This window comes from Xanthomonas sp. WHRI 10204 (genome assembly GCF_040202875.1).
Classification (GTDB): Bacteria; Pseudomonadota; Gammaproteobacteria; order Xanthomonadales; family Xanthomonadaceae; genus Xanthomonas.
The window spans coordinates 1-115,343 of sequence record NZ_JBEGDW010000005.1; the positions used below are offsets into that span (position 1 = coordinate 1).

Below are 115,343 nucleotides of genomic sequence, written 5' to 3' on the forward strand. Positions count from 1 at the left end.
CTGATCGGCAAGACCTTCGATCAGAACCACGGCAGCGATCCTAATGCCGTGTTGCAGGGGCTGTCGCATGCCGTGCTTGGTATAAAAGCAAAAGCAATTCAAAACTCGACGCTTGGTAATTTTATGGCCAATACTGCAGGATCAGGAAATTCTAAAAATTCCACCACCATAAGATTTAGCGGCAATAAGCAGTTATGAGGATTGCTCAATGACTTTTAATCCAGTTAAAACAAGATTTCAAATGTTTGAACCAGAAATGCTTAAATTTTGTCTGGATTACGACTATGCGAGCCACCCTTTTCCAGGGAACGCTGTCGCACACCAGGTTGACGTTGTTCTAGCCGCGTGGCTTGTGGGGCTCCACGTTGAGATTGGTCCAGTAATTCGTGAGTCCAACATCTGGATCGACAGAGCAATAGAGAGAGGGGAAGACGAGCACTTTGGAACAGATCCTAATGCACACCGAGTTACGCTGAATTCGGCCAAGGCAATCCTTAACTGGTTAGAAACTGGATCGGATGACAAGTCGTCCTGGAATCTTTCTCGAAGCTGTGAAGAAGCCCGTTGGTCCTTTCAGAAGCAGCCATGGACAACGAAGGAGATTCGTCATTATGGCTTGGACGACTATATGGCTTTTTGCTACCAATGTGGCGAGCATGAGGCTGCTATTAATATGTATGAAAAATGGCGGGAAATTAAAACACCCTTTACCTTGTCCAAGGTGGCAAAGCCAAACGACTTTGTATATGCGATTTGTCTTGACGCAGCTGGCCTAAGATTCTTTGAAAAAGAGGACTTGTTGAAAGCGGGTAGAAAGATTCTCCGTCTCAATCTGCAGGATAATTGGCTTGGACGTGGGCTGTTCACAACAGCGGCTATTTGGCTGAAGATTGTTTACTGGGATCGCGAAAATAAATTAAATCCTCTAGAAGTGATATTGAAAGCCTATGAAGATATGCCCAAAGTTTCTCGACCTGGATTTGTGCATGGTGATTAATTCCATACCCCTAATCAATCTTCGGTAACCTGAGTACACCGCTCTCCCACACCACCGACACCAATGCCAACGGCCGTAACTTCCAGCGCAACAGCGAGATTACCCACCTCGGCACCACCGTGCAGGCCGCGGGCAGCGTGGTGCTGGCCGCCGGTAACGATCTCACTGAATAAAACGAACAAAGTTACACCCGAAGTTTACGGAGTAGAGACCTATCCGCCCGTAATTGATTGGTCCAAGCTGCAATTTCCGATGAGATGATTTATAATAATTTGATTGTAATTGGCGCCCCGTACAATGAAAATATTTCGTCTAATACTTAATTTTCTTTGTTTTTCCTACTGGACGCTTGCCGCAGTAAGAATGACTCTCGGCATGCGCCTGGGCGCATGCACTGGAAAGCCGTGCCAAATGTTAGCTGACTTTTTAAACCATGTTACGGATTTAATTTTTATTATTCCTGCATTGGCCATGCTGCCTGTGATTACTCTTGTTTTCTTTGCATCGTGGTGGCGAACAAAGGTCTTCCTTAAAGTTGAACGCAACTTATGCATAGGTAGCTGGTTACTTTTCGCATATTGTTTTTTTTCAATCCCAGCTTTCTAGTCGAATTTTATTAATATGATTTCCGCTAGACGCATCCTATTCTATAGAAGACTTATACAATCAAATCCGTCGATGCAGCCAGCTTGGTGGCATTAGCCCTATCCAGTTCGAAGCGGCAAACCGGCCACATCGCTCGTGTAATACCAGCAGCTATCGCTCTAATACATCGCAGAATGAGGAAACCAGCGACGCGGAGTTTGTGCAGAAAAGAAGTTAATCAGAATTATTGCCGGGAATTTTAAGTGCAATGAAAGTCAGCAATAAGATGGCAGAAGTGTCCTTTAACAAAGATTTCTTCAGAATAATAACTATGTCTCAAGGCATGTTTTTTTATGCTGATCCAGATGCTCCGTCGCTATATTTAGACCCTAATGTTGCGGACATTGAATTAGGACGCGCACTGCGCTCTGCTCTCGAAAAGAGCAAATCCGTCAGTACTGAAGTCTTCCAAGAAATTTTTCATTCGGGCGAAATTGAGAGAATATCTCAAGAGAGAGATGCATTTGCCATGAAAAATTACGCACACAAATCAAAAAAGTCTATGCAGAAGAAAACGAGTATATGCACTGTAACTGTGAATGAAGAAATCGAAATTCAACCCACGCACCAGAATTCCCTAGGTAGTTATACTGTGAAAAAAGATAAGGGGCCCTATGTTTTGCGTTTTCCACTTGGGCTAACCGATACTGAGCTAGGTGCTGCAGTACGCGAGGGCTTTAATTACTGCACAAGTTCCGTTAGATAAATTTCTAGAGTTAAAGTGTTTTATACCTATTAAAAGAGCATCGCTGTATTCTGAAGATCGGCGCGTTCGCGCGCATCAAGTCGCCGCTGATCGATCTGATTAACAACGTGGACGATGCGCGTCAGTCGGATGGGCGGCTCAGTACCATGCAGAACATGGCCGCTGCGGCCAATGCCTATCAAAGCGTCAAGGCCGCCAAGAGCGGCACGATTCTGAGCATCGAGGCCGGCGTCGGCTTTGCCACCAGCGAAAGCAGCTTCAATAGTAATAGTCAGACATCGCTTGGCTCCACCATCACCGGTGGCGGCAACGTCAGCCTGAAAACCACCGAAGGCGACCTGCACATCGTGCAGGGCAACCTCAAAGCCGGCGACACGCTGAGCCTGGATTCGGCGCGGGACCTGGTGTTGGAAGCCGGCCAATCCGTTGGCTCCGAGCAAAGCAAGGGCAGCAATGCCGGCTTCGAAGTCGGGGTCGGTGCGCAAACCGGTGTGTACGCCTATGTGCAGGCCAGCGCCGGTAGCCACAATTCGAACGCGCAAAGCACGACCTGGGAAAACACCCAGTTAGCGGGCAAGAACGTCGTGCTGACCTCCAAGGGCGACACGACGCTGCGCGGTGCCGTGGTTACGGCGGATCGGATCGATGCGGCCGCATTGCAGTTGGTATCGCATGCGGTGCTTGGCGCGGTACTTGCCGAAGTAAACGGCGCGTCCATGACCGGCGGCGCGTTGGCAGGGGCCGGTGGTGAATTGGCGGCAAAGTACTTGACCCAAACCCTTTACGGCGATGATCCCCGTGTAATGATCCACCGACACTCTGCTCAGGTGTTAGTTTTCAGAGGGGACATTGATGAGTGCAGTGATGGACGAATAACAGATCAAGCGCTGGACGGCCCGACGCAAGTCGGCGCTGGTGCTGGAGATCATCCAGGGGAAGACGACGGTGGCCTTGGCCAGCCGGCAGTTCGACCTGACGCCCAATGAGATCGAAGGTGAGTCGAGTAAGGTAAGCGCGGGCTGGAGAACGCGCTGCGGGCCAAACCTGAAGACGTGCGCAAGCACCAGCTCAAGGACCTGGAGGAAGCCTACGGCGAAGCCATGCTGGAACTGGGCGCCCGAAAAAAGTTGGCAGCCCTGGTGGGCAAGGACGAGAGCTGAAGGTCTCGATCCAGCAGGGCCTGAAGGAAGACGGGTTCGACGTCTCGATGGTCGAGCTGTGCCGCTGGTTCGGTGTGGCCCGGCGCAGCTTGTACCACACGCCGCGCAAGGCAGCGCCGAAGGTGAAGCCGGAGCTGGCCGAACCGATCAAAGCCATGATCGAGGCCGAGCCGTCGTTCGGATATCGGACGGTGGCCGGACTGTTGGGGATGAACAAGCACACGGTGCAGCGGATCTTTCAGATCAGTTGCTGGCAGGTGCGCAAACGGGCCGACCGGGGATCGAGACCTTGCCCTAGGTGGCCAGCGCGACGAACCAACGCGGGGCCACCTACCTGTGCCGGGCCTGGGGCGGCAAGGACGGCTGGCCGAGCCTGGCCCTGGTGATCGATTGCCATACCCGGCAATTGCTGGGCTGGCAGCTTTCGCGCACAGGAAGGGCCAGCACTCGTGGCCGCCTTGGAGCTGGCGCTGATCACCCGCTTCGGCACGCTGTGCAAGGTAAAGGAGCGGTTCCTGCTGCGCTCGGACAATGGCCTGGTCTTCACCAGCCGCGACTACACCCGCTTGGTAGCCGGCTACGGCCTGAAGCAGGAGTTCATCACTCCACACTATCCGCAGCAGAACGGAATGGTCGAGCGCGTCATCCGAACGCTCAAGAAACAGTGCGTTCATCGGCACCGGTTCGAGAGCCTGGCCCACGCCCTACGCGTCATTGGCGGCTAGATTGGGTTCTACAACCGGCAGCGGCCCCATCAGGCACTGAAGATGATGAAGCCTGACCAAGCCTATGCCGCTACATTAACCACCTGACCTGTGCAGAAACCGATGGGTCATTACAGAATTTCCAAGAAAATCTAAGCCGAGCGAAATCTTATGAAAAATCTGAATGTTATCGGCAAGCTGGATGGTATGAAAAAATATCAAAGATGGAAGACGTCCTGGGGTAATGAAGATGTAGACGTATTTTCTTTTCTATCAAGCGAAGGGAGTCCGGAAGAAGCCTTAATATTCTGTAAGATTATTTTACCCGATCTTGTAATATTCAAGAATTTTGTTTTTTTGGAGTTTCGCTTCGACGAAAAGCAGATTTCTACATGGGCAACGGAGTTCGAAAATAATATGGCGAAGTTGCAGGGCTTTGTAAATTCCGTCCATTTATACGACATTTTTGCTGGCTATCAAGATGACGTGGATAAGGCTGTTTTTGACAGCCTCGCTGAAGCAGTTGCAACTTCTTGGGACATGGTTCTTAAGAAGAAATTTCCTTCTCATGATTTTGTAATCAATAGATATTCTGGTGAGCATGGGTATGGGCCTGCTGTTAGCTTTTGCCAACTTTTGCCTTTTGAAGAAGATTAACACACCCTACCTTTGGTATTTTTAGTTGCTGAATAGGTTCGCGCGCATCAAATCCCCGCTGATCGATCTGATCAACAACGTGGACGATGCGCGCAAGTCCGATTGGCGGCTCAGTACCATGCAGAACATGGCTGCCGCGGCCAATGCCTATCAAAGAATCCAGGAGAACAGCCATAAATAATTTATGTTACTTATATACTGAACGCATGGTTACGATAATTGGAAGTAAAATTTATTTGGTTCCGGAGAACCATTACGACGAAGAGAAATCCGAAGAGCCAATTGAAATATCACGTCCCGAGATAATATTTTCAATAATGGAAGAGGTTCCGATACTAGGTGGCGGTTGTAGGAGCTCCATATTCCACAGAGCGAAGGCAGAGGGCCTATTATTAAGTAATTATCCAAAAAAGATAAAAATTACGTCGCTATCATTGGAATGCGAGGGCAAGGCTATCAGAATAAAAACGGATGACGAGTACCTTGAAAGGCATAAAAAAAGATATATTGAAATGGTGAAAGATTCTTTTAAAGTTAAGTCAACAGACTGGCTAGACAATGTTTAATTTTAAATATCCGCTCTACCTCTCACTGAATTTGAGGGGCACGTCAGCCTGAATATCCATTGCCGCACCCCGATCAGATTAGACGTGAAAAAGCGCTTTCCCGAAGAGCAGATCATCTATTTTCTGCATGCAGCACAAGTAAGTGTTGCGATCAATAGCATATATCGACTGTCGCCCAACCCCTAATTCAACGCAAGCAAAAATTAAAATCCCGCGTTTGATATTGATCACGGAACTCGGCGGGCGTTAGCCAATTCAGATGACGCAGTCTGTTGGCCCGACCGATGGCAATTTCGTCATCCGCGCGGGCAACCAACTGACCATTGGCGCCTTGGACATCGGTGCCGGCAAGGACCTGACGCTAGCGGCCGGAACGTAACCTGCCGCAATGCATCCAGACCGACAATGGCAGCAAGTTCATCTCGATGGTGATGGATCGCTGGTCCTAGGACAACGGCGTAACCATGGATTATTCCCGACCCGGCAAACCAACCGACAACCCGTTCATCGAATCGTGCAATGGCAGCTTCCGGGACGAGTGCCTCAACACGCACTGTTTCCTGTCGCTCAACGCCGCCCGTGAAAAGATCGAAAACTGTAGGGTCGATTACAATCATTTCCGTACGCACTGCTTGATCGGCAATGTCTCACCGGCCGAGTTCACCGCCCGATTCTCTTTTCCACCCAAAGCTGAATCTTCCGGTTCTGCCAAAGCCTAACACGGCGTAGGAGGTCACAGACCAGATTTAGTCACTTAGATTATTATTTATTGGAAATCTTCGCCGGATCAAATGGATGAGCCACCATTATTAGTTGGTGACATAAACCATAAATCCACCTCATCTATGACATGGAGAATAAAATTGAAAAGAGATCCCAAGGGTTCAATTCTGTATTGGAACACATGGATAGATTTTCATGAAAAGAACGTAGCAAAAATGCTCGAGCAAGCTAGCGAGCCTTTTCCTAACCCGGAGTATTTGCCTCAATTTCTATTCGAGATAGCAATAAAAGCATCTAATCTGATGCTTTATCGTTACTCGCGTGGAGACGATATCGATTTAATAATTGAAAGATTCGATGTACTGCTGGATGCTTGGGAAAAATCCGTCAAATTGGGTAGCGACGTCTGGGACGAAGACACCAGACGAACTAGAAATTCATGGGAGCTTAATATTGATTTTTATTCATTTTGCTTCCGCCTTATAGCATTTTCTATGCTTTTGAAACTACCTGCCCCCCAGTGGCAACGACTAGTCAATTTGGTTGGCAATGAGGGTGAAGATGCCGTCCTTGATCGAATCATTAATTACAAATCTCCTGGAAGAATTATAGGATCTAAAGTTTGTTTTCCAAAGGCGTACAGTTCGCTCTTGAATGTAATGATCAACCAAGATGAAAACCAATCGCTGAGTTTGAAGAATTTTATTTCAGGATGGTTTTTGAGTTTGCGCGATGCAGGGCCCAAAAGTGTCCCGCCTGCACATCGTACGCCATACTGGTGGAAGTCCTGCGCCGATGAGTCATTTGGCATGCAGGGGAGTTATCATGGCTGCTGGTGCGTTGAGGCAGCAATCGCCGCAAAAATATATCAGATAGACGACAGTGCATGCGTCGAGATGCCATTTTATCCTGCCGATCTTGTTTCAGACGGCCGAAGCCCTCGATACCATGATGTCCCATCTCCTTTTGAGCCCAAGAAGGATACAAAAAAGAAGGAGTTTAGTTGGCTAAAGGAAATTTTTAGATTTTGGAGAAAGTGAAGATATCCAAAAATTTTCACAAGTGGATTATTCCGTAATAATCACAGCACTTGCGGGATTAATTTGACCAGTTTTATGACTAGTCAAATTGCCGCTGGCATTACTGCTGTGTCATCCGTTTTTTTTGACCAGGCGAGCCAACATAATGAAGGCCATCACACAATGCATTATTAGCCTGTAGGGATATTAGATGTTTAGCAGCAAGCGCAAGGCGATGGGTGGCAGCGCAACCTTCGGGGTGGCTTCAATGCCAACGCCAGCTGCAGCAAAAACTTAGCGGCAACAAGTTCAATGGCGATTTTTGGTACAGTAGTCAGTGACAGATCCGATGCTATAAAAGCACTTGCTAGATCTAATCGATGATGGAGAATCATGATCTTTGGAAACCCACATAAGTTCGCAATCCTCGCTGCTCCTGTGAGTGAATGGACTGACCCAGAAAGCTATGTGAATGGAATCTTTCACTTCATCATTGACGGCGAAATATTCCCTGAAAAGCTTAGAGTAGCAACTCTTGGCGGTGATGCGGTTTGCTTCGACTTTAATCACCCACTCATAGCATTCCCTGAAAATGAACGCATATTCCATTCCTCATCATTAGATGCTTTCAATGAAATGATGGAGTTAGCACTGCCTCAAAACCTTAATGAAGCTGAAGAATATCCTGAATCTGACGAAAAATACAAAGCATCCACTTTTAACCTGGAAGACGGCGGCGCTTATGTTTTTTCAGTCTCGTATAGAGATCAGGTGAGATTAGTTGGAGCGCAGGTGAGCCGTCAGAAGCTAGACTCAGCGGGTGTACTGCAATGGGAAGATCTGTTACCCCTCGTCATATATGAGGCTTATTTAACAAAGAATGAAATCTCGGAAGTAGTAAATGGCTTCCTCTCATCAATAGAATAAAAAAATATTTTTCACATCAATGTTTAGCTTCGCCATTTCTTGAAGCGCAAGCGGCTCGCGTGGCAAGGCCGACGGCGGAGACATTATCCAACGCAACAGCCACCTGTCTGCAGGCAAGACCGCAACGATCATCAGCGGCAACGACACAACCCTGACGCGAGCTATAGCAGGAATAAGGTCAATGGCGACTTCGCCAGCGTTACCAAGCAAAACAGCACCCAGGCGGCGGTGAATGCCGGCGTCAATCGAGCAAAATATAAGAAAAATTACTGTGAGGGTTGCACCTTAATGACTACGTATAAGCTTGAGTTTCGTCACAGGCCAAAATTTTCAGAGTCGATTGAAAAGCGGCACAAAAATTTTCTCGAGAAGCTGTCCGGCTTAGGCAAGCCATGGGATCTGGCCGATGCTGTAGAAGTTCCCGATATTGAAGACGAGCTTGTTATTTCTGTTTCTTTAGATAAATTCCTGCCAAAGGGAATAAAGGGCCAAGTTACGTACTCTCTTAGAAATGAAAAATATCTAGAGGATAATGCTCAATTTGATGACTCCCTATTTTTTGAGCTTTCGAATGCTGAAATTTATTATTCCGACTTGTTGAAAATAATTTTCCCTGCATACGTAAGTGCTTTTGGTGCCTATAGAGCCGCGCTGCATGATTGGTCGGTTACTAGAAGTGACTGGCCCGCAGTAGTCGCTGCATGCGATGCTACAAAAAAAGATGTTAACGGGAGAGATGGTGTTTTCCGCATAAGTGCGGTTAATTATTTTGATGGGGAATTGTGTCTTCGCGCATTTGGGAAAAGTCCTCAGCAGATTATTAGCTGTCTCAAAGGGCACGTTGAGGAGGCGTCGGAATTGGCCGGAGGTGTGTTAATTGTGGTTAGCTATACGCCGCTGTCCACCAGCGAGATAAATACTGCCGGGGAACTACTAAGAAAACTTTTGGTTGGTGATTTGGCTGGGTGATGCGAGGAAAAGGGAACATATTTGAATGGTATTGAGTAAGAAATGGGTGGAGTAAGAACGGGGTCAGGTGTAGTTAATAAGTCAATCTGACCCTGCATTCGGCCGAAGGCAACGCCTTGCTGCTCGCCAGCAAGGACATCGTTTTCGATGTCGCACACAAGACCCAGTCCAGCGGCAACGCCAGCACCGGCAACGGCCAGACCGACACCATCACCGGCACTCAGTTGTCGGTGGGCGGCAATGCCAGCCTGACCACCACGCAGGGCGACATCACGCTGACCGCAAGCAATGTCGCGGCGCAAGGCAATGTCAGCATGCGTGCGGCGGGCGATCTGACCATCCAGAGTGGCCAGGACATCCTGGGCAATACCAATCAGTCCACCAGCAAGGGCATCGGCACGGTGGTCATTTCCGACACCGAGCGTTTTGCCGGCTACAACAAGAAGAACCACTTCGACGACAACGCCCAGGTCGCGCAGGTGGCCAGCACTGTCGGCAGCCTGGGCGGCAATGTGAGCCTGACCGCAGGCGGCACGTATACGCAGTCGGCCAGCAACGTGGTCGCAGCCAAGGACGTGGACATCACCGCAGCCTCGATCCAGCTGCTGACCGCCAACCAGAGCAGCTCCGCCTCGCAGAAGGACGACGACCTCAAGATCGGCGCGTTCGCGCGCATCAAATCCCCGCTGATCGATCTGATCAACAACGTGGACGATGCGCGTCAGTCCGATGGGCGCTTGGGCGCGATGCAGGGCATGGCGGCGGCGGCGAATGCGTATCAGTCGGCCAGTGCGATCAGCAGCATGGCCGGGGCCGGTGGCGCGGGTAGCGGTTCTTTACTCAGTGTCGAAGCGGGCGTGGGTTTCGCCACCAACGAGAGCAGCTTCAACAGCAGCAGCCAGATTTCGCAAGGTTCGACCATCACCGGTGGTGGCAATGTGCGCCTGAAAACCACCGAAGGCGACCTGCGCATCGTGCAGGGCAACCTCAAGGCCGGCGACACGCTGAGCCTGGATTCGGCTAGCGATCTGGTGCTGGAGGCAGGCAACTCCAGCAACACCGAACAGAGCAAGCCCTTATTTAGCTGACTTATCTCGAGAAGTGAACTTGGCCCCGTTTGTCGCTTGGACTTCCAGACGTAATAGGTCGGCTCGCTGATCCCGTGCTTGCGGCAGGTCTCGCCAACCCTTGCACCGGCCTCGACTTCTTTGAGGATCCGAACCATCTGTTCTTCGGTGAACTTCGACTTCTTCATACAGAGCTCCTTGGGATGGAACTCTACTTCCAAATGGATCGAGTTAACGAGGACGCTTCACTCCCAATCTGGCGGCACCAAATGAGCCAAGCCGCACATTGACCCCTGCAGAAACGGGGCATCCGGACCATGCCATGCATCAGCAGATCCGAAGCAAAGTGGAGCAGTTAGATGAAGCCAACGGCCGCACGTTTGACGCGACAAGTGAACGGATGACAGCGAGTCTGCTGACGCTAGCCAAAGAAAATTGACTAACCGGGGTAGACCACGTGTTGCTCAGCGAAAAGATCAAAGACTCGACCGCTGCCCAGACCTTGTTTGTAGTGCAAGGCGATCCAAAGGATCCAGCCATGTTGCGCGCTCATATGCCAACGGCCGACGCTGCGGTTCGGCCTGTTCAAGAGAGCTATACCCAACTGGAATCTGTCAACCAGCGACTAGCGCAGGAGCGCATGCAAGAGCTGGCAGTGGACCAGCAGCGCTTGCAGGAACAACAACAGCGCGGCCCTGTTCCATCGCTTTGAGGCGATGACGTACCCGCACTTATCATCATCAAACTGCTAGCAGCCATTGATCGACAAGTAACGGGAGCTGATGCCTAAGTGAATCTGGCCCCGTTCTTCGCCATGATTATCTGAAGGACAATGCCGCAATCAAGAGAAGGCGCGGAATCCAGCCGAACGCCATCCACGCGAGAGCATCCATCCCTGCCTGCTTTTTCCCGATGGCGAAGTTGACAAGCGAGATGATGATTGCAAGAAGATCCGCAAAGATGAAGCAGACGGCTTTGCCAAGAACGCCAAGAGGAGCATTCGATACCTCAACTTCCACCGCATTTTCCTTTTGCAACTCAGCTGACTCCAGAGCCACAACGGGATGCTCTCTGTCAGAGATCCCTCGCTTAGACAGCTCTTCCCGCGCTAGCTCAATAGCAGCAGGCACATAGCCCTCGGGACTAAGAAATGCAATGCGAATCAGACTCTCAGAGTCTTGGATTTCATAGCGACGCCTAGCCACCAAGGGATCAAAGTAATCGGTCACTACGGACTCCCCCTAATTCCGGACTCCTATTGTACCGCCTAAGCGCGGCATAACGTAATCCTCGCCGACTCCCCAGCCAAGGTCAATCGCAGCAATCATTTAAATCTCGTCACTTTCAGCTGTGTAGAGGGAATTGGGTCAGGGAACTGGATCAGATTTACTTAAGTAAATCTGATCCAGTTCCCTGCAATTATTCCAAGTAACGGATCAAGCCGTCCTGCAGTATTGAATCTTCGATCGAAAAAACATCAAAAAGCTGCGGCTCGCGCAGGCGAGCAGCGTTATAGATAAGCTGACCTAGCCGTAGGTCTGGGTCTCTGCGCCAAACCTCTTCGAGTAGCGCCAGTACTTGATCAATGCGCGCCGGATCTCTCATGACTGGCCGATATATAAGTCAAGCCGCGCCGCGAAGCGCGTCGGGTTGCACGAATTGTTAGAGCTCAGGGTCATTGCAGGTATTTACTGGTTGCGAGATCCAAGTGGAAAGAATATCACGGTCAATCAATGCGCCACGTTCCTCCCTTTGCTTAGACCGAGGTAACTCGGACGTCCTGGAGGCCGTCCCATGCCGAGCGACGGCTTCGCCATTCAAAGCAGGACTAGCTGAAACGCGAGGGAGACAAGCCACTGGAGGAGACCTTGACCGGGAAACCGATAAGGTTGACTTCTTGATTGAACCTAAACCAGTTCTTTATGTGACTACCAAAACTTCCACCATGGTTTATCGGGCTTCGAAGGAGCGGCCTGTTCCAGTAGGCGCAACATCGTGTCGTGTCCTTGCTGCGTAGCAAAATCAAGCGCGGTTTTGCCGGTCGCTGTCTTAATTGTGATATCTGCGCCGCAGGCAAGAAGCAGCTTAACGTTATCGACACATCCATTCTCGGCGGCTCCGTGAAGGGCTGTGTATCCATCGCCCCGGTGCTCGTTGACATCATTACCGGCAGCAATAGCTTGCTTCAAATGTGCGATTGCGTCAGGTTTTCGAATTACTGACCAATACTGAAGTGCGCTCATTGGGATGGAATCGGCAAATATGGATGCAAATGAGCTTTGTTGAGCTGAGTTGACCTCTTTTACAAGACCCATAATGCGAGCATCTTGTTCCAACGAGGCCTTTTCCTCAGGTGTTAGTTGTAGATTCGGATCGGTCATGATGGCTCCATACTCCCAAAGGCCCAATGTCTAGTATTTTAGGCGGCCTGCGCCCGTAGCGCGTGATCGCGTGATCGGCCTCGCCCTGTGCAAGTTAGCTTCGGGAACGGAACCAGGTTGATCTTTAAGTGAGCCTGACGCCATCATTGTGGATCCATCAGGACGTCTGCCTTTCAGTATTGTGATAACAGCAAATATTGGATAGATGATGCAAGCGAGCAATACTACAGGCTTGGCGAAGCTAGCCAATAATCTAAGCCAGAAATCCAGTCTGTCAATTAACCGCGGCTCGAATGTCGTGGCGAATGCGCGACTAGTGTAGTACGCGTGATACGCGATGTTAAGAAGAAGCAGGCATGATGCAGTTACGAGAAGTGCGCGGGAGAATAGCGAAGGCCTTGGCAGGCTGGTACGAAGCGGAAAATAAGCAATTACCCACGGCGCAATAGAGAGAAAAAGAATCGGAAGGTCGCGATAGCGATACCCAAAAAATTCGTTCGCGAATTGGGTTGACTGCCAAGAGTGGGTTAGCCAATAAGTCAGGAATCCATAGCAAATGGGGAGGGAAATCATTAGCTTCCTATCCATCATTGGATCGCTTAAGCGTGGTATGACGTGATCCTCATTGACTTCCTGCTCCATGTCAATCGTTACTAGCAGCAGCCCGCGCCGTAGGGTAGTCGCGGTGGATAAATTAGAAAACGCTTATCCTTAGGAGCCTATACCCGCTCCTGCCACAGGTGCCTTGCCGTGCTGACTTCGCGGCCCCCGTTCGACAACTCATCTAAAAGCGCTTGAGGCACATCGCCATCCGAAGCCGGTAGAACATACACCCAATCAAAAGTGTCTTCGTACGCTGCGAGACCGAACTTCTGCATTGCATCGAATACAAGTGCGCGAAATTGATCATTGATGAAAGGGCGATTGAACGCAATGCAAAGAGCACCCCTCACTTCGTCGCCGACAACATGCGCTAGTTCTGCAATCTCATCTGGAGGAAAGGTTACATGACTTCTATAATCCCCGTTGCCAGGGGTTCCATAGCCAGCTAGAAATTCGATAGCTTCATCGAAGGGCATCGCTAGTTCGCGACCCTGACGAAACTTGTGGAGAAATACGTTGGAACTCATCAATCCTCCAACTCATTAATCGGTACAACTTTCAAATTCTATCGTCAGTTCCATAGTTTCGCCCGGGTCCTTCAGCGTGCCGCTGTACTTCGACGTCATCAATGGTCGATTTCACGGCAGAGCCATTGCTGCAACGATCAACACTAGCATCAGTATGTCTTTTTTTTCCAGCCATGGCTACGCACCCAGCGCGCTTTCTTCCGGCGGCAGATTCAGTATGCGGATACCACGCTAATCACCAACCCGCCGTTGCCTAGGCGGATGGGGAGTTTGCTGCCGATGGTGAAGCCGAGTTGTTCCAGCCAGGGGTGCGTAGGCGCGGCGTAGGGATGCGTTGGTCGATGGCGGGGTAATAGGCGTAGCCGACGGTGCGGTGATGCGTGGCACGCTGGTGTCCTGGGCGGCGCGGCTTGCTAGTTTCAGTGTGGGGCTCGGGGGTTGGGGTGCGCTCGAGATAGGGGCGCGGCTTGGTCGAGGTTTCAGGCAGCGGGGTCAGGCTGATTTCTTGAGTGAACCTGCCCCCTGTTCCTCGAATTGTTAGGCGCTTGCTGGTCAAGCCACATGGTGTAGAGGCAGCGCCCCTCCGATGCACGACAGAAGAACACCCACGTTTCTTGCTCCATCTGCAAGGACCAAACCGAGTAGCCAAGACGTGCTTGCGCCGAGATGTTAGCCGAGTACTCAGGGTACGGCACTGTGCCGGGAGGACCTCTGTGCAACTTTTGGAAAAGATCGCCTGAGTCGTCCGGGCGGAAGGAGAACTCGCCCTCCGATTGATTCAGGTCGAGGTTGTTACTGGTGCGGATATTGAAGGCTGAAGCGGGCAGCACGTCGGGCAGCCATCCGCGACCGAAGAGTTGGTCAGCGCGAGCTTCGGCGAGAGTGGCGTAGTTGCTCTCCACAACATCCGATGTGCACGCTGCCAGAAAGATCAGGCTCAAGAGTGCGAGTAATTTCTTCATGTGTCTAAGGATTAATGCACCGCCTAAGCACGGTATAAACCGATCCTCGCGAACTTCCTGACAGCAGTCAATCGCCACAGGCGTTTGAAGTTCACCGTTTTTCCAGATATGCACCTGCCGCTGCCAACAGGGTTTAGGCCGCATCCTTGCGAGCCCATGCTGTTACACCTAATCATATGCGGTCTAACGCCCAGCAAACGGAGCCAGATCGAAGTACAGAGTGAACCTGACTGCGTCCTTCCTTTGTCGTAGCCGACGGTGCAGTGTTGTGGGGCACGTGGGTAGCCGGGGCGGCGCGGCGTGCTGGATTCGGTGCGGGGCTTGGATGTGCGCTTGCGGTAGGACCGCGGCTTGGTCGAGAAGTCGAGCGAGTGCCAGCCGATCTCGGCGTGCGTGGCACCGTGGCGCGCTTTCGCGTGGGCGTGGAGCGGGATGTGGATCGAAGCATGGCAAAGCCCTCCTTGACGAACAGGCCCGGTCGCCGGTTGGCGATGGGATGTCGGCAGGTTGGAGACCACAAGTCGCCGACCAACGTATTTCTTGGAAGATGTTGTCACCAGCCTTCTCAAGGCAGGCATGTCTCGGTTTGACCGGCACAACTAAGCAGCAAACTTTTCAGAAATGGCGCTGTCTTCAGCATACAGACCTTACGAAGACACCTAGTTCCTTAAGATATTTTTCCTGTAGCCCGAATCGGCCATCAGACGTGGGTACTTTTCGAAATCAACCAGATCGCGTGCCCGGGATGAGAAGTGCGCCTCCTCATAAATAAATTTGCAAGATGCGTTATCGAAAAATTCTCGCAACTTCCCTCTTACCTTCGCGGCAATGCCGCTATCACATAAGATGGCCATCTGAACAATGTCTAGTTGATCAGTCAAATCTTTGTATAGGTCTATAGCGAAAACGGTATGGCTTTCTTCTTTTTGATAGTAGTAAACATCCCCGGTTCCGATCTTAGTGCGATCGAAATATTCTATGTAGAGGCCAGCGAGATCGACTTTGATCCCGAGCTCTTGTATTGCTTTTTTAAGTTGGCTGTTGACGGAAAAATCTCGTTCGCCGCTCCCAACCCAAGTGACAACATCGACCATCGAAACAACAATATAGAAATCATACGCCGACAGCCTAGTTTCCATCCAAATTCTCCGATTAAGCAGTGTGTTATTGCGATCTTTGGCAATTGATTGCTACAAGCCGTACGAACACGACATCAGGCAATCCTCGGATGGGCACTCGCGATAGTCAATCATCGGGGGTCACTTGCTTCCATATCTTGCTCATCCTCATCGAACACGCTGACGACCAGCTCGCCGTTGCGCAAGCGGATGTGGAGTTTGCTGCCGATGGTGAAGCCGAGTTGTTCCAGCCAGCGGCCACGTAGGCGGAGGGTGGGGATGCGTTGGTGGCTGGCGGCGTAATGGCCTTAGCCGACAGTGCAGTGTGCGGGGCACGTGGGTGGCCGTGGCGTGCGGGCGGGGTTGGGGTGGGCTCGACTTAGGGCCGCGGCTTGACCGAGGGATGCAGCGAGTGCCAGCCGATCTCGCGGGGCGGCGGCTCCGTGGTGCGCTTGCGTGCTGATGTGGAACGGGATGGGACGCGAAGCATGGCAAAGCCCCTCCCTCGACGAGTAGGCCGCGTCGCCGGGTGGGGACGGGATGTCGGGAGGTTAGAAACCGCTTAGAGCCGGCAGGCGCATTTCCCCGAAGGGGGTTGTCAACCGCCCTCCCGACGCAGGCATTGCGTCAGCGCGGCTTTATCATCATTCGGGCATCGAAAACATGGCACTGATGACTGAATGCTTTGCTACTTTTTGTGCCACATCAAACGTCCAACTTTGTATGAAAGCCAAGCCGCAAGCGCAGTGAAGGCTGGCAGCCAAATTATCATAGACAACCCAAATGCCCAGCTCATGGCCTCCCGGTCCCCAGGCTGGGCGTTCCGTATGAAAAACTCCACACCAACAAAAGGAAGATAGAGGACAGCAAAGAACAAGACTGGAACGATTAAAATAGCTGCGATGCGATAAGTCACAAGGGATATAGTCATGAGAACCAAGTATGCCGGGAACCTCAAATGCTCGGAGGACGTTTAACCTAGATGAGCCCCTATGGACTCTCGCTAAAATCAAATAATATGGCACAGGGATCGAACGTTCCAAAAATTACAATCTCTGACTCCTGCGTTTGAAAAATTTTTCCGTATCTGGTTCCGATACCGAATATGTACCAAGCATGCCAGCTTTGCAGTCATCCCCGAAGCGAGTTCTCCTACCACTCATCATACGGGTATAGGAGCAGTTGGCTGGTCATTCAGCAGCTACCACGCTGACGACTAGCTCGCCGTTGCGCAAGCGGATGTGGAGTTTGCTGCCGATGGTGAAGCCGAGTTGTTCCAGCCAGCGGCCGCGTAGGCGCAGCGTTGGGATTCGTTGGTGGCTGTCGGGGTAGTAGCCGTAGCCGACGGTGCAGTGGTGGGGGGCACGCGGGTGGCCGGGGCGGCGCGGCTTGCTGGGATCGGGGCGGGGCTCGGGGATGGGGTTGCGTTCGAGGTAGGGCCGCGGGGTGATCGAGGGGTCGAGCGAGTGCCAGCCGATCTCGGTGGGCTGTGGCACCGTGGCGCGCTGGCGCGCAGGCTTGGGACGGGACGTGGATCGACGCATGGCAAAGCCCTCCTTGACGAACAGGCCCCGCCGCCGGGTGGCGACGGGATGTCGGGAGGTTAGAAACCGCTAAGAGTCGGCGGGCGTATTTCCCCGAAGGGTGTTGTATTAGCCGCCCTCCCGACGCAGGCATCGCGTCGGTTGCACCCGCAAGATGCTGCAGGCACAAAAAACCCACCGGTTTGACGGAGGTGGGTACCGCTCTTAGAGGAGTTTCTACGCTCCTTGTGGTAGAGATTGCTGCGGGTTTGTTGGGATGTCAACTGCTCCGAGCTACAAAGTGACGGTTTTTTTTTGAGTGCGGCCACTACGAAGAACATGTAGATCGCTCCACCTTGTTTACTCGCCTCGTACCATGCAGCGGACTATCGTTTGGTCGAGGAATTGAGATTGTCCATATCCGAGAAGATCAACCACGGCTTGCCGGGAGCTCGATGCAGCGTGAGGGTGAACTTTCCTATGTCGCCGGGTGCATCTCCGTAGCCGTACGCACCTATGATGTAGGCGACATTACCTTCTACGGAAAAACCGAGTGAGCGCAGACGCAGCGGGCCTCCGCTGCTACCTTCATAGGCCGCTTCAATAGCTGCCCTGCCCCGGATTGGAGGACGATCGCTCTGTAGCAAAAAGCCATCTTCCGCAAATAACGCAGCAAGCGCACCTGCGTCGCCCTTACGCCATGCGCGCTCATAGTCGCGGAGTACCCGATCAAGTTCGGGCGGCAACGCCACGGTGGAAAGCTCTCTTGACTCATTTTTCGCTTTGGCATTCTCTGCGCACAACGGCCCTGTTGCAAGCATGAGACCAAATGCTAAGAAAGCAATGATTGATCGGCTCATTGGTCTCAATCGTTCTCGAGTTTGGCTGGCTAACTACCGAATCGTGCCGCGCTTCGCAACTAAAGGAATCAGGCTCACGTTACAACTTCAACTGGTACGGCTCTGTCGGGCAGGTCACCGCCACGAAGCCATCCATCAGCACATTTTCTCGGCCACCGCCTAACGTCAAAACTCAGCGTACCGGCGAGAGCGCACTTTTTGACGGATTCGCGCGAATCCACCTTTTGTACTCAATTGCTTGCTTACTAGCCAGCCTCTCAACTTCCGACCGTTTGGTTATTGATTCATATCCGGCGTGCGCCTTTAACTGGTATCCGCAATCGCTTGGCTCAAGAAATACGATAAATCGCCTGCTTCGTGGCGCATTTGGCGCGGATGGAGTGTACATATTTGCCATGAAAGAAGCGCCGCTCGTCATGTTTCCTTGGCGAAGCACGCAATCCTGATAGTACATGACGTTATTTCGGACGTGGATTTTTTGACCGGGCTTTACATTGAATCCCGGGGCATTCTTGATAACTGCGATGACGGACAAATTCCATTCATAGGAAGCACACCCGTACTCTCTTTTCAAGATAGCTTCGGGGGCTACTGCAGTAACAACCGCAATCATTTCTGATGAATAGGTCAGCCCGGAAAGCGAAAGATCACTCACTATAGGCCGACCGGCGAAGCATAGAACCGGTGCTCCAAGACACACGACAACAACGATTTTCTTTAAGATTCTAAGCGCAATCATTTTTATACCCGCCGCTAGAGTTAAGCCGAGTTTCGAATCACCTTCAGCTCTAATGAGTTGTTAGGCAGTGATTGATCGCAAAGGTGGGATGATAAATCATGCTCCCCAGTACTGCCGCCTGCGCCGAGCAGGCCACAAATTAAGAGATGGAGCGTGGTAATGACGGCGCCATGATTGATGCAGCGCGAGATGTAACGGAAATGGCGGAAAAGGGGTCGGGTTGACTCATTAAGTGCACCTGACCCCGTTTTTCTCTGTCAGGTTAACCCATTAAGTGAACCTGACCCCGTTCTTCTTGGAGTCCGGAAAACAGGGTGAAATGGGCTGCAATTGAATCTAACAACGTTACTAGAAGATTAAATCAGCCTCGTAACCCCGGCGGATACGACTTCTAGATTACGGACTTTCTAGACCAAATATCCAGATCACTACTGCAGGCAGCGACAATATAATTTCCGCACCAAGAAAATCCATATGCTCTTAGATAGCCCGTGTACATGATGGTACAACCGGACTGATGCCCTTCAAAAAATAGACTCTTATTTGGCTTACTTAAAATTAGATAGCTTTCAGGCCACTCAGGTGAGACGACATCTAGTGATTCACCCGCCTCATTACTGAGAGGCAACCCGCCGCCGTATAACCCGCCAAGCGAAATAATCTCATCCTTTATAATTCCGACGCCTTGACAATGTAGTCCGTGCTTATCTAGCCCCACATTTTCTTCATAGTCCCGTTCAACTTTTTCCCCTGTTTTACAATCAATGACGCCACGGCCCGAGCTGGAAACAACGAGAAGGCAAGGCAACTCGCGGGAGAACCCCACGCACGCAAGCCCACCTACCGCAATCGAAGCTACATGACCCCATCCCTCTGGGCTCTTCTTAGCCGGTATTTGGCTGATTAATTCGATGAGACGTCCTCTATTTTTCTCTTTGCTTGAGCTCATCATTATCCGAGTTTGTTTTGAGGACTAACGCCGTGAAATTGTATCAGGTTGACTCTAAGGAAGGTCTGAACAAGGAGGCTTGAGAGTGCGGGATGTCGCATCGTTCCGGAGAGTCTCGTTTGGATCTTCGGAGTTTTGCCATTTCTGGCGCTTTCCGTGGGAATTCCCCGGTTATAGACGCACACTCCCCATAGCAGGCACTAACTGCTTTCGCTTCATCCACGGGTTTGACAGCGCAAACAAGGTCAGTAAGGAACGGGGCCAGGTTGACTTCCGAAGTGAACCTGAGCACGTTTTCTCGGGCTCGTCTTGAATCAATTTTTGCATTCATATATCGATGAAATCCCCGGTCTCGGCATCGTAGAATCTGGCACCAAGCAAATTGCACAACCTCTGCAAGATTGCAGACTCTCTTTGACCCCAGACGCCTGATACGGATATGGTCCGCGGCTCCTCGCTATCCTCAGGTTCCTCGACTCGGAAATTTAATGCCAAGCTGGCATCGTCAGCTGGCACGCAACTTTCGATTGCAGCCAGGACATCTGCACTTGAACCAAGCGGCTCTGGAGCCCAGTCGTCAGGTAACTCGTCCAGCTTTTCACTTGCTCGCAAGATAATTCCGATGCTTGCCATGAGTTCTAACGCCTGAATTAATCCAATTTTCTATGAAATGCAGTCAGCTTTTTTGAAGTTAACCTGGCCCAGTTTTTACATCTTCGATTACACCGGATATCTGTAAAAGAGCTTCGGAGAAAATTCGCTGAGGTCCATATTTTTATCCAGAGACAAAAAAACTGGAACACGCAAAAGCAGTGGCTTGAATCAATTGTCGGTACTAAGCTTCGTCATCTTGCGACGGCGAGCCAAAAGCAAGCGGAACATCAGAAGCACCGGAAATGCAAGGACGGCGACTCGCAGGTGTAGCGTCGGTGTCACACCCTCTTTCGGCCAGAAGGAAAGCCAGATCGCGAGTGCCGCGAGGCAGCACAGTGTCAGCATCAGCAATCGCTTGGCTGCGCGGATAGAAAACGGCACTGCCAACACAGGAGCGGCCATCAAGAGAAATCCGATGCCGCTGATCAGGGTACCAGCCTCACCCTCATGTACTTTGCCGGCTAAAACCAACGCTATCAGCAATGCGCCTGCAGCTGCGAGCATGACACCGGCGAGGCCAGCCAGTAGCTTCAGGAGTTTTTGATAGCGCATTCTTTGCGTCCTGGTTCTTGCATTACGCTGCACATCCGAGTGGCGTTGGCTGCAAGCCTGCTAGGACTTGTGACGCCGATAGTGGTTGCTGGTACTGGTGCTGCGGTAGCTGCCACCCTTATGCGAGGCGCCGTGGCCTGCGCTGTAGTGACCGCCGTGACTGGTGGTGTGGTGCGTGCCGGCGACCCTGACGCGCGCTTGCGCTGTTGGGGCAAACAAGCCAAGTGCGGCCACAGTCAGTGCCACGATGCTCCATGCCTTGCTCAACATTGTTCTTCCCCCTGAAGAAATGTGTGGCTTTCCGGCTGCATTAGATACTGCGTGCATTGATCCTCGCCGAGTTTTTGGGTTGCGTCAATGCGCTTGCGAGAGTGGTCATTGGTGTTGTCGGCTTTGCCCTCATCCGCCCTTCGGGCACCTTCTCCCGCGTGCGGGAGAAGGGATTGGTGAGTTGGTTATGGGCTGTTTTTTGTCGTTGGTGCGGTGGTTGGGGTTGGCAGCGACAGCGTATTGTTGAGGCTGGTAATTTCTGCGGCGTTGCCATCGGTGATGACGCGTAGTTGTGCGGTTTTTAGGTTTGCGGCGTTGGTTAGCGGCAGGCGCACCTGCGTGGTGATTGGCTGCAGATTGCGTGGTGCGGCGAGTGCCGGGAACGCGGTTCTTGCCAGCTCCTTGCCACGCGCGTCCTCCAACGCCACAAACCCTGCCGGTGCATCGGCATGGCCTAGGCTATGCACGGTCACTTCGATGGCGTCTGCGGTCATGCGTACGTCGCCGTGGCCGATGCCCAGGTCCGGGCGCAGTTCGACCGGGGTGGTGGCTGCGATGCGTTCGAGCTGCAGGATGGTGGTGCGGGCTGCGGGGAAGTCGATGTCGATGGAGGCGCTTTTTTCGAAGGCCAGTTCCCGCGTCTTGGTTGCGCTGTCGAGCTTCCCGTCGCCATCGCGGTCCACGCCTTGGGTGATGCGCCATTGGCCTGGGGCGACGTTCCAGCCGGTCATGCTGGCGCGCTGAGGTTTACTGGAGGTGTTGTAGGCGATGACGGTGAAGCGGTCTTGCCGGGGTGCGGGGATGGCGATGGCTACTTGCGTGGCGGCCTCTGGGTTGTTGAAGCGCCAGCTCACGGTATGGCCGGGGTAGGTCTGGTTGCGCTTGAGCGCCACGCCGCCAAGGCGGGCGCGTTGCAGGTTGACCGTGGGGGATTCCACGCGGTCGCTCCACCAGTGGCCTTCGGTGTTCATGTAGAAGTTTTGCAGTTTCTCTCTGGCCTCGCTGCGGTAAATGGCGGCGAGATAATCGAGATTGCCGGTTTGCTCCCAGGCAACAAAGTGCGGGAAGTCAGGTGCGCTGCCATCCTCTTTGTTTGCGGCATCAACCAGCTTGCCGCTCCAGTCGCTGCGCTTGCCCATGACGTCGAGAAAGTTTTCGTTGAGCAGCGACAGGCCATTGGGGCCGCTGTTGGCGACGCGGTAGTTAATCGGTTTGAGATAGCGCTCGTCGCCGGTGAAGCGGTAAGCGGCCCAGAAAGTGTGCAAGGTGTCGGCGCCGCCGCTGCCTTCGAACAGTTCGCCGCCGCGAGTTTTGCCGGTCTGCCAGTTGATTTCGTTGGGCAGGGCCCAGTTGCCCTTGGCGTTGGTGTAGGCATGGGCGAGGTAGCCATCCGCCAGCCCGGTGACGATGCGGCGGCTGTTGGGGTCGGCATTAAAGCCGCCCAGGATGATGGCCGGGTGCACGACAGGAAACGAGTACGGCTTTTGCCATTGCCAGTTGGGCTCGCGGTAGACCTTGCGGCCGCCAAACCAGTTGCTGGCAAACAGCAGGTGGCCTTGCGGGTTGACCTGGATGATGGTGTCGAAGGCTTTCACCGTTTCCATCAGGCGCTCGACGGTGCGCGGGTCGCCCCAGTTGAGATACAGCAGGGCGCTGTTGAGGTTGATGCCCTCCTCGTAGGAATGCAGCTCGTCGGTTTCGATGGTGGACAGGCCGTTGGTGAACATGCCGTTGCGATAGTTGGCATCGGACAAGGCCAGCATGGAGGCGTTGAGGATGTCCGGGTCCACGCCCATCAGGGCGACGCCGGGCCATTGCTGCACCAGGTCGGAGTCGTCGGAGATGCCACCGCCGAAATCGCCGTACGCCACCTGGCGCTGCTCGATCCACCAGCGGATGTAGCGACGCGTGGCGCTGAGGTCTTGCAGCTGCCAGAACGCCCAGGCGGGCACGCCCTTGGGCACTGCAGGCATCTCGACAGGCAGCGTGCCCTGGTTGGCGTAGCTGATGTCGTTCCAGTACTGGCGGCCGAGTGCGTGGTCCGGGTCCACGCGCAGCAGGTCGGTGATGTCGGCGTCCAGCCGCTTGTAGAGCAGTTGGCGCTTGGAGGTGGTGTGTTCTTCGACCAAAAAGCCCCAGTTGTCCTTGACCTGATTGAAGCGGTCGGCGACGTGCTCGGTGATGGCCTCGGCGCGTGGTTTGAACACCAGCTGCAACTGGGTGCCGTCGAGTGCGCCGGCATCGAAGCCGGGCGCAGCGGCGGCGATGCTGAGCATCAAGCTGTCGTTGCTCAAGATGCGGTCGCGCAGGTCCAGCCACAGTGTGCGCGGCTGGCCGGGGGTGACCGCGACCGAGACATCGATCATGTCGCGCGCGGGCCAGATGGGGTCCTTGATGCGGATGTTGAGCGGGATGCTGCCGTTGTGGGTGGCCGGCAGGTTCAGCGCCGGCAGGGTGATGGCGATGCCGTCCAGGCCGTCGTGCATGTTTTCCCAGCCGTACGACCAGCTGCGCATCAGCGCCTGGTCTGGCGGCGGGTCGCCCAGGCTGGACGGCACCAGGATGTGCACGATGGGGTGCTGCGCGGTGTTAGCAGTCTTGTCGCTGGGGCGCTTGCGGGCCGGTGCCTTGGTGGGCAGCGCGATAACGGTCTGGCGCTCGCTCAGCGGGTAACGGCCGGCGATGTAGTCGCGCAGCGAGGAGAGGTTGTCGTAGTCGGGCTGGATGTCGCTGCGCACGGTGTAACTGAGTTGCGCGCTGCCTTTGGGCACCTCGCCCGGTTGCACGTTGTAGGCCCAGAGTTCCTGGATGGGGGTTTCCTGCGCGGTGTTGGCAAAGCGCAGCGTGCCGCCGCGGCGTGGCGCGAACTGGTCCACGCTGCGCACCACGCCTTGCTTGCGCTCGAACAGCGGCTGCGCTGGTGAATTGGGCGCGGCGTAGCTGGCCTGGCCGTAGGCGGCACCGCGCAGCTCGATGCGGTTGACCGGCTCGTCCGGCAGGGTGAGGTCCAGCGCCTTGCCGCCTTCGACGTAGGTGTTCCAGTCGGGCAGCTGGAAGTAATCGTTGCGCCCCGGCAGACGCGAGCGGTTGTAGACGCCGGGCCAGGTGGTTTCGGCGATGCCGTCGGTGGCCTTCCACATCCATTGCTTGAGGTCGCGCGCGTCGGTGAATTCCACCTTGCGGATGCTGGTGACCGGTGCGTCCAGCACGGGCGGTGCGTGGCCGTTGTCCCAACCGAAGCGATGCAGAAAAGCAGCGCTTTGCGCGGCCTGGGTGGGCGGCTCGGCGGTGCTGGGCTCTTGCAGACGCGCCAGTGCGGCGGCGCCGTTGGCATCGAGCATGCGGTCGTAGATGCGGATCTCATCGAAATCGCTGCCGCGCAAAAAGTTGTAGCGGCTCTGCACCTGATGCGGCGACATGACGCGGCCGGCGAGGCCGAACTGGTCGAGTGCGGCATCGTAATCGAGCGCACCGCCGTTGGTGCAGGGTGCACCGCAGTCCACGCGTGCGGCCTCTTTGCCGTCTACGTACAGGCGTACGCCGCGGGTTTCGTCCCAGGCAAAGGCGATATGGGTCCACGCGCTGGCGCTGGGGTTTTTATCCAGCTTGAAGGAGACGCGGGTACGCGCGAGGTTGGCATCGGTGACGAAGGCGTCGAAGCCGTGGCCGTTCCAGTCGATGCGCAGCCAGGCCATGTCCCAGCTGGTGTGGTCGGCGTAGCCGACGCGGAAGATCACGAACGGCGCTTCGCCGACCGGGTAACGCGAACGCCAGAAGAAGCCGAGCGTGCCGCGCTGGGTGTAGAGGTTGCCGGGCGCATTCCACGACAGCACGCCGTCGTCGGCCCATTCGATGGCATTGCCGCGTTTGCCGGTGGGCACCAGCATGATCTTGTCGCGGAAGTTGGGGACGCGATCGCCGCGGGCCACATCGGCCTCCAGGCTGCGATCGGCCGAGACCCGGAACAGCAACTCCGGGGCCGTGGGGGTGGCCGCACTCACCGGCAGCGCGATCAGACACAACAAACCCATCCAAACCTTCAGCACACGCACCTCGTCTCTTTCAAAACCACTGCCGCACCGCATGGGCGACAGACACTGCAACGTGCCACCACAACGCAGCACGCGGCGCACGCTTGGCGGCGAGCACGCGGGCCGGCACGTACGAGAGTACATGCCGTGCCTGCGTGCTGCGCGCGCCAGCCTGCGCCGCGTGCGGTGGTGCGATCGCTGCGTCCACTACAGCCCGTTTGCGGCCTTCCACTTGGGAATCTCGTCCTTCAACAACTTGTCCGGCCAGGTGCCATGCCAGGCATAGCCGACGCGGCGTTCGTTGGGCACCTGCATGTAGTCGGTCAAGGCCTTGCCCTCGCGGTTGGCATACAAGGGGCGTTGATTCTGCAGGTCGTAGAAGCGTGCCCATAACGACGCACCGGGTTGCGCGACCAGGATCACGTCCTTGCCGGTTTCCTGGTTGGGGTCGTCGATTTTCTTGGTGGCCAGATCGCGCATGCGGTGGGTGTCGAACCAGACACCGGCCGATTGCACCGCGGTCTTGATCTTGGCCGACGGGTTGGGCTGGCGCATCAAAAACCGCACGATGCTCACCGACTCGCTGGACGACAACGAGGCTAGTTCATACGCGCGTGCCTTGGCCGGCTTGAGCGTGACTTCGTCGTACTGCGCGCCCCACACGGTGAGCGTGCTGCCGATCTTGACCTGGGTGGCGAGCACGCATTCCAGGCCCTTGGTGACTGCCTGCACTGCGCGTGCGCCGTGGCTGCTGCGCAGCTGCGCGCCGGTGTCGCCCTTGCCCTCGCCGATGTCCTGCAGCAGGTTGAGCACACGCACCATCGCATCATCGTTGTAGGTGATCTGATGGTGATAGGACGACAGGTCCGGGTAGAACTGCGGCCAGCCACCGTTGGCGTACTGCGCCTTGAGCAGATAGTCCACGCCACGGCGTGCGGCAGCGATGTACTTGGCGTTCTTTTCGTTCTTGAAGGCGGTGGACAGGTACGTGATTTCGGACGTGGTCGCCTTGTTGTCGATGGTGGCGTCGTCCTTGCGCCCGGGCTGTTGCAGCTCGGCGATTTCGGCGGCGGTAAAGGTGCGCGTGTAGTCCACCGCCACGCCCTTGTACTGCTTGGACCAGCCACCGGAGGCGGTCTGCAGCAGCAACATGTTGTCGGCGATCTTGTCGGCCATGGCCGACAGCGGGGCCAGCAGCAATGCGGTGGTGAATGCGAGTGTCGATAAGCGGATCATCAGAACGGCCTCCAGCTGCCCAGGATGGTGTTACGGTCCAGCGCGGCGGCCTGCGCAGCGGTGAGCTGGCGCGACCACTTCACGCGGCGCGACGGGTTGGCGCCGTTGCCGCTGCTCTGGTATTCGCTATAACGGGCGGTCGCCTCGTTGGCGGTGTTGCCCCAGTTGTTCCAGCCTTCGGGCAGGATGTGTGCGCCCAGCTGGCTGCTGATAAAGCTGACGCTGGCATACGGCCGCCACGGGCGCCCGAGGTGCACGCGCGAGACACCGCTGGCGGCGGTGACGCGGGCATTGCGGAACACGAAGCCGCGCGCGCTTTCCTGCGGGGTAGAAGCGGCGGTGAGATAGCCATCGCCCAGCGAGTGCAATTGCACGTTTTCGAACAGCGCGGTGCCGGCGCCGAACACGAAGTCCACCGTGCCTTCCACATAGCAATCCAAAAAGTACGACAGCTTGGCGCCGCGCAGGTACAGCGTGTCCTGGTAACCGAGGAAGCGTACGTTGCGGAACGCAGCGCGATCGCCATCCACACGCACCGCCACCGCCTGCCCCACCGGGCCTGCGTGATTGCCCAAGGCGAGTTTTTCGGCGGTGAAGTCGTTGCCGGCGATGATGACGCTGGACGAGCCGGAGGTGCCGTATTCCTTTCCGATGGCCGGATTGATGCGCGAGGCGTAGTTGTCGTAGGTGATGATGGTCTGGGTGGGGCCGGCGCCGGTGAGCTTGAGTGCCGGTGCGTTGGACGGCACCACGATCAGTTCCTGGTAGGTGCCGGCGCCGATGTTGATCTGCGCGCGTTTGCCGCCCTGTACGGCGGCGTCGATGGCGGCCTGTACGGTGCGGTAGCCGGCGCTGCCCTGCTTGGCCACGGTGTAGACCGGGTCGGCGGCCAGGGCCACCGTACTGCAGAGCGAGAACCCCGCCAGCATGGCGGTGGCGGCGAGGTTGCGTAACACGATCCTGCGATGCAATTGCATTGCTGTGCTCCTGTTAGAACTTGTAGCGCGCGCCGACGTAGTACTGGCGTCCGGTGACGGTGTATTTGTCCGGCAGTTCCAGCGTGGAATCGACGTAGCGACGGTCGGGGGTGTCGAGGAGGTTGATCGCCTCAAAGGTCAGCGACAGGTGGTCGTTGAGCTTGTAGGACATGTTGAAATCGACGTTTTCAACGCTGTATTTGCCGGTGACATCGGCGGTGACAAGACGCTTGCCGTCCAGGTCGTAGACGTCTTCCTGGGCGAGGATGTTGTTGATGTAGCCATCGCGATAACTGGTGGACACGCGCGCACTGAAGCGGCCGTCGTCGTAATAGACGGTGGCGTTGTAGGACTGCGGCGAGAGATTGAGCAGGTCGCGCTCGGTGGTGGTGGTGGTGATGCTGGTATTGCTGTTGCCGGCGGTACTGAACAGGTAATTGATCTTGGAATCGACCTGGGTGTAGTTGAGCTGCACGCCGAAGTTGCGCCAGAAGCCGGGCAGGAAATCGAAGGCCTGCTGATACGTCAGCTCGAAGCCCTTGAGCGGGCCGCCGGGCGTGTTGAAGTAGCTCTGCACATTGAAGATGGTGTCCGGGGTGAAGCCTGCGGGCAGCAGATCCAGCGAGTAGCCCATCGCTTCCCAGGTGGTGAGCACACGGGTGCGCTGCACGTAACTCTGGATGTCCTTGTAGAACACCGCCGCCGACAGCAGCGAGCCTTCGCGGAAATACCATTCGGCGCTGAGGTCGTAGTTGGTGGAGCGGAACGGGTCGAGCTTGGGATTGCCCAGATTGATCGAGAAAAAGCGCCCGTCGTCGAAGAACTGGGTGGGGCCGCCGCTGACGCTGGGCGACAGGTAGGCCAGCGTGGGGCGTGCCATGGTCTTGGCCGCACCGAAGCGCAGCACGACCTCATCGCTGACATCCCATGACAGGTTCAACGAGGGCAACACATCGCGGTAATTGTGATTGACGGTGGTGGGCACCAGCAGGCGCTCGCCGGGGTTGGCGGTGGCGCTGGCCACGCCGAAGAACGACTCGCAGTTAGGCGAGATGGCGCCGGAGGCGGTGGCCGTGCACGGTGCATAGCCGCTGGCGGCGATCTGCGTCTGCACGTAGCGCACGCCCAGGTTGCCGCGCAGCGCGCGACCCCACAGGTCGGTATTGAAATCCAGCTGCAGATACGTGCCCAGGCTCTTTTCGTTGACCGCGAAATTATTGTTGGACGAGCCGAAATGGCCGACATCGGCCAGGCGGTAATCGCCACCGGGCACGCCGGTATCGCAGTTGCAATTGATGTTGAGCAGGTCGGCGACTTTCTGGAAATCCGGAATCACCCAGGTGGTGGGGAAGTTGCCGTTCAAGCTGCGGCCGAAGCCGTCCAGCGTGGTGTTCAGATCGCCCACGCCCACGCCGGCCGGCAACGCCTGCGCCAGGCGACCGTAGGAGACATGGCGCGACTCGGTCGTCTCCATGTCGTAGTCCTTGTAGGCCAGACCGGTGCGGAAGGTGAAGGTGGAATTGATGTTGAATTCCAGATCCAGCTTGGCGGTGTCGAAGGTGTTGCTGACCGACTGCGGATTGAGCCGCACTTCGCTGATGTTGGTGCCGCGCGCGGTGCCATTGCTGTTGACCGGCACCGCGCCATAGCCGAGCCACTGCCAGTTGTTGGGGTCGGCGGCGTCGAACGGGAACGTCATGCTGGGGTAGTCGCCACCATTACGCCGGTCGAGTACGAAACCGTCGAGGTTGGTGTTGTCGAAGCTGACCAGCGAGAACACCGGGCGCTCGTAATCGGAGGTGGAATGGCCGACCAATGCAGTCATGCGCACCTGGTCGTTGAAGCGGTGCGCCAGGTCCAGGTTGAACTGCTTGAACTCGGTGGATTCTTCGATGGTGCTGGATTCGGTGCGGTAGTCGACGTTGTCGAACACGCCGTAGGTGAGGCGGTTCTGCTCGTCCACTTGCGCTTCGCGCACCGCAATCTGGGTCTTGCCGCCGAAGTTGGCGGTGCGGTGCAGGTTGGCGCCAACCGAATCTTCGCGCTGGTCCTTGTCCAACTTGGAATACAGCAGGTCGACGTTGAGCAGCGTGTCGTCGCTGAACTTGAATTGCAGTGCGCCAGTGACACCGAGCCGCTTGATCTCGTGATCGGTGCGGATATAGCGCGGGTAGCGCGGAATCCATGCATCGGTGGCGGTTTCGTAGGCCTGGATGTTTTCGGGCGTATTGGCCGGGCGCGCGATGCCGGTGCCACAGCTGGTGGCACTGATGCCGTAGCTGCCCCAGCCGTTGTTGCGGTCTTGGTTGGCCTGCGAGCCTACGCCAGCGCGGGTTTCATTCAACAACGGGTTGCGCGGGGTTTGCGGGTTGTAGCCCACTGGCGAGCAGAACCCGTAGGTGCCGTTGTTGGTGGCGGTGCTCTGGTTGGAGTTGCGGTAGTTGCCGTGCTCCCAGCGCACCGGGTTGTAGCCTTCTTCGCGCAGATGGCGCTCGCTGTAGGACACCGACATCAATGCGCCGACGCGACCATCGGCCCAGATGTTGCTGATCAGGCCGGAGAAGCGCGGGTCTTTTTCGCGCGAGAGATCGTTGTAGCCGTATTGCGTGGACGCAGCGGCTTCAAAGCCATCGAAGTCGAACGGCCGCGAGCCACGCAAATCGACGGTGGCGCCCAATGAGCCTTCGTCCATCTGCGCCGACTGGGTCTTGCTGATGGTGACGCGGCTGAACAACTCGGAGGCGAAGGTATTGAAGTCGAAACCACGGCTGCGGTTGACGCCATCGCTGCCGCTGCCGGCGGTGGCCAATGCTTCCAGCCCGTTGATGCGCACGCGGGTGAAATCCGAACCCAGGCCGCGCACCGAGATCTGCTTGCCCTCGCCGCCTTCGCGGTCGATGGAGACGCCGGCGATGCGCTGCATCGATTCGGCCAGATTCAGATCGGGAAACTTGCCGATATCTTCGGCATAGATCGCATCCACCTGCTCCACGCTGTAACGCTTGGCGTCCAGCGATTGCTGAAGGCTTTCGCGGTAGGTGGCCTTGACCTGCACACGGTCCAGATCCACCGGATCGGTGGGCGTGGTGGGCGAACCGACGGTTTGCGCGGCAGCGCCGACACCGTGCAAGGCCAGCACAATGGCCACCGACAGACGCGCGGCGGACAGGCGGGCGCCTGCCGCGTGGGCAGGACGACACGAACGGGCTTGCATGATGCGGCTCTCTCCCTGGCACTGGCTGCAAAGACGCGCTCAGCCCCCCAAGGCCATCGGCGTCGCACGAAACATCCCGCCCACCGCGTTGCATGCGCGCCCGAAAAACCGGGCGCAAGACGTCATCGCGATCAGGCGTTGGAATCAGGCCCGCTGCGCGTGTGCGCAGCGGGCGGACACGCGTTAGAACTTGTAGCGGGCGCCGAGCAGGAACTGGCGACCGGTTTCACCGTATTGCAGCGGCAACTGGCCGGTGCGCGGCGAGGACACCCATTCGTCGGAGGCTTCGTTGGTGAGATTGATGCCTTCCAGGCTCAGCTCCAGCTGCTTGCTGATCTTGTAGCGCAGCGAGGCGTCGATCATGGTGGTGCCGGTCATGCCGTGCACGCCATCGACGTTGAAGCCGGCTTCCGAACCCGGTGCCTGGGTCAGGTAGTCGTCGCGGTTGGTGGCCGACACGCGCCCTGCGAAGGATTCGCCTTCGTAGAACAAGGTGGCATTCCACGACGAGCGCGACAGCCCGAGCAGATCGTTCTTCATCACCGGCGCGCCGCTGCTGGCCAGGTACTGGATCTGCGAGTCGACCCAGGTGTAGTTGAGCTGCACGCCCAGGTTGGCCCACTTGCCCGGCAGGAAGGTGAAGGGCTGGGTGTAGTTGGCTTCCACGCCCTTCAATTCGCCGCCCGGGGTATTGAGCGGAATGCTGAAGGCGAAGTCGTCGTTGACGGTGGCACCGGTGCCGTCCAGCAACGAGGCCGGCAGGCCGCTGCTGGAATACGGGCGCACTTCGCGCGCGGTTTGGATAAAGCTTTCGATGTCCTTGTAGAACAGGCCGACACCGACCATGGCGCCTTCGTTGAAGTACCACTCCAGGCCGAGGTCGACGTTGGTGGCTTCGATCGGGTCCAGATCCGGGTTGCCGCCAGCCACGGTGCGCGACCCGCCGGCCACGGCCACGGTGACGCCGGGGGTGAGGCTGCCCAGGCCGGGACGGCTCATGACCTTGGCCGCACCCAGGCGCAGCAGCAGGTCGGGCATCAGCTCGGCCACCAGATTGAACGAGGGCAACGTGTTGTTGTACTTGCGGCCCACGGTGGTCTGCGTCGGGATGTTGTTGATCAACGCGAAACCGGTGGACTCCTGCTCGGTGCGCACGTAACGCACGCCGAAGTTACCCGACAGCGGAATGGACCCCAGGTCGGTGGAGAACTCGCCCATCAACCACACGCCGCGGTCCTTTTCTTCGACGCTACGGCTGTTGTTGACGCGCGGAGCCACTGCAAAGGTGCCGCTGTTGCTGTAGATACCGAACTGATCGGCCACCGCATCCAGGTTGGGCACGACCCAGGCATTGGGGCTGCCGTTGATGCCCTTGAGCCCGGCCTGTTCGGTCAGGTCTGCCGGCACGATGGTGGTGCCGTTAGCGAAGGTGGGCACGGCCAGCTCATTGGCGCGGCGCAGTTCGACGGTGCTGAAGGTGTAGTTCTTGGCCAGCACGCCGCCCTTGAGGCGGAAGCCGGGGCTGACGTTCCAGTTGAAGTCGATCTGCCCGGTGTCGAAGTCGTTATCCACCGACTGCGGACGCAAACGGATTTCGGCCAGCTCCCAGCCATTGGGATTGGTCGGGTCGATCCCGTAGTTCAGCACCGGCGCGCGGTTGTTGCCGCGGTAGTCGTAGCTGTACCCGTCGACGTCGTACTTGTCCATGATGATGGTGGTCTGGATCGGGTTCTCGTGCGCAGAGCGCGAGGTGCCCACCCGGGCATTGACGCTGAAGGCATCGTTGAAACGATGCTCCATGTCGAAGCTGATCTGCTTGAACTCGGTGTTCCACTCGTCGTGGCGGTTTTCGGTACGGATGTCGACGTTGTCGAATTCGCCGTAAACCAAGGCGTTGTTGCGGATCTCGCCGTTGCGCACGATGGTGGCCGGCTTGCCGTCACGCACTGCACGACGCGGGGTGAGCCCGTCGCGGTTGCGGCTGAAGGAGATCGCTTCGATGTAGTGCTCGTCGCGCTTGGCGTCGATCTTGGAATACAGCATGTCCAGCGACAGCGTGGTGCGATCGGATGGCTTCCACTGCAGCGAGCCGGTGATGCCCAGGCGCTGCTGGTCGTGGATCTGCTGGGTGTAGCGCGGGAAGCGCGGGTGGTAGACATCGGCCGAGCGCGCGGCGGCGAACGGCGAGGTGGCGCTGAAACCGCCGTTGCTGGTGCCATTGGCCCAGCGGCCGGTGTTGGAACCTTCTTCCAGCACTTCGCGCTCGGTGTAGGCCACCGACAGCAAGGCGCCGAAGGTGTTGTCGGCCCAGGTATTAGCGATCAAGCCGGCCACGCGCGGGTTGGCCTTTTCGGCCATCGCGTTATAAGCGGCCTGGGTGCTGGCAGCGAAGGTGAAGCCGTTGTAGTCGAACGGACGCGCGGTGCGCAGGTCGACGGTGGCGCCGAGCGAGCCTTCTTCCACGTCGGCCGAGGCGGTCTTGCGCGCGATCAGCTGCGAGAACAGGTCCGAGGCGAACACGTTGAAGTCGAAGCCGCGGCCGCGGTTGGTGCCACCGCTCTGGTCGCCGGCGCCCACGGTGGTGAGCGCTTCCATGCCGTTGATGCGCACGCGGGTGAACTCCGGGCCCAGACCACGCACCGAAATGGCGCGGCCTTCGCCGGCCTCACGGGTGATCACCACGCCGGGGATGCGCTGCAGCGATTCGGCCAGGTTGAGGTCGGGGAACTTGCCGATGTCCTCAGCGACAATCGCATCGACCACGCCGGCTTCGCCGCGCTTGATGTCCAGGGCCTTTTCCACCGAGGCGCGATAGCCGGTCACCGTGACGGTGTCCAGGTCCACGGCCGGTTCTGCAGGCGCTTGGGTGGTTTCTTGTGCTGCCAGGTGGCCGCTCAGCGCCAGGCCGATCGACAACGCCAGCAAGGTAACCGGTGTCTTCCGGTTGGTGGTCCGAAATTGCATGTCCTCCCCTCCCAAGGGTCCATGAACAATGTGAAATGCGGGGTGTGAGCGGCAATGACACCGCTGGTCAAAACGACGTTACCAGCTGAATCGTCGTTCAACATCTTGCAGCGCAGCAGAAAACGTCATCATATTTGCCCTAAAGGGGTGCAAGCGGTCGCTTCAGGTCGCATCATGACGCTCGCCCGGCGGGTTTGCGGCCGGCTAGAATGACACCGATGGTCATCGTAACGCGCCACCGGTCCCCCACCCTGTGACGCACCACACAGCCGAGGTACTACCGCATGAGTCGAGCCCGCATCCTGTGTTTTGGAGAGTTGTTGCTGCGCCTGGGGGCGCCTGGTCACGAGCTGCTGTTGCAGCAGCCGCGACTGGACGTGCATTGCGGTGGTGCCGAAGCCAACGTCGGCGTGTCGCTGGCGCATTTCGGCCACGACGTGGCCATGGTCAGCACCGTGGCCGACAACCCGCTGGGCGCCGCGGTACTCGGCGAGCTGCGCCGGCATGACGTGGACACGCGGCATGTGCGGCGGGTGGATGGCCGCATGGGCCTGTACTTTTTGACTACCGGCGCGATCCATCGCCCCAGCGAAGTGGTCTACGACCGCGCCGATTCGGCGTTTGCGCTGGCGTCCGCCGATGCCTACGACTGGCCGCGCCTGCTTGACGGTGCGCAATGGCTGCATCTGTCCGGGGTGAGCCCGGCGCTGGGCGCCGAGGTGGCGCAGGCCACGCTGGCGGCAGCGCGCGCCGCGCGGGCGGCCGGGGTCAAGGTGTCGTTCGACGGCAACTACCGGCCCAAGTTGTGGCAGCGCTGGCAGGGCGATGCACGCGGCATCCTGCATCAGCTGTTCGACTGCGCCGATGTGGTGTTTGCCGACTACCGCGATATCGGTGTGGTGCTCGGTGGCGAGTTCCCGCAGGACACGCTGGAGGCGCGCGTGGAAGCGGCCGCGCAGCAGGCGTTTGCCGCATTCCCGCAGCTGCAGTTGATGGCCTGCACGCAACGCGTGGCGCATAACGTGGACCACCACAGCCTGGGCGCGATGCTGGTGCCGCGCGAGGGCGCGGTGGCGCGCGCGCCCAGCGAAGAACTCACCCCCATCATCGACCGCATCGGCGGTGGCGACGCGTTTGCAGCCGGCGTGCTGCACGGCCTGATCGAAGGCTGGTCGCTGGACGACACGGTGCGCTTCGGCCTGGCTGCCGGTTGTTTGAAGCACTCGATTCCCGGCGATTTCAATCCGCTGTCGGTGGCCGATGTGCAAGCCTGTGTGGGCGATGCGCGGTTCGATGTGAAGCGGTGAGGAGCGGGGAATCGGGAATCGTAAGAGCTGAAGCTGGTCGCCTCATCGGTTGAAACGCTGCAGCGCATGAAACGCGCCGCGGCGCGAACCAATCAAGAGCGACTAACGAAACTGCTGGGCGGCCATGAGGTCGCCCGCTGCATCCGTTCCCCGCTCCACTTCAGATCGGTGCCTCACGCCCAGCGCGTGCGCGGCGCTTGTCGATGAGCCATGCCATGGCGGCGCTCACCATCACCACGCATACCGATGCCGGAACGCTGAAAAACGCGGCGATCAGCAATGCGTTCTGCCAGGGAGGCGCGGAGCCGTCCTGCATCACCACGACGCACACCACCACTGTGGTGACCAGAAGATTGATGACGGCTTTCAGCGCGCCGTGCAACCGACTAAAGCGCAACAGCACAGCGCAGACGGTGCTGACGAGCAAGGCCAGGACGAGATGGGCGATGAGTTTGTCCATTGGGTGCCGGGATTAGGGAGTGATCGTTCGGGAGTGGTGGCGGTGTCGCTGACGCAATGCTGCGTGTCTCTGGAAGCGATGAGCAACACGCGGACTGATCCCTTCCCCGCTGGCTTGGGAGAAGCTGCCCGAAGCGCGGATGAGGATACGGTGGCTCGACGTTGCGCCATCCACCGTGTTGGCAATGAAGGCGTCACCGAGCGCGTCGAATCAGTTGCCGGGAGCCGCGACGCAACACTGCAGCCGCGCGCCGCATCAACGCGCGGCGATAGCGCATCCCGCCGCATAGCTACGCAACAACAGCAACACCACGGCCTGCCCCCATAAGAACGGCCGGGCATCACTGCCGGCCGTTTTCTATAGCTCCGTGTGTGTGCGGAAACTGGAAGAACAGGGAGTCACGCTCTTGCGATTCCCCATTCCCCATTCCCGATTCCTCACCCCAACTCGATGCAATCGAAGCTCACGTCCGTCGCCACATCGGCGTCGTAATCCACGTCGTCGCGCTCGAAGCCGAACAGCTTGAGGAACTCGTGCTTGTAGCCGGCGTAGTCGGTGAGCGCGAACAGGTTCTCGGTGGTGACCTGCGGCCATAGCGCCTTGCAGGCGTCCTGCACGTCGTCGCGCAGTTCCCAGTCGTCCAGGCGCAGGCGGTTTTCGTCATCCAGCTCGGCCGGCTGGCCGTCTTCGCGGTACAGGCGCTCACGGAACAGGCGGTCGAGCTGGTCGATGGTGCCTTCGTGCAAGCCCTTTTCCTTCATGATCTTGTAGACCATGGAGATGTACAGCGGCATCACCGGGATCGCCGCGCTGGCCTGTGTCACCACCGACTTGAGTACCGCCACATTGGCGCTGCCGCCGCGGGCGGCCAGGCGCGCGTTCAAGCGTTGCGCGGTGTGGTCCAAGTCCACCTTGGCCTTGCCCAGCGCGCCGTGCCAGTAGATCGGCCAGGTGATTTCGGTGCCGATATAGCTGAAGGCCACGCTGCGCGCGCCGTCGGCGAGCACGCCGGCGCCTTCCAGCGCGTCGATCCACAGTTCCCAATCCTGCCCACCCATCACGGTGATGGTGTCGTCGATTTCCTGCTCGGTCGCCGGCTCGATCGAGGCCTGGATGATGGCGTCCTTGTTGGTGTCGATGGCGGTGGCGGTATAGGTGTTGCCGATCGGCTTGAGCGCCGAGCGCTTCACTTCGCCGCTGCCCGGCAGCTTGCGCACCGGCGAGGCCAGCGAATACACCACCAGATCGACGCTGCCGCCCATCTCGGTCTTGATCAGCTCGATCACTTTTTCGCGCGCCGCATCCGAAAACGCATCGCCATTGATCGACTTGCTGTACAGGCCCGCGGCCTTGGCGTGTTTGTCGAAAGCCGCCGAGTTGTACCAGCCGGCGGTGCCGGCCTTGGTGGCGGTGCCGGGTTTTTCGAAAAACACGCCCAGCGTGTCCGCACCGAACCCGAACGCGGCAGTGATGCGCGAAGCCAGGCCGTAGCCGCTGGACGCGCCGATCACCAAGACCTTCTTCGGGCCGTCGTTGCGCACGCCGCGCGTGCGCGTTGCGGCGATCTGCTCGAGCACATTGCGCTCGCAGCCAAGCGGATGCGTGGTGGTGCAGATGAAGCCGCGCACTTTGGGATGGATGATCAACGTGGACTCCTGGTCAGCAAGATGCTGGCGGCATCTTAATCGGTGCACCGCATGCGAAACAGCCTGATGCGTAACACACGCTGCTGTATGGAGGGCGATACGCCCGCGCGCGGCGACTGCCTGCCACGCGCGTCGCCCTGCCAGCCGCCGGCCCGCCGCGCCCCGACAACACGGCCCTGCGCTCGCGCGTCACGCCGTGTGAAGCGCGACGCCGGGCAATTGCCGCCGCAACAGCTGTGCTATTTTTCGGGGCTGCCCTGCCGTGCCGTGCCTGTTGGCGATTGTCCAGGCCCCTTCCAGTTGTACGACCGGTATCCGAGCGATGTCTCTTCGTAGCGAGCGCGTCACGCAGCTGAGCTCCGTTCCGCGGTTCCGCCTCGGCCCGCTGCTGGTCGAGCCCGAGCGGCTGACGCTGATCGACGACGGCCAGACCATCACGCTGGAACCGCGCATGATGGAAGTGCTGATCGCACTGGCCGAGCGCGCCGGCGAAGTGATCAGCGCCGAGCAGCTGCTGATCGAGGTGTGGCACGGCAGCTTTTACGGCGATAACCCGGTGCACAAGACCATCGCGCAGCTGCGCCGCAAGCTGGGCGACGACAGCCGCCAGCCGCGCTTTATCGAAACCATCCGCAAACGCGGCTATCGGTTGCTGCCCAAGGTGGTGTTTCCGCAGGAGTATCGCGGCGCGGTGATCGGCACCGGGTCGTGGGCGCAGGGCAGCCCGTACGTCGGCCTGCAGGCGTTCGACCCGGCGCACGCAGAGGTGTTTTTCGGCCGCAGCCACGCAATTGCGCAAGTCGTTGCGGCGTTGCGCGCGCAGCTGCACAGCCAGCGCGGGCTGGTGCTGGTGAGTGGAGCGAGCGGCTGCGGCAAGACCTCGTTGTTGCGGGCCGGCGTGGTGCCGTTGCTGTCGCACGCCGGCGGGCTGGATGGGCTGGAAGCGGTGGCGGTGACGTACTGCAATCTGGCGCAATGCCGCGGCGGCGATGTGCACGACACGCTCGCGCGCGCACTCGGCCAGTGGTCAATCGCCGAGCGTGCGGTGTTCTCGCCCGCACAACTGGCACGGCTTGCGGAGTGGCTGCAACACCCTGCCCCGCTGCATGCCGCAATCGTCGAAGCGCTACGGTACAGCGCCCCGGTACGCGATAGCGCGCAGATCCAACGGCATCTGCTGCTGGTGATCGACCATGCCGAAGCCATGGTGGCCGCACCCGGCATCACCGATGCCGACCGCAGCGCGCTGGCCGCTGTATTGCAGGCGCTGTGCAGCAGCGCGCATGTGGCGGTGTTACTGCTGACCCGCAGCGACTTTTATCCGCGGCTGATCGATGCATTGCCGGACATCGTCGAACTCAAACGCAGCGACGGGCATGTGGATCTGCTGCCGCCGCGCGACGGCGAGATCGGCCAGATCATTCGCGTGCCGGCAGCGATGGCCGGGCTGCGCTTCGAAGAAGAGCACGACAGCGTCAGCCGCCTGGACGATGTACTGCGCGACGCCACCGCGCGCCAGCCCGATGCGTTGCCGTTGTTGCAGCATTTGTTGCATGCGCTACACGCGCAGCGCAGCGACGATGGCCTGCTGACGTTTGCAGCCTACCGCGCCTTGGGTGGATTGGAAGGCGCGTTGGCGCACCACGCCGAAGCGACCTTTCGAGCCTTGCCGGCCGCCGCGCAGGCAGCGCTGGGCGAGGTTCTGACACAGCTGAGCGTGATCCACCCCGACAGTGCTGCGGTGACCGCACGCCGTGCACTCTGGTCGGCGTTGCCGGCCGACGGTGCAGCGCATGCGCTGGTCGATGCCTTCGTGCATGCGCGGCTGTTCGTCAGCGAACTGGTGGCCGGCGAGCCGGGGTTTGCGGTGGCGCACGAAGCCTTGTTGCGGCAATGGCCACGTGCGGCCGAGTGGATCCACGAAAACCGCCGATTACTGCAGGCACGCAAGCGCTTGCAGCTGGCCGCGCAGCGTTGGGCAAGCGAGGGCCGGCGCACCGATCACCTGCTCAACAGCGGGCGCCCGTTGAGCGAAGCGCGCGAAGCCGCACGGCGCATGCCGCAGGATCTGGATGCGGTGGATGTGGCGTTCCTGCGTGCCTGCGAACGCTCGCAGCAACGCCGCCGCGGCCTGTATGCAACAGCCGCCACCTTGTTGGTGGTGCTGGCCAGCGCATCGCTCCTGCTCGGTTGGCAGGCGCGCCAGGCCCAGCAAGTGGCAGAAGAGCGCCGCGATCAGGCGCAGCAACTGGTGAGCTACATGCTGGGCGATCTGGCCGAGCAGTTGCGCACGGTGGGCAATCTCAAGCTGCTCGACAGCGTGGGCAGCCGCTCGCTGCGCTATCTGGAAGATCTGCCCAACGCCAGCATGCAACCGGGCGATCTGATCAACCACGCCCGGGCCCTGCGGACCACCGGCGAAGTGCTGATGAACCAGGGCAAGTTGGACGAGGCGCAGGCGGCGTTTACGCGTGCGGCCGCCACCGCCGAGCAGGCACGCCTGCGCGCACCCGACATGCTGGATGCACATGCGGAAACCGGCCAGGCGGCGTATTGGCTGGGGAATATGGCCTATCGCAAGAAGCAGTTCGCGCTGGCGCACACCCATTGGTCGCAATATCTGGCCGCGAGCGAGTGGCTGGTGCGCAGCGTGCCGGCCGATCCTCACTGGCAGCTGGAACTGTCGTACGCGCTCAACAATCTCGGCATGCTGGCCAACGCGCAGGGCGATGTCGCAACGGCGATCGGGTTTTTTGCGCGCGACATCGCGCTCAAGCGGGTGCTCAGCGCGCGCGCTCCGGACAATGCATCACTGCGCTACGAATTGATCGACAGCTTGTCCGGGCTGAGCCTGGCGCAGGAAAACCAGGGCCTGCTGGCACCTGCCGAGCAGGGGTATCGCGAACAGATCGCAATGCTGCGCGTGCTGGTGGACAACGACCCGCAGGCGCAGGCCTGGCAGCGTCGCCTGGCGGTGTCGTTGGTCCGCGTGTCCAATCTGGCGTTGGTGCAGGGTCATCTGACCCAGGCGCAGCGCGACGCGCAGGACAGCGTACGCATCCTGCAGCCGCTGGTGGCCTTGCAGCCGGACAATCAGACCTGGCGCAGCGATCTGGGGCATGCCTATACGCAGGCCGGCTGGATCGCCGCATTGGACGGGCAGTCTGCGCAGGCCACGCAGCAATTGGGTCAGGCGCGTCACACCATGGCCAGCCTGCTGCTGCAGTCGCAGCCGCTGCCCGACTGGGAATTGCTGGATGCCATCATCGCGTTGCGCTTGCACCACATCCAGGCCGCTCATGCGGGCAGCCTGGATCAGATCGTGGCGCGCGTGGATGCACTGCATCGCGCCAAACCCGACGATCTGTCGGCTATTTCGACATTGGCACTCGCGTTGGTCTGGCAGGGCGAACAACGCGCAGCTGCGGGCGATGACAATGGCGCACGTGCTGCATGGCAGCGCGCGGTGACACTGTTTGGCAAGGACATCGGCAACAGCCGCGACAAGAACCTGCTCGACCCCTGGATTCGCGCCCAAGTGCATCTGGGCCAGCGCACTGCTGTTACGCAACAGCTCGGATGGCTGTACCAAGCGGGCTACCGCCACCCGGGGTTTGTCTCCTTCTATGCCCCGCTTCTCAAGGAACAGGACAAGTCATGACGGACTTCAGCATCAAGCTCACGGTCGCTCGGGTGGGATTCGGCGGGAACACGGGCGCTGGCGAATATTTCTACAGCTTTGCTCCGGATCTGCTGATTGTCGACAAGGACGACGGCGTATCGACGTTGACTTATCACTTCGATGAAGACGTTGTTCCCAAGCATTTCAAGATCAAGAGTTTGCTGACGACCGACGCGTTCAAACAGATCAGTGAACCCTTGATTGCCCCCGGCGGCCGCAGCGTCTCGGTCGTCAACGCCAATAGCGTCCCCACACTGATCTTTCTGACTCTCATCGTTGAAGACCCAAGCCGCAAGGACAAGAAAGGAAATAAAGTCTGGTTCAGTTGCGATCCCCAGGTCGGCAACGATCCAAAGATCAACCCGCAGGAACGTCCGCCCCGAGAATAAGAACGGCTGACAAGACGTAGCGAGCGGCTGCCAGGTCGGTGAGGACGGCGCGCAGAGACCGGCAGGTACGCGTGTGGTACGTGCCCGATTCTGAGCACCGGCCGCGCCCGCCTGGTGGTCGCGCAGTGATTTTTTAGTCGCTCCTCATCTGCTGCTGCACGCGGTCTGCCAGTTCGCTGCCAGGCGATGCGCCGCTCGGCTAGGTTGGACGGTCGAGCGATAAGGGCCGCGCAATGCGTGCGACCGTCAGGGCACTGAGCCGTGATGCGCTCACTGCTGGCAAGTGCCGCTGCGAATCAGTCGCACCGGCGGCGTTGGATGCCGAGGTGCCAGCCGGTGGAGACAGACGGTCGGCACCGGGAGCGCACTGTCGTGCCGGTCGGCGTGCCTGGAAAAGACGCTATGGATCCGCCGGTTCCCGGCAACCCTGACAGGCCGCTGTTTGCCTGCCGGTGGTTGCTTGCTCCCTGCGTTGGTCATAACCAGGCCGGGGACGCGTCGGGGCCGAGTGGATTGCAGGCATCTTTGTCGCAGACGCGAGCTGCGGCGCGCTGCCTGTCCAGCTCGCCAGGACCGAAGACCATGCGCAGAACAGGGTCGACCGCCGACGGCTTGGTCAGCAATGCGGCCTGGGCCCAGGGTGCGGGCAGTTCGGCCTGCGTTGGACCCGACCAGCCCACCATGACGAGCAGAACGAGAAGCACAGCGACGGATCGGGGTTGGCGCATGACGGACTCCGCAGCAGACCGGAGCGCGGCGCGTTTCCGGGCGGCGCCAGTGGCCGCCGGATCACCTTGGTGCGTGGCCGCTCGCCAGACCTGACGGCAACCTTACGGTTGCTGGCGGAAGCTGACGGATTCTCAGAATCTTTTTTGAAACAACTAGATAGAGCAGCCGTGCGGAGTGCTGGCTGGTTGACGGACCGGCGTGCTTGGCGTCGCTGCCTGCCTTCGCCACAGCTGCGTGACCTGTGGGAAAAGGGGCATTTGGGTGCAGCTCTTAGGTCAACCCAGGGGTAAACCTGGAGTGGCTGGTCGCTGGCACCGAGCCATGCGGACTGGCTGCGGGCGGTTACTTCTCCCTTTGCGCGAAGCTGCTCCGCAGGGATGGGCGAGGTTGAGAGCGAAGCTCCGTGTCGTCAGATTCCGCGGGTGGCTTCGCCCCGTACCCTCACCCCAACCCCTCTCCCGCAGGAGAGGGGCTTTAGGCTCCCCGTTATCTCCTCGACAGAGGAAGATTCCCCCCATCGACATGCGGATCAGCCTTGGTCAACCGGAAGCAGACGACAGGCTTCCCGGTCGCCATGGAGCTCTCCCTTCTCCCATCGGGAGGGAGCTCTTTCTTCTCCCATCGGGAGAAGGTGCCCCGCAAGGGCGGATGAGGGTACGGGCGAAGCCTCATGCCCCCACTTCGCCTGGCACTCGCACCCAACCCCCGCCCTCAAATCACCCGCAAGGTGATCGCCTTCAGCACCGCGCGGGTGCGGTCGCGGGTGCCGAGCTTTTCCAGGATGGTTGAGACGTAGTTCTTCACCGTTCCTTCGGCCAGGAACAGGGTGCGGGCGATTTCCTTGTTGGAATAGCCGCCGGCCAGCAGGCGCAGGATCGCCACCTCGCGTTCGCTGAAGGTCTCGCTCGGGGCCTGTTGGTCGCGGAACTGGTAACGCGCGCGCACCGGGTCGGTGCTGACCGGTTGCAGCAGGGTTTCGCCGGCGGCGACGCGGGCGATGGCATCGCGCAGGTCTTCCGGGGCGGCGTCCTTGAGCAGGAAGCCCTGCGCGCCGGCTTCGGTGGCGCGCAGCAGCAGGTCGCTGTCGTCGAAGGTGGTCAGCAGCAGCACGGGGGTGCGGTCGCCGCGGGCGCGCAGTTGCCCCAGCGCCTGGATGCCGTCAACGCCGGGCATGCGGATATCGCTGAGCACCACATCCACCGCGGTGACGCTGAGCGCATCCAGCAATGCCTGGCCGTCGTCGGCCTCGCAGACCACCTCCACGCCTTGCTGCTGCAGCAAAGCGCGCAAGCCGGCGCGGACCAGGATCTGGTCGTCGGCCAGGGCGACTCGAAGTGAACTCATAGCGGAACTCTCGCAGTCAGATGCATGCCGCCCGTGGGGGTAAGGCCTAGATCGAGGTGGCCTTGCAGGGACGCCAGGCGTTCGCGCATGCCGGTGATGCCGTTGCCTTCGCGGATGCACTCGGCGCGGCGGCCGTCGTCTTGAATGTCCACGCGCAGCTGCGCGTTCTCGCAGTGCAGATGCACCGCGACTTCATCGGCATCGGCATGCCGCACGGCGTTGGTCAGCGCCTCCTGCACCAGCCGCAGCAACAATTCGGCCACGCGAGCATCGGTGATGCGCACGTCCGGGTCGATGCGCAGGCGCAGCGCCGGGCGCGGGAACGGTGCGGCCAGCGCGCGCAACGCGGTTTGCAGGTCCAGGCCGCGATCGTCGCGCACGGACTGCACCACGTTGCGGATGTCGGCCAGCAGTTCGGCAGACAGCTGCTCCAGCACCGCAATGTCGTCGCGCTGCGCCAACGCGGGGTCGGCGCTGAGCAGGCGCAGATTGATGCGCATGGCGGTGAGTTTGTGGCCAGCCACATCGTGCAGCTCGCGCGCCAGGCGCAGGCGCTCGGCGTCGCGGGCGCTGTCGGCCAGCAACGCGCGCGTGGCCAGCAGATCGGCGTTGACGTAGGCCAGCGCATCGCGCGCGCGCTCGGCACTGCGCGCGTAGTTGGCGGTCAGCGCGGCAAAGGCCTGGAAGCTGGTGTAGATGGTCACCATCAGCAGTGGGCGCGGGAGATGCACCTGCACGAAAATCGCATACGTGGCCGCATTGATCACCAGCATCAGCGCCAGCACCTGCGGCGGTTGCCAGCGTATCGCCGCCTGCGCGACCACCAGCACCAGCAACACCGGCGAGGTCCCGGTGCGCGGCTCCAGCCAGACCAAGGCCACCGCCAGCAGTGCCTGCAGCAACAGGGCGCCCCGCTGCGGCAGCGGCCGTGGCGGCAGCAGGTAGCGCAACAGGAACACCAGCGTGAAGCCAATCAAGGTGGCCCAGCGCCATCGCGCAGACGGTGAGAGTTCCGGACCGAACGACAGCATGACCGCCGCGATGGTGAGCATGCCGGCCAGGTTGAGCGGTTTGGCGATGTCGCGCAGGGGGGATGTCATACGGCGATGCTGACCGCCGCGTGCCCGCTCGGCAATGGTGCGCCTGCAGAAAGTGACTTCCGGCAGGTGGGATCGATGACCTGCGGCCCCTGTGCCGGGCGCGGCGCCTGCGCACACTGGCATCACCAACCCACCCCAACGCCACGGAGTTACGCCATGTCTGCGTCCAGTCTGTTTCTCGCACTCAATCTGATCTGGGGCGGCTATGAAGTGCTGCTCAGCCGCCGGCGCCGCGCCAGCGATGGCGGCGCGCAGGATCAGGGCACGCTGCAGCAGTTGTGGCGAGTGCTGTATGCGGCGGTGGCTATTGCGGTGGCGCTGGCCTACAGCGGGCTGGCGCATTGGCCGCAGAGCTGGCAAGCGCCGCTGCAGTGGGCCGGCTGCGCCTTGATCGGCGGCGGGTTGGCGCTGCGGGTGTGGGCCATCCAGGTGCTGGCACGCTGGTTCACGGTGGATGTGACCATCCAGCCAGACCATCAACTGGTGCGCAGCGGGCCGTATGGCCTGCTGCGTCATCCGTCCTATACCGGCGCGCTGATGGCCTTCTACGGACTGGCGCTGGGCATGGGCAATGCGTTGTCGGTGGTGGCGATCGTGGTGCCGGTGACGTTGGCGTTCCTGCATCGCATCCGGATCGAAGAAGCCGCACTGCAACGCGCCTTCCCGGTTGCCTACCCGGCCTATGCCGCGCAGAGCCGCCGCTTGCTGCCGCTGGTGTGGTGAGTTGGCAGCAGCGCCTGCAACGCTGCGGGGCTTCGCGCGCTCGCACACCGGTTCGGCCTGCGCCGCATGCACGCAGGAGCAGTGCCGCACTGTCTGGTGTCGCTGCCGCATCGGCCGATCTGCGACGGCCGCCACCGCTGCCGGGTTGGCGCGCTGCGTACCATCGGGCTGCGCGCGCCGCATCCCCCATCGTTGCCAGGAGAGTTGCATGCTTGCCCGCACTTACGCCGTTGTCGCCTTGGTCAGCCTGCTTGGCAGCGCTGCCGTCAACGCCGCCGATCTGGACGTGGGCATCAGCGGCCTGCGCTCGCAACAGGGCCAGTTACGGATTGCGGTGATCGCCACCGCCGCGCAACTGGATAGCGCCCAGCCACCGGTGCAGGCGCAGACGGTGCCGATCACCGGCAGCGCACCGCATATCCAGTTCAAGAATCTGGCGCCCGGGCGCTACGCGGTGATGGTCAATCACGACGAAAACGCCAACGGCAAGCTGGACACCAACCTGATCGGCATGCCGGTGGAAGGCTACGGCTTCAGCAACAACCCCACCGGCATGCGTAAACCCGGCTTCGACGAAATCGTCTTCGACCTGCCGGCCAGCGGCAAACGCCTCAGCGTGCAGATGCGCTGAGGCCCACGCGCGAAAGGAGCCATGCATGCACCGCCGCCGTTTCCTGCAATCGTTACTGGCCGCCACCGGCAGCGCTGCGCTGGGCGGCCTTGCCTTGCGCAGCCTGCCTGCACACGCCGCAGAAGCGGCCGCATTCCAGGCGCAGTTGCAGCGCACGCCGTGGTTGCTGGGCTGGCGTAGCGTCACCAGCCCCAACCTGGGGCCGGCCACCGCAACGTTGCAGGGCACATTGCCCGAGGGATTGGCGGGCAGCCTGTATCGCAATGGCCCGGCCTGGACCGAGCGCGCCGGGTTTCGCTACGAACACTGGTTCGACGGCGACGGCATGGTGCACCGCTGGCAGCTGGGCGGTGGGCAGGTGCAGCACCGCGGACGCATGGTGGCCACCCACAAGTTCACCCAGGAGCAGCAGGCCGGGCGCTTTCTGTATCGCGCGGCCGGCACCTCCGTGCCGAACATGCAGCCGGCGCGCAACAATGACGACGTCAACACCGCCAACATCTCGGTCACGATGCTCAATGGCCGCCTGTTCGCGCTATGGGAAGCCGGCTCGGCGATCGAACTGGACCCCGATGCGCTAAGCACCATCGGCCCGGTCACCTGGCGCGAGGATCTGGCTGCGATGCCGTTTTCTGCGCACCCATTGACCGACCACGATGGCAGCGTCTGGAATGTCGGCTCGATTAGCGTGGTGGGCTCCACCGGCGTGGTGCTCTGGCACCTGGGCGCCGATGCCACGTTGCGCAACGTGCAGCTGCTGCAGACCGATGCGCCGGCCTATATGCACAGCTTTGCGATGACCGATCGCCATCTGATCCTGGTCATGGCGCCGTATCGGCGGCTGGACGGCGACGGCGCGTTCTTCGAGCAAATTCGCTTCACCCCGGACGCGCCGTGCCGGATTGCGGTAGTGCCCAAGGATGCACTGGACCAACCGCGCTGGTTCGAGGCCGACTTTGCGGTGGCCTATCACTTTGCCGATGCCTACGCGCAGCAGGACCGCATCGTGGTGCGCGCCATCGTGCACACCGATCCGGAAGAAGCCCGCTCGCCGATGCGTGCGGCCATGCACGGCGACCCGAACGCCAAGCCGGCAGCGGTGCAGCTACGCAGCCTGCATCTGGACCTGGCCAGCGGCCGCGCGCACTGGCAGGTGCATCCGGTGGATAACCTGGAACTGCCGCTGTTCGACCACCGCACCCCACGCACGCAGGGCGCACGCCTGTATGCGCCGTGCATCGATGGCCCGAACCAGTCGCCGTTTCTCAACGCCGTGGCCGGCTACGACCTGGAACGCGACCGCCGCCAGGTGCACCGCTACGGCCCGCATGTGCTGGCCGAAGAACATGTGTTCGTCGCCAAGCCGGGCAGCACCCGCCCGGATCAGGGCTGGCTGGTGGGAACGGTGCTCGACACCCAGCGCGCACGCACCGGGTTGATGGTGCTGGACGCACAGCACATCGATGCCGGGCCGATCGCGCAGGCATGGCTGCCCTACGCGATTCCGCTGGGATTCCATGGGCATTTTGTGGCGGCTGCGTAGCGCGGCCGAGGACCTGGCCGCGCTTGCGTCCTGTGACCGCTGACAACCTGATCCACCGAGCGACGCCTGGCGCGTTGCGAACGACAAGGCCATCGCCACACTGACGAACAGCGTGGCCGTTGTAAGACACGCGTTGCTACCAACAGACGCGCCGCCCATCCCCGCAACACACCGATCGCCTTACACTCAACGGCTACCCCGCAGCTGTCGTCCGTCTTCGATGATCATTTCTGCCGCTTCCGATTACCGTGCCGCTGCGCAGGCGCGCTTGCCGCCGTTCCTGTTCCATTACATCGATGGCGGCGCCTACGCCGAGCACACGCTGCGGCGCAATGTCTCGGATCTGGCCGATATCGCGCTGCGCCAGCGGGTGCTGCGCAACATGTCCGACCTGAGCCTGAGCACCGAGCTGTTCGGCGAAACCCTGGCGATGCCAGTGGCTTTGGCACCGGTCGGGCTCACCGGCATGTATGCCCGGCGCGGCGAAGTGCAGGCCGCACGTGCGGCGGCCGCGCGCGGGATCCCGTTCACTCTCTCCACAGTGTCGGTGTGCCCGATCGAAGAAGTGGCGCCTGCCATCAGCCGGCCGATGTGGTTCCAGCTGTATGTGCTCAAGGACCGCGGCTTCATGCGCAATGCGCTGGAGCGCGCCAAGGCGGCCGGCGTCACCACGTTGGTATTCACCGTGGACATGCCCACGCCGGGCGCGCGCTACCGCGATGCGCACTCGGGCATGAGCGGGCCCAATGCATCGCTGCGGCGGATGCTGCAGGCGGTGACGCATCCGCGCTGGGCGTGGGACGTGGGCCTGCTCGGCAAACCACATGATCTGGGCAACATCTCGGCCTATCGCGGCAGCCCCACCGGCTTGCAGGACTACATCGGCTGGCTCGGCGCCAACTTCGACCCGTCGATTGCGTGGAAGGATCTGGAATGGATCCGCGAGTTCTGGACCGGGCCGATGGTGATCAAGGGCATCCTGGACCCGGACGATGCGCGCGATGCGGTGCGCTTCGGCGCCGACGGCATCGTGGTGTCCAACCACGGTGGACGCCAGCTCGATGGCGTGCTGTCCAGCGCACGCGCGTTGCCGGCCATTGCCGATGCGGTGAAGGGGCAGCTCAAGATCCTGGCCGACTCGGGCATCCGCAGTGGGCTGGATGTGGTGCGCATGCTCGCGCTCGGCGCCGATGCGGTGTTGTTGGGCCGCGCATTCGTCTACGCGCTGGCGGCCGGCGGCCAGGCCGGTGTAGAGAATTTGCTGACCTTGATCGAGAAGGAAATGCGCGTGGCGATGACGCTGACCGGCACGCATTCGATTGCCGAGATCAGCGGCGATGCGTTGAGCCGGGTGACGCGCGAGAACGCTGTGTCGCCTTGAATCGGGAATGGAGAATCGGGAATCGGTAAAAGCGCTTGGCCGCATTGGTTTTGCTGGGTGCATGCCGGGCAGTAAGCAATGGCGGCGTTGTCTGCCATCGCTCCGCGCCTTTTCTCTCAGCCGGCTAGAGCGGCTGCAGTCTTTGCTTGAGCGGGCACGATGCTTCGACATCGGGACGTACGCGTATCTCCTACGCCGTACTGGTTCTGCGTAGCGACTGCGCAGCCGTCGTGTCGATCGTTAGCGCTTGCCCTCGCCTGTCGGCAACCGTTGCTTCACTGCCAGCACCTCCGCCCACGGGTCACTACGCTGTCGCTTGGCACGTTGCACGGCCTTGTCGATCGGAAACGCATCGGGCCCGCTGATCTTGCCGAGCTCTTCCCAGTGCAGCGGTACTGCGACGGTGGCCTTCGCGCGCGCGCGCAGCGACCACGAACACACGCTGGTGTTGCCGCGGCCGTTACGCAGCCAGTCGACAAAGATCACCCCATGCCGCTTGTCCTTGCTCATGGTGGCCACGTAATGCTCCGGCGCCTGTGTGGCCAGCGCCTGCGCGAATGCCTCACAGAAATCGCGCGCTTGCTCCCAGCTGGCATCGGGCACGATCGGCACGACGACATGCAGCCCCTTGCCGCCGGATAAGCGCACTGCGCTTTCCAGTCCTGCCGCACGCAGCTTGTTGCGGATGTCGCGCGCGGCAGCCACCACGGCGGACCAGGCGACCTGTTCGCCCGGATCCAGGTCGAATACCAGGCGGTCCGGATGCTCCGGGTCGTCGATGCACGACCCCCACGGATGCAGCTCCAGTGTGTTCATCTGCACCAGCTCGAGCAAGCCGGCTGCATCCTCGATATACAAGTAATCCTCAGTGCCGCTTTTCTGCTTGAGCGCAATCGCCTCGATATGCGTGCCCAAATGCCGGCCCTGGTGCTTCTGAAAGAAACAGTCGCCACCCACGCCATCGGGGCAGCGCAGCAACGACAGCGGCCGGCGCGCAACTTCCAGCAACACCAGCGGTGCGACGGCACGGTAGTAGGCCGCCACCTCGCCCTTGCTGATGCCCAGCGCAGGAAACACCACACGCTCGGGATGGGTGATGGTGACGCCGTCGGTGGGCAGCGCCGCCGCTGTCTTCTTCGCCGTGGCCGATGCAGTGCTGGTGACGCTCGACGCTATGGATGTGCTGCTCTTGGATGCTGCCTCGCCAGCACGTGTGCGTGTGCTCGCAACGCTGCTCGTGGTCCTGGAGACTTTTTTGGTCGCGGTCTTCCGCTTCGCCACGCTCGATTTCGCTACCGCAGCGCGTGTCTTGGTCGCGCGCTTGGCGGGTGCAGCGCGGTCGCCACCTAGATCGGTCATGGGTTTGTCTTGCCGTAAGCGCTTGAACGCGGCCTGCCGCAACAGCCCTTGCTTGGCCCAGCCACGGAATGCCACTTCGGCGATCAGCGCCGGCCGCACCCAATGCACATCGCGCGGACGGCCCGGCAGATGCGATGGCAGTTCCAACGTGGCGGTGTCGCTGTGCAGCGCACGCAGTTGCGTGGTGATCTTGCCCAGCAATGCGTCATCGAAACCGGTGCCCACGCGGCCCACGTAACGCAGCGCCTTGCCGTCCAGTTGTGCAAGCAGCAACGCACCGAAGCCGCTGCGCGCGCCCTTGGGATCTGTGTATCCCACCACCACAAACTCGTCGCTGTCTTCGTGCTTGATCTTGACCCAATCCGCACCGCGGCCGCCGTGATACGCCGCATCGGCGCGCTTGCTGACGATGCCTTCCCAGCCCTTGTCGGCACTGGCCGCAAATACCGCTGGCCCGCGTCCGATCACATGGTCGCTGTAAGCCAACGTGCCCGGGGTGTCGCCCAGCAATGCACGCAGCAGCTGTTTGCGCTGCAGCAGCGGCGCGGCGCGCAGATCGACGCCGGCCAGACCGAGCAGATCGAACACGAGATAGCGCAGCGGCTGCCGCACGCTGCCATCCAGCGCCCGTTGCAATGCGGAGAAATCGCTACGTCCCTGCGCATCCAGCACCACCAGCTCACCATCCAGCCGCGCGTCGCGCACCGGCAACGCCTGCAGCGCGCTCACTACCTCCGGGAAGCGCTCGGTCCATGCCTGATCGTTACGCGAGCGCAGTTGCACACGGCCATCGACCAGGTCGGCCAGCAGGCGATACCCATCCCATTTGATTTCGTGCAGCCATCCATCGCCGTCTGGGGCCTGCTCGCGCAGCAGCGTGAGCTGCGCACGCAAGTCGGTCGGACACGGCGCATCGCGTGCGCCATCCAACTTCAGTGCATGCGTGCGCCAGGTGGCTTGCGTTGGGCTGCGCTTGGTGGCGTGGTCGTGCCGGCCCATCGGCTAGCCGGCCTTGCGCCGCGGTGCGGCTTTTGCAGCGGTTTTCTTGGTCGCCTTGCTCGCCGTCTTCTTGGTGGCTTTCTTTGCGACCTTCTTGGTTGCAGCCTTTTTGACCGACGCAGCGTTCGAGCCAACTGTGCCGGTCCTCTTGGCTGGCGTGCGCGTATTGGCCTGCAGGCTTTTTTGCAGCAAGGACATGAAATCCACCACATTGGTGGTGGCGTCTTCATGCTGGGTGGGTTCCACCTCCACCTGCGTGGTGCCGCCCTTTTCCTGGATGCGCTTGCGCAGGATCTTCTCGAGCTTGCCGCGGAATTCGTCGTGATAGTCCTCCGGCTGCCAGGTGCCGGACATCGACTCGATCAGCTGCCTGGCCATCTCCTGTTCCTTGGGCGTGATGCGGTACTCACCCACCGCACCTGCCGGCAATTTGAAGTCCTGCGGGTCCACCACTTCCTGTTGATAGCGCAGCAGCAACAGGATCAACGCATCACCCTGCGGCATCACCGCGGCTAGGTATTCGCGGGTGCGGATCACCACCTTGGCAATACCCACCTTGCCGGTGTCGCGTAGCGTTTCGCGCAGCAGCACATAGCCCTTTTCGGCCTTCTTGCCTGGCACCAGGATGTAGGGCTTTTCGAAATAGCGCGGGTCGATGTCGGCCGCATCGACAAAGGTTTCCACCTCCACCGTCTCGTGGCTTTCCGGCGACGCCGAGCGGATGTCCTGCTCTTCGACGATGACGTAGCTGCCCTTGTCGTACTCGAATGCCTTGACGATTTCCTTCCACGGCACTTCATCGCCGGTATCGGCGTTGACGCGCTCGAAGCGGATCGGCTTCTTGTCGCGCGAGTCGAGCATGCGGAAGTGCAGGTCCACCTTGCGTTCGCCGGACATCAACGCCACCGGCACATTGAGCAAGCCAAACGACAGGGTTCCGGTCCAGATCGGTCGTGCCATCAGTGCGCCGCTCCGTGGATGGCTGCGTCGGGAATATGGTCCAGCGCCAGCCACGCGTCCTCGACGATGGTGCGCGCATGCGGCCAGTCCAGGCGCGAATTGTCGCGCATGCTGTCCCACTGCGCCGCCAGCGCCTGTTCGCAGTGCGCATCATTGCCGCGCGGCCAGTCTGCAGCGTGGGTCAGGCGGGCGAACGCATAGGCCGGCGACAGATCGCGCCAGGTGGGCCCGCCCCGGCGGCGGCGGCGCTGGTAATCGGCCAGGCTGTAGCACTGGAAGTCCTGCGCCACACCGACTGCATCGACTTGTGGTCGCTTGCGATGGGTCCGCTTGGCCGCGGCAGGCTCCACCTGCGCCCTGAACAGGCGACGGTCGGGACGGCGGTCCTGGGGGCGCATGGTCTGCTCCACGGTGCAGCATTGAGGGCCCACATCAGTAGCGCCGCTGCCGTGATCCAGACGTGAGAAATCCGCTTATATCGTGCGATTTGCGTGCCCTTCACCACGCACGCGCTGAACTGGCAGCCCATCCAGACACCAGGAGCGGCGCCATGTCCCGCGACCCCTTACGCGACCAACCCACCCAACCGGGCGAACAGCACGGCAAGCGCGATGCCGAGCACTATGAGGATCGCGGTGCAGGCGATGCACCAGGCCGCTTGATCCCGGCCGATGACGACACCTTTGCCAAGACCCCGGGCAGCACACCGGCAGCCGAGCACTGACAGCGGCGCGATCGCGGGGCGAGTCTGGCGGTGCTAGGCCCGCCCCGCCGCCTGCAGACGGCGGAACTCGTCATCGCTGAAGAGCCGCGAGCGCACCAGAAATCGCACGCCTTCGCCATTTTCCAGCGAGAACATGCCACCACGGCCTGGCACCACATCGATGATCAGCTGGGTGTGCTTCCAGTACTCGAATTGCGGCGCGCTGATGTAGAACGATGCGCCGCCGATCTCGCCCAGCAACACGTCGCGATCGCCAACGATGAAGTCGCCCACCGCAAAGCACATCGGCGACGAGCCATCGCAACACCCACCGGATTGATGGAACAGCAGATCGCCGTGCCGCGCACGCAGTGTGTCGATCAGCTGTAATGCTGGCAGCGTGGCCATAACCTGCAATGGCAGGTCCGTCTGAGTGATCGTGCCGTGCATCATCCGCCTCCAATGGCCGCGTCAGGCTGCCATATCGCGCACGATACGCCCCTCGCAGTCATGCTGGCGCGCATGCATACGACAGTGGATGTGGCTGTCGCGTGTGTCGGTCGGAACGGTCGTAGCCACCCAGGTGTTCTGCAGGGGGCCTGTACCGCTTGAGGTCAAGCGGCAGGAGGCAAGTCAGATTCGGCCGTATCCGCGATCAACCATTATCCGAGCACCGGACAACCACGCAGCCTGCGCGTGCGCCCGCTCCCCACAGCCGCATGGAGCGCAGACATGGCGGTACGCGCAAGAGGCGCCGGCCGCGCGGACGCAGCCGATAGTCGCCGCCCTCACATGCCACTCGTACACTCCGCCTTTGTGCGCCATCCGCATCCGCCCGACGCCTGCGCGTCACGTGGTGCTGGTCACTGTGCGCTTTAACGCTCATACGGAAGGAACCACACCATGAAGCAACGCCTGCTCACCGCCGCCCTGCTTGCCCTGCTACTGCAAGGCTGTCAGGCGCCCGAGTCCACTGCCGCCGCCGATCCCGCTGCGCCGACCTCCACGGCCACGACAACCGCCGCCCCGGAACCGGCACCTCCGGCCACCCCGGCAGCACAGCGCCCCGCGCTGCCCCAGGGAGCCTGCGAGAAAACCGAAGACGGCTTCTCTGCGTTTCTGGAAGCGATCGTCGCCGATCCGGCGTTACGCGCGGCCTACAGTGCCCCACACGTCGAAGAACGCGACCTGCGCGACCCGTCCAAGCCGGTGGACCGCCCCGGCGAGCCGTTCCGGCTGGTCCTGATCGATTCGCGCTGGTCCTACGACGAACCCGACAAGCAGCCCGAGCAACTGACGCGGGTGAAGCTGGAGCTCAAGCCCGACGGCGAGCGCATGCGCGCAGAGTTCATCAGGGCCGAGTTCTCCCCCGACGAAGAAGTCATCAAGACCGTCGGGACACCGGAGGCCTATGTGTTCGACTACACGCAGCAATGCTGGCAGTTGACCCAGCATCTGCGCTGATCGGCGGCTAGCCCGCCCGCAGGCTGACTCCGTCACTCTTGGTTGTCTCGCTATCAATAAGGAAATTGCACATGCCCAGGCACACCATCGTCGAATCGGTCGGACGCGGCGTCCAGCACATCCACGACTACGAAGACATCGAGCGCCATCACCCCACGCGCGGTAACGAGCGCGGGCGCGTGTACGGCACCGTCAATGGCGAGCGCGAAGAACTGCTCGGCAACTACAACGGCGCGGCAACCGTCTCGCGCGATGGCGACCATTACGTGTCGAAGGATTTCGTGCTGCAGGCCGGTGGGGCCAGTGCGGTGCCGGTGCCGGCCATTGCCAGCGGCTATATCGGCCGCGTGGATGCCAGCGACGGGATCGTGCAGATCTACGACAAGCCCGCCTCCGATCCGAGCCGCGAAATGATCGCGCAGTACCGGCATCTGGACCTGCGCAATACCCAGCTGGAAACCGGCGCGCGCATCGAATACGGGCAATCGGTGGGCATCCAGGGCGGCTTCAACAACGGCAATCCCAGTGCGTTCGGCAAGCACGTGCATGTGGACATCAACACCAGCTACCTTCCACAGGCCGAACGCTATGTGCGCGACATCAGCAGCGGCGCGATCACCACCGATCAGCGCCCGCAACACGCCCAGCCCAACCTCACCGGTACGGCCCAGGTGACGGACATTTCAGGCAATGGCCGCACAGTCGCTGCGCCGGGCGGGGCCGCGGCGGTGAGCGCCGCTCCAATGGCCGATGGCGTGCTGCGCAAGAACGAACACGGACCGGACGTCACAGCGCTGCAGCAACGCCTCAATGCGCTGGGATACACCGATGCCCAGGGCCAGGCATTGGGCACCGACGGCAAGTTTGGCGATCGCACCCTGCAGGCTGTGCAGGCATTCCAGCGCGATCACCAATTGAACGATGACGGCATCGCCGGCCGGGACACCTTCAAGGCGCTGGCCGGCGCCCAGCCGCGCCAGCCCGAGCATGCCGCTGCCGCGGAGCAACGTGACGCGTCATCGCGCCAACCGCTGTTGTCCGATCAGGCGCATCCGCAGCATGCGATGTACCAACAGGCAGTGGGCGCGCTGGAAAAGCTCGGTCCTGCGGGCGGGTTCAAGGACCGTAAGGAGCTGGAGCAGGCCGCCGGCACTCTCACCCACGACGCCAGCATCAGCGGGCTGACCCGCATCGACCACGTCACGCCCAACAAGGCGGGCAACGGTCTGTTTGCGGTGGAAGGCAGGCTAGACGACCCGGCACACCGCCGCGCCTACGTCGATCGCGACCAGGCGGTGCAACAGACGCTTGAGCAATCGACGCAGAAACTGCGGCAGGATCTGCCGACCGGCATCGAACAAGAGCCGGCGCGCGAAACCAACCGCGCGATGGCGATGTAGCCGGTTATCGGTTATCGGTTATCGGTTATCGGTTATCGGTTATCGGTTATCGGTTATCGGTTATCGGTTATCGGTTATCGCAACATCCTGCAGGCGGCAGGGTCTGCTGCCTGCGAGGAGTTGCTGCATGCGCGATTGATCGATCGGGACACGCGACGAACAGTTGCAACGTGACAACGGACTGCGTGCAGGAGCTACGTTCGGATGATACGAGCCGCAGCGCGCAACGGCCCTTCCGTCGTCTACTGGTCACGCTGACACCCACGCTGCGGAGGCTCCGTGCCTGCGCTGTTGATGGCGTGCCGCCCGAACAGGCGGCACGCCATCGGCTCAGAAGAACCCCAGCGCTTTCGGCGAATAGCTCACCAGCAGGTTCTTGGTCTGCTGGTAATGGTCGAGCATCATCTTGTGGTTTTCGCGGCCGATACCTGATTGCTTGTAACCGCCGAACGCAGCATGCGCGGGATAGGCGTGATAGCAGTTGGTCCACACGCGCCCGGCCTGGATCGCGCGGCCCATGCGGTACAACCGCGACGCATCGCGACTCCACACGCCAGCGCCCAGGCCGTAGAGCGTGTCGTTGGCAATCGCCAGCGCCTCGGCTTCGTCCTTGAAGGTGGTGACCGACACCACCGGCCCGAAGATCTCTTCCTGGAACACGCGCATCTTGTTGTGTCCCTTGAACACGGTGGGCTTGACGTAGAAGCCCTCGGCCAGCTCGCCATCGAGCGTGTTGCGCTCACCACCGATCAACACTTCGGCACCTTCCTGCCTGCCGATGTCGATGTACGACAGGATTTTTTCCAGCTGCTCGCTCGATGCCTGCGCGCCAACCATGGTGTTGGGATCGAGCGGATTGCCCTGCTTGATTGCGGCCACGCGCTTGAGCGCTTTCTCCATGAACTTGTCGTAGATCGATTCCTGGATCAGCGCGCGCGAGGGGCAAGTGCACACCTCGCCCTGATTGAAGGCGAACAGCACAAAACCTTCCACCGCCTTGTCGAGAAAATCATCGTCTTCGGCCATTACATCGGCAAAGAAGATGTTGGGCGATTTGCCGCCCAGCTCCAGCGTCACCGGAATCAGGTTCTGGCTGGCGTATTGCATGATCAGCCGGCCGGTGGTGGTTTCGCCGGTGAAGGCGATCTTGGCGATGCGCGGGTTGCTGGCCAGCGGCTTGCCGGCCTCCAACCCAAAACCATTGACCACGTTGAGCACGCCGGGCGGTAGCAGATCGCCGATGACTTCCATCAACACCAGGATCGACGCCGGCGTCTGTTCGGCCGGCTTCATCACCACGCAGTTACCGGCCGCCAGTGCGGGCGCCAGTTTCCAGCATGCCATCAGCAGCGGGAAATTCCACGGAATGATCTGCCCCACCACGCCGAGCGGCTCGTGGAAATGGTAGGCGATGGTGTCGCTGTCGATCTCGGAAATGCCACCTTCCTGCGCCCGGATCGCGCCGGCAAAATAACGGAAGTGATCCACGCACAGCGGCACATCGGCATTGAGCGTTTCGCGCACCGGTTTGCCGTTGTCCCAGGTTTCGGCATAGGCCAGCAATTCCAGATTCTGCTCGATGCGGTCGGCGATCTTGAGCAGCACATTGGAGCGATCGGTGGTGGAGGTCTTGCCCCAGGCCTCTTTTGCCGCGTGCGCAGCATCCAGCGCTGCCTCGATATCCGGTGCGGTGGAGCGCGCAATCGAGGTAAACACCTTGCCGCTGATCGGCGTGGTGTTGTCGAAATACTGGCCGCCGTGCGGTGCAACCCACGCACCGCCGATGAAGTTGTCGTAGCGCGATTTGAAGATGGACTGCGGGTCGGTATTGAGCGGTTTGGTTGAGGCAAGCGCGTTCATCATGGTCTCCTGGCAGCGTGGTCCGATGCGAACGTGTATACCCGCCCAAGTGCTAGCGCAATGTCATGTCAGGCGCTGTTGCGCTGCGTCATTTCCTGCTACGCAGAAAGACTGGTTTTCCCGCTCAAATGCATTGCAGCGCATCATCGCCTATAGGCGTAAGGCGACGATCAACAGGCAGTAAAGAGCGCGTGTGGCGGCAATACCGATGGCAGCGTGACGTTGATATCGGCGTGCGGGCACTGTCGCCAAGGTCAACGCGTGGTTGTGTGTGTCCCTGACGGCATCGGCTCGTCCAGCGGTGCCTTGCAGTCGGCGACGCTTTTTTGATGGTAGGAGCGCAACTGCCATGCAGCAGCCGGCGTCTGCTGCCATTCATAGACCCAGCGATAACGCTGACCGGCGTTGCACGCATCGATGGTGACTTCATCGCGCGGCTGACCGCGTACCGGCAGGGGTGCTGCCTCGCCTGCAGCGTCGGTGCGAGTGCCCAATGGACGATCGAATAAGGCAGTGCTGATGCGAATAGCGCCCAAGTCGGCAGCGCTGGCCGGCGGCGCAATCTGCCGGGGCTGTGTCTTCAGCCTCGACTGCTGCAGCAACCAGCTGTGTATCTGGGCCGTGGCCGCAGTGCCGGCGGGATAGTCGCGCACGACATGCAGGTCAACGTCTGCCCTGGCCACATTGCAGGCCAGCAGACACGCCACCGTCGCCGAAAAAACCAACGCTTGCTTCCAGGCTGTCATCGTTGCGCTCCTTGCAGTGAATGAGTGATCCAAACTATCACGCACGTGTTGAGTGACGACAGCCTTCTTCGCATAGCGCGACGCTGCTTCAAGCCGCCGTCGTACCTCCTGCGGCACGCCATGCCTGCACTGCCGCAAGCACGCGGTTGCCATGCAGGGCGCTGCTATCGCGCACGGCATAGGCGTGTGGTCTGGCTTGTACCTGCGCGGCAAGCTGAGCGCAGGCGGCGTGCGCATCTACCAACACATCGGCGAGCTCTGTTGCGTTCAACGACAGCAGGATCGAGAAGCCGGTGGCCGACATCGTGCAGTTGATGTCCAGCCAGTAGCGGCTGTCCTCGCGCAGGAGAAACCAGTCAGCGGGGGCGTGATCGATGACGCGCATGGTGTGACCTGGCGTTTTACTGAAGATGCCTCTGCGCGCTGCTGTGGCAGCCGCGTAGCGAGGCGTGCTATCGGGACGGCTTCGTCGCGCCCGGGTGCGCTCCTACGGGGCAGCGGGCGCGTTGTTGGACGCGCACCGCCTGCGGCCTAGTCAGCCACCAAAATCCCACTGCAGCCCCACCGTGTACGTGCGATCCGGACCCGGCTCGTAATAACGCCCGTTGCCATCGTTGACGATCACCGAGCCCACGTACTGCCGGTCCAGCGCGTTGTCGATGCGTGCAAACGTACGCAGCGCACCCTGCGCAGTGGTCCAGCGGCGCGAGGCTTCCAGATTGACCAACGCATAGCCGGGCGCGCGTTCGGTGGCAAGGTCGTTGGCCACGGTGGCGTCGGAGGCCACCGTTTCGGCGGCGAACTGCCACTGCGCCGGTTGCCACTGCCAGCGCGCGAACAATTGCTGGCGCGGCACGCCGGGCAGGCGCGAGCCGCTGGCCACCGGTGCGGTGGGCGTGGCGCAGCCGCTGCTGGCGCAGGTGAGATAGCCATCGCGCACGGTGGCGTCGACAAACGTATAAGCCAGCTGCACTTGCTGGGTGGCGCCCAGCGGTTGCTGCCAACTGAGCTCCGCGCCCTGGCGGCGGGTGGCGCCGATGTTGCGGAAAGTGCTGCGGCCGTTGGTATTGCTGGCCACCGCAAGTTCGTCGTCAGTATCGGCGCGAAACAACGCCACCTGCAGCGCCGCGCCGCTCTGCGCGCGCCACTTGCTACCGACTTCGTAATTGCGGCTCGCGGCCGAGCCCAGATCCAGCGCCAGACCGGCGGCGCCATCGTTGCGATAGCCCAGCTCGTTGAAGGTAGGCGTTTCGAAGCCGCGTCCGGCCGAGGCGTAAAAACGCAGATCGTCAGTGGCGCGGAACACGATGCCGCCCACCGGCGTGGTGGCCGAATAATCGCGCCGCCCGCTATCGTCGGGATTGCGGCCCACGATGTAGTGGTCGTCCGACTTGAAACGTACCTGGCTATGCCGCACGCCCAGCAGTGCCGACCAGCGGTCGCTCCACTGCCACCAGGCCTGCGCAAACTGGTCCACGTTTTCGACCTGGTCGCGCTGATTGCGGCGCAGCGCGCCCTGCACGCCCAACGTGGCGCCGACGAAGTTTTCGTAGCCAGTACGGTGCTGCCGTTGGCGATCGACGTTCGCGCCCACGGTGAGCTGCAGCGGCCGGCCCAGCGCCTGCCCCTGCCACGCCCAGCGCGCGTCGGCGCCTTCGTAATTGCTGTCCAGATCGATCACGCCACCGGCGTGCAGCGGGTTACGCTGCACCGCCACCGGCACCGCCAGAAACTGCTCCACGCTGCGCTGGCCGCCATAGGCCATCAGCCGCAGCGTCTGGCTGTCGAATTGCTGGGTGAAGATCGCCCCGGCCTGCGATTGACGCACCGATTTGCGGGTATTGAATTGCGTGGCCACCGATGTGGCCTGGCGCGGGTCGGCGTTGAATTGCGCGCGGGTCAGACCCAGCGGGTCCTGCGCATCGGGCGCGTCGAGATAATTGAGCACCAGATCCAGGCGGCTGCCGGGCGCCAGATCAAAACCGAGCTTGGCGTTGACCGAGTCGCGCTTGGCGCGGCTATGGTCGCGGAAGCCAGCGGTTTCGAAGTGATTGGCGGCCAGGTTGTAGTGCACCGCGCCCTGCTGGCCGAGCAACTGCGCGCCCACATTGACGGTGGCATTGCTGCCGTAGGTGGCACGCAGCCGCCACGGGTCATCGGGCTTGCCGTCGGCGCTCCATAGCTGCAGCACGCCGCCGGAAGAGTTGCCGTACAGCGCCGAAAACGGCCCGCGCAGCACTTCCACCCGCTCGGCGCCCAGCACGTTGAAGTGCGACAACTGGCCCTGACCATCGGGCATGCTCGCCGGGATGCCGTCCACCAGCAGGCGCACACCGCGTACGCCAAAGGTGGAACGCGCACCGAAACCGCGGATCGACAGCTGGGTGTCCTGCGCGTAATTCTGGCGGTCGCGCGCCACCAGCCCGGGGATGCCGTCCAGCAGCTCGGACACCTGCGCGCCGCGGCGGTTGTCGTCGTCGGCCGACACCACGGTGAACGAGGCCGGCAGGTCGAAGTCGTCCACCCCGTGCACGCGCGCGGCATCCACCTGCACGGCTGGCAGCAGCTGGGGTGTGGGCTCGGCGGCCAGGGCGGGCGCAACGGCGCTCGCAACGAACACGCCGCACGCGGCGGCCAACAAGGTGAGTCTGGGCATGCGCGTAGTGTCCCTCATCCGTCCTGTGGCCGTATCGTTGCGTGCGGAACGAAGCATGCTACGCCCGCCACGCCCTGCTACGATGAAGTGGTTTGGCCCAGCAGCGGCCAACGATCCGGAAGTACCCCACTCTTTCGTCCTTCAGTGAGTCATGCCGTGTCCTTCTTTGCAAACGTAGAACAGGTTCCAGGCGACCCCATCCTGGGCCTGACCGAGGCCTACAACGCCGATAGCCGCCCCAACAAGGTCAACCTGGGCGTGGGTATCTATTACGACGAAAACGGCCGCATCCCGCTGCTGCGCGCCGTGCACAAGATCGAGCAGCAGCTCGCGCAGGAAGCCAAACCGCGCGGCTATCTGCCCATCGACGGTCTGGCTGCCTACGACAAGGCCACCCAGGAGCTGCTGTTCGGTGCCGAATCGGCACTGGTGGCCTCCGGGCGCGTGGCGACCTCGCAGACCGTCGGCGGCAGCGGTGCGCTGCGCGTGGGCGCAGACCTGCTCAAGAAGTTGCTGCCCACCTCCACCATCGCCATCAGCAACCCGAGCTGGGAAAACCACCGCGCGGTGTTCGGCGCGGCCGGCTTCGAGGTCGTGGATTACACCTACTTCGACGCAGCGACCCACGGCCTGAACTTCGACGGCATGCTCGCCGATCTGGCAAAACTCGAACCGGGTACGGTGGTGCTGCTGCACGCCTGCTGCCACAACCCCACTGGCGCGGACCTGACCAAGGACCAGTGGAAGCAGGTTGCCGGCCTGTTGAAGGAACGCAACCTGTTCCCGTTCGTGGACATCGCCTACCAGGGCTTCGACAAGGGCATCGAGGCCGATGCCTACGCGGTGCGCCTGCTCGCTGCCGAAGGCATCGACAGCTACGTGGTGGCCAGCTCGTATTCCAAGTCGTTCTCGCTGTATGGCGAGCGCGTGGGCGCGCTGTCGGTGGTCTCGGCCACTGCGGCCGAAGCCAAGGCTGTGCAGTCGCAGGTCAAGCGCATCATCCGCACCATCTACTCCAGCCCGTCCACGCATGGCGCCGCACTGGTGGCCGGCGTGCTGACCAGCCCGGAACTGCGCGATGTGTGGGAACAGGAATTGACCGAAATGCGCGAGCGCATCCACGCCCTGCGCGCCGGTCTGGTCGAGCGGCTGGCCACGCTGGGCTCACCGGAATTTGAGTTCATCCAGCGCCAGGCCGGCATGTTCTCGTACTCGGGCCTGACCAGGTCGCAAGTGGACCGCCTGCGGGACGAGTTCGCCATCTACGCCGTGGGCACCGGCCGCATCTGCGTGGCCGCATTGAGCCAGCGCAATCTGGACTACGTGGCCCAGGCCGTGGCGACCGTCAGCCGGATGTAAGCGGCCACCGATGCGGTTGACCGCATCGGTCGATCTACGCAACGCAAGTACCGGGAGCGCGCAAGCCTCCCGGTTTTTTTATGCCCGCGCAGCAGAGCCTTTGGCAGGCCTGCGGCCACACGACGCGCTCCACAGCCCACCGCGGACAATCCACGTGACAGGGCGGCGACACGTTCCAGGCCCGACGCCGTCGCTTGCCAGAGGCACAAGCCGCGAGCGACGACAAACGCTTCGCCTGCCAGTGCCGCATGCGCGGGAGCAGCCACGCTATCGGCCGGCGACGCGCACTGCCTGCTCCCTTCCCCCGCCCGCGGGGGAAGGTGCCCGAAGGGCGGATGGGGGCAAGCGCAGCGCAGCGCAACCATCCCAGCCCCCCATTCGCACATGTTCGATCAACCGCGCTCCGAAACGCGCAGCAAGTGATCGAAATCTAACGGCGCAATGGCGACAATGGCGGCCCACTTCCTACACAGGCTGCCCGCCCCCATGTCGCGTCCCTCGCTGACCCGCTTCCTGATCGAAGAACAACACGCCGGCCGTATCGATGCGGAATTGCGCCAGCTGATCACCATCGTCTCGCGCGCCTGCAAGCGCATTTCCATCGCCGTGAGCAAGGGTGCGCTGGGCGGCGTGCTCGGCGACGCCGGTACCGGCAACGTGCAGGGCGAGGCGCAGAAAAAGCTCGACGTGCTGAGCAACGACATCCTGCTCGAAGCCAATGCCTGGGGCGGACACCTGGCCGCGTGCGCCTCCGAAGAAATGGACCACAGCCAGCCGGTGCCCGACCAATACCCCAGCGGCGATTTCCTGCTGCTGTTCGACCCGCTCGATGGCAGCTCCAACATCGACGTCAACGTCTCGGTCGGCACCATCTTCTCGGTACTGCGCGCGCCCAAGGGCACCGAAAAGCCCGGCGACGAACACTTCCTGCAGCCGGGCACCCAGCAAGTCGCCGCCGGCTACTGCATCTACGGCCCCAGCACCATGCTGGTACTTACGCTGGGCCACGGCACCCACGCCTTCACCCTGGAGCGCGAAGAAGGCAGCTTCCTGCTGACCCAAGCCAACATGCGCGTGCCCGAAGACACCGCCGAATACGCCATCAACATGTCCAACCAGCGCCACTGGGAACCGGCCATGCAGGCCTATGTGGGCGACCTGCTGGCCGGCAAGGACGGCACCCGCGGCAAGGACTTCAACATGCGCTGGATCGCCAGCATGGTCGCCGACGTGCACCGCATCCTTACCCGCGGCGGCATCTTCATCTACCCCTGGGACAAGAAGGACGCCGCCAAGCCCGGCAAGCTGCGCCTGATGTACGAAGCCAACCCGATGAGCATGCTGGTGGAACAAGCCGGCGGCGCGGCCACCACCGGGCGCGAACGCATCCTCGACATCCAGCCCACACAACTGCACCAGCGCGTGCCGGTGTTCCTGGGCTCGAAGAATGAAGTGGCGCAGGCCACGCGGTATCACCTGGATGCGGATAAGGCGTAACGCCGAGTTTCGGCTTGGCCACGGACAAGGCCTGGTTTACTCAAGACACCCGCCTGGTGCGGGCGTCTTGAGGATTGTCGCCAGGAGTGGCGTATTCGTTGGTGATAGATCGCAACTGTGCCAACGACCGCAGAGGCCTGGCGACCTACACGAGCGCATGTGTCGCTCGCCTCGCGCCCTATGCCGGTTCCTGGCAGGGCCTGCTATTTGAGACAGGCCAGTAACCAAAGTACGTTGTGTACACGTACGCACAAGGTGGATCTGCACGTGTGGACATCCACAGCGCGCGTGCAGGTGATCTGCTCTGCCCCAGGCAGGACGTGCATTGCAGGCTTGATGACAGCGACCGCATCCGCATTGGAGAACTGGCGTGTTGATCTTGAATGCGACCTTCGCGGCGACGCAGCCGACATGACGTGGGCCGCTTTAGCGCAAGGCCCTATTGCTAGCCATGGCACAGGTGGCGAAAGCGGGCTTGAAGATTCTTGTCATATCGATTTACGCCTGCCTTACCGCGTCGTTTTTCAGCAGCTTCATCCTTTTCACCATGGCAGTATTTTTCGGCGATGCTGATAGTGCAGGCAGCCTTCTTTCTGGTTTTTTTGTTATTTCATTCGTCATGGGTTTGCCTGCATTTCTGGTTCTGGGCGTGCCCGTATTGCACTTGATTCCCAGGCTGAAGCACGCGCGTCCTCGCTACGCGGCCCTGCCCGGGGCAATCAGTGCAGCGATCGTCGACTGTTGGCTGTACTTGTTTAGCCATGTCCCGGAGCTAACCGATTCCCTGCGGGCTGCGACGATATTTTTTGGATCCAACATCGTCTGGGCCGCATTCGCCGGCTTGCTGTATCAGTACACCAGGAAATCACCGTAAAACGCGCAGCTGCAGCGTATGGCCGTGGTGTTCCTTGCTGCGCACCACCAAACGCAAGACATGCTGGACTGCAGGATGTTCGCGCGGCGCACGGTGCCTCCATGCTCATCAGCATGGCACGCGTTTTACCATCCAGATGTCGATCTATGGCGCGAACGGATAGCCACATGTTGCATACCAGGGGACGTTGACGCACGCGCATCCATCCACAAGTATTGGCGCGCTCGCACTCCCGCCGCGCCAACCGAGCTGTACCGATGCGTATGCGCACTGCCCGTTGCCTGCTGGTTGTTGTTGGCTTGGTACTTCCGTACGCGGCGCGACTGCCGTATGGCATGGACTGGTTGCGGCAATACACCGACACCGGCTGGGGCGGGTGGCTGTTGTTGGGCGGATTCAACGCAATCGCCTGGGGGGCGCTGCTGGCGATCAGTTTTGCGTACCGGCGGGCGGTCGCGCTGCTAATGCCGTGCCTGCTTGGCTTCGGTGCGTTGGCCTGGGCGCACGCCACGCTGGATCTGCGTGCCGACGCGCAGTCGGCGCTGGCGCTGATCTTCATTCCAATCTATGCGCTGCTGCCCATCGCCATCGGCGGCCTGCTGGGCTATCTGTTGGACCGGCGATTGCGGGCTCTACCTGCACGCTGAGTCCGCCATGGCGCATTGCCTGGAACCCAGGGTTTACGCGATGGGCATGACGGAGCTGCAGATGGAGCTGCCAGATGCCGCGTCGCCGCTGCCCCCTTGACCGCCATCGCCCGCACCAGCCAGTCTCGGGGGCTGGCGCGGCGGGGAGTCGTGCCGCTCGCCTTCAACGGAGAACCGCTGTGGACCGTCGTACCTTCCTCACCTTGTCCGGCATCGGTGCAGCCGGGTTGCTGCTGCCGCATACGCGGCTGATCGCTGCAGAGCAATTGCTCAGCCCGGTGGATGCGGCACGCAACCGGCGCCTGTCCGATACCGCGCTGACCACGGCCAAGGCGGCCGGTGCCAGCTATTGCGATGTGCGCGTGGGCCGGTATCTGCGCCAGTTCGTGATCACTCGCGAGGCGCAGGTGGAGAACGTGGTCAATGCAGAATCCAGTGGCGTTGGTGTGCGCGTGCTGGCCGAGGGTGCGTGGGGCTTTGCGGCGACCAATACGCTGACCAGCGATGGCGTGGCTACCGCCACGCGGCAGGCGGTGGCGATTGCCAAGGCCAATGCGCGGCTGGGCGGCACGCCGGTGCAGCTGGCGCCGGTGACGCCGGCCGGGCAGGTCAGTTGGAAGACACCGATCAAGAAAAACGCGATGGAAGTGCCGCTGCAAGACAAAGTCGCGCTACTGATGGACGTCAACGCGGCCGCGCTCAACGCCGGCGCCACCTTCGTGGCCTCGCGCATGTTTGCGATCAACGAGCAGAAGTATTTCGCCAGCAGCGATGGCTCGTATATCGACCAGGATGTGCACCGGCTGTGGCTGCCCTTCACCGTGACCGCGGTGGACAAGGCCAGCGGCAAATTCCGTACCCGCGACGGGCTGTCCTCGCCGATGGGCATGGGGTATGAGTATCTGGATGGCGATGCGCGCGAGAAGCACGCGCTGCCTGGCGGGCTGGTCGGTTATGGAAACAGCTACGATGCGCGCGAAGACGCCATTGCCGCGGCAAAGCAGGCGCGCGCCAAGCTCACTGCGCCGTCGGTGAAGGCCGGCAAGTACGATCTGGTGATCGACCCGAGCAATCTGTTTCTCACCATCCACGAGTCGGTGGGCCATCCGCTCGAGCTCGATCGTGTGCTGGGCTATGAGGCCAACTACGCCGGCACCAGTTTCGCCACGCTGGACAAGCGCGATGCGAAGTTCCGCTGGGGTAGCGACGCGGTGACCTTTGTCGCCGACAAGACGCAGCCGGGTAGCCTGGGTGCGGTGGGCTACGACGATGAGGGCGTCAAGACCAAGCAGTGGGACTTGGTGAAGGACGGCATCCTGGTCGATTACCAATGCACGCGCGATCAGGCGCATCTGCTCGGCAAGACCGCCTCCGACGGCTGCAGTTACGCCGATTCGTGGTCCAACGTGCAGTTCCAGCGCATGCCCAACGTGTCGCTGGCAGCGGGCAAGACGCCGCTGGCGGTGGCGGACATGATCAAGAACGTCGAGCGCGGGCTATACATCCATGGACGCGGTTCGTACTCGATCGATCAGCAGCGCTACAACGCGCAGTTCGGTGGACAGCTGTTCTACGAGATCGAAAACGGCCAGGTCACGCGGCTGGTGGAAGACGGCGCTTACCAAATCCGCACGCCGGAATTCTGGAACGCCTGCAGCGCGGTCTGCGACGCGCGCGACTTCCGGTTGGGCGGCTCGTTCTTCGATGGCAAGGGGCAACCGAGCCAGGTGTCGGCGGTGTCGCATGGTTCGGCCACCGCACGCTTCGATGGTATAAACGTGATCAATACCGCGCGTTCGTTGGGCTGAAGTCTTTGAGCTGAAAGCGGCTAACGGGATGGTTTGTTCGCAGGTGTAGGGCGAGATACCCGCAGCGCTAACGGGACACTCAGCGCTCCCTTTGCTGGACGGCTTGGTTGGGCATCCAGTGCGTCGAATGTGCGGTGCCCTCACCGCACGCGGGTCACGCTGTGAATCCATCCTTGGACGCTCCGTGGCGGCATCCATGCCGCCACAGGGTCCCGCAAGCGGTAAGAACACCGCACCAGACAGTGTGCTGGCCGCTTTATTGAAAACCCAACACACCGAGCCTCTTCACTGGTCCTTGCCCGCCTACCGTCGCGGGACCTTTGGCGGCATGGATGCCGCCAAAGAGCTTACATGGACGTACTTGCAGCGTGTCCCGCGATGGTAGGCGGGCAAGGACCTTGCAGCCAAGCCGCAGCTGTATCACTGCGCGACCAAAGCCTCCACAGCCTTTTTCCAGCTGCTTGGAACATGTAAGACAACTACTGCGCACAACGCTGCGATCTTCACGCAAGGCGCGATCGTCAACGTGACAAACGCGTGCAGCATCGATCAACCGCGTGTCGCGGCGATGATGTAGCACGCATGTGCAGCCAGTCGTGTTCGCCACGTTTCAAGACAGATCCGCCGCGTCACTGACGTCATGTGGGACATCGCTTACCCACACCCCCCTGCCGAAAGTCATTTGACGCCGCATTCTTCGCCCGGCAAGAATCGGAGATACCGCGTGCAGAGCTGTGCGCGTCACCACACCACCTGCGCGCCGCGCGGGACTATTGGGGAGTTGCCGTGCAGCGACGTGATTTCCTGGCCCTGACCGGGCTGACCATGGGCGGGCTGATCGTGCCGGCCTACTTCGGCAAGGCGATTGCCGCCGAACAGTTGTTGACGCCCTTCGATGTGGGCCGCAAGAAGCGCCTGGCCGATGCCGGGCTCACCGCCGCGCGTCAGGCCGGAGCCAGTTATTGCGATGTGCGCATCGGCCGCTATCTGCGCCAGTTCGTGATCACCCGCGAAGACAAGGTGCAGAACGTGGTCAACACCGAGTCCATCGGTGCCGGCATCCGCGTGATCGTGGGCGGTGCGTGGGGCTTTGCTGCCACCAACGATCTGACCGAGCAGGGCGTGGCCAAGGCCGCCGCACAGGCCGCTGCCATCGCCAAGGCCAATGCCAAGGTGCAGGGCACGCCGGTGCAGCTGGCGCCCACGCCCGGTGTCGGCGAGGTCAGCTGGAAGACGCCGATCACCAAGAACGCGATGGAAGTGCCGATCAAGGACAAGGTGGATCTGCTGCTGGGCGTCAATGCCGCCGCCACCGCGGCCGGCGCCAGCTTCGTCAACTCGATGCTGTTCGTGGTCAACGAGCAAAAGTATTTTGCCAGCACCGATGGCTCCTACATCGACCAGGATGTGCATCGCATCTGGGCGCCACTGACCGTGACCGCCATCGACAAGGCCAGCGGCAAGTTCCGCACCCGCGAGGGGCTGTCCGCGCCGATGGGCCTGGGCTACGAATATCTGGATGGCGCAGCGTCGGGCAAGTTCGTCTCGCCCAATGGCGTGGTGAACTACGGCCTGTCCTACGACATGAAGGAAGATGCCATCGCCGCCGCCAAGCAGGCACAGGAAAAACTCAAGGCGCCGTCGGTGAAGCCGGGCAAGTACGACCTGGTGCTGGACCCCTCGCACACCTGGCTCACCATCCACGAATCGGTGGGCCACCCGCTGGAGCTGGACCGCGTGCTCGGCTACGAGGCCAACTACGCCGGCACCAGTTTCGCCACGCTGGACAAGCTCAAGGCCGGTTTCCAGTACGGCAGCGACAAGGTGCATATCCTCGCCGACAAGACCCAGCCCGGCAGCCTGGGCGCGGTGGGTTACGACGATGAAGGCGTCAAGACCAAACAGTGGGACCTGATCCGCGACGGCAAGCTGGTGGACTACCAGGCGATCCGCGACCAGGCGCATATCCTCGGCAAGACCGCCTCCGATGGCTGCTGCTACGCGGACTCGTGGTCGAGCGTGCAGTTCCAGCGCATGGCCAATGTGTCGCTGGCCGCCGGCAAGACGCCGCTGAGCGTGAGCGACTTGATCAAGAACGTCGAGAACGGCATCTACATCATCGGCGACGGCTCGTTCTCCATCGACCAACAGCGCTACAACGCGCAGTTCGGTGGTCAGTTGTTTTACGAAATCAAGAATGGTGCGATCACCCGCATGCTCGAAGACGTGGCCTACCAGATCCGCACGCCAGAATTCTGGAATGCCTGCAGCGCGGTGGCCGATCAGCGCGACTACCGCCTGGGCGGTTCGTTCTTCGATGGCAAGGGCCAGCCCAGCCAATCCTCGGCGGTCTCGCATGGTTCGTCCACCGCACGCTTCGATGGCATCAACGTCATCAGCACCGCCCGCTCGCTCGGCTGACAGGAGAAACCCACATGAGCATCCTTACCGAAGCGCAGGCCAAGGCCATCCTGGACAAGGTCATCAAACTGTCCAAGGCCGACGAGTGCACCGCCACGCTCACTGGCGCAATCGACGGCAATATCCGCTTTGCGCTCAATAACGTGTCCACCAGCGGCATTGTCGACAACACCGATCTGCAGGTGCAGGTGGCGTTTGGCAAGCGCGTGGGCACCGCCACCATCAATGAGTTCGACGATGCATCGCTGGAGCGTGTGGTACGCCGCGCCGAAGATCTGGCAAAGCTGGCACCGGAAAATCCGGAGTTCATGCCGGCCGTCGACAAGCAGACCTACACCGCCAGCCCCACCTTCAGCGCATCCACTGCAGCGGTAGACCCGGCGTTCCGCGCGCAGGTCGCAGCCGATTCGATCGCCCCCTGCAAGGGCAAGGGACTGATCGCTGCCGGCTTTCTGGAAGATGGCCAGAGTTTTACCGCCTTTGCCAACAGCAAAGGCAACTTCGGCTATCAGCGCAACGCACGCTTCGACTACACCTGTACCGTGCGCACCGAAGACGGCCGCGGCTCGGGCTGGGTGGGGCGCAATCTGAAAGACGCATCCGACTTCAAGGCCGAGCAGGACGTCCGCATCGCAATGCGCAAGGCCAGCGATTCGGCCGAAGCCAAGGCGCTGGAACCGGGCAAATACACCGTGATTCTGGAGCCGGCAGCAGCGGCCGGGCTGATCTCGTTCATGATGCGCTACTTCGATGCGCGCATGGCCGACGAGGGCCGCAGCTTCCTGTCCAAGAAGGGCGGCGGCAACAAACTGGGCGAGCAGGTGTACGACCCGCGCGTCAACATCACCGCCGACCCATGGGACGCGCGTGCAGCAGTGATGCCGTGGGACGAAGAAGGCCTGCCGCGCGAGAAGATGTCCATCGTCGAAAACGGCAAGGTCGCCAACCTGCAATATTCGCGCTACTGGGCGCAGAAGAACGGCAAGCGTGCGATCGGCGAGCCGGGCAATCTGCTGATGGCCGGCGGCGACAAGAACATCGCCGAGCTGGTGCGCGGCACCGAGAAAGGCATCCTGGTTACGCGCACCTGGTACATCCGCATGGTCGACCCGCAGACGGTGTTGCTGACCGGGCTGACCCGCGATGGCACCTTTTACATCGAGAACGGGCAGATCAAATACCCGGTGAAAAATTTCCGCTTCAACGAATCGCCGATCATCATGCTCAACAACATCGACGAACTGGGCAAGCCGGTGCGCGTGGCCGGCGATGAATCCAGCTACGTGATGATGATCCCACCGATGCGGCTGCGTGATTTCACGTTTACCTCGTTGTCGGATGCGGTGTGAGTAGAAGCCGGGAATCGGGAGTCGGGAATCGGGAATGGAAGAGCAAGAGCGGCTTCTCTCAACCTGAGTGTTCACGAGTGCTTCCGGTTCCCGGTGTCCTCCCGGCGCCTGCAACGCGCCGCCATTTCCTGCAACTGTTGCTTGGCAGCGCCGCCAGTTTGGCGCTGCCATGGCCGGCGCGTGCGGCCGGCGCTTACGATTTCTGGTTTACGCGGCTGCGCTACGACTCCGGCGATTGGGATGTGGATGCGCGCATGCCGTCCAACCTGATCACCTCGCTGATCGACTACACACAGCTGCGGGTGGACCCGGAAGAACACGTTATCGACCTGGCCGATCCGCGCATGTTGCAGGCGCCGTTCTGCTATCTGTCCGGGCACAAGCTGGTGGAATTCAATCCGGCCGAGCGGCGCAATTTCGAACAGTACGTGCGTAACGGCGGCTTCGTGTTTGTGGACGATTGCAACCACGACATCGATGGCTTGTTCGCTACCTCGTTCGAGGCGCAGATGACCGCGCTGTTCGGCAAGAGCGCGCTGCAGAAATTACCGAAGAACCATCGTCTTTACAGCGCATTCTTCAAGTTCCCGGACGGCCCGCCCGCCACCAGCTTCGAACTCAATGGCTGGGGCGATGATCTGGTGCACGACTACCTCAAGGGCATCAGCATCGATGGAAGATTGGGTGTGCTCTACAGCAACAAGGATTACGGCTGCGAATGGGATTACGACTGGCGCAACAAACGCTTCCTCGCCGAAGACAACACCAAGTTCGGCGTGAACATCGTGATGTATGCGTTGACCAACTGACATGCTGCGCAGCGCACGCGATGCGGCCCACCGATAACGTGTCGCGCGCAGGCACGCTGCTACGTAAAGCACATCTGGCTGGGTAACCTCATCGCATACGCAGATCACCGTGGCTTCGCAGGAATGTGCTCGCACCATGCAACACCATCGATAACACCGTACTACGCGCCAATACGCCGTACGCACGCCGCCACATCACCAGAGACTCCGCATGACCTCCCCCGACGAAGACACACTCACTGCCCAGCTCTCGCAACTTGGCGCGCTGCGCGCCGCTTTGGCCCAGGCCGTGGTCGGGCAGGATGCGGTGGTGGAGCAGCTATTGATCGGCCTGCTGGCTGGTGGTCACTGCCTGCTGGAAGGCGCCCCCGGGCTGGGCAAGACGCTGCTCGTGCGTTCGCTCGGCCAGGCGTTGGAACTGCAATTTCGCCGCGTGCAGTTCACCCCCGATCTGATGCCCAGCGACATCCTGGGCACCGAGTTGCTGGAAGAAGACCACGGCACCGGGCACCGGCATTTCCGGTTTCAGCAAGGCCCGATCTTCACCAACCTGCTGCTCGCCGACGAACTCAATCGCACCCCGCCCAAGACCCAGGCCGCATTGCTGGAGGCGATGAGCGAGCGCACGGTCAGCTATGCCGGCACCACCTATGCGTTGCCGGATCCGTTCTTCGTGCTGGCCACGCAGAACCCGATCGAGCAGGCCGGCACCTATCCGCTGCCGGAAGCACAGCTGGATCGTTTTTTACTGCATGTGCGCGTGGAGTACCCCAGCGAGCAGGAAGAGCGCGACATCCTCAGTCAGACCACCGGCAGCGCAAGCGCGCGGGTGCCCAAGGTGATGGATGCGGCCAGCGTGCAGGCGCTGCAGCGGCAAGTGCGGCAGGTGCATGTGAGCGCGGATCTGCTGACCTGGATCAATCGCCTGGTGCGGGCAAGCCGGCCCGGTCCGCAGGCCAGCGACGAGGTGCGGCAATGGATCAAATGGGGCGCCGGCCCGCGTGCCGGGCAATCGCTGGTGCTGGCGTCCAAGGCGCGCGCCTTGCTGCATGGCCGGCTAGCCGCCACGCGCGAGGATGTGCTGGCGCTTGCGGCGCCGGTGATGCGACATCGGTTGCTGCTGTCCTTCGCTGCCGAAGCCGAACAACGCAGTGCCGATGATGTGGTCGCCGCGCTGCTGCGCGCGGTGCCGTTCCCGAGCTGAGCGCAGCGCCATGCATCCACCGCTGCCGGCTCTGATTTCCGCCGATGTGCGCAGCCGTTTGCGCGGCTTGCAGCTGCGTGCGCGTCAGGCGCAGGGCGGGCACGGGATTGGCCAGCACGCCAGTCGCAGCCGCGGCGCCGGGCTGGAATTTGCGCAATACCGCGCCTACGAGCCGGGCGATGCGCTGCGCCAGATCGACTGGAAGCTCTACGCGCGCTCGGACCGGTTTTTCGTGCGCGAAGCCGAGCGCGAAAGCCCGCTGACGCTCTGGCTATTGCTCGATGCCACCGCGTCGGCTGGGCAGACCGACAGCGCGCGGCCGGAGCACACCCGCCTGCAGACGATGGCGACACTGGCCGCCTGCGCGGCCGAAGTGGCGCTGCAGCAAGGCGACCGCGTCGGCCTGTATGCCTTGCATGGCGGCGGCCTGGTTGCGGTGCCGGCGGGTGTCGGCAGCCGCCAGCGCGACCGGCTGTGGCTGGCCATGCACGGCTTGCGCGCCGGCGGCCGCTGGCCGGGGCTGGAGGCGTTACGGCCGTTGTGGGAACGCATCGCCGCGCACGATTTACTGCTGTCCATCGGCGATGGGTTCGATGAAGAACTTGCGAGCGCATTGGAAAAGTTCGCCGCCGCGCGCCGTGAAGTACTGCAGCTGCAGGTGCTCACCTGCGACGAACGCGATTTTCAATTCAGCGGCGGGCATCGCTTCCGCGACCCGGAAACCGGCGAAGAACTGCTCGGCGACGGCGCGGCGATGCGCGAGGACTATCTGCAACGCTTTGCCGCGGCCCAGCGCGCGCGGCAGGCGCGCTGGCAGGCGGCCGGCATCGCGCATGCCGTGCATTACCTGGATGCGCCGGCCGATGCCGCGCTGCGCCAGCTGTTCGGTCAGGGTACGGCTCGATGAGCGTGTGCTTGCGCGGGGCGGCGACGGCGCATTGCAGCTCGCGATCAGTCTCGCGATCGGCAGTGGCGGTACAGCAGCCACCACGGTGGCAAACTCGTCCTGCAAACAGCTGGCATAGCCCGCAGTGGCAACCACGCGTGCCGGGCCGCATCACGCATTGCATGTCGATACCAGTGCGGCGTGCAGCGCTGTGCGCGATGTATCTGCATTACCCAGGCAACGCCTGCGCATGAGTGCAGTGCAGACCACCGTTGCGCATGCGCACTCCATGCAACTGCGCATGCCATCGCTGTTGCGATTGCAGTCGCAGTTGCGGCCACAGTTGCCTAGGCAACGTCTTCGCATGAGTACAACGCCGACCACCGTCGCGCGCGTGCACGGCTTGCGGCTGCGATTGCAGGTGGAGTCGCAGTTACGGCTACAACTGCTGTTGCCGCTGAGACAGCAAACCCACCCTTTCCACAGCCACCCGCACACCGGCAGCACCATGCACGCACTCGTGCACAGCGTCAGCGCAGAGGCAGGGGCATGAACCTGCTCTTGCTGTTCCCCGCCGGGCTCGCGGCATTGGCCGCGTTGCTGCTGCCGCTGCTGATCCATCTAGCGCGGCGTAGCGAGCACCGGCCTACCGACTTCGCTGCGCTGCGCTGGTTGCGTGCAGTGCCACGCCCACGCCACCGCGTGCGCCTGGACGAGCTGCCGTTGCTGCTGGTGCGCCTGCTGCTATTGGCAGCGTTGGCGCTGCTGCTGGCAGAACCGGCGTTGCGTGCGCATCCGGATGCGCGCCCGCGTATCGCAGTGAGTCCGGGTGTGGACCTGGCCGCCGCACGCGCGCTGGCGCAGCCCAAGGATGCGCAATGGGTGTGGCTGGCGCCGGGCTTTGCAGCGATCGATGCCGAGGCAGATGTCACCAACAGTAATGGTGCGCAGGCCGGCAGTCCGCAACCGGTTGGCAGCCTGCTGCGCGAACTCGATGCCAGCCTGCCTGCAGACGCGCCGCTCAGCGTGATCGTGCCCGCGCAGTGGGGCGTGGTGGATGCGCAGCGGGTGCAGTTGTCGCGTGCAGTGCAGTGGCAGGTGCTGCCCGGTGCATCGCCGGTGGCCGCCACGCCTGCCACCGTACCGCTGCGCATGCAGGCAATTGCCGACGACCGCGCCGCGCCGGCCCTGCGCTATCTGCGCGCGGTGCATGCCGCCTGGGCGCTGCCGGGCAGCTTGCCGGTGGGCGTGCCTGCCGATGCCGTGCCGGCGCGCTGGGCACCCGGCACGGTGGTGGCGTGGCTGTCGCCCACCGCCCCGCCCGCGCCGGTGCTGGATTGGGTTGCGACCGGCGGCCAGCTGCTGCTGGATGCGCGCACGCCGGTGCCGCCCGCACTCGCCGCGCCGCTGCAACCCGTGCTCGAAACACAGGGGCAGCCGGTGCTCGACGCCGCCGCGTTCGGGCGCGGGCGCCTGCTGCGCTGGGCCGCGCCGTTGCAGCCGCAGCAGCTGCCGGCGTTGTTGGACGCCGGGTTCCCCACCCGCCTGTACGCTGCGCTGCAACCACCAACCATCCCGCAGCGCGCCCTGGCGCAGACCCAACAGCCGCAGCGCGGCGGCGCGATCCGGCTGACCACGCCGCCATGGCCGCTGGCACCGTGGCTGGTCGGTGTGGTGTTGCTGCTGTTTGCGCTCGAGCGCTGGCTGGCCACCGCGCCACGCCGGAGCAGCGCGGCATGAGCACGCCCGCACTGCAGCGCGCCTGGCAGGCCGCACGCCGACGTCGCGCTGCCGGGGTGCTGGTGTTCGGGTGGCCGCTGGCGCTGCTGGCGGGCGCGGGTGCCTGGCGCATGGGCGCACACGCCGCGGTGGTGCCGCTGTTGCTGTTGGGCGTCGCGATGCTGGCCGCCGTCGCGCTGCACGCGGCGCGGCAGCTGGACCAGACCTGGCTGATCCGCCGGCTGGATCGCGAACCGGACCTGGACGACAGCAGCGACCTGCTGTTCGCACCGGCCACGCAACTGGGCCCGCTGCAGGCGCTGCAACGTCAGCGGCTGGAGCAGCGCCTACGCAGCACTCCGCGCGATCTGCGCCCAGCCTGGCCATGGCGGCGCGCATGGCCCTGGAGCCTGCTCGGCCTGGCCGCCTGCAGCGCGCTGCTGCTGTGGCCGCCGCGTGAGCTGCCGCCAGCCGCCCCCGCCGACCGCGTGGCCGCCGCCCGTGCCAGCAGCGGCGCTGCGATGCTGCGTCAGGCGCAGCTGCGCAGCACACCGCCGGCCTACACCGGCCTGCCTGCCGCGCGGCTGCCCGGCCTGGATGCGCGCGTGCCCGCCGGCACCCGGCTGGACTGGCAACTGCAGGTCAGCCCGGCCCCGCGCAACGTGGCGTTGCGGCTCACCGACGGCCGCCTCATCCCACTGACCCGGCAGGGCAGCAGCGACCAATGGCAGGGCCAATGGATCGCTACGCGCGCCAACCTGTACCGCATTCTCATCGACGGCACGCCCGCCGACCGCCAACTGCACCGGCTGGACGTGCTGCCGGACCGCCCGCCGCAGGTGCGCGTGCTCGCCCCCGAGCAGAGCCTGGTGCTGTGGACACCGGCCAATGGCGCCTGGGCACTACGCTTCGAAGCCAGCGACGATTACGCCGTGGCCGCCAGCGCCGAGCTGCGCCTGACCCTGGCCCAGGGCAGCGGCGAGAACATCACCTTCAAGACCCAGCGCCGCACGCTCACCGGCAGCGGCCCGGTCACCCGCCGCAACTTCGCCGCCACGCTGCAGCCGCAGGCGCTGGGCATGGCCGCCGGCGATGACCTGATCGCGCAGCTGATCGTGCATGACACCCGCCAGCCCGGCCCGCAGGAAGGCCGCAGCGCCAGCGTGATCCTGCGCTGGCCGCCGCCGGAACAGACCATGGCCGCCGGCCTGGAGGCGAGCGTCAAACAGACCTTGCCGGCCTACTTCCGTAGCCAGCGCCAGATCATCATCGACGCCGAGGCGCTGCTGAAGGAAAAACCGCGCCTGGACGCGGCCACCTATCTCAAACGCGCCGACGCCATCGGCGTAGACCAGCGCCTGCTGCGCCTGCGCTACGGCCAGTTCCTGGGCGAAGAAAGCGAAGGCGCGCCAAAGGGCCCGCCGACCGCCGACGCACCGCCCACCAGCGACGCCCCGGCCGATGACATGCCCACCGCCGATGCGCCGGCCGCGCCGGACGAGCACGCCCATGACGCCACGCAACCACACGCCGATCATGATCATGACCACGCCGCCGCCCCCGCCAGCGGCGCCGCTGCCCTGGACGACCACGACCACGATCACACCGATGGGCGCCCCGAGCGCAGCGGCTTCGGCCAGGCGCAGGACGTGCTGACCGAGTTCGGCCACACCCACGACCACGCCGAAGCGGCCACCTTGCTGGACCCGCAGACCCGCGCCCTGCTGCGCGCCGCGCTGGACCAGATGTGGCAATCCGAAGGCGAGTTGCGCCAGGGCCACCCCGAGCGCGCGCTGCCGTTCGCCAACAAGGCGCTGGGCTTCATCAAGCAGGTGCAGCAGGCCGAGCGCATCTATCTGGCACGCGTCGGCACGCAACTGCCGCCGATCGACCCCAGCCGGCGCATGAGCGGCAAGCGCGACGGACTGGCGCGCGGCGCCGCTGCCCTGGACGCGCGCACCAGCCCGGATCCGCAACCGATGGCGCTCTGGCAGGCGCTGGGCAACGCTGCGCCAGCCCAGGATGCCGCCGCACTGGACGCCTTTGCGCGCTGGCTGCCGGCGCACGAGACCCAGCTCGATGCCCCGCTGGACCTGGCCGCCGCCGTCGAGACGCTGCGCGCCACACCCGACTGCGCCAGCTGCCGGCAACGCCTGCGCGCGCTGCTGTGGCCGGTACTGGTGCGTCCGCCGGCTGCCGTGCAACCGCGCACTGCCCCCGATGCTGGCGGCCAACGCTATCTCGATGCCCTGCACGCACAGGAGCGCCCCTGATGCCGGCCTGGATCATCATCGCCACCCTGGCTGGCATCACGCTGCTGGCGTGGTGGCGCCTGCGCCGTGCCCCTATCGCCGGCTGGCGCAAGGCCGCGCTGCTCGCCTTGCAGCCGGTGTGCGCCGCGCTGCTGTATTGCGCACTGGTCCCGCCGTCGCTGCCCGCGCATGGCGGCACGCTGGTGGTCGCCACCGCCGGCAGCGACACGGCAGCGCTGACCACCGCGCCCGGCGACGCGCGCATCGCGCTACCCGAGGCCCCGGCCGCGCTGCGCGATGCCGAGCGCATGCCGGATCTGGCCACCGCCTTGCGTCGCCATCCCGGCACCACCGGGCTGCGCATCGTCGGCGCCGGCCTGCCCGCGCGCGACCGCGACACCGCGCGCGACCGCGACACCGCGCGCGGCTGGCCGCTGCGCTACACCGCTCCAGCGCCCACGCCCGGCTTGAGCGAGCTGTCCACGCCATCGTTGCTGGCGCCAGGGACCGATCTGCGGATCCACGGCCGCATCACCGGTGTGCGCGAGGCCAGGCTCGAACTGCTGGACCCGGCCGGGCGCCGCGTCGATCTGGTTGCGCCCGACGCTGACGGCCGCTTCCAGCTCGGCGGCAGCGTGCGCGCCGCTGGCGACAGCGTTTTTGTGGTGCGCGTGCTCGGGCCGGACGCACGCCCACGCGACCAGGCCGAGGTGCCGGTGTCCGTGGTGGAGAGCCCTGCCGCCAACCTCTGGATCATCGCCGGCGCCCCGCAACCCGAGCTCAAGTATCTGCGTCGCTGGGCGCACGACGCCGGCCTGGACCTGCACACCCAGATCGCCACCGGCGGCGGCATGCAGCTGGGCGACGCGCAGCGTGCGCTGGACGCCGCCACGCTGGACCGCAGCGACCTGCTGATCCTCGACGAGCGTGCGCTGGCCAGCCTGTCGCGGCTGCAACGCGATGCAGTGCGGGCGGCGGTCGAACGCGGCCTGGGCCTGTTGCTGCGCCTCAGCGGCCCGCTCGATGCCGCACAACGCACTGCCATCGCCGCGCTGGGCTTGCCGCTGCGTGGCGATAACGCCGCCGCGCCGCTGCTGGTCGCGCCCGCATCCAATGCCTCGCGTCAGGCGCTGCATCAGCAATCGCCGCAGCACGCAGCGGACGCGCGCGATGCCACAAGCGAGGCACTGCCCACCCTGGAACGCCGCACGCTGGTTCCCGACGCCCCCGATGCCATCGCCGTGCTGCGCGCATCCAACGGCACGCCTTACGCGTGGTGGCGCGCCATCGGGCGCGGGCGTATCGGCCTGATCGCCGTCACCGACAGCTACCGCCTGGTGCTGCAAGGCCAACCCGATCTGCATGCCGCGCTGTGGAGCCAGATGCTCTCGCCGCTGACGCGCGCCCAACCCACAGCGCGCGTCCCCACCCGCGTTGGTTGGCGCGACCAACGCATCAGCGTCTGCAACCTGAGCCGCGATGCACAGCTGCTCTCGCCCGATGGCACCACCCACCCACTGCCACCGGACCCCGGCACCGGCGCGGCGGCATGCGCCGGCCTCTGGCCCGAGCACACCGGTTGGTATCGCTGGCAAGACGTAACACGCAGCGGCGCGCTCTACATCCGCGCACCTGCCGACGCGCCTGCCCTGTTCGCCAACACGCAACGCGATGCAACGCGTGCACTCATCAACCACAGCGCCACGCCACGCCAGGCACGCCCAACGCCCCAGCCCGGCCCACGCTGGCCATGGTGGCTGGGGTTTGTCGCCGCAGCGGCGGTGCTGTGGTGGTTGGAACGGTGGCGTGACGCACGCGCGACACCTGCCACCTAGGCAGCGATGTGTGATGCGTGCGCGCAAGGTTTGAACGCTGCCGCGTGTACGACCAAGCGCCTAGGCTAGGAGTAAGCAGCCGCACATTGCAGCGCCGCCTGCATGAGCAAGGCACCACGTTTCAACAAATGCTGGACAAGGTTCGCGCAGCACTGGCCGAGCATTATCTGCGCAAGCCCATGATGTCCAGCGCAGAGATCGCCTTGCTGCTTGGGTTTGAAAACACCAACTCGTTCGTGCGCGCCTTCCGGGTCTGGATCGGCAAGAAAGACGCCGCAGGCGGTTCGTCGCGATACGCCGCAGGAATGATGCGATGGCGCCGCGTGCGATCCAGCGCGCGCGCTGCAGTGCGGCCATTACGACAACGCGATAGGTACCCAACAGCAGCGCTACACGGTCGGCGCCGCGATGACTGCCGCCGCTGGCGCGGATGCGGTCATCGTCGGCAACTGCGCGACCGGCGCGCATCAAAACGCCAACGCGTTCTAGCCCCGCCGCCACACCCGGCAGTAGTTGTTGGCCGGCATCTCGACATCTTCCACCAGCTGCAAGCCCACCTGCGCAGCCAGCGCGTCCACGTCGGCCGCATCACGAATGCCCGATGCCGCATCGCGTGCGCGCAACATCGCATCGAAGTCGCGATTGCTGTCGCTGGTGAACTGACCATCGCGATTGAACGGCCCATACACCACCAGCACCGCCTGCGGTGCCATCACCTCGGGCAAGCCCGCAAACAAGGCCTGCACCTGCGGCCAGCCCATGATGTGCAAGGTGTTAGCGCTGTAGATCGCATCGAATCCACGCTGACCATCGGGCAGCGCGGGCAAGGCCGGCGGTGGCGCCAAGCCAAGCGTCGGCGTCAGTACAGCCTGCATGGCGATGGGCGGCGGCGTGTTGGGTAGCGCGGCGTCATCCAGCCATTGCTGCATGCCCGGCAGATGATCGGCGTGATCGCTGGCCTGCCACTGCAACCACGACATCGACGCAGCAAAATGCACCGCATGCTGGCCGGTGCCTGCGCCGATTTCCAGCACATGGTGGCGATCGGCGAAGTAACGCTGCAACACCGCAAGAATCGGATCGCGGTTACGTGCGGAAGCAGGCGAGAAAGGTTTGGTCATGGCCAAGGTCCGGACAGAAAGGAGGCATTGGAGCGCTGGTCATTGTGGCGCGTCGCGGCGCAGATTGCGTTGGCCGGGGGACGGAGATGCTCGCACTCGACACGCTGCTGTGTGCCACGCGGCGTCGAACCGTCGGTGCCGGGCTGCATGCAGCGGCTCGCGCAACAGGTGCATCCGCTCGCTGGCGCGCTGCGCTGCATGCGCCAGAAGTGCATTGCCTCGTCGGAATCGCCCGTCACTGCCGATCGCCTGAGCCAAGCCATCTCGCGCAACGGCGGCAGCCTGGGCACAGCAGCAGGCCGCAAGCGGCTAGTTCTTGTCTGAACCCTGGTTCTTGTCTGAAACGCTGGTCACCGACAGCAACACATCGGTGTAGTGGTGGCCGTTATCCGAATGAAAGAGCGTCCCGGACACGCGCGCCTGGCGGCCCTTCAACTGCTTGAACGCGCGCATGGTTGTTGCATCGAGGGACAGCTGCAACAGCGTGATGCCGGTTGCAGATGGCTCGAAGTCCTCTTTGCCATCGGTCGCCTCCACGGTGAGCGGAGCAACGAGTTTGAGCGCCGGATATCTCACCTCCGCACCATCGGGTGTCTGGCCGGTGGCACTGATGAGCATGCCCTGGAGCGTGACTTCCGGCGCGCCGTACCGATGTGACTGCGCACAGGCAGGCGCGGCGATGACGCCACACAGGATCAACAGCAAACGCCGTGCAGTTTTCATTTCACGCAGTCCCTTGCAATGGTGATCAGGGTAGATCGTGAGGCCCTATCGCGCAGGAGGCAGCGCCTCATACGCCCGCCGCACAGCCTCCTCGCCGAACTGCCGTTCCAGCCGGCGCACGATGAAGTGCCCGCGGGCCATGGCCTGGAAGTGGCGGATAAAGACCGTGTTGAGGGTGGCGCCGCTCACCGCGCCTACCAACGGCACCGCCTGCACGGCGAGTTTCTCGCCCACGTTGACCGAGAACTTGGCGGCGATGCGCGAGACCAGCGACACCAAGGCCGGCGCGCCCTTGCTGGCGAAGCCATGCGCGGCAACATGGCGGGCAGCGGCGCTGAGTTGCTGCGCCATTGCCGCACGCACTGCGAAATAGCCGGATTCGGCGCCGTCGTCCACCACGCTGCGGCCGCCGTGCGCCAGCACTTCCAGGCAGGCCAGCGCGGTGTCCGGGCTTTGCAGCGATTCGCCTTCGGCGCGCGCGATGTCGGCGATGGAGCGCAGCATCACGGTGGTGGTCAGCGGCAGCTCCACCATCAGGCCCGGCAGGCCGAAGAAGCCGCCGGCACCACCGGCCACGGCCACCGCCAGGGTGTGCCGGGTGGTGGAGGCCGGCTGCAGCGTCTCACGCTTGCCGCGCAGGCTCAGCAATGCCGACTTCATGGCCACCTGCAGCGCGCGACGGGTGAGGCCATCGATGCTGCGGGTCACCATCTTGGGCAGCCGTTTGGTGATCAAGCTCTCGATCGGCGCGCCCAGCGCGTTGGCCAGCTGGGCTGCCACGCCGGGGTTTTCCAGCAGCGCGTGCGCCGTGGCCAGGTCGCGCTGCGCGGCCACATCCATCACCGGTATCGGAAGCGTCGTCATGCCTGCTCTCGTCATAGGGTCTGCGTCGATGGTACCCAGCGCCGTGTGAGCGCCGGACGAGCGGCCGGTCGCAGATCGGCCAAAGCTGCAATTGGCTGGCAAAATGCGCGATCATCGGCGTCCACGCAGGCAATGCCCATCAGATGAACCGTGAGATCCGCCACAGCATCGTGATCGCCGCCGCACCGGAAGTGGTGTCCGCCGCGCTATCCGAGCCCGTGCAGCTGGCGCGCTGGTGGACGCGCGAGGTGCAGCAGGCCGACGACTGCGTGCGCCTGGATTGGAGCAGCCACGGCTGGCAAGTGGTCCTGCGCATCGACGAAGGCGCCGACCATCGGCTGGTGCGCTGGCGCTGCGAGCGCTCCAACATGCTCGACACCGCGGCCTGGGAGGGCACGGTGATGCGCTTCGATCTGATCTCCATCAGCCAGGGCACGCGCGTGGAGTTCGTGCAGTCCGGCTACCGCGACTCGCCGTGTCTGGAGGCGTGCACCCAGGGCTGGCAGTACTTCCTGGGCAGCAGCCTCAAGCGCTATGTGGAAACCGGGCAGGGCATGCCCTACCCGGACATGCCCGACACCCGCGACCCCGCATTGCGCTGAGCACAGTACGCGCTCATGCAGTGCGCGGCTGGCCCACCGACGGCACGCCGGGTACCGGCAACTGCGCATCCACCGTGACCGGGCTATCGGCCTGCAGCAGCGCGCGCGCCTCCGCAGCGCTGGCCACCGCCGGCGGTGAGCCACGCAACGGCAGCCCGGCGGTTTCGCGTACGAACAGCATCGTCACCAGCCCGATCGCCGCCGCGCCCATCAGGTAATACGCCGGCACCAACGGGTCGCCGGTGCGCTCCACCAGCCAGGCAGTCACCAGCGGCGTGGTGCCGCCGAACAACGACACCGACACGTTGAAGCCGATCGACAAGGCGCTGTAGCGCACCGGCGTGTAGAACAGCGCCGGCAAGGTGGACGGCATCGAGCTGGTAAAGCACACCAGCGCCAGACCCAGCAGCATCAATCCGAGGAAGATCAGCGCATCCGAGCCGCTGCCGATCAGCAGCAGGCACGGAATCGCCAGCGCAAACAGGGCGATGCACGCGCCGATGATCATCGGCCGACGCCCCAGTTTGTCGCTGAACATGCCGCCGACAATATTGAGCGGCATCATCACCAGCATGACCAGGATGATCAGCAGCAAGCCCTTGCTTTCCGCATAGCCCATGGTGACGCTGAGGTAGCTGGGCATATAGGTCAGCAGCATGTAGTCGGTGACGTTGAACACCAGCACCAGGCCAACGCACTTGAGCAGTTGCGGCCAATGCAGGCGCAGCAGGGTCATCAGGCCCTGACCGGCAGTCTCCCGTTCGCGCTGTTCGGATTGCTCGGTGTAGGCACGAAACGCCGGGGTTTCTTCCAGTTTCATGCGCATGTACAGGCCCAGCAGTCCCAGTGGGCCGGCGATCAAAAAGGGCACGCGCCAGCCCCAATCGAGCATTTGCGACGGTGTCACGCTCATGTGCAACGCGGTCACCGTGGCGGCACCGGCGATATAGCCGCCCAGCGTGCCGAATTCCAGCCAGCTGCCCATTACACCGCGATTGCGATCGGTGGCGTATTCGGCAATGAAGGTGGCCGCGCCGCCGTATTCGCCGCCGGTGGAAAACCCTTGCAACAAGCGCGCCAGCAACAGCAATGCCGGTGCCCACAGACCGATGCGTTCGTAGGAGGGAATCAGGCCGATGCTGAAGGTGCCCAAGGCCATCAGGATCATCGTGGCCGCCAGCACCTTCTGGCGCCCATAGCGGTCGCCCAGCGGGCCGAACACCATGCCGCCGATGGGCCGCACCAGAAAGGCGACGGTGAAGGTGGCGAAGGTGGCGATCAACTGCGCAGTGGGATTGCTCGCCGGGAAGAACACCTGCCCCAGCGTCACCGCCAGATAGCCGTACACACCGAAGTCGAACCACTCCATCGCGTTGCCCAGCGCCGCGGCGCTCACCGCGCGGCGCAGCATGTTGCGATCCACCACGGTGACGTCGTCGAGTTGCAGTTGGCGGCGGCGTTTGAACCAACCGAAGTGCGAACGAATCGCGCGCGTGTCGTGCATGTGCTTGGTCTCCAGGTGCGTTGCAGCTGCGGGCCATCGCTGCCCGCACGTCCTGACAACACACAGGACACGGCACTTCACACACACGGCAGGAGCACATGCACTGGAGAGACCGGAGGCATTCCCGGACGGCCGCGTCAACTCAGCGGCGCTGCGGGACAGATGACCAAAGGGATGGGCGTACGCCCAAGGGCTTGATCAGCCCGCCATGTTACTACAGCGAGCAATTGGCTGCAGACGCGACCGTGCGCGACGCAGGATGTGCGCTGATTTCAGGCGTTTTTCTTGATTTTTTGCAATTGCATCAACGGCGGCAATACCTGCTCCGCGATGACAATGGCGACGTTTTGATGCCGTGGCACTACTGCACGCTTGGAGCAGCCAACAAAACGCGTGTGCAGCCGCCAGGCAGGAGCGACATGTACTCAGTGCGACATGTACGACTCGTACATTGCAATTCCGAGTGCGCCGTCTGCATCCACCCGACGACTGCTCACTGCATTTTTAGCCGCTCTCGGTTCGTTTGCGCGAGATGACGCGCGCGATCGGGCAACCTCAACACATCCACGACAGCGCATGTTGCAATCACAACGCGCGTCAACCTGCCTCCAGCACCGCCAGCACGTCTTGCAGATCTTCACGGGTCTGCGGGCGCACCGCGCGGGCGACTTCTTCGCCATCGCGCAGCAGGATCACCGTCGGCCAGAGCTTGACGCGAAAGGAGCGACCCAACGGCCGCCCTTTTCCATCTTCGAACTTGTAGTACGCCATCGCGTCATAACCACCCAGCAGTTTCTGCAACAACGGCTGCGCCGCGATGCAATGCCCGCACCAATCGGTACCGAATTCCAGTAGCTGCAGCCCGGCCTGCGCATCCACCTCGCTACGTTCCGGTGCCTGTGTGGCGTAATCGCGAACAAACCCCATCGACACTGTCTCCATGACCGTAAGTGACCCACACCCTACCGCACAGGCGATCGATCGCTGCGCAAGGTGCGTTCGGCAGCGCGGTGCACGAACGCTATCTCCCAGATCCCAAACGCCGGCCGCGCGGGCCGAACGGCGCTCGGTTCGATCGTTGCGCTTACGATAATGCGCGCTGGATGTCTTCCAGCGGCAGATTGGTCAGGTCCTTGGCCAGATCGCCCACCAGGCGCTGCTGGGTTTCCTTGTGCAGCAACGGACGGATGCGGCCCAGCGTGGTCGGGTCGGCCACCAGCACCAGGTGCATGTACTCGTGCTTCAGTGCGCCATCGTTCAACGCGTGCGACAGCTGTTTGGCGAAGGTCATTTCGTCCCGGTCTGCGTCGGTGAGATCCTGCGGCGCCTTGCCGGCCGGGCCGTCGTCGTCGACGTTCTGCACATCGGTGCGCGCATGCTGGCGCAGCACGACCTTGGCTTCGTTGCCGGTATTGGTGAACCAACGCGCTTCGCCGCCGTCGGCCACTACCACCAAGGCACCCTGAGGAATTTGCAGGCTCATCCGATTTCTCCTGTTTCGATGATCGGTGCGGCATGTGCTGCACCCAGTCGGTCTCAACCTAGGCGAGAAGATGTAAGCACTGTGCCTAGCCAGTGTCAGTGCCGCGTTAGCGTGGCGCGGCGAGGGTGGCAGCGGCAGCCCCAAGATGTCGGCTGAAAAAGCGCGTGATCGCGCGCAGCACCTGCTGGCTTTCCGGCAACGTGTCGGTGAGATGGAACCCGTGGCCCAACCCATCTCACACGTGCGTGCCTGGCGTTGGCAGTCGCGTACGTGCGCGATGGCGCCACACCTTGCATCTCTGCTGAAGACGATCAGCGGCAGGGATGCAGATGCACATGCACATGCAGTGGCGCATCCATCAGACGCGCGCTGTGCACGCGCATCGGCGCTCGGCGTTGGTGCGCCTTTCCCCGCACAGCGACTCCTGCGTCACCGGCACGCAGCGGAGCACTGCGTGCCAGCTGCTGTGCGCCACGCTCAGCCCAGATACGGCCGCTCGTTGGTAAACAGCAAGTTCCGTGCGCCGTCGCGCCATGCCTGGGGACAGCGCTGGCCGAGCAACACCGCCGCCATCGCATACGCCACGCCGCGCCCGGTCAGGCTGACTCCCTTCAATGCCGCCTCGGCATCTTGCTGGCTGTTGCCTGCCTGCACGGCGGTAAAGAAATGCGAGATTGCCGTGGCATCGTCGCCGAGATCGCGCAGGGTGGTGTCGCGCGCTGCCTGCACCGGCCAGCCCTGACGTGCGGCCAAGGCCCATGCAACGGGTGCGGTGAAATAATCGATCCCCGCCTCATCGCCGAGCGCGCGTGCCTGTTGCAGCAGTGCCGCGGTGGCGCCCTCCGATGCTGCCGCCAGCCGCACCAGCCGTGCCTGGACCTCGGGGTCTGCCGCAGCACCCGCCACCGCAGCGTCCAACTGGCCAGCGGCCAATGCGTGATAGCCCTGGTATGGCGTGTCCTGCGTGCCCTCGCCGCTTGCCAGCGCAAGCATCGAGGCCAGCGCCGGCGAGCGCTGCGCCATCGCCGCAAGATCCGGGGCCAGGCCACGGTAACGCTGCAGCCGCACCAGCTGCGGCACGATGTCATCGGCCATCGCCGGAACCTGTGCGACTTGTTCGTAAAGCGCCTGCGCTTCCGGCAAGCGGCCTTGTTCGGCATGCACGGCGGCGGCAGCGCGTTGCAGCCACGGGTCGTTCGGCCAGCGCGCGTGCGCATCGAGGAAGGCCCGATCGCGCGCCGCCGGGTCGCTGCCGCAACGGATCGCCGCGTACTGCAATGCCGGCGCGTCGGGGCGGGCCAGGGCCATCGCCGTGTGCTGTTTGCAGACCTGAGCACGCTGCTCCGGGGTGGCGGTGTCCTGCTGGACGCGCAAGGCCACCACATCCAGCGGGTCGCGCTGCAGGCGCTCGGCCAGGATCGCCGGCACTGCCTGCGGCGCCGCGCGTTGCAACCGATCCAGCCATTGCTCCAGATAGGCCGATTGCGCGCCATCCCAGCGTGCATGCGCCTGCATCAGCGCCAGATCCTGCGCAGGTGTCAGCTCGCCCAGCAGTTGGTGCGGTGGCCGATCGGACACCGCAGTCACCACATCGCGGTACTGGCTGCCCTTGCCGCTGACCGTTTGCGGCGGCTCGTTGAAGACCGCCTGCGCGGTGGTGCGTTCCCAGCGTGCGTTGTCGAGATGGCGTGTGCTGTCTTCTGCTGCCGCGCCATAGCTGGCGCGCCAGTGCAGCAGCAGCGCGGCGCCGGCCACGTTGTAGGCGAACTGGCCGCCGTGTCCGCCACTGGGCGCATCGAAGGTTTCGATCATGCCGCCCGCCGCAGAGCGCGTGCTGATGTGGTGCGTTGCCTGCTCTGCCAGCTGGAACACATGGCGACCGTTCGGCGGCAGCGAGGCGATCTGGTCGTCGATGCGCACTGTCACCGCCTGCTGCAAGCCGTTGTAGGCCACCACCTCGGCCAGGCCGACCGTGCCGCCGGCCCACAGCACCCCGGCCACGATGGACGCGGCCACCGCAACGCGCGCAACGGAGGGAAACAGGCCATCGGCGGCCAGAAAACGCTGCCACAGGTTTTGTTTGAGGTTGCGCTGGCGCTCCTCGCCCGGCAGACGCACCGGATAGTCCGCAGGTGCCGCCGCCGGTGTGTCGCTGGTGGGCGCCGGCACGCCGTGGCGCATCTGCTCGGCCACTGCATCTTCGGCGTGCAGCAACTGCTCCAGGCTGGCATCGCGCAGCTCGCCCAGCGCGCTCATGGTGACCTGCACCCAGCCCTTGGCCGCATCCATCCACGGGTTGATGTTGTTTTCGTCGGCCTCGGACAGCCGGAACTCCGGCAGGCACTGCTGCCACTGTTGTTTGCCCAGGGCAGCGGCCAGCGGTGCATTCAAGCGCATGTGCGCGACCTGTTCGTACACCCGGCGCAGCACCCGTTGCAGCTCATTGCATGCGGCCACCAGCTGGCGCAGCTCCTTGGCCGACACCCGGCCATCGGCGATCACGCTGTGGAAGGTCTGCAGATACAGCAGATGCGCATCGTCCAGATCGGCGAGGGTGTGGTCGGTGTAATGCAGCACGGCCAGGTAGCCACGCAACAGCTCGGGCCAGCCGCCGCCGAGGGTGTGGGCTGCGGCCAGATGCACGCTGCGGCAGCGTCGGTCGTGGCCGCTGACCCGCGCACGCAACACCTGTAGCTCGTCATCGAGTGTTGCGATCACCGCAGGCAGCTGCGCGCGCGTCAGGCTGGTGCCTTTCCAGGTCACCACGCCGCCATTTGCACGCAGCCGGCCGTCCATCAAGGCCTGCAGGCTGGCGCGTTGCCGCTCGCGTTCGCGCAGTTGCTCGATGGCCTGGCCATCCTCAGGCAGGTACAACCCATCCAGCGCCTGCAGCAGATCGCCCTGCGGCAACGGATCGGCATACAGCTCGGCCACGGTCCGCGCAGCGCGGGTGCAGGAGCGGCCCAGATACAGGCCTTGATAGCGCCGCGATAACGACAGGGCCGCAAACTCGCGCTCCAGCGCGGCCAGCGACACCTCGATGTCCACACAGGTGGGCGCCTGCCCATTGAACAAGCCGAGCGAGACCTGCTCGCGCAGCGCTTGTGCGTTGCGCAGCACGTCCATGGCCGGGCGGGCGTCGATCGGGCAGGCGATGTAGTGACGCTTGAGGTTTTCTTCGCGCGCTGCGCTGGGCGGATGGGTGGCCCACATCTGCGAGGCTTGTGCGATGTCGTTCTGAAACAGCCGGTACGCGTGCGCCGCATCCTCGGGCACCGCCGGCACCACGCCGTGGCCGGGGTCGTTCAAGACCACGCGCATGTGTTCGATGGTGCGCGACTGGATGGCGAACAGATCCTTGACCGGCCGGTCCTGCGCAAACTCGCGCCCGGCAAAACGCAACGCGCGCTGCCAGCCGTCGTCGGCCGCTTCCAGCTTGTGCAGCGCGTGGACGAGGGCGTCGCTGCCGGTGAGCGAGGCGGCTACCAGATCGGCCTGGTATTCCATCTCGCGCGATAGCGCGCGCTGCGCCAGCACCACGCCGCGGAAGGCGATTTCGACCAACGAACGGATCGACCACACGATCAACGACAGGCCCCAGCCGATCCACGCCACGCGCAGGTCGATCCGCGACAGCGTCGCCAGCAGCTTGTCCAGGGCATCGCGCTTGCCCACGATATGCGCGGCGATTTGCTGGGCGATGTAGACCCAGCGGCCCACCGCCATCGTGCGTTGAGCGAAATGGCCGAATTCGTGCGCAAGCACGGCCTTCAATTCGCCCAGGTTCAGCACATTGACCAGGCCCAGGCCGATATCCAGATTCTTGCGCGAGGGCAGCAGCAGGTTGAGCAGCGACAGGTCGTAAAACACGCCGGCATTGACCTGCGCCGACAGGTAGACCTTGTGCGGACGCGGCGCACCGGCTTCGTCGGCCAACCGATGCAGGAACGCGAACAGCTCCGGTTGCTCGGCCGGGCGCAGTTCCAGCGCGCGCGTATCGCGCTCGGCACGCTTGTTGAACACCAATGCCTTGGCCATGAAGACGGCCAGAAACGCGGCGCCTACGGCCACCAACCACATCCACACGGCCTGCTCGCCGCCGGAGCCCTGCAGCAGCCCGGACGCCAGCCGATACGCCGTCCAACCGAACCACCCCAGCAATCCCAGATACACGGCGATGAAGCCACCCAGCCCGAGCATGGCCAGCCAGGCATTGCGTCGGTATTTGCTGCTGGGTGCGGTGAGCCGTTCCGGCACTACCGCCGGGCCTTGCGGATAGAGCGATTCCATTCTTCTTCCCTGTAATGAGTAACCGGGCGCAACGCAGTCAATCGGCATCCCGGCCGGGTGATTCGATGTCCAGGCGCGATCTCCCCTCGCCCCGGACGCGCCAAAAATAACGGACTGCTGCTGCAAAATCCATGTGTGCCTGCGGGCGCCGCGCGCTGCCACGCGCGGCCCGCAGCAGCAACACGTGTCAGGCGGGTTGTGCGTCCTGTTCCGCCTGAAGCTGCTGCACCGCCTGCCTCGCCGAGCGGGTCAGCGGCGTGGGCAGTGCATCCAGGGCAAACCAGCCGATATCCAGCAGCACCTGCGGTTCGCGCAGTTCGGCGGTTTCGCTGCCTTCGATGGTGGCCAGATACACCGGCGCCACCCAATGCTGCGGCGGGTCCATGTCCGGCTCGAAGTGGCTGACCACACACAGCACGCGCTGCGGATGCACCTGCAGGCCGGTTTCTTCCAGCACCTCGCGCACTACCGTGGCTTCCACCGTTTCCATCCAGTCCACCTTGCCGCCGGGCAGTCCCCAATGCCCCTGCTCGGGCGCCCGCCCGCGCAACACCAGCAGCAAGTGGCCATCGGCGCGTTGGATGAAGGCACCGCAGCCAACGCGGGCACGCAGATCGGAATGGGGCATGAGCTGCCTCGTGAGCGGGCTGGCAATTGTCCCAGATGTGGCCGTACGGGTAACGCGTCACGCGCAGGTTGGCATTGTTCCGGCGTGGGTGACGTCCCCGTCCACCGCTCACGTCTTCCAGGTACAGCTCACCTGCGTCGCGCCTGGGCGTCAGCGCGTGCCTTGCCGCGCAGCGCCACCGCCGCCTGACACTGGGCGCAGCGTCCCTCGCACGCGCTAGTGGCCAGGAACCGCTGCGCGCGCGCCGGCCGCAAATCCGTGGGTGCGTGCGGACCATGCAATCGCCCATCCGATTGCCAGCAACACTGCCATGGCGGTCGGAAAGCTCTGCGCTCCCCAATGCTCCAGCAGCACTCCGCCCAACACGCCACCGCCGGCGATGACGCTGTTCCAGGCCACGACATTAAGCGACAGCGCGACATCGGCGCCGTCGCCTGCGCTATCGGCAAGCGCTGTTTGCAACAGGGTCGCCGCACCGCCGAAGGTCAGCCCCCAGACCGCGACGCACGCATACACGACCGGCTGCACTCCCTGCAGCAAGGCAAGCACCACCGACACCCCAAAGAACGTCGCCAACGACACCAGCACGGTGCTGCGCAGATGCTGTTCCACCAACTTGCCGGCGATACCGATGCCCACCAGGGCCGCCATGCCGAAGGTCAGCAGCAGCACGTCCACGCGATGGCCCAGGCCTGCACGTGCCGCGAACGGTGCCACGTAGGTGTAGAGAATGTTGTGCGCCAGCATCCAGGCCATCACCGTGGCAAGCACCGGGCGGACGCCGGGCGTGCCGAGCACCTTGCGCAACGGCACCCGCTGCGTTGCAGTCTGGCCGGGGTAGTCCGGCACCTTGAGCAACACCCAGACGATCAGCGCGACCGTCAGTGCCGACATGGCCGCGAACGCGGTGCGCCAGCCGATCAGCCCGCCCATCCAGGTTCCCAGCGGCACGCCGAGCGACAGCGCAATCGGTGTGCCAACCATCGCAATCGCCATGGCCTTTCCCTGCTGTTCCGGTTGAACCATGCGCCGGGCGTACCCGGCAAGCAGGCTCCACGCCAGGCCCGCCGCTGCGCCAGCGAAGAACCGTGCCACCAGGGTCAGACCATAGTGGGTGGATAGCGCGGTGACGGAGTTGAACACCAGGAAGCCGACGATGGTGAGCAACAGGACGCGACGACGACGCCAGTGCTGGGTGGCGATGGTCAACGGGATCGCCGCCAGCAGCGAGCCCACCGCATAGGCGGTCACGGTCTGCCCGGCGAGCGCGGGGGTCACTGCCAAGCCGTCGGAGATCTGCGGCAGCAAGCCAGCCGGCAGCGTTTCGGTCACGATGCAGATGAAGCCGGTCATGGCCAAGGCCAGCAGCGCGGCGATGGGTAGCGGAGCAGCACCGGCAGGTGCCGGCGAGGCAGTGGAAGAAGTCACAAGATGTCCTTGGTCATGAGCAATGAAATTCTTTATTTATGTATCGATCGATATATATCTGAGAAAAAAAGAGACCCGCTGCGCAGGCCTGTCGACATTGTCATCTCGCGACGTCGCAAGATATGTATCGATAGATATAAATCTAGGTCGGTAGTCCTCGGTTGTCAATGACATATGTATCGAATAGTATTTATCTAAGCGGCGGAGCGCGTTATGGCACAGATGGGCAGACCACGGACCTTCGATCGGGATGTCGCGGTGGAGGAAGCACTGCATTTGTTCTGGGAACAGGGTTACGAGTCGACGTCGCTAAGCCAGCTCAAGGCTGCGATCGGCGGCGGGATCACCGCGCCCAGCTTTTATGCAGCCTTCGGTTCCAAGGAAGCGCTCTACAAAGAATGCATGGAGCGCTATCTAACGACTTACGCGCAGGTCACGCATTGTTTGTGGGATGCGTCGCTTGCGCCAAGACAGGCGCTGGAACTTGCGCTGCGGCGCTCGGCCAAGATGCAGTGCGAACGCGGGCATCCAAAGGGCTGCATGGTTGCCTTAGGGGTCATGAGCGCACCCTCCCCGGAACTGGCTGCGATCTCGGCTCCGCTGATGCGGTCGCGCGCGCGGACACGTGCGGGCATCCGCGCCTGCGTGGAGCGGGCAATTGCCAGCGGAGAATTGGCAGCCGACCTCGATGCAGCCGCATTGACCTGCGTCTTCGACAGCTTCCTGCTTGGGCTTTCCACGCTCGCCAGGGATGGCGTGGGCTTCAAGCTGATGGATGCAGCCATCGCGCAGGTGCTGCAGCTCTGGGATCACAACAGCACTGGATAGCCGATGCCTGGCAATCGTTCGGTGCGGCAGCGCGCATGCATCGCCCGCCGCGCCGCATCCACGGCAGCGACAACACGTATCGCTGGATGACGGCTCCCATCAGAGAACGGTGACACCGCATGGCGAGCGCTCTTCAGCTTGGGATGGACGGTGTCGTGCCTCAGCAGTGCTGTGCTCTGCTCACTGCCTCTGGTCGCTGACAGCGTTCTTCGCGGCTGCAAATCTTGCACGCTCGATCCATCGAAAGAACGCGCACCCCTCTGCGCTGACATCGTCTTAGCGTCGCATTGGCGAGGATGATCGCCCTCGGCGCTGTGTCGGCGCACATCGGTTGGAGTTGTGTATGTCTCGTATCCTCGTCATCGGTGGCCACGGCAAGGTGGCACGTTTACTCACCCCACTGCTGTTGACCAGCGGGCACCACGTCACCGCGCTATTCCGCAATCCCGAGCACGAAGGCGATGTGATTGCCGATGGCGCCACGCCGCTGGTGTTCGACATCGAACACGCCGACACCGACGCCATCGCCGCGCAGCTGGCCGGCCACGATGCGGTGGTGTGGTCGGCCGGTGCCGGTGGCGGCGATGCCGCGCGCACCTATGCGGTGGACCGCGATGCAGCCATCCGTTCGATGCATGCGGCCGAACAGGCCCGCGTGCGCCGCTACGTCATGGTGTCGTATCTCGGCGCCGGGCTGGAACACGGCATCGGACCGGATGACGGGTTCTTTGCCTACGCGCAAGCCAAGGCCGCAGCCGACGCGCATCTGCGCAGTACCCATCTGGACTGGACCGTGCTCGGCCCCGGTCGGCTGACGCTTGATCCGCCGTCGGGCCGCATCACCCGCGACCCGGGCAGCGATGCCGACGGTGGCGTCTCGCGTGCCAACGTGGCCCAGGTGATCGCCGCGGCACTGGCAACGCCGGCCACCATCGGCAAGAGCGTCGGCTTTATCGACGGGCAGACCCCGATCCAGGACGCCTTGGCGCAGCTGGACTGAACGCCAGGTCTGTCGCAACGCGCTGCACGGGCGCAACACGACCAGGCCTAACGTTTTCCTAAACCCGGCCTCGGCATAGTCGCGGGTGCACCCCACTGTGGAGTCCGCTGATGTCTGCGCCCCTAGCCCCGCGCCGTGCCGGCATCCTGCCGCCGTATCTGCTGGACCATATGGCACAGGCGGCGCCCGAACATGCACGCCATTGCGCGCAACTGTCCAGCCAGATCACCGCCCACCTGCGCCAGCAGCGCGCGCGTGGGCTGCTGGCACGCGGACAGGCCCTAGCAGCGGATGCCGCACCGGCCATGCAAGCGGTGCGGCGGCGCATCTACGATGCGCAACAGGGCACCGCATTGCCCGGCATCCTGGTCCGCGACGAGGGCGCTGCGGCCACCGATGATGTGGCAGTGACCGAGGCCTACGATTCTCTCGGTGCCACGCACGAGTTCTTCCAGACCGTCTACGGGCGCAATTCCATCGATGGCGCAGGCATGCCGTTGATCGGCAGCGTGCATTACGAGCGTAGCTACGACAACGCGTTCTGGGATGGCGAGCAGATGGTGTTCGGCGATGGCGATGGCGAGGTCTTCAACCGCTTCACCATCGCCATCGATGTGGTGGGCCATGAGCTCGCTCACGGCGTCACCGAACGCACCGCCAACCTGATCTACCAGGGGCAATCGGGCGCATTGAACGAATCGGTGTCGGATGTGTTCGGGGTGCTGATCAAGCAGTACACGTTGCACCAAACCGCAAGCGAGGCCGACTGGATCATCGGCGCAGGTCTGCTGATGCCTGGCATCAACGGAGTGGGACTGCGCTCGATGCGGGCGCCCGGCAGCGCGTACGATGACCCTGCACTGGGAAAAGACCCGCAACCGGCCACGATGGCCGACTACGTCAACACACAGGAGGACGATGGCGGCGTGCACTACAACTCCGGCATCCCCAATCACGCGTTCTATCGCGCTGCGGTCGCGATCGGTGGCGCTGCGTGGGAGACAACCGGCCGCATCTGGTATCGCACGGTCACCGGTAGCGAACTCGCCGCAACTGCGGATTTCGCCACCTTTGCCGCACGCACTGTCACTGTCGCCAGCACCGATTACGGCGCTGACAGCGCAGAGACACACGCCGTGCAACAGGCCTGGCGCGACGTAGGCGTCCTCGCATGAGTCCACAGCGGCCGCCGGTGGAGTTGGGCGTGACGCTACGTCTTGCACGCGAGGGCGGCGTGGCGGCGTTCCCGGCCATGCGCCGCGAGCGGCAACTGCCAATGGATGCGTTGGACGATGCGCAGCGGCTGCACCTGCGCGCGTTGCTGGACCAATGCCTGGTGCATGCGTTGCCGCGCCCGCAGGCTGGTGGCGGCGACCGGCGCTATTTCAGCATCGCCTGGGACGGTGCCAGCGAACCGTTGCGCATTCCCGAAGAACATGCGCCGGCCGAAATTGTGCGGCTGTGGAAGCAGGGCACGCTGTAGCACGCGGTGTGCTGCACTGAGCATGCGCTTGGTGCACCGCGCGCGTGCACATACCGCGCAAACGAAGACACCGTGCAGTGCACGGTGTCTGTCGAAGGTGGTCCAACTGCGGATGCCTGCACCCTTTAAGCTGCCTAGATGCTCTAGAACTGCACAGCTGGTGACGCATGGTGGGGATCGGTGCGTTAGCGCAACGTGCAGCGCAGGCGTCAGCTTGAAGACACGCCCATCATTGCTGCACTGCAGCCATCGCTGCAGCCCCCATTCCACACCCTTGCAGCAGCTGACACTGCGCACTGTGTGCACGCCCGCCTGCTGTTGCGCACCCCAACAACACGATGCACGCGTGATCAGTACCGGCGCGCAACGCCGGGTGCGCCGACGCTGCCACGCGCACTCGGATCCGGCGCGCTCACTGCTCTGTCTGCGCTTCTACCAGATGCGCCAGCAGCGTCAGCGAGTCCTGCCATCCCAGGTAGCAGGCATACAACGGAATCTGCTCGGGGATGCCGTCCTGCACGATGTGCACATCGGTGCCGCAGGGCAGCGCATGCAGCTGCACGGTGGTCAACATGGTGCCCGGCAACGCCGGGTCGTCGAACACGTCGTTGTAGCGCAGCAAGGCGCTGGGCTGCAGCTCCAGGTACGTCCCGCCAAACGCATGGCGCTGACCATTGGCGAAGTTGGTAAACGCCATCCGGAAGGTACCGCCCACCTGCGCATCCAGATGCTCGACGGTGCCGGTGAAGCCGGCAGGCGGCAGCCACTTGACCAGCGCATCGGCATCGAGGAAGGCGCGGTAGATGCGCTCGGGGCTGGCACGTAAGACGCGGTGGAGCGTAACGGTGGACATAGGACACCCACTTGGCTGGCAGAGGACGTCCATCATGCTACCGGTCGATGACGTTGGGGTGCAGCTGCAGCGTTGGTGGGCGCGGCAGACAGCATCGCAGCATGCGCAGCGTGGCGCGCCATGGCCGCAAATACATCGGTATGGCGGGTCGTTGCAGCCTGCCAAGCCGCGCTTCTTCCTGGGCGCCTGCGGTCATGCGCTGCGCCCATCAGTGCACGCGACATTGCCGCCGCGCCCGCCATCGCCGATAGTCGCGGCATTCATCAGACAACGACCTATGATGCTCGCGATTGTGTTGCTGCTTATTGCCGGACTTGTCGCTGTGGCGATGATTGTCGGTGCCATCGTGTGGTGGATGCGCATGCGCCAGCACGCGCCCGAGGCCTCTGCCCCGGCAGCCGGTGGTTCCGCTGCGCCCGACGCGCCGGCCGCGCGAACCTCGGTCGCACCGGCACCGATCGCGATGGACGAGCAAGCGCCGCCGCAGCCAACGCCTGCCGCAGCGCAGCCCTTGCAGGCCGAGCCGCCACCGATGCGTCCGCTGTTGCGCCGCATGTATGCCGCCGTGATGGCCAACCCGTCGCTGGCCGACGGCAGCCTGCCCAGCGACCCCGCACAGGTCGCCGTGCTGGAGGTGGCGACCGCCGCGCTCGACCACGTCGACCTGCGCCCGCAGCTGTTGCCACGTCGCCCGCATCTGCTGCCGCAGCTGATGCGCGCGGTCAACGACCCGGACGCGTCCGGGCGCGGTATCGCCGCGATCATCGCGCAAGACCCCGCGCTGTCGGCCAACCTGCTGCGCATCGCCAACAGTGCGCTATACCGCCCGCAAGGCGCTCCGCTGGAAAGCCTGGAGCGCGCGGTGGTGCACATCGGCACCGAGGGCGTGCGCCAGATCGTCGCCGCGGCGGTGATGCAACCGGTGTTGAGCCTGGATGGCGGCCTGCACTCGCGCCTGCCCGCGGCGGTGTGGGACTACGCGCTGCGCACTGCCACCGCAGCGGCCGCCTATATGCGCGAACGCGGCGGCGACACCTTGTCGGCGCAGCTGGCCGGCCTGCTGCAGGGCCTGGGCGCGGTGGTGATCCTGCGCGTGCTGCGCGACGCCTACGCCGAACGCCCCGGCCTGCCCTACAGCCTGGAGGTGGCTGCCGCCCTGGTCGAACGCCATACCGCCGCAGTGGCCAAGACCATCGCCACCACCTGGGAGCTGCCGGCAGTGCTGGGCACCGCACTGGACGAACAGCGCCCCGAGCACGACACCACCTTGCTGGCCACCAGCCTGGGGCGCGCCCTGCGCTACGGCCGCCTGGCCGCCGCGCTGGCCATGCTGGCCCGCTGCGGCGCCGAGCAGGAGGACCACGCCCTCAGCGTGCTCGCCACGCTGGAACCGGATGAAGAAGCAAACGCTGCGTTGTGGCAGCGGCTGGTCGCTGCCAGCGTGGAGTAGATCGGCAGCTGCCTGCCGTTGGCTCGCGCATCGCGTGCATTGACCGTTATCCGCGCAAGCGTTGCGCTGCTGGCCTGCACCGCTGCGCCGACCGGCTGATCACGCCGCCACGCTGGAGGCATCTGCCAGGCCCGCTCCCCGCTCAACGCGCATGGCATCGGCACGCAGCCACACGAACAACCCGACCAACTGATCGACCGGGCGGTCTGCCGCCGCACGCGACGCGCGGGAGCGATGTCGAGTCGGTCACAACGCGTTGCACCGGTGCTGGCCAGCGCAGTTTCCGCTTCGCTCGCCACGCTGTGGCTTCGCATCGCAGTCTCCGAGGCCGCCGGCAGTCTCCACAAGCTAAGCACCGGTCTGATCCGCTCGCTGCATCACGACCTTGGGATGACATGCCGGCTGCAACGCACGTGCGCAATGACCGTGCGCGGCGGGGTGTGTGTGATCGCCACACCCTCGCAGCGCCTCCCTCTGCCACAGGTGCACCATGTCCCAGCGCAATGCCGGTACCGTGCGACACCCGCTTGTCGTGCTGTTTGGTCTCTTGCTGGCTGTGCCGCTCTGCGTTGGCGCGCAGCAGCAGGTGCAGGCGGCCAGTGCCAACACCCCGTATATCGATCGCATCGCCTATTCGGTCAAGGCCGATGCCGGGCTGGATGCCAGCGTCGCCAGCGAGCGCTCTGCGTTGATGCATTACCTGTGGCGCGGCAAGCAGGACACCGTGGCCTACAGCGTACGCACCGGCCACCTGATTGCGCGCGACGCTGCCGGGCAGCCGCAAGCGACCTTGTCGTATGTGGCCTACACCGCGCCGGCACGCAACGGCAAACCGCGGCCGCTGACGTTTTTCTACAACGGCGGTCCCGGCGCATCGGCATCGCTGTTGCATCTGGCCTCGTTCGCACCCAAGCGCATGGCCACCGCAGCGCCCAGCTTCGGCAGCTGGCCCAATTACCCGATGGTGGACAATGCAGAGAGCCTGATCGCCAGCACCGACATGGTGTTTATCGATCCGCCGGGTACCGGCCTGTCGCAGGCGATCTTGCCCAACACCAATGCCAGCTTCTGGGGCAGCGATGCCGATGTGCGGGTGATGCGCGACTTCATCCAGCGCTATGTACAGGTCAATCGCCGTGCCAATGCACCGCTGTATCTGTTCGGCGAATCCTATGGCACCACCCGCTCCGCCATGCTGGCGCTGGCGCTGGAATCGGCTGGGGTACGTTTGCGCGGCATCGTGCTGCAGTCGTCGATCCTGAACTACTACGCCGACGCGATTGCGAGCGGTGGGCTGTATTACCCGGATTACGCAAAAGGCATGAAATACAGCGGCGACACCATCGGCGGCTATTTCCCCAGTTATGCCGCAGTTGCCGCGTATCACAAGCAGACCGAGGTCAGCGCAAGCGATGAGTTCTATGCGCTGCAGATGCGCGCGTTCGTCAGCGTGGTGCACGCGGAGTTTCAGCGCTATGGCCCCACCTGGGTGCTCAGTCAGTATGGGTTTCCAACCATCCTGGGCAAGCCGGTACAACCCGGTGCAGCGGTGCTGACGCGGTGGCGGCCACTGTCCGGGTTGACCACGCAGGCCTTGCAAGGCTACTTCTCGCTGGCCTCGTTCAATCAAGGCCTGCTGCCCGGCACTAGCATCGGCCGCTACGACGGGCGCGTCAGCCTACCCAACAGCGACGGGCGACTGAAGAACGATAACGACCCGTCCAACATCCTGATCGAGCGCCCCCTGACCAACGCGCTGGCGCAGCAGTTCAGCACCTATCTGGGGTATAGCGCGCCCAACGCAACCTACACCTCGCTCAACATGGACATCATCAACGTCTGGGACTTCCGCCATGCAGGCCGGCTGCTGCCAGATACCCTGCCAGACCTGCTCGGCGCGCTGCGCCTGAATCCGGCGCTCAAGGTCTTTGCGGTCAGCGGTTATCACGATCTTGCAACGCCGTTCTACAGCAACGAAAAACAACTGGCGCGGCTACGCACCATTCGCAATCTCGATGCCGATGTGCAGGTAGCCACCTACGCGGGCGGCCACATGATCTATCTCGACGACAACTCGCGCCCCAAGTTGCAGGCCGACCTCACCGCCTACTACGCCAACGCGCCGATCGCCGATGCCGTGCCGTTGGCCTTGCTGGATTCGCCATGGCCGGACAACCGCAACGTCAATGCCGCGACTGCTGCAACCGCAACGCCATGATCGCGCTCCGCTCATCCATCGCGAGGAACTCCTGATGCGCCTGCTCCGCTGCCTCCGTTACGCCACCGCCATGCTTGCCGTGGTGGCGACCACCGTCAGTGCGCAAGCGTTGCCGCCGCAACGCGTCGCGTCCATCACATCCAACGCCCACCACGGAGGGATCGATGGCCCATTCATGCCCATCGCGCAGCTCGGCCTCGAAGCGGAGCGCACGGACAGCACCGGCGACACGCTGGAAGACCAGGCGCAACAGCGCATCACCAGCACGCTCGACGAGAGTGGTGCACTGGCGCATCGCGATGCGCTCACCAAGCAGCAGGCGCAGGCGCGCGGGCTGGGGTTTGTCGCCACGCACTTCGAGCAGATCGATCGCAGCGGCAGCGGTCGCGTCACACTGCAGGACGTCGAGGCGTACTTGCGCGATCAACGTCGCGACAAGTGATGCAGACCACTGCAGCCACCAGTGAACACCGCCTCTGTCATGGACGCATGGCTGCAGCAGGGTCGCGGCGCAGGCACTCGCAGCGCGAGCGAGTTCCTGCCCGCACACTCATCCCTGCGTGGAAATCAGTTCCTTCACCCGCGCGGTCAGCACGCTCACGCTGAAAGGTTTGGTCAGTACCGCCATGCCCGCTTCCAGGTGGCGGTCGTCCAGCAATGCGTTTTCGGCAAACCCGGTAATGAAGAGCACCTTGAGACCTGCGCGGTGGGCGCGGCCGGCATCGGCCATCTGGCGGCCGTTCATGCCGCCGGGCAGGCCCACGTCGCTGATCAACAGATCGATACGCGCGTCCGATTGCAGCAGGCCCAGGCCTGCCACGCTGTCGCCGGCTTCGATGACCGTGTAGCCCAACTCCTGCAGCACCTCGCCCAACAGCAGACGGATGGACGGTTCGTCGTCGACGATCAGCACCGTCTCGCCGGCATCGGTGGGGGTGAGTTGCAGCGGGTGGGCATTGGCATCGGGCTGCGCTGCATCGCCCAGGTGACGCGGCAGATAGAGACACACACTGGAGCCCTTGCCCACTTCCGACTGGATCCGCACCTGCCCGCCGGACTGCTTGGCAAAGCCGTAGATCATCGATAGCCCCAGCCCGGTACCTTCGCCTAGCGGCTTGGTGGTGAAGAACGGATCGAACGCGCGCGCCACCACGTCCGGCGGCATGCCGGTACCGGTGTCGCCGACGCAGAGCCACAGGTACGGGCCCTGACGCATGCCCAGTTGCCGCGCCAGATCGTGGTCGATCCAGTGGTTGCCGGTCTCGATCCGCAGACAACCGCCATTGGGCATGGCATCGCGCGCGTTGATGCACAGATTGAGCAACGCATTTTCCAGCTGCGATGCGTCCACCAGCGCAGGCCACAGTGCGGCGTTGGGCGTGTACTCCACATGGATGCCCGGGCCCACCGTGCGCTGCACCAGCTCCAGGATATCGACGATCAACTGGCTGACATTGGTCGGCTTGGGCAATAACGTCTGCCGCCGTGCAAACGCCAGCAAGCGGTGCGTCAAGGCCGATGCGCGGGTGGTGGCGCTCTGCGCGATGCCTAGGTACCGCGGCAGCTCGGGAAAACGCTGCTGCTCCATGCGCAGCGTCATCAACTCCAGTGCGCCGGAGATGCCGGCCAGCAGATTGTTGAAGTCGTGCGCCAGCCCGCCGGTGAGCTGACCCACCGCTTCCATCTTCTGCGATTGGCGCAGCGCTTCTTCGGCGACCATCAGCTCGCGCGTGCGCGCGGTGACGCGCTGTTCCAGCGTCTCGCTCAGCTCGCGCAATGCGGCCAACGCGCGGTCGCGCTCTTCGGACAAAGCGTGTCGCGCATCGATGTCCAGCAACACGCCCGGAAACCGCAGCGGCGTGCCGTCGGGCGCATGTTCGACGCGGCCATTGGCCTCCAGCCAGTAGTAATTGCCGTCGCGACGCTTGACCCGGTACTGGTGCGCATAGGCGCCGCCACGTGCGGTCGCTTCGCTGATCGCCGCGCGCAGGCCGTCGCGATCGTCCGGATGCACCGTGGCGATGACCTGCTCCAACGGCAGGCCGGTGCGACTGATGGACGGATCGAAACCAAACGTGTCGGCAAAGGCCTCGTCCACCGAAAACGCATCGGTGGGCAGGTCCCAGATCCAGGTGCCGATGATGGCGCCGGCCGCCAGCGCCAACTGCACGCGCTCGGCATTGCGGCGTGCGACGGTCTCCGCTTCCAGCGCGCGATCGCGCTCGCTGGTGCGGCTCACCACTTCATGCACCAGATGCGTGTTCGCATTGCTCAGCATCGCGTTTTGAATCTCGCGATGGCGCTCGGCCGCCACTTGCGCGGTGGTTTCGATGGCGATGTTCAACAGCCCCACGATGCTGCCGTCTTCTCCGCGGATGGGCGAGGCGGTGGAATTCCAGTACGTGGTTTCGCGCACGCCGTTGCGCACCATCGGCAACGAAACAACGCCCTGGCCGTAGCCGTCGCCGGTCCGCATCACCTGCGCAAAATCCTCGGCGATGGGCGCATAGGTTTCGCCCCATACCTCGGCTACCGGTTGCCCCAGTGCGTGCGGATGGCGGTCGCCCAACGATTGCAGGTAGACATCGTTGTAGAACAGGCGCAGTTGCGGCCCCCACAGCACCGCACCCAACAACTTGGCGTTGAGCATCATCGACAACGCCGAGCGCAGCGATTGCGGCCAGGTGTGCGGGTCGCCCAGCGGCGTGGCCGCCCAGTCGTGCGCACGCATCACCGCGCCCATGACACCACCGCCGGAGAGGAATTCCAGACCGCTCGGCTCGATGGCGGGGTGCGCTGTGCTCACGTGGTGGCGGCCGTGCCTGGTTGGAAGTGGCCGCATTGTGGCATGTGCTTCTGCGCGGGATGTGCAGTGCCCGTGCGGCGTCGGCCGGGTGAGGCGGCCGGTGTCTGCGGTGGCGTGGGCGCCGTGGTTGCCTGCGGTTACCGCTGCGACATGGCGGCAGCTGACCAGGCCTGTCGGCACCCACACCGCCCCGACGCGACACCCAAAAAAACACCGGGCCATCCCTAGATGGCCCGGTGTCGAGCGAGTCGCGGCATCCATTGCCGGGAAGGGTTACCCCTGCACCTTGCTCACGTCCTGCTCCTTGTCGACAGCGCCGGCTTGCGCACGACGCCCTGCTGCAGGCCACGGTCCCCACCGTGTGCCTTCAACGCAAGCGCTTATACCTCGATGATCGGGTCGGTGCGGCGGCCGATACGGCCAGCGCCAAACGCAATGCCGGCGCCCAGGATCAATAGCACCAAGGTGGTCCAGGCCGCGCGCGACACGCCACGGGCAGCTACATCACCGGCCTCACGGGCCTTCTGCTCGGCGGTGCGCTTGAGCGATGCGTACTGCGCCATGGCCTGCTGATAGGTCTGCGCGTAGTTGTCGGCAATCTGCTCGGCCTGCGCGCGCGGCTTGCCGGTGCGGGCCATGATCAGGTTGACCAGAGCATCGCGGTCGGCGGCGTCGATGGCCGGCTTGGCCTGGGCACGCACCCGGTCGAACCAGGCGGCAAAGGCGTCTGGTGCGGCCTGCGGAGTCTGCGCCGCGTCGCTGGCGGTGGCCTTGCCGTCGTTGCTGGCACCTTCAGCCTGGTCCTTCAAGCGCTCGGGGTTGAGCTCGGCCTTGCCGGTCTGGCGCAGCACCGTTTCCAGCTGGCCGCGCAGGTCGCCCCATTCCAGGTCGATGCCCTGCTTCTTGAGTTCATCCTGCACGCCGTTACCCAGCGTCGGTGCGGCGGCGGCAATGCCCTGACCGGTCAGCGACAGGCCCTTGCCGACCACGCCGGACACCGCGCCCACCGCGCTGCTGGCCAGCGCGGCCACCAACCAGAGGGTCACCAGCGAGGTCACCGCCCAGCTCAGCAGGCCGTGCGTGCCGCCACGAGAGGTAGCAAGCCGGCCGGCGACAAATGCGCCCACCGCCATCGAAATCAGGGTGCTCACGCCCAGCCAGATGCCGGCGCCGGTGCCCAGCCCGCTGACCGGGTTGACCTCGCGCAGCGGGTCGATGGTGGACGCGCCGATCGCGGTGCCCAGCACGCTCAGGGTCAGATAGGTCACCAGCGCGACGGTGCAGCCGGCGAGCACGGCGCCCCACGACATCTTGGGAGCGTAGGAAGGACGGATAACCTGTGCCATGGAGTGGCCTCGTTACAGTGGAAAAGTGCGGCTAGTGTGGGAGTGGCACCGGCTGGACGCCTGAGCCGAATGCACCAGTGCAGCTAGTGCATTCGCGTCAGGCAGCCGCTACCGTGAGCGCCCACTGTTGGTTTCTACCGCCGTTGTTTGCCCAAGGGTCACCCATGTCGTCAGGCAGTGAAGCCGCATCCCCCAGCAGCCCGCCCAGTTCCACCAATCGCCGCCAGTTGCAGCAGATCATCACCGGCCTGAGCGAAGGGGTGATCCTGATCGAGCCGGATCAGACCATCACCTGGGCCAACGAGGCCGCGCTGGCCATGCATGGCGCCAGCGAACTTGCCGAGCTCGGCGCCACCGTCAGCGATTACCGCACGCGCTTTCAGTTGCGCTATCGCAACAACCATCGCTTGAATGCCGGCAACTACCCCATCGACCGCGTGATTGCCGGCGAAGTCTTCAACGACGTGGTGGTGGAAGTGGTGCGCGAAGGCACCGATGCGCAATGGGTGCACCGCGTGCGCAGCCTGGTGCTCACCGACGCGCAAGGCGAACCGGATTGCCTGGTGCTGATCGTGGCCGACGCCAGCGATTGGGCCAGCGCCGAACAACGCTTCGAGCGCACCTTCAACGCCAATCCTGCGCCGGCCTGCATCTGCCGGCTCGACGACAAGCGCTACATCAAGGCCAATCAGGGCTTTCTGGAAATGACCGGCTACACGCGCGAAGCGGTGGTGGGCAAGAGCGTGTTCGAAGTGGACGTGATGGAAATGGCCGACCGCCGCGAGCTGGGGCTGGAGCGGCTCAACGAGGGCGCCACCATCCCGCAGATGCAGGCCGAACTCAGCCTGCCCGATGGCACCACCAAGCTGGTGGTGGTGGCCGGCCAGCCGATCGAAATCGGCGAAGAAGCCTGCATGCTGTTTACCTTCATGGACCTGGAACCGCGCCGCCGCGCCGAAGTGGCGTTGCGTCAAAGCGAGGAGCGCTTTGCCAAGGCGTTTCGCATCACCCCGGTGCCCACCCTGATGTGCAATGCAGAAACCTTGCAGATCGTGGAAATCAACGACGCCGTCTCGCAGATCACCCAGTACGCCACCGAAGACATCGTTGGCAAACCCATCGAAGACATCGGCCTGTTTCCCAGCCGCCAGGCCTACCAACAGTTTCATCGTGCGCTGGCCGAGACCGGCAGCATACTCAATGTCGAATACGCCATCGCGCGCAAGGACGGCGAGCAACTGGACTGCCTGGTCTCCGCGGAAACCGTGAGCATCCACGGCGTGCAGTGCTATCTGCTGTCGCTGATGGACATCACCGACCGCAAACGCACCGAGATGGAACTGGTCACCGCCATCGAAGCGGTGATGCAGGACGCTTCGTGGTTCAGTCAGAGCCTGCTGGAGAAACTGGCCAACGTGCGCCGCGCCAATCGGCCCAGCCAGACCAGCGGCTGCGGCATCGCCGAGCTCACCGACCGCGAGCGCGACGTGCTCGGACACATCGCCGAAGGCCTGGCCGACAAGCAGATCGCGCAGGAACTGGGCGTCTCGCCCAATACGGTGCGCAATCACGTGGCGGCGTTGTATTCAAAGATCGACGTGCATAGCCGCGGTGAAGCGATTGTCTGGGCACGCGAGCGCGGCTTTGTCGGTCGTAGCGCCAAACCGGCAGCGCGCAAGAAGTAACTGCACACGTGGCGCGAATGCACTAATGCATTTAGTGCATTCGCAACTGGGCCGGCCACGCGCGAGCGCACATCATGCTCACACCGGCCCGGAGACACTGGCCGGGTTCCCCAAACTACGAGAAACGTCCCATGGATAAGAACCGTATCGAAGGTACCGCCAAGCAGATCAAGGGCTCGGTCAAGGAAGCCATCGGCCGTGTCACCGGCGACAAGAGCACCGAGCTGGAAGGCGCCGCCGAAAAGAATATCGGCAAGGTGCAAGCCAAGGCCGGTGAAGTGGCCGACAAGGTGCGTGACGCTTCGAAGTAAGCGTGGCGTGAGGGTTTGCGAGGTTGCAAGAGTGCGAGAGTTGGCGCGATAAGTTGATGGTGCGACGAGTTGCAGGCGGTAGCCGAACAGCAGCTTGTCGACGCCTTGGCTTCAAGTAGTAGTGCGGTTGTGCCAAGCAAGAGCTAAGGCTGTTCCAAGCAAGAGCTGAGTTGGCCGAATCGAGTAGCAACTTGGTTGGCCGGATGAGGTGTCTGGATGGATGAGGTGTCTGGATCATCTGCTTGCTACGCCGGATTATCTGCTCGTGTCGACTCGCGCTACCCATTAACTCGCGTTGCACAGCGTTAAAACGCTGGACACCCTCACCACCAAGCGCCAAACAAACAACGACGCCCCGACTAAATCGGGGCGTCGTTGTTTTTATCGTATCCAGTCAAAGCCCAAGTTACTTGGTCACGCGAAACCCAGCTAACGCACGCCCGGCAAGTCAACCAAAGCACGTGCAGCCTCCCTTCTCCCCTCGGGAGAAGGTGGCCCAAAGGGCCAGATGAGGGTACGGGCGAAGCCTGATGCAACTGAGCCATCAAGTGTGGCCGTACCCTCACCCCAACCCCTCTCCCGCAGGGAGAGGGGCTAGTGGCCGCATACGTCCAGCACATCCATCTGCGCCACGGCCATCGCGCTGGTCTAGTGTTCGTATGCAAACCAACCGAAGCACTTACAGCCATTCCCTTCTCCCTTCGGGAGAAGGTGGCCCAAAGGGCCGGATGAGGGTACGGGCAAAGCCTGGTGCAACTGAACCACCAAGCATGGCCGTACCCTCACCCCAACCCCTCTCCCGCGGGGAGAGGGGCTAGTCAGCGCGTACATCCAACCCATCCGTCTGCGCCCTGAGGCAATCACGCCGTTCAGCGCTCGCATCGCGCCACGGCCATCGCGCTGGTCTAGCGTTCGTATGCAAACCAACCGAAGCACGTACAGCCATTCCCTTCTCCCTTCGGGAGAAGGTGGCCCGAAGGGCCGGATGAGGGTGCGGGCGAAGCCTGATGCAACTGAGCCATCAAGTGTGGCCCGTACCCTCACCCCAACCCCTTTCCCGCAGGGAGAGGCTAAACACCGCGCACGTCCAGCAAGCGCTGTCACAGCGCCTTTTCCCTGTGTCACGTGGTGCGCATCAATGGTTGCTAGCGCTGCAACCATTGATGCGCAGCACTGTTGTTATGGTTCGCCCGATGCCAGCAACTGTGCACTGGAAGATGACGCCGACGCCCTTACTCACACCGGCCGATACGTCTGCGCCATAAACCCGCTTGGGAAGGTCTTGGTGCCGATCAGCGTGAGCGGCCGTGGTGCGGGCAGGCCATCGAAGATCGGCAGGCCCTTGCCCAGCACGATCGGGTATACGCCCAGCACGTACTCATCGACCAGATTGTGCGCAATCAAACTGCGCGCAAACGCCGCACCGCCATGCGCGATGATCGGCTTGTCACCGTGCGCCTTGAGCTTGGCCACTTCTTCAGCCAGATCGCCACTGGCCACATAGGCCTGCGACCAACTCTGCGCGCCAGCCTGCAATGGTGCGCGTGCCGCGTCGGCCTGTGCCTGCGCAGCCTGGAGCGCGGTAACGGCCGCTTCCAATACTGCTGCGCCCTGCGCAGAGAACACCGCCTTGGGGATCTGATTCATGGGCGGCGCAAACGGGGAGGTGGCTGTTGGCCAAAAAGTCGCCATGCCCTGAAAGACGCGGCTGCCCATGATGTGCAGGCTGGCCTCCCACGCAGTGGCGACCTTCCAGGCGATCGCCTCCTGGTCACCGCTGAATATCCAGTCCACCTCGCCATCCGGCCCACTGACAAAGCTGTCCAACGACACCGACATCATCAATTTCAGCTCACCCATTGCAGTTTCCTCGTGCGCGCCGGCGGGAGCTAGACGGCGGTGGGCGGGATACCAGCCTTGCAACAACGACAAGGGGACTGTACGAAATTCGACATACGTCTGCACCGCGTTGCCTGCTGCCATACAGACCGTCCGGCAGCGAGAGCAGCCTTGCGGCAAGGCTGGGACAGTCTTGGTCCCCGCTTCTGACGATCAAAGGAGCTTCGCTGGCATCTTTTGGGGTGCTGCCGCGTCATCTGTCCAGGCATATCTAATCGACTCGCGAGCGAGAGCAGCGGGCAGGCACCTGCAGTAAGCTCATCGCCACTACACGACCGCGTCTGATTGGGTCCCGTGCCATGCCAGCAGCCGTAAGCACCAGGCATTACTCACCTTCAACTCGGCGTCCGCGACCAACATTGCGGTGCGCACCCATAAGGCGCATCCGATGACGCACGCCGTGCCAGCACCCATGCGACCCAGCACTGCGCTGGTGGTGATCATCGTGGCGCAGTTGCTGGGCACCTCGTTGTGGTTTTCGGCCAATAGTGCGGCCGACGACGTGATGCGGCAGTGGGGCGTGGGTGCAGCGGCCATCGGGTTGCTGACCATGGCCACGCAGGTCGGTTTTATCCTGGGTACGTTGAGCTTTGCGCTAAGCGGGTTGGCCGACCGGTTTGCGGCCAGCCGCATCTTTGCCAGCTGCGCGGTAGGCGGGGCGGCGTGCAATCTGGGCTTTGCGGTGTTTGCCAGCGATGTCGCCACGGGGATGGTGTGGCGTTTTGCGGTGGGGCTCTGCCTGTCCGGCATCTACCCGATCGGGATGAAGCTGGTGGTGCAGTGGGCGCCGCAACATGCGGGCAAGGCGCTGGCGTGGTTGGTCGGCATGCTCACGCTGGGCACCGCGTTGCCGCAGGGCATCAAGGCGGTGGGCGGCGCGTTGCCGTGGCAGACGCCGATCCTGGTGGCGTCGGTACTGGCTGTGATTGCGGCAGGGATGATCCTGCGACTGGGGCCAGCTGAGTCTGCCCCGCGACGGGCGGGCGGCAAGCTGGCGTTCGGTGCGGTGTTGCAGGCGTTTTCGCTGAAGGACTTTCGCGCAGCCACATTTGGCTACTTCGGCCACATGTGGGAGTTGTATGCGATGTGGACGCTGACGCCGCTGCTGATCACCCGCGCCGGGTTGGCACAGGCGCTTGGGCTGAGCACGGCCACGTTGGCGTTTGCGGTGATTGCAGCAGGTGCCGTGGGCTGCGTGTTGGGCGGGCAGTTGAGTGCGCGCATCGGCAGCGCGCGCGTGGCAGCGGTGGCGTTGCTGATGTCGGCACTGTGTTGCCTGACGTTTCCGTGGGTGGGTGCGCAGTCGGGCTATGCAGCACTGGCGTTGATGCTGGTGTGGGGCGCCAGTGTGGTGGCGGACTCGCCGCAGTTTTCTGCATTGGCTGCACGTGCGTGCCCTCCTGCCATCGTGGGCAGCGCGTTGTCGATGCAGAACGCGATTGGCTTTGCGATCACGGTGGTGGCGATCGGCGTGACCACGCGGTATGTGGACGCGCTGGGGCTGCACATCGCGTGGGTATTGCTACCTGGCCCGCTGCTTGGGTTGCTGGCGCTGATGCCGTTGTGGCGCAAGCGGCCAGCAACTTCAGCGTGATGTGATGCCAGAAGCGAGCGCCGCGCGTTGTGGCGCAGTGCGCTACCCGGCAAGGGGTATCGAAGTCGGCAGAAGTGGCGCTAGATGCCGCGCATACGGTTGAGGGGGCCGATCTTTCGTAGCGGCATCCTTGTGTCGTCGTGGCGACCGGCGCCAGAGACAGGCCCTGAGTACCAAGCGGACTGAAGCAACCGCGCATGCAACGTGTGGGCTAGGATCGCTGCGGACCGGGGAGAACACCATGGACAGGATCACCATCGCGCGCCGTGGCGCGCTGACGCTGACAGCGCTGTGCATGCTCGCGTGTGCACAAGGCGCGCAAGCGCAGAGCATGCGCTCGGCCACTGGCAAGGCGAACAGCAAGTACATCCCGCCAACGCGGCAACCGTACAACTCCATGGCGCGCGACACCACGCCCTTCAATTGCGAGCAGCACCACGCACACCCGCATCCGGGCATGGTGCGTTACTGCCAGAGCATCGAGAACATGATGCTGCGTAACGAGGCGCGCAACCAAGGGCGCCCCGCTCCGTCGGATTCCATCATTGCGCTACCGGGCCTTGGCACGGCAGAGGCCAAACAGCTGGGTTACGCCTGCGTGGGCGGGCAAGCGATGAAGCGGCTGCGCAATGGATGGGAGCAGGTGTCGGCTGCTGCGGGTGGGTGGCAGCGGTGTCAGGGTGGATAGGTGAACCTATTCTCCGCCAGCTCTGAACAAGGCCAACATCCGCCAGGAAACAGCGGCGCTGATCAGAAATGAAATCCCCACCGCTAGCACCGGAGCGAAGCGCAGTGGCGTACGGCTAAACCCTGACCACGGGAATGCCCGCTTGATCAGCAAGAACGGATATACCAGCAAAACCGCGAAGAAAGTGGGATCCCAGCTGAATCTGTCGCCACCACGCAGTGAATTGCCCATTTCTTTCACTGTGGCGCGCATAGACGTTGGAGTGAGCGATGCGATTTCGGAGAAAGTATGTGTCGACAGCGAGAGTTAGCATCACTAACGTCGCTGTATCTGCCCCGGAGCGAGTCAGCCAAGAGAGCCAATCTCCCACCCTTTTTTGTGACGAAGATGCTTGGTCATGAATAGGAGCAGATGTGTGCGGCGCACAAGCATTCTGCGGGACGTTGTGAAGCGGTTGCCTGGGCGACAGCGTCTCTGTTTGGCAACTCAAGCGCATCGCGAGATCAACTTCATGCAGATCACAGCTTATCGGCAGTTTCCAAGTTCCATAGTTAACGTTGATAAATCGATGAATCATATGCTCTAGAAGCAGCAATTTTACGAGTAGGAACTAGACACGTGAGATAGCTGATGGCACTGCCAAGTTGCTAACGTATGATCACTAGCCCGTATGGACGAATTGCTGATGAGGCCTACCAAAGTTGCGCTAGTCTCATTCTTCGTCCTCTGCTTATGCTCGCTATGTGCATGCGCGCATACGACTACCAATCCAACCTCGCGACTTCCAGAAGAGCCACGCGCAATGACGACGCCTGAGACCTCAATGGTCAATCCCACGCTTAGCGCCGTTGAAATCGCTGAAAAGTTTTTGAAGTTGCTGGAAGGGTTGCAATCCAGAAAAGATCTGACCGTTGAGCGGATACGCGAAGTCACCGGGGTGTCTCTAAGAAAAGTTTCCTTCCCTTCCGAAAATCTTGAGTCATATATATATGGCCAGGCGCTTGGCAGTGGCTGGAGCTACTCATTAGAGCTCATCCCCGAGTCTCCCTCTCTGAAACAGGGAATAAGCCTATCCTTCATTAGCGAAGGTGATGACTATTCCAGCCTAGAAAGCAATTGCGTTGATTTTGAGAATTACAAGAATTGGCTGATAAACGCCGGGTTCATCGATTCGCCCGTATACGGTGAAGTAGGCCAATTGCAAAGTTGGCGGCTTTCCAAATTTGCGAAGGACGGGAGTGGGAACGATATTATTATCTCGATGGTTCCACAGAATGAGATACCTGGTTCGCCTGGTAGGCTCTGCGTCAAATCAGTTGGTACATTGAATTAATCAAGGATGGATGCTGATGGCGACTCCGAATCCACAACTTGAAGCGGCGTTAGCCCAGTTTGCTGGTTCTGGTGTAAGCCAGTATCAAGTTGCCCAGTTGCGTGGTGCGCTTGCAAAAGATATGACAGGCAATCGGCGGTCAACCATCAATGCCTCACCGTTTTTAGCCAACGAGCTCAAAAAGTCTGAGGCTCAGATCGATCAATCACACACGTATAGCCAGGGGAGAGCACAGTTTGAGGACTTTGGCTTCCTAAGGCTTGGTGTAGCGGCTGAAGGTACTTACGGCGGCAGCAACAGGATCATGAGCTTGCCACTGCGAGGAGTTCATGCCGGCTTGGTAGCTAATCCTTATCCAGCCTTCTATGCTCCACAATTCATCTCTTAGGATCCGCTGATGCGCTTCTCCCGAGTCGCCCTGCTCTTCCTAACCGCACTCCTTGTGCATGCATTGGGCGCTTGCGCGCATACAGCATCCCAACCCCTGAAGCCGCTTGCGAAGGAGCACGCTGACATGACCTTGCCTGAGGCCGTCACGGCCGACAAAATTACGCTAAGCGTTGAGGAGATCGGCAATCGGTTCTTGAAGCTGATCGAGGGGCTGGACTCTCGTGATGACCTAAGTCCTGAACGCATTCGGGAAGTCATGGGAATCACGCTTAAGAAGCCAGACCCAGGAAAACTGGCGGTGGGATACTGGAGCGTCGATCTGGCAGATGGGTGGCGATATGCCTTTACTTACGTGCCTGAATCCCCTTCTTTGTTAAAAGGGGTCGATCTGACATTTCAAAACACTGCAGATGATATGGCAAACATGTCTGCGATTTGCGGGCTGGATTTCAATCATTACGACAAAGCACTCCGAGCAATGGGTTTTGATGCGTCGCCCACGTACGGTCCGATTGGTCAGTTAGAAGATTGGCGCTATACAAAGCTATCTAAGAATGGTGCCGGGGGGAATATCGTCATATCAGTAATTCCTCAAAATTTGAATGGCCGCGAACCCACGCAACTTTGTGTCAAGTCGATTGGCACATTGAACGGGCGCTAGGTCACTCAGGAGAATAAGACATGGCGAAGCCAAGCCCACAGCTAGAAGCCGCGCTCTCACAGTTCTCTGCTGGGCAAGGCGTCAGTGGGGACCAAGTAACACAGCTCCGCAATGCGCTAGCTTCCGATTCCAAGTTGCTAGCTCAGTTTGAACAGCAAGCGCAGGCCGGGCAGCTTCGTGGTTTTGCTGTGCAAGCTGCGAATAACCCGCAGCCGAATTTGGCAGGAACCTACGATAAGCAGAGTGGGGTCATTACGCTACCTGCGGCAAGCTTGCAGCCATCTGGTACCACGGCAACAGCCGATTTGAAAAGCGTCTTGCAGGTTCAACAGATGTCGGTGTCATTCGCACACAGTACCTATCAGGACTTAGCCAGGAACTATCATCCTGTCACTCAGGATATGCTCGACAATCTTCAGTCGAGTATCAACAAATCGCCCTATCTTGCTGACGAAATCAAGAAAGCGGCTACGACTATCGATACATCCGATAAGAGTAAGCCGCAAAGAGCTCAACTTGAAGGCTTTGGGTTCGTTGGGCCTGACGTAGCTGCGGGAGGGACGTATGACGGAAACCAAAAGGTCATGAACCTACCAACGATTGGGCTGCAATCGGCATCGCCCTCTACTCCGGGCGGGCGCTTCAACCCACAAGATCTCACATTCGTCTTGGGCCATGAAATACAACACAGCTCTAATCACAAGGCTAAGAATCAAGCGACAGCACAATTCTTAGCTGATGTTGATCGTCAAGCCAAGGTCGCCGGCCCGGTACACGACTATACCGATGAGCTGGCGGCGTACATTCAGGCGGGGCGGGAAGACGAGGCGAAGGCAGAGATTGCTGGTTGGAATGCTTTGCTTAGCCGCGAGAAACAGCTTAGTCCCGCTGCAAACGGCTTGGACTTGATGATGGCCGCCCGAACCACGAGGCAGATGGACTTCATATCAAGGGATCCTGCTAATCCAGCAGGAGCGATAGCGAAGCCGAACCTCGCCTTCAACCAAGACGGCAGCCTTTCACAGACGCCAGGCAACATCGCGGCGATGGGGCAGCATTATTTTGATCGGCCTTCACCGCTTTACGCGCAGCCAGGTCAACGCCCGGTGGGTATTGGCGAGCACCGCAATCAGGCTGGGCAACTGCAGCCCACTGCGGACTACCCCAATTACTACGGCACGTGGGCCGTGGAGCAAATCCTACAGGCAGAAGACAAGGCAAACGTGCTGTATCAAGGTGCCCGCCCGAAGGTGACTATCGATATGGCGGCGTTGGGCTTGAAGGAACACCTTATCGAGAACGAAGGCCTGGACCGAGGCGCAAACAAGACGCCGTTTCCGTATCACGACAGCAGCACCGCGCCGCCCACCTTGCACCATTTCGATCACACCCAAGATGGCAGCGTGCGTCCGTCGCAGGACCACACCTATGTGCCCGTAGTGCCCAGCACACCTGCGTCTACCGAGCGACGTGGCCCAGACGATCCCGCACACCCCGACCACACCATGCTGGAGCAGATCCGCAATGGCGTCCGCAAGATCGATGAAAGCGTGGGCAAGCCGTACGATGAGATGAGCGAGCGCGTTAGCCGCAGTCTGTTGGCGGTATGCAAGGACAACCGCGATGCCTATCCGGGTACCGGCGACCGGTCGCTGGCAGACAACGCACTCAGCCGCGTGGACCATGTGGTGATGGGCAAGACGGGCAACGTGTTCGCAGTGGAGGGGCGACTAGATGACCCTGCACACAAGCGCGTGCATGTGGACATCGATCAGGCGATCCGTACGCCGGTCGAACAGTCTGACCAGAAGCTGCTGGCCGCCAATCAGACCATCGCCCAGGAACGCGCAGTTGCCCAACAGCAGGAACTGGCACGCGGGATAAGTGAAGCGACTCAAGGCCCGCCCACTCGATAGGGCATCAGATCACCGCGAACATCTGATGCTCAAGGGCATAAGCATCTTTGGCAGCCTTCGAAAAGTGCGGGCAAGCGCCCGTAAGCAGTGACGATGGCGGGTGAAGAGACCTCGCCAGACAGCGCGCTTGACCCTGCCAACCGGTCCCCGCACACTCCGACACGGAGCCTAGAAACTCTACACAGACAGCGGCACCCACCTCCGAGAATTTGGTGGGTTTTTTGTGTCCGGTCGGACGACCGGGCACGGCTCGGCGTTCTTGCGCCGGGAGGGCGGCGAATACAACACCCGCAAGGGGAATAAGCCCGCCGGCTGTCTGCGGTTTCTAGCCTCCCGGCATCCCGCTGCGTTGTGCAGCGGGAGTCGTCCCAGGCCAAGGAGATGCGCCATGCACGACGAACCCTGCTACTGGATGTCCGAAGGCACGCAATACCACCTGCTGCGCGTACGCGACCAACTGCGCCTGCTCGCCACTCTAGCGACACCGCGTTCGCGCGAAGAAGGCCCCATGGGCATGCCGGCCATTCCACTCCAGCAGTGGGCGCACTGCCTGCAGCACTTGGCCGAGCAGGTGGACGATGTGCTGGAGCATTTGGGTGGTGTGTCGTAACCACATGTCGTCGCAAGCGTTGGCTAAGCTGACGAAGAACCTGTTGCTCTAATTGCCCTAAGGTGCAGCCGCGTTTTCAACGACCGCTAGGACTCACCTCCGCACGAGCGAGCCATTTCTTACTCAAACCTGGAACGACAGTAGCTGCCGCTCCACGAAGATATGCGAAACCGTAAGGAATTTTATC

At 62.4% G+C, this 115,343-nt stretch carries 97 protein-coding genes, 2 other RNA genes and 5 pseudogenes (1 of these 104 running past the window's edge); 56 read left to right on the plus strand and 48 right to left on the minus strand.

All coding sequences use genetic code 11. The features are described 5' to 3' along the window. The 13 genes and pseudogenes from ABQZ00_RS22320 to ABQZ00_RS22385 form a co-directional block, all read left to right on the plus strand. A partial coding sequence (locus ABQZ00_RS22320) for a hypothetical protein (RefSeq protein ID WP_323539241.1) occupies positions 1–198 on the plus strand: 198 nt, incomplete at its 5' end. A 10-nt stretch (positions 199–208) separates the two neighbouring features. After that, a complete protein-coding gene (locus ABQZ00_RS22325; RefSeq protein WP_153066102.1) occupies positions 209–997 on the plus strand; it encodes a hypothetical protein in 789 nt (262 codons plus the stop codon). 853 nt (positions 998–1,850) lie between these two features. Continuing rightward, entirely contained in the window at positions 1,851–2,348 is a 498-nt protein-coding gene (locus ABQZ00_RS22330) for a contact-dependent growth inhibition system immunity protein (protein WP_323539240.1), read from the plus strand. A 107-nt stretch (positions 2,349–2,455) separates the two neighbouring features. Beyond that, entirely contained in the window at positions 2,456–3,334 is an 879-nt protein-coding gene (locus ABQZ00_RS22335; RefSeq protein WP_323539239.1) for a hemagglutinin repeat-containing protein, read from the plus strand. Between the two features lie 623 nt (positions 3,335–3,957). Next, positions 3,958–4,233: an integrase core domain-containing protein gene (locus ABQZ00_RS22345; RefSeq protein ID WP_323539238.1), complete on the plus strand. Its 276-nt coding sequence runs from the start codon at positions 3,958–3,960 to the stop codon at positions 4,231–4,233. A gap of 150 nt (positions 4,234–4,383) precedes the next feature. Further along, a complete protein-coding gene (locus tag ABQZ00_RS22350) occupies positions 4,384–4,869 on the plus strand; it encodes a hypothetical protein (protein WP_323539237.1) in 486 nt (161 codons plus the stop codon). Positions 4,870–4,894: 25 nt separating this feature from the next. Beyond that, complete coding sequence (locus ABQZ00_RS22355) at positions 4,895–5,050, plus strand: hypothetical protein (RefSeq protein ID WP_323539236.1); 156 nt, start codon at positions 4,895–4,897, stop codon at positions 5,048–5,050. Further along, complete coding sequence (locus tag ABQZ00_RS22360) at positions 5,013–5,435, plus strand: hypothetical protein (protein WP_323539235.1); 423 nt, start codon at positions 5,013–5,015, stop codon at positions 5,433–5,435. Before ABQZ00_RS22355 ends, ABQZ00_RS22360 begins: the two co-directional genes overlap by 38 nt. 380 nt (positions 5,436–5,815) lie before the next feature. Next, positions 5,816–6,154 (plus strand): annotated as a pseudogene (locus ABQZ00_RS22365) (integrase core domain-containing protein); the annotation flags it as partial. A 144-nt stretch (positions 6,155–6,298) separates the two neighbouring features. Next, positions 6,299–7,198 carry a PoNe immunity protein domain-containing protein gene (locus ABQZ00_RS22370; RefSeq protein WP_323539234.1) on the plus strand — a complete coding sequence of 300 codons (900 nt, stop codon included), beginning with the start codon at positions 6,299–6,301 and terminating at the stop codon, positions 7,196–7,198. 372 nt (positions 7,199–7,570) lie between these two features. Continuing rightward, a complete protein-coding gene (locus ABQZ00_RS22375) occupies positions 7,571–8,104 on the plus strand; it encodes an Imm42 family immunity protein (RefSeq protein WP_323539233.1) in 534 nt (177 codons plus the stop codon). A 39-nt stretch (positions 8,105–8,143) separates the two neighbouring features. Next, positions 8,144–9,073 carry a hypothetical protein gene (locus tag ABQZ00_RS22380; RefSeq protein WP_323539232.1) on the plus strand — a complete coding sequence of 310 codons (930 nt, stop codon included), beginning with the start codon at positions 8,144–8,146 and terminating at the stop codon, positions 9,071–9,073. Between the two features lie 116 nt (positions 9,074–9,189). Next, positions 9,190–10,161, plus strand: coding sequence for a hemagglutinin repeat-containing protein (locus tag ABQZ00_RS22385; protein ID WP_323539231.1), 972 nt, complete (start codon positions 9,190–9,192; stop codon positions 10,159–10,161). A 35-nt stretch (positions 10,162–10,196) separates the two neighbouring features. Here ABQZ00_RS22385 and ABQZ00_RS22390 read toward each other — a convergent pair. After that, a pseudogene (locus tag ABQZ00_RS22390) lies at positions 10,197–10,328 on the minus strand (transposase); the annotation flags it as partial. A 47-nt stretch (positions 10,329–10,375) separates the two neighbouring features. On the opposite strand from ABQZ00_RS22390, the pseudogene ABQZ00_RS22395 reads away from it, so the two are divergent. Beyond that, a pseudogene (locus ABQZ00_RS22395) lies at positions 10,376–10,852 on the plus strand (XVIPCD domain-containing protein); the annotation flags it as partial. Between the two features lie 106 nt (positions 10,853–10,958). Here ABQZ00_RS22395 and ABQZ00_RS22400 read toward each other — a convergent pair. From ABQZ00_RS22400 to ABQZ00_RS22480, 18 genes are all read right to left on the minus strand, one after another. Continuing rightward, positions 10,959–11,369 carry a hypothetical protein gene (locus ABQZ00_RS22400; RefSeq protein WP_323539230.1) on the minus strand — a complete coding sequence of 137 codons (411 nt, stop codon included), beginning with the start codon at positions 11,367–11,369 and terminating at the stop codon, positions 10,959–10,961. 699 nt (positions 11,370–12,068) lie between these two features. After that, positions 12,069–12,521: an ankyrin repeat domain-containing protein gene (locus ABQZ00_RS22405; protein ID WP_323539229.1), complete on the minus strand. Its 453-nt coding sequence runs from the start codon at positions 12,519–12,521 to the stop codon at positions 12,069–12,071. A gap of 719 nt (positions 12,522–13,240) precedes the next feature. After that, positions 13,241–13,651 (minus strand): hypothetical protein, encoded by a 411-nt coding sequence (locus ABQZ00_RS22410; RefSeq protein ID WP_323539228.1) that lies wholly within the window; start codon positions 13,649–13,651, stop codon positions 13,241–13,243. Positions 13,652–13,863: 212 nt separating this feature from the next. Further along, positions 13,864–13,953, minus strand: coding sequence for a SymE family type I addiction module toxin (locus tag ABQZ00_RS23920; RefSeq protein WP_503064317.1), 90 nt, complete (start codon positions 13,951–13,953; stop codon positions 13,864–13,866). Positions 13,954–14,130: 177 nt separating this feature from the next. Further along, entirely contained in the window at positions 14,131–14,613 is a 483-nt protein-coding gene (locus ABQZ00_RS22420; RefSeq protein WP_323539254.1) for a YbbD-related protein, read from the minus strand. Between the two features lie 659 nt (positions 14,614–15,272). Next, entirely contained in the window at positions 15,273–15,752 is a 480-nt protein-coding gene (locus ABQZ00_RS22425) for a hypothetical protein (RefSeq protein ID WP_323539227.1), read from the minus strand. A gap of 110 nt (positions 15,753–15,862) precedes the next feature. After that, positions 15,863–16,012, minus strand: coding sequence for a SymE family type I addiction module toxin (locus ABQZ00_RS23925; protein WP_323539623.1), 150 nt, complete (start codon positions 16,010–16,012; stop codon positions 15,863–15,865). A gap of 909 nt (positions 16,013–16,921) precedes the next feature. Further along, entirely contained in the window at positions 16,922–17,275 is a 354-nt protein-coding gene (locus tag ABQZ00_RS22430) for a SymE family type I addiction module toxin (protein ID WP_323539226.1), read from the minus strand. A gap of 365 nt (positions 17,276–17,640) precedes the next feature. Then, complete coding sequence (locus ABQZ00_RS22435) at positions 17,641–18,114, minus strand: YybH family protein (RefSeq protein ID WP_323539225.1); 474 nt, start codon at positions 18,112–18,114, stop codon at positions 17,641–17,643. A gap of 172 nt (positions 18,115–18,286) precedes the next feature. After that, positions 18,287–18,769 (minus strand): hypothetical protein, encoded by a 483-nt coding sequence (locus ABQZ00_RS22440; RefSeq protein ID WP_323539224.1) that lies wholly within the window; start codon positions 18,767–18,769, stop codon positions 18,287–18,289. Positions 18,770–19,244: 475 nt separating this feature from the next. Beyond that, positions 19,245–19,802, minus strand: a complete 558-nt coding sequence (locus ABQZ00_RS22445) for a hypothetical protein (RefSeq protein ID WP_323539223.1) — start codon at positions 19,800–19,802, stop codon at positions 19,245–19,247. 822 nt (positions 19,803–20,624) lie between these two features. Next, positions 20,625–21,008, minus strand: coding sequence for a hypothetical protein (locus tag ABQZ00_RS22450; RefSeq protein WP_323539222.1), 384 nt, complete (start codon positions 21,006–21,008; stop codon positions 20,625–20,627). A gap of 60 nt (positions 21,009–21,068) precedes the next feature. Beyond that, positions 21,069–21,278 (minus strand): hypothetical protein, encoded by a 210-nt coding sequence (locus tag ABQZ00_RS22455; protein ID WP_323539221.1) that lies wholly within the window; start codon positions 21,276–21,278, stop codon positions 21,069–21,071. A gap of 185 nt (positions 21,279–21,463) precedes the next feature. Next, complete coding sequence (locus ABQZ00_RS22460) at positions 21,464–25,309, minus strand: LamG-like jellyroll fold domain-containing protein (RefSeq protein WP_323539220.1); 3,846 nt, start codon at positions 25,307–25,309, stop codon at positions 21,464–21,466. A 207-nt stretch (positions 25,310–25,516) separates the two neighbouring features. Continuing rightward, positions 25,517–26,545: a pectate lyase gene (gene pelA / locus ABQZ00_RS22465; RefSeq protein WP_055852922.1), complete on the minus strand. Its 1,029-nt coding sequence runs from the start codon at positions 26,543–26,545 to the stop codon at positions 25,517–25,519. Beyond that, positions 26,545–27,522: a pectinesterase family protein gene (locus ABQZ00_RS22470; RefSeq protein ID WP_323539219.1), complete on the minus strand. Its 978-nt coding sequence runs from the start codon at positions 27,520–27,522 to the stop codon at positions 26,545–26,547. The genes pelA and ABQZ00_RS22470 overlap by 1 nt, the downstream gene beginning before the upstream one ends. 13 nt (positions 27,523–27,535) lie before the next feature. Then, positions 27,536–30,736 carry a TonB-dependent receptor gene (locus tag ABQZ00_RS22475; RefSeq protein WP_323539218.1) on the minus strand — a complete coding sequence of 1,067 codons (3,201 nt, stop codon included), beginning with the start codon at positions 30,734–30,736 and terminating at the stop codon, positions 27,536–27,538. A 183-nt stretch (positions 30,737–30,919) separates the two neighbouring features. Beyond that, positions 30,920–33,700, minus strand: coding sequence for a TonB-dependent receptor (locus tag ABQZ00_RS22480; RefSeq protein ID WP_115560867.1), 2,781 nt, complete (start codon positions 33,698–33,700; stop codon positions 30,920–30,922). A gap of 284 nt (positions 33,701–33,984) precedes the next feature. Here ABQZ00_RS22480 and ABQZ00_RS22485 point away from each other — a divergent pair, with 284 nt between their 5' ends. Beyond that, positions 33,985–35,007, plus strand: a complete 1,023-nt coding sequence (locus tag ABQZ00_RS22485) for a PfkB family carbohydrate kinase (RefSeq protein ID WP_323539217.1) — start codon at positions 33,985–33,987, stop codon at positions 35,005–35,007. Between the two features lie 160 nt (positions 35,008–35,167). On the opposite strand, the gene ABQZ00_RS22490 is transcribed toward ABQZ00_RS22485, so the two are convergent. Together ABQZ00_RS22490 and fabV are read right to left on the minus strand one after the other, a co-directional pair. Continuing rightward, complete coding sequence (locus ABQZ00_RS22490; protein WP_323539216.1) at positions 35,168–35,467, minus strand: hypothetical protein; 300 nt, start codon at positions 35,465–35,467, stop codon at positions 35,168–35,170. Between the two features lie 437 nt (positions 35,468–35,904). Then, positions 35,905–37,113 (minus strand): enoyl-ACP reductase FabV, encoded by a 1,209-nt coding sequence (gene fabV / locus ABQZ00_RS22495; RefSeq protein WP_055852906.1) that lies wholly within the window; start codon positions 37,111–37,113, stop codon positions 35,905–35,907. Between the two features lie 322 nt (positions 37,114–37,435). On the opposite strand from fabV, the gene ABQZ00_RS22500 reads away from it, so the two are divergent. Both ABQZ00_RS22500 and ABQZ00_RS22505 read left to right on the plus strand, forming a co-directional pair. Further along, positions 37,436–40,774 carry an nSTAND1 domain-containing NTPase gene (locus ABQZ00_RS22500; protein WP_323539215.1) on the plus strand — a complete coding sequence of 1,113 codons (3,339 nt, stop codon included), beginning with the start codon at positions 37,436–37,438 and terminating at the stop codon, positions 40,772–40,774. Next, positions 40,771–41,184 (plus strand): hypothetical protein, encoded by a 414-nt coding sequence (locus ABQZ00_RS22505; RefSeq protein WP_311238070.1) that lies wholly within the window; start codon positions 40,771–40,773, stop codon positions 41,182–41,184. The genes ABQZ00_RS22500 and ABQZ00_RS22505 overlap by 4 nt, the downstream gene beginning before the upstream one ends. A gap of 4 nt (positions 41,185–41,188) precedes the next feature. Here ABQZ00_RS22505 and ABQZ00_RS22510 read toward each other — a convergent pair. The 4 genes from ABQZ00_RS22510 to ABQZ00_RS22525 form a co-directional block, all read right to left on the minus strand. Further along, positions 41,189–41,266, minus strand: a non-coding RNA gene (locus ABQZ00_RS22510) — sX9 sRNA. A 394-nt stretch (positions 41,267–41,660) separates the two neighbouring features. After that, positions 41,661–41,912: a hypothetical protein gene (locus ABQZ00_RS22515; protein ID WP_115552481.1), complete on the minus strand. Its 252-nt coding sequence runs from the start codon at positions 41,910–41,912 to the stop codon at positions 41,661–41,663. 712 nt (positions 41,913–42,624) lie between these two features. Continuing rightward, on the minus strand, positions 42,625–43,257 hold the full coding sequence (locus ABQZ00_RS22520; RefSeq protein WP_323518237.1) for a response regulator transcription factor: 633 nt from the start codon (positions 43,255–43,257) through the stop codon (positions 42,625–42,627). Next, positions 43,254–44,480: a sensor histidine kinase gene (locus ABQZ00_RS22525; RefSeq protein ID WP_323539214.1), complete on the minus strand. Its 1,227-nt coding sequence runs from the start codon at positions 44,478–44,480 to the stop codon at positions 43,254–43,256. Before ABQZ00_RS22525 ends, ABQZ00_RS22520 begins: the two co-directional genes overlap by 4 nt. A gap of 33 nt (positions 44,481–44,513) precedes the next feature. Between ABQZ00_RS22525 and ABQZ00_RS22530 the strand changes: the two genes are divergently transcribed. The 4 genes from ABQZ00_RS22530 to lldD all read left to right on the plus strand — a co-directional run bounded on the left by ABQZ00_RS22530 (position 44,514) and on the right by lldD (position 48,635). Continuing rightward, entirely contained in the window at positions 44,514–45,080 is a 567-nt protein-coding gene (locus ABQZ00_RS22530) for a methyltransferase family protein (RefSeq protein WP_323539213.1), read from the plus strand. Positions 45,081–45,288: 208 nt separating this feature from the next. Continuing rightward, on the plus strand, positions 45,289–45,711 hold the full coding sequence (locus ABQZ00_RS22535) for a DUF2141 domain-containing protein (protein WP_238151945.1): 423 nt from the start codon (positions 45,289–45,291) through the stop codon (positions 45,709–45,711). Between the two features lie 25 nt (positions 45,712–45,736). Then, positions 45,737–47,254: a carotenoid oxygenase family protein gene (locus ABQZ00_RS22540; RefSeq protein WP_323539212.1), complete on the plus strand. Its 1,518-nt coding sequence runs from the start codon at positions 45,737–45,739 to the stop codon at positions 47,252–47,254. A 220-nt stretch (positions 47,255–47,474) separates the two neighbouring features. Further along, positions 47,475–48,635 (plus strand): FMN-dependent L-lactate dehydrogenase LldD, encoded by a 1,161-nt coding sequence (lldD, locus tag ABQZ00_RS22545; RefSeq protein ID WP_055852886.1) that lies wholly within the window; start codon positions 47,475–47,477, stop codon positions 48,633–48,635. A 240-nt stretch (positions 48,636–48,875) separates the two neighbouring features. On the opposite strand, the gene ligD is transcribed toward lldD, so the two are convergent. The 3 genes from ligD to ABQZ00_RS22560 are packed head-to-tail and all read right to left on the minus strand — an operon-like array spanning position 48,876 to position 52,351. Further along, positions 48,876–50,993 carry a DNA ligase D gene (gene ligD, locus ABQZ00_RS22550; protein ID WP_323539211.1) on the minus strand — a complete coding sequence of 706 codons (2,118 nt, stop codon included), beginning with the start codon at positions 50,991–50,993 and terminating at the stop codon, positions 48,876–48,878. A gap of 3 nt (positions 50,994–50,996) precedes the next feature. After that, a complete protein-coding gene (ku, locus tag ABQZ00_RS22555) occupies positions 50,997–51,953 on the minus strand; it encodes a non-homologous end joining protein Ku (RefSeq protein WP_115526643.1) in 957 nt (318 codons plus the stop codon). After that, entirely contained in the window at positions 51,953–52,351 is a 399-nt protein-coding gene (locus ABQZ00_RS22560) for a hypothetical protein (RefSeq protein WP_323539210.1), read from the minus strand. The genes ku and ABQZ00_RS22560 overlap by 1 nt, the downstream gene beginning before the upstream one ends. A 152-nt stretch (positions 52,352–52,503) precedes the next feature. Here ABQZ00_RS22560 and ABQZ00_RS22565 point away from each other — a divergent pair, with 152 nt between their 5' ends. Beyond that, positions 52,504–52,677: a hypothetical protein gene (locus tag ABQZ00_RS22565; RefSeq protein ID WP_323539209.1), complete on the plus strand. Its 174-nt coding sequence runs from the start codon at positions 52,504–52,506 to the stop codon at positions 52,675–52,677. Between the two features lie 33 nt (positions 52,678–52,710). Here ABQZ00_RS22565 and ABQZ00_RS22570 read toward each other — a convergent pair whose 3' ends face one another. After that, positions 52,711–53,106 (minus strand): DUF779 domain-containing protein, encoded by a 396-nt coding sequence (locus tag ABQZ00_RS22570; protein WP_115515095.1) that lies wholly within the window; start codon positions 53,104–53,106, stop codon positions 52,711–52,713. A 453-nt stretch (positions 53,107–53,559) separates the two neighbouring features. Between ABQZ00_RS22570 and ABQZ00_RS22575 the strand changes: the two genes are divergently transcribed. Together ABQZ00_RS22575 and ABQZ00_RS22580 are read left to right on the plus strand one after the other, a co-directional pair. Continuing rightward, a complete protein-coding gene (locus ABQZ00_RS22575) occupies positions 53,560–54,120 on the plus strand; it encodes a hypothetical protein (protein ID WP_323539208.1) in 561 nt (186 codons plus the stop codon). Between the two features lie 71 nt (positions 54,121–54,191). Then, positions 54,192–55,520: an XVIPCD domain-containing protein gene (locus tag ABQZ00_RS22580; RefSeq protein WP_323539207.1), complete on the plus strand. Its 1,329-nt coding sequence runs from the start codon at positions 54,192–54,194 to the stop codon at positions 55,518–55,520. Positions 55,521–55,850: 330 nt separating this feature from the next. On the opposite strand, the gene adh is transcribed toward ABQZ00_RS22580, so the two are convergent. The 4 genes from adh to ABQZ00_RS22600 form a co-directional block, all read right to left on the minus strand. Then, positions 55,851–57,380 carry an aldehyde dehydrogenase gene (adh, locus tag ABQZ00_RS22585; protein ID WP_055852878.1) on the minus strand — a complete coding sequence of 510 codons (1,530 nt, stop codon included), beginning with the start codon at positions 57,378–57,380 and terminating at the stop codon, positions 55,851–55,853. 254 nt (positions 57,381–57,634) lie between these two features. After that, on the minus strand, positions 57,635–58,243 hold the full coding sequence (locus ABQZ00_RS22590; protein ID WP_323539206.1) for a hypothetical protein: 609 nt from the start codon (positions 58,241–58,243) through the stop codon (positions 57,635–57,637). After that, positions 58,215–58,511, minus strand: a complete 297-nt coding sequence (locus tag ABQZ00_RS22595; RefSeq protein WP_115560850.1) for a hypothetical protein — start codon at positions 58,509–58,511, stop codon at positions 58,215–58,217. Before ABQZ00_RS22595 ends, ABQZ00_RS22590 begins: the two co-directional genes overlap by 29 nt. 150 nt (positions 58,512–58,661) lie before the next feature. Further along, a complete protein-coding gene (locus tag ABQZ00_RS22600; RefSeq protein ID WP_323539205.1) occupies positions 58,662–60,782 on the minus strand; it encodes a TonB-dependent receptor family protein in 2,121 nt (706 codons plus the stop codon). A gap of 156 nt (positions 60,783–60,938) precedes the next feature. Here ABQZ00_RS22600 and ABQZ00_RS22605 point away from each other — a divergent pair, with 156 nt between their 5' ends. From ABQZ00_RS22605 to ABQZ00_RS23930, 14 genes and pseudogenes are all read left to right on the plus strand, one after another. Next, a complete protein-coding gene (locus tag ABQZ00_RS22605) occupies positions 60,939–62,141 on the plus strand; it encodes an amino acid aminotransferase (protein ID WP_055852989.1) in 1,203 nt (400 codons plus the stop codon). Between the two features lie 486 nt (positions 62,142–62,627). Continuing rightward, entirely contained in the window at positions 62,628–63,638 is a 1,011-nt protein-coding gene (locus ABQZ00_RS22610) for a class 1 fructose-bisphosphatase (protein WP_055852866.1), read from the plus strand. Positions 63,639–64,089: 451 nt separating this feature from the next. Continuing rightward, a complete protein-coding gene (locus ABQZ00_RS22615) occupies positions 64,090–64,512 on the plus strand; it encodes a hypothetical protein (RefSeq protein ID WP_323539204.1) in 423 nt (140 codons plus the stop codon). 257 nt (positions 64,513–64,769) lie between these two features. Then, positions 64,770–65,159, plus strand: coding sequence for a hypothetical protein (locus ABQZ00_RS22620; RefSeq protein WP_323539203.1), 390 nt, complete (start codon positions 64,770–64,772; stop codon positions 65,157–65,159). A gap of 179 nt (positions 65,160–65,338) precedes the next feature. Then, positions 65,339–66,967 (plus strand): TldD/PmbA family protein, encoded by a 1,629-nt coding sequence (locus ABQZ00_RS22625; RefSeq protein ID WP_323539202.1) that lies wholly within the window; start codon positions 65,339–65,341, stop codon positions 66,965–66,967. 786 nt (positions 66,968–67,753) lie between these two features. Beyond that, positions 67,754–69,388 (plus strand): TldD/PmbA family protein, encoded by a 1,635-nt coding sequence (locus ABQZ00_RS22630; protein WP_161962972.1) that lies wholly within the window; start codon positions 67,754–67,756, stop codon positions 69,386–69,388. A gap of 14 nt (positions 69,389–69,402) precedes the next feature. Further along, complete coding sequence (locus tag ABQZ00_RS22635; RefSeq protein ID WP_055852849.1) at positions 69,403–70,737, plus strand: TldD/PmbA family protein; 1,335 nt, start codon at positions 69,403–69,405, stop codon at positions 70,735–70,737. Between the two features lie 158 nt (positions 70,738–70,895). Then, positions 70,896–71,546, plus strand: a complete 651-nt coding sequence (locus ABQZ00_RS22640; protein WP_430544274.1) for a DUF4159 domain-containing protein — start codon at positions 70,896–70,898, stop codon at positions 71,544–71,546. 211 nt (positions 71,547–71,757) lie between these two features. Then, on the plus strand, positions 71,758–72,750 hold the full coding sequence (locus ABQZ00_RS22645; protein WP_323539200.1) for an AAA family ATPase: 993 nt from the start codon (positions 71,758–71,760) through the stop codon (positions 72,748–72,750). 10 nt (positions 72,751–72,760) lie between these two features. Then, positions 72,761–73,657: a DUF58 domain-containing protein gene (locus ABQZ00_RS22650; protein ID WP_323539199.1), complete on the plus strand. Its 897-nt coding sequence runs from the start codon at positions 72,761–72,763 to the stop codon at positions 73,655–73,657. 528 nt (positions 73,658–74,185) lie between these two features. After that, on the plus strand, positions 74,186–75,376 hold the full coding sequence (locus ABQZ00_RS22655; RefSeq protein WP_323539198.1) for a BatA domain-containing protein: 1,191 nt from the start codon (positions 74,186–74,188) through the stop codon (positions 75,374–75,376). Beyond that, positions 75,373–77,628, plus strand: coding sequence for a hypothetical protein (locus ABQZ00_RS22660; protein ID WP_323539197.1), 2,256 nt, complete (start codon positions 75,373–75,375; stop codon positions 77,626–77,628). The genes ABQZ00_RS22655 and ABQZ00_RS22660 overlap by 4 nt, the downstream gene beginning before the upstream one ends. Continuing rightward, entirely contained in the window at positions 77,628–79,442 is a 1,815-nt protein-coding gene (locus ABQZ00_RS22665; protein ID WP_323539196.1) for a carboxypeptidase regulatory-like domain-containing protein, read from the plus strand. Before ABQZ00_RS22660 ends, ABQZ00_RS22665 begins: the two co-directional genes overlap by 1 nt. A gap of 44 nt (positions 79,443–79,486) precedes the next feature. After that, positions 79,487–79,693 (plus strand): annotated as a pseudogene (locus ABQZ00_RS23930) (helix-turn-helix domain-containing protein); the annotation flags it as partial. A 234-nt stretch (positions 79,694–79,927) separates the two neighbouring features. Here the strand turns inward: ABQZ00_RS23930 and ABQZ00_RS22670 are convergent. The 3 genes from ABQZ00_RS22670 to ABQZ00_RS22680 form a co-directional block, all read right to left on the minus strand. Then, on the minus strand, positions 79,928–80,563 hold the full coding sequence (locus ABQZ00_RS22670; RefSeq protein ID WP_323539195.1) for a DUF938 domain-containing protein: 636 nt from the start codon (positions 80,561–80,563) through the stop codon (positions 79,928–79,930). 309 nt (positions 80,564–80,872) lie between these two features. Next, positions 80,873–81,268 carry a DUF4431 domain-containing protein gene (locus tag ABQZ00_RS22675; RefSeq protein ID WP_323539194.1) on the minus strand — a complete coding sequence of 132 codons (396 nt, stop codon included), beginning with the start codon at positions 81,266–81,268 and terminating at the stop codon, positions 80,873–80,875. A gap of 63 nt (positions 81,269–81,331) precedes the next feature. Then, positions 81,332–82,126: an EcsC family protein gene (locus tag ABQZ00_RS22680; RefSeq protein WP_323539252.1), complete on the minus strand. Its 795-nt coding sequence runs from the start codon at positions 82,124–82,126 to the stop codon at positions 81,332–81,334. Between the two features lie 167 nt (positions 82,127–82,293). Here ABQZ00_RS22680 and ABQZ00_RS22685 point away from each other — a divergent pair, with 167 nt between their 5' ends. Then, positions 82,294–82,752, plus strand: a complete 459-nt coding sequence (locus tag ABQZ00_RS22685) for an SRPBCC family protein (protein ID WP_323539193.1) — start codon at positions 82,294–82,296, stop codon at positions 82,750–82,752. 13 nt (positions 82,753–82,765) lie between these two features. Here ABQZ00_RS22685 and proP read toward each other — a convergent pair whose 3' ends face one another. Beyond that, complete coding sequence (gene proP, locus ABQZ00_RS22690) at positions 82,766–84,256, minus strand: glycine betaine/L-proline transporter ProP (RefSeq protein ID WP_323539192.1); 1,491 nt, start codon at positions 84,254–84,256, stop codon at positions 82,766–82,768. 435 nt (positions 84,257–84,691) lie between these two features. On the opposite strand from proP, the gene ABQZ00_RS22695 reads away from it, so the two are divergent. Further along, positions 84,692–84,766: non-coding RNA, sX9 sRNA (locus ABQZ00_RS22695), on the plus strand. Positions 84,767–84,853: 87 nt separating this feature from the next. On the opposite strand, the gene ABQZ00_RS22700 is transcribed toward ABQZ00_RS22695, so the two are convergent. The 6 genes and pseudogenes from ABQZ00_RS22700 to ABQZ00_RS22725 form a co-directional block, all read right to left on the minus strand. Then, positions 84,854–85,183, minus strand: a complete 330-nt coding sequence (locus tag ABQZ00_RS22700; protein ID WP_323539191.1) for a thioredoxin family protein — start codon at positions 85,181–85,183, stop codon at positions 84,854–84,856. Positions 85,184–85,340: 157 nt separating this feature from the next. Next, the gene (locus ABQZ00_RS22705; RefSeq protein WP_055852817.1) at positions 85,341–85,739 is read right to left on the minus strand and encodes a host attachment family protein; all 399 of its coding nucleotides are present in this window, start codon (positions 85,737–85,739) and stop codon (positions 85,341–85,343) included. A 106-nt stretch (positions 85,740–85,845) separates the two neighbouring features. Next, a pseudogene (locus ABQZ00_RS22710) lies at positions 85,846–85,974 on the minus strand (alpha/beta hydrolase); the annotation flags it as partial. Between the two features lie 242 nt (positions 85,975–86,216). Next, positions 86,217–89,939, minus strand: a complete 3,723-nt coding sequence (locus ABQZ00_RS22715; RefSeq protein WP_323539251.1) for a M48 family metallopeptidase — start codon at positions 89,937–89,939, stop codon at positions 86,217–86,219. A gap of 277 nt (positions 89,940–90,216) precedes the next feature. After that, positions 90,217–90,657, minus strand: coding sequence for an NUDIX domain-containing protein (locus ABQZ00_RS22720; RefSeq protein ID WP_323539190.1), 441 nt, complete (start codon positions 90,655–90,657; stop codon positions 90,217–90,219). A 216-nt stretch (positions 90,658–90,873) separates the two neighbouring features. Further along, positions 90,874–92,085, minus strand: coding sequence for an MFS transporter (locus ABQZ00_RS22725; RefSeq protein WP_323539189.1), 1,212 nt, complete (start codon positions 92,083–92,085; stop codon positions 90,874–90,876). A 213-nt stretch (positions 92,086–92,298) separates the two neighbouring features. Between ABQZ00_RS22725 and ABQZ00_RS22730 the strand changes: the two genes are divergently transcribed. The 4 genes from ABQZ00_RS22730 (at position 92,299) to ABQZ00_RS22745 (ending at position 95,396) form a co-directional block, all read left to right on the plus strand. After that, complete coding sequence (locus ABQZ00_RS22730) at positions 92,299–92,913, plus strand: TetR/AcrR family transcriptional regulator (RefSeq protein ID WP_323539188.1); 615 nt, start codon at positions 92,299–92,301, stop codon at positions 92,911–92,913. A gap of 343 nt (positions 92,914–93,256) precedes the next feature. Further along, entirely contained in the window at positions 93,257–93,913 is a 657-nt protein-coding gene (locus ABQZ00_RS22735) for an SDR family oxidoreductase (protein ID WP_323539187.1), read from the plus strand. A gap of 110 nt (positions 93,914–94,023) precedes the next feature. Further along, positions 94,024–95,088 carry a M4 family metallopeptidase gene (locus tag ABQZ00_RS22740; RefSeq protein ID WP_323539186.1) on the plus strand — a complete coding sequence of 355 codons (1,065 nt, stop codon included), beginning with the start codon at positions 94,024–94,026 and terminating at the stop codon, positions 95,086–95,088. Next, entirely contained in the window at positions 95,085–95,396 is a 312-nt protein-coding gene (locus ABQZ00_RS22745) for a protealysin inhibitor emfourin (protein WP_055852801.1), read from the plus strand. Before ABQZ00_RS22740 ends, ABQZ00_RS22745 begins: the two co-directional genes overlap by 4 nt. 412 nt (positions 95,397–95,808) lie before the next feature. Here ABQZ00_RS22745 and ABQZ00_RS22750 read toward each other — a convergent pair whose 3' ends face one another. Continuing rightward, positions 95,809–96,285 (minus strand): SRPBCC family protein, encoded by a 477-nt coding sequence (locus ABQZ00_RS22750; RefSeq protein WP_238151941.1) that lies wholly within the window; start codon positions 96,283–96,285, stop codon positions 95,809–95,811. A 241-nt stretch (positions 96,286–96,526) separates the two neighbouring features. On the opposite strand from ABQZ00_RS22750, the gene ABQZ00_RS22755 reads away from it, so the two are divergent. The 3 genes from ABQZ00_RS22755 (at position 96,527) to ABQZ00_RS22765 (ending at position 100,359) form a co-directional block, all read left to right on the plus strand. Next, positions 96,527–97,699 carry an HDOD domain-containing protein gene (locus tag ABQZ00_RS22755; protein ID WP_323539185.1) on the plus strand — a complete coding sequence of 391 codons (1,173 nt, stop codon included), beginning with the start codon at positions 96,527–96,529 and terminating at the stop codon, positions 97,697–97,699. Between the two features lie 490 nt (positions 97,700–98,189). Beyond that, positions 98,190–99,917: a S10 family serine carboxypeptidase-like protein gene (locus ABQZ00_RS22760; RefSeq protein ID WP_323539184.1), complete on the plus strand. Its 1,728-nt coding sequence runs from the start codon at positions 98,190–98,192 to the stop codon at positions 99,915–99,917. A 34-nt stretch (positions 99,918–99,951) separates the two neighbouring features. Continuing rightward, complete coding sequence (locus tag ABQZ00_RS22765) at positions 99,952–100,359, plus strand: hypothetical protein (protein WP_323539183.1); 408 nt, start codon at positions 99,952–99,954, stop codon at positions 100,357–100,359. A gap of 108 nt (positions 100,360–100,467) precedes the next feature. Here ABQZ00_RS22765 and ABQZ00_RS22770 read toward each other — a convergent pair whose 3' ends face one another. Together ABQZ00_RS22770 and ABQZ00_RS22775 are read right to left on the minus strand one after the other, a co-directional pair. Continuing rightward, positions 100,468–102,759, minus strand: a complete 2,292-nt coding sequence (locus tag ABQZ00_RS22770) for an ATP-binding protein (RefSeq protein WP_323539182.1) — start codon at positions 102,757–102,759, stop codon at positions 100,468–100,470. A 344-nt stretch (positions 102,760–103,103) separates the two neighbouring features. Further along, entirely contained in the window at positions 103,104–104,069 is a 966-nt protein-coding gene (locus ABQZ00_RS22775; protein ID WP_323539181.1) for a hypothetical protein, read from the minus strand. A 164-nt stretch (positions 104,070–104,233) separates the two neighbouring features. Here ABQZ00_RS22775 and ABQZ00_RS22780 point away from each other — a divergent pair, with 164 nt between their 5' ends. Then, positions 104,234–105,754 (plus strand): PAS domain S-box protein, encoded by a 1,521-nt coding sequence (locus ABQZ00_RS22780; protein ID WP_323539180.1) that lies wholly within the window; start codon positions 104,234–104,236, stop codon positions 105,752–105,754. Positions 105,755–105,885: 131 nt separating this feature from the next. After that, the gene (locus ABQZ00_RS22785; RefSeq protein WP_115514837.1) at positions 105,886–106,065 is read left to right on the plus strand and encodes a CsbD family protein; all 180 of its coding nucleotides are present in this window, start codon (positions 105,886–105,888) and stop codon (positions 106,063–106,065) included. A 1,236-nt stretch (positions 106,066–107,301) separates the two neighbouring features. Here the strand turns inward: ABQZ00_RS22785 and ABQZ00_RS22790 are convergent. Beyond that, positions 107,302–107,925, minus strand: a complete 624-nt coding sequence (locus ABQZ00_RS22790) for a dihydrofolate reductase family protein (protein WP_323539179.1) — start codon at positions 107,923–107,925, stop codon at positions 107,302–107,304. 451 nt (positions 107,926–108,376) lie between these two features. On the opposite strand from ABQZ00_RS22790, the gene ABQZ00_RS22795 reads away from it, so the two are divergent. The 7 genes from ABQZ00_RS22795 to ABQZ00_RS22825 all read left to right on the plus strand — a co-directional run bounded on the left by ABQZ00_RS22795 (position 108,377) and on the right by ABQZ00_RS22825 (position 115,156). Next, a complete protein-coding gene (locus tag ABQZ00_RS22795; RefSeq protein ID WP_323539178.1) occupies positions 108,377–109,558 on the plus strand; it encodes an MFS transporter in 1,182 nt (393 codons plus the stop codon). Positions 109,559–109,799: 241 nt separating this feature from the next. After that, entirely contained in the window at positions 109,800–110,246 is a 447-nt protein-coding gene (locus ABQZ00_RS22800) for a hypothetical protein (protein ID WP_323539177.1), read from the plus strand. 802 nt (positions 110,247–111,048) lie between these two features. Beyond that, on the plus strand, positions 111,049–111,579 hold the full coding sequence (locus ABQZ00_RS22805) for a hypothetical protein (protein WP_323539176.1): 531 nt from the start codon (positions 111,049–111,051) through the stop codon (positions 111,577–111,579). Between the two features lie 16 nt (positions 111,580–111,595). Further along, entirely contained in the window at positions 111,596–111,967 is a 372-nt protein-coding gene (locus tag ABQZ00_RS22810) for a hypothetical protein (RefSeq protein WP_323539175.1), read from the plus strand. A 9-nt stretch (positions 111,968–111,976) separates the two neighbouring features. Continuing rightward, positions 111,977–112,630, plus strand: a complete 654-nt coding sequence (locus tag ABQZ00_RS22815; protein WP_323539174.1) for a hypothetical protein — start codon at positions 111,977–111,979, stop codon at positions 112,628–112,630. Positions 112,631–112,650: 20 nt separating this feature from the next. Further along, positions 112,651–114,546 (plus strand): XVIPCD domain-containing protein, encoded by a 1,896-nt coding sequence (locus ABQZ00_RS22820; RefSeq protein WP_323539173.1) that lies wholly within the window; start codon positions 112,651–112,653, stop codon positions 114,544–114,546. Between the two features lie 388 nt (positions 114,547–114,934). After that, the gene (locus tag ABQZ00_RS22825; protein ID WP_323539172.1) at positions 114,935–115,156 is read left to right on the plus strand and encodes an XAC0095 family protein; all 222 of its coding nucleotides are present in this window, start codon (positions 114,935–114,937) and stop codon (positions 115,154–115,156) included. Positions 115,157–115,232: 76 nt separating this feature from the next. Here the strand turns inward: ABQZ00_RS22825 and ABQZ00_RS22830 are convergent, their stop codons facing one another. Beyond that, a protein-coding gene (locus ABQZ00_RS22830; RefSeq protein ID WP_323539171.1) for an SIR2 family NAD-dependent protein deacylase crosses the window boundary here: on the minus strand, positions 115,233–115,343 show its end. 612 nt of this gene lie beyond the right edge of the window; the window shows 111 of its 723 coding nt (coding positions 613–723); its start codon lies off the right edge, out of view; the stop codon is at positions 115,233–115,235.

Excerpts from the sequence above, each read along its gene's own strand:
- ABQZ00_RS22565 (WP_323539209.1), top strand. The coding sequence starts at position 52,504 with ATGTCCCGCGACCCCTTACGCGACCAACCCACCCAACCGGGCGAACAG.
- ABQZ00_RS22815 (WP_323539174.1), top strand. The coding sequence starts at position 111,977 with ATGCGCTTCTCCCGAGTCGCCCTGCTCTTCCTAACCGCACTCCTTGTG.
- ABQZ00_RS22660 (WP_323539197.1), top strand. The coding sequence starts at position 75,373 with ATGAGCACGCCCGCACTGCAGCGCGCCTGGCAGGCCGCACGCCGACGT.
- ABQZ00_RS22730 (WP_323539188.1), top strand. The coding sequence starts at position 92,299 with ATGGCACAGATGGGCAGACCACGGACCTTCGATCGGGATGTCGCGGTG.
- ABQZ00_RS22430 (WP_323539226.1), bottom strand. The coding sequence starts at position 17,275 with ATGCGTCGATCCACGTCCCGTCCCAAGCCTGCGCGCCAGCGCGCCACG.
- ABQZ00_RS22530 (WP_323539213.1), top strand. The coding sequence starts at position 44,514 with ATGTCTGCGTCCAGTCTGTTTCTCGCACTCAATCTGATCTGGGGCGGC.
- ABQZ00_RS22435 (WP_323539225.1), bottom strand. The coding sequence starts at position 18,114 with ATGAGCCGATCAATCATTGCTTTCTTAGCATTTGGTCTCATGCTTGCA.
- ABQZ00_RS22760 (WP_323539184.1), top strand. The coding sequence starts at position 98,190 with ATGTCCCAGCGCAATGCCGGTACCGTGCGACACCCGCTTGTCGTGCTG.
- ABQZ00_RS22425 (WP_323539227.1), bottom strand. The coding sequence starts at position 15,752 with ATGGAAACTAGGCTGTCGGCGTATGATTTCTATATTGTTGTTTCGATG.
- ABQZ00_RS22810 (WP_323539175.1), top strand. The coding sequence starts at position 111,596 with ATGGCGACTCCGAATCCACAACTTGAAGCGGCGTTAGCCCAGTTTGCT.
- ABQZ00_RS22785 (WP_115514837.1), top strand. The coding sequence starts at position 105,886 with ATGGATAAGAACCGTATCGAAGGTACCGCCAAGCAGATCAAGGGCTCG.
- ABQZ00_RS22735 (WP_323539187.1), top strand. The coding sequence starts at position 93,257 with ATGTCTCGTATCCTCGTCATCGGTGGCCACGGCAAGGTGGCACGTTTA.
- ABQZ00_RS22535 (WP_238151945.1), top strand. The coding sequence starts at position 45,289 with ATGCTTGCCCGCACTTACGCCGTTGTCGCCTTGGTCAGCCTGCTTGGC.
- ABQZ00_RS22330 (WP_323539240.1), top strand. The coding sequence starts at position 1,851 with ATGAAAGTCAGCAATAAGATGGCAGAAGTGTCCTTTAACAAAGATTTC.
- ABQZ00_RS22635 (WP_055852849.1), top strand. The coding sequence starts at position 69,403 with ATGAGCATCCTTACCGAAGCGCAGGCCAAGGCCATCCTGGACAAGGTC.
- ABQZ00_RS22480 (WP_115560867.1), bottom strand. The coding sequence starts at position 33,700 with ATGCAATTTCGGACCACCAACCGGAAGACACCGGTTACCTTGCTGGCG.
- ABQZ00_RS22505 (WP_311238070.1), top strand. The coding sequence starts at position 40,771 with ATGACGGACTTCAGCATCAAGCTCACGGTCGCTCGGGTGGGATTCGGC.
- ABQZ00_RS22715 (WP_323539251.1), bottom strand. The coding sequence starts at position 89,939 with ATGCTCGGGCTGGGTGGCTTCATCGCCGTGTATCTGGGATTGCTGGGG.
- ABQZ00_RS22720 (WP_323539190.1), bottom strand. The coding sequence starts at position 90,657 with ATGCCCCATTCCGATCTGCGTGCCCGCGTTGGCTGCGGTGCCTTCATC.
- ABQZ00_RS22445 (WP_323539223.1), bottom strand. The coding sequence starts at position 19,802 with ATGAGCTCAAGCAAAGAGAAAAATAGAGGACGTCTCATCGAATTAATC.
- ABQZ00_RS22750 (WP_238151941.1), bottom strand. The coding sequence starts at position 96,285 with ATGATGGACGTCCTCTGCCAGCCAAGTGGGTGTCCTATGTCCACCGTT.
- ABQZ00_RS22650 (WP_323539199.1), top strand. The coding sequence starts at position 72,761 with ATGCATCCACCGCTGCCGGCTCTGATTTCCGCCGATGTGCGCAGCCGT.
- ABQZ00_RS22620 (WP_323539203.1), top strand. The coding sequence starts at position 64,770 with ATGCGTATGCGCACTGCCCGTTGCCTGCTGGTTGTTGTTGGCTTGGTA.
- ABQZ00_RS22615 (WP_323539204.1), top strand. The coding sequence starts at position 64,090 with ATGGCACAGGTGGCGAAAGCGGGCTTGAAGATTCTTGTCATATCGATT.
- ligD (WP_323539211.1), bottom strand. The coding sequence starts at position 50,993 with ATGGGCCGGCACGACCACGCCACCAAGCGCAGCCCAACGCAAGCCACC.
- ABQZ00_RS22420 (WP_323539254.1), bottom strand. The coding sequence starts at position 14,613 with ATGAAGAAATTACTCGCACTCTTGAGCCTGATCTTTCTGGCAGCGTGC.
- ABQZ00_RS22800 (WP_323539177.1), top strand. The coding sequence starts at position 109,800 with ATGGACAGGATCACCATCGCGCGCCGTGGCGCGCTGACGCTGACAGCG.
- ABQZ00_RS22360 (WP_323539235.1), top strand. The coding sequence starts at position 5,013 with ATGCCTATCAAAGAATCCAGGAGAACAGCCATAAATAATTTATGTTAC.
- ABQZ00_RS22490 (WP_323539216.1), bottom strand. The coding sequence starts at position 35,467 with ATGGACAAACTCATCGCCCATCTCGTCCTGGCCTTGCTCGTCAGCACC.
- ABQZ00_RS22700 (WP_323539191.1), bottom strand. The coding sequence starts at position 85,183 with ATGGGGTTTGTTCGCGATTACGCCACACAGGCACCGGAACGTAGCGAG.
- ABQZ00_RS22410 (WP_323539228.1), bottom strand. The coding sequence starts at position 13,651 with ATGAGTTCCAACGTATTTCTCCACAAGTTTCGTCAGGGTCGCGAACTA.
- ABQZ00_RS22580 (WP_323539207.1), top strand. The coding sequence starts at position 54,192 with ATGCCCAGGCACACCATCGTCGAATCGGTCGGACGCGGCGTCCAGCAC.
- ABQZ00_RS22610 (WP_055852866.1), top strand. The coding sequence starts at position 62,628 with ATGTCGCGTCCCTCGCTGACCCGCTTCCTGATCGAAGAACAACACGCC.
- ABQZ00_RS22740 (WP_323539186.1), top strand. The coding sequence starts at position 94,024 with ATGTCTGCGCCCCTAGCCCCGCGCCGTGCCGGCATCCTGCCGCCGTAT.
- ABQZ00_RS22520 (WP_323518237.1), bottom strand. The coding sequence starts at position 43,257 with ATGAGTTCACTTCGAGTCGCCCTGGCCGACGACCAGATCCTGGTCCGC.
- ABQZ00_RS22665 (WP_323539196.1), top strand. The coding sequence starts at position 77,628 with ATGCCGGCCTGGATCATCATCGCCACCCTGGCTGGCATCACGCTGCTG.
- ABQZ00_RS22570 (WP_115515095.1), bottom strand. The coding sequence starts at position 53,106 with ATGCACGGCACGATCACTCAGACGGACCTGCCATTGCAGGTTATGGCC.
- ABQZ00_RS22450 (WP_323539222.1), bottom strand. The coding sequence starts at position 21,008 with ATGCGCTATCAAAAACTCCTGAAGCTACTGGCTGGCCTCGCCGGTGTC.
- ABQZ00_RS22780 (WP_323539180.1), top strand. The coding sequence starts at position 104,234 with ATGTCGTCAGGCAGTGAAGCCGCATCCCCCAGCAGCCCGCCCAGTTCC.
- ABQZ00_RS22485 (WP_323539217.1), top strand. The coding sequence starts at position 33,985 with ATGAGTCGAGCCCGCATCCTGTGTTTTGGAGAGTTGTTGCTGCGCCTG.
- ABQZ00_RS22790 (WP_323539179.1), bottom strand. The coding sequence starts at position 107,925 with ATGGGTGAGCTGAAATTGATGATGTCGGTGTCGTTGGACAGCTTTGTC.
- ABQZ00_RS22805 (WP_323539176.1), top strand. The coding sequence starts at position 111,049 with ATGACGACGCCTGAGACCTCAATGGTCAATCCCACGCTTAGCGCCGTT.
- ABQZ00_RS22575 (WP_323539208.1), top strand. The coding sequence starts at position 53,560 with ATGAAGCAACGCCTGCTCACCGCCGCCCTGCTTGCCCTGCTACTGCAA.
- ABQZ00_RS22705 (WP_055852817.1), bottom strand. The coding sequence starts at position 85,739 with ATGAGCCTGCAAATTCCTCAGGGTGCCTTGGTGGTAGTGGCCGACGGC.
- ABQZ00_RS22765 (WP_323539183.1), top strand. The coding sequence starts at position 99,952 with ATGCGCCTGCTCCGCTGCCTCCGTTACGCCACCGCCATGCTTGCCGTG.
- ABQZ00_RS22515 (WP_115552481.1), bottom strand. The coding sequence starts at position 41,912 with ATGCGCCAACCCCGATCCGTCGCTGTGCTTCTCGTTCTGCTCGTCATG.
- ABQZ00_RS22500 (WP_323539215.1), top strand. The coding sequence starts at position 37,436 with ATGTCTCTTCGTAGCGAGCGCGTCACGCAGCTGAGCTCCGTTCCGCGG.
- ABQZ00_RS22455 (WP_323539221.1), bottom strand. The coding sequence starts at position 21,278 with ATGTTGAGCAAGGCATGGAGCATCGTGGCACTGACTGTGGCCGCACTT.
- ABQZ00_RS22825 (WP_323539172.1), top strand. The coding sequence starts at position 114,935 with ATGCACGACGAACCCTGCTACTGGATGTCCGAAGGCACGCAATACCAC.
- ABQZ00_RS22645 (WP_323539200.1), top strand. The coding sequence starts at position 71,758 with ATGACCTCCCCCGACGAAGACACACTCACTGCCCAGCTCTCGCAACTT.
- ku (WP_115526643.1), bottom strand. The coding sequence starts at position 51,953 with ATGGCACGACCGATCTGGACCGGAACCCTGTCGTTTGGCTTGCTCAAT.
- ABQZ00_RS22475 (WP_323539218.1), bottom strand. The coding sequence starts at position 30,736 with ATGCAAGCCCGTTCGTGTCGTCCTGCCCACGCGGCAGGCGCCCGCCTG.
- ABQZ00_RS22460 (WP_323539220.1), bottom strand. The coding sequence starts at position 25,309 with ATGGGTTTGTTGTGTCTGATCGCGCTGCCGGTGAGTGCGGCCACCCCC.
- ABQZ00_RS22600 (WP_323539205.1), bottom strand. The coding sequence starts at position 60,782 with ATGCCCAGACTCACCTTGTTGGCCGCCGCGTGCGGCGTGTTCGTTGCG.
- ABQZ00_RS22525 (WP_323539214.1), bottom strand. The coding sequence starts at position 44,480 with ATGCCAGTGTGCGCAGGCGCCGCGCCCGGCACAGGGGCCGCAGGTCAT.
- ABQZ00_RS22755 (WP_323539185.1), top strand. The coding sequence starts at position 96,527 with ATGATGCTCGCGATTGTGTTGCTGCTTATTGCCGGACTTGTCGCTGTG.
- ABQZ00_RS22470 (WP_323539219.1), bottom strand. The coding sequence starts at position 27,522 with ATGCAATTGCATCGCAGGATCGTGTTACGCAACCTCGCCGCCACCGCC.
- ABQZ00_RS22745 (WP_055852801.1), top strand. The coding sequence starts at position 95,085 with ATGAGTCCACAGCGGCCGCCGGTGGAGTTGGGCGTGACGCTACGTCTT.
- ABQZ00_RS22350 (WP_323539237.1), top strand. The coding sequence starts at position 4,384 with ATGAAAAATCTGAATGTTATCGGCAAGCTGGATGGTATGAAAAAATAT.
- ABQZ00_RS22795 (WP_323539178.1), top strand. The coding sequence starts at position 108,377 with ATGCGACCCAGCACTGCGCTGGTGGTGATCATCGTGGCGCAGTTGCTG.
- ABQZ00_RS22405 (WP_323539229.1), bottom strand. The coding sequence starts at position 12,521 with ATGACCGATCCGAATCTACAACTAACACCTGAGGAAAAGGCCTCGTTG.
- ABQZ00_RS22775 (WP_323539181.1), bottom strand. The coding sequence starts at position 104,069 with ATGGCACAGGTTATCCGTCCTTCCTACGCTCCCAAGATGTCGTGGGGC.
- ABQZ00_RS22375 (WP_323539233.1), top strand. The coding sequence starts at position 7,571 with ATGATCTTTGGAAACCCACATAAGTTCGCAATCCTCGCTGCTCCTGTG.
- ABQZ00_RS22540 (WP_323539212.1), top strand. The coding sequence starts at position 45,737 with ATGCACCGCCGCCGTTTCCTGCAATCGTTACTGGCCGCCACCGGCAGC.
- ABQZ00_RS22595 (WP_115560850.1), bottom strand. The coding sequence starts at position 58,511 with ATGCGCGTCATCGATCACGCCCCCGCTGACTGGTTTCTCCTGCGCGAG.
- ABQZ00_RS22685 (WP_323539193.1), top strand. The coding sequence starts at position 82,294 with ATGAACCGTGAGATCCGCCACAGCATCGTGATCGCCGCCGCACCGGAA.
- proP (WP_323539192.1), bottom strand. The coding sequence starts at position 84,256 with ATGCACGACACGCGCGCGATTCGTTCGCACTTCGGTTGGTTCAAACGC.
- ABQZ00_RS22680 (WP_323539252.1), bottom strand. The coding sequence starts at position 82,126 with ATGGATGTGGCCGCGCAGCGCGACCTGGCCACGGCGCACGCGCTGCTG.
- ABQZ00_RS22325 (WP_153066102.1), top strand. The coding sequence starts at position 209 with ATGACTTTTAATCCAGTTAAAACAAGATTTCAAATGTTTGAACCAGAA.
- ABQZ00_RS22770 (WP_323539182.1), bottom strand. The coding sequence starts at position 102,759 with ATGCGGCCACTTCCAACCAGGCACGGCCGCCACCACGTGAGCACAGCG.
- ABQZ00_RS22820 (WP_323539173.1), top strand. The coding sequence starts at position 112,651 with ATGGCGAAGCCAAGCCCACAGCTAGAAGCCGCGCTCTCACAGTTCTCT.
- lldD (WP_055852886.1), top strand. The coding sequence starts at position 47,475 with ATGATCATTTCTGCCGCTTCCGATTACCGTGCCGCTGCGCAGGCGCGC.
- ABQZ00_RS22560 (WP_323539210.1), bottom strand. The coding sequence starts at position 52,351 with ATGCGCCCCCAGGACCGCCGTCCCGACCGTCGCCTGTTCAGGGCGCAG.
- adh (WP_055852878.1), bottom strand. The coding sequence starts at position 57,380 with ATGAACGCGCTTGCCTCAACCAAACCGCTCAATACCGACCCGCAGTCC.
- ABQZ00_RS22655 (WP_323539198.1), top strand. The coding sequence starts at position 74,186 with ATGAACCTGCTCTTGCTGTTCCCCGCCGGGCTCGCGGCATTGGCCGCG.
- ABQZ00_RS22670 (WP_323539195.1), bottom strand. The coding sequence starts at position 80,563 with ATGACCAAACCTTTCTCGCCTGCTTCCGCACGTAACCGCGATCCGATT.
- pelA (WP_055852922.1), bottom strand. The coding sequence starts at position 26,545 with ATGATCCGCTTATCGACACTCGCATTCACCACCGCATTGCTGCTGGCC.